Here is a 115,343-nt window from a genome sequence, read left to right on the forward strand (position 1 = left end):
AGAAGAACAGCAATCTCCACTCTTAACTCCAATGTTAGCATCGGCAGCTCGCTTAAAACTGCCAGTTTTACCCCAGGTGGGTCCGAATTACATTGGCATGTGGGTCATTTTTACATCGGTACTAACACTCTCCAAGTAAAATAGAGTTCATTTCTCGTTGCAACGATCTTGTCTCAACAGATATTTCAGGAGATCTACAACGCTTTAATGATGGCTTTAAAAAAATAATAGAAAAAACCACAGGTAAATGTAATTTAAAAACAGCAGGAGAAAAACTCAGGGAGAATTTTTCCTCACGTGGATTTCGTTCTATCAATAACGTTATTGATGCATATAACGAAGCGGCGTTCCATTACGGTATTGGCATTGGAGGACATGACTTATTCTCAGTAGATCCTTTAGCAAAGGTAGAGGTGACGTTAGCTTCAGATGATGAATGCATCATTCCTCTTTTCCAAAACAGTGATAAAAAAGTGAATTGTGGCGAATTGATATACACCGCAAATGATAAAGTGATGGCTTGGGTTGGCTCAAAAGATGTTGATTCCAATTGCTTCAAAATATCAGAAAGTACGACCGATTGTCTTTTTGTCATTCTCGGCCATGAACTTGTTAAACCTGCAGAGCTCTATGCCGTCAGTTTGCGTATCCGAAGAAACATAATAGACGCATCATACGATATTGATACAGGCCGTTTAGTTATCGAAGAGTATTACTACTCAACGAGGAAAAACTCATGAGTATCGTTTCAAAAATAATACATTACCCACTAAAGTCCGGTTCTGGAGTCTCGTCAGATTTTTGTACTGGGAGCATGAATGGTATCACTGGCGATCGTATTTATTGTCTTTTTGATTCTGAAAACAATAAATTCATCACATTAAGAGACACCCCTCTATTAACGGATATTTTAATCACTGAAATTGACGGTAGGCTATCAGTATCTATTGATGGAAAAATCAGTGAGTTTGACACTCCACCGCCTCTTGATGGAGTCATAAAAATATGGTCAAGGGAGGTTGATGTGACAGTTTTTCGAGGACACATTTCAGAATTTATAAGCACCTATTTGAAAACCAATGTGGTACTTGCGAAAATCAAGCACACTAATGATTTCTCCCATTGTTTCATGGATACAGGTCCGATACATATTATTTCGCAGAATTCTCTCGAGAAATTAAAAAAACCTGTGGTTTAGATGAGATAGATCATGCTATTTTTCGGCCAAACATAATTGTTTCTGAATTCCCATATCCTAACGAAAAAGACATTAAAAAGGTGATAATAAATGGCAATGTATTTAGAGTAACTGAAATGACTGAGCGTTGCGAGGTGATATCTATACTCCATCGCAAACTACTGTCAGTTTCTGACTCGCAAATTTTGGAAACTTTGGATGAGTTGAATGAGTTCGATGGTGCTATTTTTGGAATTTACGTACGCGCAGATTCAGATTTTTTAATTAGTATCAACGACATAGTTGAAATATAAACAGATTAAACCCGTCACCAATTAACTATTTGAAAATATTATTTTTTAGTTCACTCTACCAAACCCAGCGCATCTTCTATTCTATAGAGGTGGTACTAGCTATTTAAAGAGCTTAATAATCGCGAGCAGACTAATTGTGGCCCACAAGGCGAGCTTCTTCCTGCTGAACCTGTAAGTAAGACTTACAGGTTACGTTTTGTTCAAGTTCCGCTTCTTCGTAGATCGCTTTGATGTGCTGCGTAATCGCCTGGGGAGTCACTTGATAAAGATTCGCGATGGTCGCCTGGGGCAACCACAGCGTTTCTTGCTCAAAACGACATTCAACGCGCACTTCGCCGTCATCGCTGGCAAACATAACAAACTCACCTGCCGGGGATTGGGTTAAGTGCTTGTCTGTCATGTCGCCTCCGCTTTGATCTGACTTACCGTGCAGTAATGCACCTAGTATGCGAGAGATCCATACAGGAGCTCATTACGCGTATGGCGTTTATTTTGCAGGCAACATAACTCATGTATCAAATGGTTCCCCCCACCCCTTTGAACTTATCGACAAATGCAGCGATTTTCTGGAAAACGCTTTGCTTCTTGATCAAGTGCTGTGGATTAAGCGGACTCATTTTGGGAAGAATAGAGTTAAGCTCGGTACCGTTTTCGCTTGCGAATTCACGCTTGAGCGAGGTGGTGATATAGCGCCTAGCCGCCTCAGCATTCAAATTCTCAGAACCGATCAGCTCATCAGCCTCACGCTGTTGCTCGATCCGGGCAAAGGCGAAGAAGGCTTCGATCACGCTAGCTTTATCACCAATCTTATCCAGATCCGTCTGATTGATAAAATCAACCAGCAGGCTCTCTTTAGCCCGGTTACCCAGGCTTGCGCGGATCAATCGGCGCACTTCGTCAACCAAATCGGCTTTGTTTCTGGTTTTTTTGTTGTGCTCAAAGATCAGCTCAAGTATGTAATCAAGGTTGATCTCTTGGGATTTAAGCAGATCCACCTCAAACACCACGTCATCCCAATCGATGGTGGATTTGTCTTTATCCTCTGCCGATTTTTGACGACGCTGCCAATCGCGGATGTCGTTGTAGGTCGAGCGGTAATCCTGGATCTTACGCTCGGCTGGCAGGCGTATGGCCTGCAACTCTGCTAGCTTTTCATCATCCAGATAGTGTTCGGCTTTAAACACTTCGCTCGCCTCAGGGTCGTTCATATCTACGCTTTGCAGGGCTTTCAGGCTAGCAAACTCATCGTAGTTTTGTAGCACATGCTCAACGCGCAAGTATTCACCAAAGAGTTTGGCAAAGGCTTTTTTGTCAGCTTCTTTTTCAATAGTGGCGGGATCAGGAAAACGCTGCTCCAGCTCGCTGACCACATCCACAAAACCGCGTCGCGCCTGACCAGTCACCACATCGGTAAAACCTTCCATGTATTCCTTGTAGCTCTTTTCCAGCACCACGTTCTTGGTGTTTTTGTCACCAAACAGGGTGATGGCATCCACCGTCGCTTGTTCCAGGTCACGGAAGGTAACGATATTACCAAAGGTCTTGGTAGCGTCGTAAATTCGGTTGGTGCGCGAATAGGCCTGCATCAGGCCGTGATAACGCAAGTTTTTATCCACAAACAGAGTGTTCAGCATCGGGGCATCAAAGCCCGTCAGGAACATGCCCACCACGATCAGCAGATCGATCTCCTTAGCTTTAACCTGTTTGGCCAGATCGCGGTAGTAATTCTGGAAACCATTGCTGTCTATGCTGAAGTTAGTTTTAAACAGCACGTTGTAGTCCGCGATGGCCGCGTTTAAAAACTCTTTGGCACTAGTATTCATGGCCGAAACATCAAAACTTTCATCCTGAATATCCCCTATAGCATCCTGCTCTTCGTTGGCAGCAAACGAAAAGATAGTGGCCACTCTCAGTGGTTTATTGCTGTGCTTTTGCAACTCCTTGAACGACTCGTAATAAAACTTAGCAGCATCCACGCTGCTCACCGCAAACATGGCATTAAAACCCTTGGCGTTCGCCTGCTGGCGATACGTCTTTTGCCGGAAGTTGTTCAGGATGTACTGAGTAATTTCACGAATACGGTCAGGGTGCAATAAAGCCTGTCTGTTTTCTGCAGCGCTAAGCTTTTTTTCGTCCAGTTCGGTTTCGATGGCTTTGAACTGGGGACGGACATCGTTGTAGTCCACCTTGAACTTGAGCACTTTTTCGTCACGAATGGCATCGGTGATAACATAGGAATGCAACTCCCGACCAAACACGCTGGCGGTGGTATCTGCACCCAGCGCGTTTTGTGGAAAGATGGGGGTGCCGGTAAAACCAAACTGATAGAAGCGTTTAAATTTTTTCTTCAGGTTCTTCTGTGCCTCACCAAACTGACTGCGATGGCACTCATCAAAAATGAATACAACCTGCCTGGTGTAGATAGGCAGTTCACCCTCGCTTTTCATCAAATTATTAAGCTTCTGAATGGTCGTGACGATGATCTTGTTATCGTCTTTTTCCAGATTGCGCTTGAGGCCTGCAGTACTGTCGGAGCCATTGACACTATCAGGCGAAAAACGCTGGTATTCCTTCATGGTCTGGTAATCCAGATCCTTGCGGTCCACAACGAAGAATACCTTGTCGATAAACTCCAGCTCAGTGGCCAAACGCGCCACCTTGAAACTGGTGAGGGTTTTACCGGAACCTGTGGTATGCCAGATAAAACCACCGCTTTCAGGCTTGCTCCAGTTTTTGGCCTCAAAGGCGCTTTTCACTTTCCACAGAATGCGTTCGGTGGCGGCAATCTGGTATGGGCGCATCACCAGCAGAGTGTTACTCACATCAAACACCGAATAATGCAGTAACACATTAAGCAGGGTGTGCTTCTGAAAGAAGGTAGCGGTAAAGTCCTTCAGATCTTTAATCAGGCTATTATCCGCCTTCGCCCAGTTCATGGTGAAGTCGAAACTGTTTTTATTGCGTGCCGTGGTATTGGCAAAATAGCGGCTATCTGTGCCGTTAGAGATGACGAACAGCTGCAAATACTTATAGAGAGAATGCTCGCTGTTAAAGCTTTCCTTGCTGTAGCGGTGTACCTGGTTAAACGCTTCTCGAATAGCGACGCCACGCTTTTTCAACTCAACGTGCACCAAGGGCAACCCATTGACCAGAATGGTCACATCATAGCGATTGGCATAGCTACCGGTTTGTTCAAACTGTTTTATCACCTGGAGCTTGTTACGGGCGATATTCTTCTTATCCAGCAGATAGATGTTCTGGATGCGGCCATCATCAAAAACAAAATCATGGATGTAATCATCGTGAATTTTACGGGTCTTATCCACAACGGAGTCGCTGGGCTTATCGAGATACATTTCCACAAAACGTCGCCATTCACCGTCGGAAAATTGCACGTGATTGAGCGTTTGCAACTGTACCCGCACATTACCAAGCAAAGCCTCAGGGTTATTTAGCCCGGGCAGTAACTCATAGCCCTGGTTGACTAAGTCCTGAAGCAGTTCCCGCTCGAGGTCGTTCTCGCTTTGGTAGTTTTCCGCTGCCTTCCATTCTCGGCTGTATTTATCCAAAACAATAAAATTGTTGGATTCGGCAATAGTTTTGTAGTTGTCCATTTTTATTCCCTTAGCCTTCTTGAACGTCTTTTAGGTCAGGATAATATATTTTATCAAGGTGCCTAACCAGTCGTTTTAAAACTCGTTTTTCATCCTCCGTTAACTCACTCACCTCTTCACCTGCGTACTTTGAATGACTACGCAAGTTCATTACTCTTGCCTCATAAGGATTGGAATCCCCACTATCCGACTGCGGCAGCAAGTCCCCCCACCGTTTGTATCCCAGAAAAATGGTGGTTTTTTCCAAAATGTTACGCAGATAATTGAAGTGATACTTGCTTAACTTATTGCTGTCTATCGCTTTTTGTAATTCAGCCTTAAGATGCAGATGATATGAGAAAGACGAGTCATCTGGTTGCTCTACGAGTTCTGCAAGACCATCATCATTTCTGGTAAGGCGATATTTTTTGAAACACTTGGCTTTGTAGCCTGTCTTTTTTTCATCACTACCAAGCTCATTTTGCAAGACATTATAAAAGAGCGGATTATGGGTTGAGATGATAAACTTTACATCTGATTTATTATTTCTAATGAGTTCTGCCAAGTCTACGGCCAGCTCAATTAAATGATTTTCATCAAGTGAACTTACCGGATCGTCAATAAAAATATACTCAAGACTATCGAACGGCGTGGGTTCCGGATAGTCAGGGTTGACCTCACCTAATGTCTCAACAACGAGGTCAATAAGCGTATAAAACATACTCCAGATAAAATTACTTTCTTCACCTTTTGATATTTTAAGATTGCCTGAGTGCGCATCGTCACCACGCTCAACGGAAAAAGTCACCTCTGAAAATGCCTTAACGGTTACCTCGTTATCATCCTTATTTTTGACTTTATATTCTTCATTAAAACGAGGCGTGAGCTTATCATTCGTGTAACGCTGGAAGTTAGCGATGACATTCTGATCTTGCCCTTGCTCGTTAAGAACCCAGTCAGTAAAAGAGTTTGATTGGATTTTCAGCTTGGGTTTAATATCATCTTCTAAATCATTATCCCAATAGAATAGGTCTTCGGTAAAGGCGTTGTAATAAAGAATTCTATTGCGCGAAAGCTCAGCTTCTTCACCGTTATCGGCATTCCCATTCTTGGGCGCGACCAACTGCTTGAATTCACGCGACAGGCGCGTTTTGCCCGTACCATTAAAGGCATAGATCAACTGCACCTTTTTATTAGCGCCTATTAGCTGCTGTGCTATTTCCGTTAGCGTTTTGCTCATCTCAGCCTGCTACCTCCGAGTTCGGTTTTGGAAAGCTCAACAATAAATCACGGTAATACTCGTATTGTTTTTGGCGCAATTCTATTTCGCGGGGTAAGCCTTCATTGAGAGAATTTGTTAGAGCATCAAACTTGTCGAGAATGGCGACAATTCGTGCCTGCTCCGCTAATGATTTTTCAAGGTCATTGGGATAGGGAACAGGGATAGATACTTTCGAAAACCCATTTATAAGCAGCGTATTGACCTTAGTTCTGGCCACATACTTTGCTTTTTCGACAATGAAAGATGCTGTTTGCATGCAATAAGAAACAAACTTCGGATTCATTGTGTGACGGAATGCATAACAGTGGTCATGAATAGCCACTTTTTCATCTCCAACCCACGCTACTGCCTTGCCGACATCCTCAACTGTCTCACCCACGTCCGTGATAATAACATCACCCGGCTCAGCATAGCGGAGTGACTCCGCCATATCATTTCTGACCTGAGATACTGCTTGCAACGCATAAACACCGTACTGGGTATAGATCTCGCCGTAGTGGATAGCGCTGACCCCATTTTCGACATAGTCGGCTTTGGTAAAACGCTTTCCACGAATAAATTCACCAATCTCGCCCAACATCTTCCACTCTACTTCCCCATCTTCAAAACGAAGCAACTGGTCGCGATAGTAATTGTATTGTTTTTTACGTGTATTAAGCTCGGTGGTAAGCTCGGTGGTAAGCTCGGTGGTAAGCTCGGTAAAGGTATCCAAAATGCGGACGATTTCTGCTTGGATTTTAAGTGATTTCACTGAGTCATTTGGGCATGGGATGGGAATTTTAAATCCTTCAAGCATGGGTTTTCTAATCGAAATCGCAGTTGCTCCCACGCTTTTCATCAAAATATACTGTTTAAATCTAGATGACATGAAATGATACAAAAATTTTGTATTTACGGCATCTGATGTAACATGAATCCTGTACGCCCTCTGATGTAGAGCATACTTTCCGTCCACATAGTGAAATATGTCGCCAATCCCACCTTCACCGGGAATGACTATTGCCACATCATCAAATTCAAAGGTGTCTGACTTCAAGACATTCTTGGAGCGAACATAGAGTGGGTAGATTCCATTCTCGCTTTCATCCTGACGATTTGAGCTTCCTGTGCTAATGTTCGCAACTGCACTCAGTGTCACCCACTCAACCACAACACTATCTAGCAACTTTTCCAAAAAGTTCACACTGCTCATACCTCCAACTCCCCACCTTCAATCTCCGCCACAATGACATCAATCTTCGCACGCAGTTGGTCAATTCTTACCACGATAGTTTTTAACTCGGCATTAAGCTGAGCAATATCTACCACTTCACGAGTATCTTTCACCTCCACATAACTACTTACTGACAGGTTATAATCGTTGGCAACCAACTTCTCAAACGGCACCGACTGGGCAAAGTGATCGACATTCGCCTTGCTGTCGAACACCTGCATGATCTGTTCGATATGCATGTCCAGTAGCACGTTGTTATTGGTTTCTTTTTTAAACAAGTTACTGGCGTCGATAAACTGGGTGGTCGTCTCTTTTTTGTTTTTCGCCAGCACCAGAATATTCACCGCAATGGTGGTGCCATAGAACAGGTTAGGTGCGAGGGAAATCACCGTCTCCACATAGTTGTTGTCCACCAAATATTGGCGAATCTTTTGCTCGGCGCCCCCGCGATAAAAGATGCCGGGGAAACAAACGATGGCGGCACGGCCTTTACTGGATAGGTAACTGAGGGCGTGCAGCACAAAGGCAAAGTCAGCCTTGGATTTAGGAGCCAGCACGCCTGCGGGCGCAAAGCGGTCGTCGTTGATCAACGTCGGGTCGTCTGAACCTATCCACTTAACCGAATAAGGCGGATTAGAGACGATGGCATCAAAAGGTTTGTCGTCACCAAAATGCGGCTCCGTCAGGGTGTTGCCCAGCTGGATGTTAAACTTGTCGTAGTTGATGTTATGCAAGAACATGTTCATCCGCGCCAGGTTGTAGGTGGTGTGGTTGATCTCTTGCCCAAAAAAACCCTCTTCAATAATGTGCGCATCAAAGTGCTTTTTAGCTTGCAACAACAGTGAGCCGGAGCCACAGGCCGGGTCATAAATCTTGTTGACGCTAGTTTGCCCGTGCATAGCAAGCTGCGCGATCAGTTTGGAAACATGCTGTGGGGTGAAGAATTCACCGCCGGATTTACCGGCGTTGGCGGCATAGTTGGAGATTAGAAACTCGTAGGCATCGCCAAACAAATCGATATGGCTCGCGGCAAAGTCACCAAAATCAAGCCCGGCTACACCTTTAAGCACCTCGGCCAAGCGGGCATTTTTGTCTTTTACCGTGTTACCCAAGCGGTTACTGGTGGTATCGAAATCAGCAAACAGCCCCTTGATATCACGTTCTGAAGGATAACCGCTGGCCGAAGCCTCAATGTCGGCAAAGATATGGGCAAGATCGGTATTCAGACTGTCATTGTCGTTGGCATTTTTGACCACGTTAACGAAGAGATCGCTGGGGCGAATGAAGTAGCCCTTGGTCTTGATAGCGTCCTCTTTGATCTCCCGGGTAATAACGCTATCCGGCAGTTCTGCGTAGTTGATGCTGTCATCACCCGCTTCAATGTAGCTGGTAAAATTCTCGCTGATAAAGCGATAAAACAGGGCTCCCAAGACATACTGCTTAAAGTCCCAACCATCAACAGCGCCGCGTACCTTGTTGGCAATGGCCCAGATCTGGCGCTGTAGCGCGGCACGTTGTTGAATACTTGTCATACTGTTGTTCCTGTTGAAAATCGTTCAATTGATGCCTGAGTCTATTGTTCAAGTTTGGTTCGTCTTGATTGAGTTCAAGCCTGCTATTCGAAATAGTAAGGCAGAATTTCTCAATAGCCTCCAGATTTAATTTCTATGCTAGCTCTTTGTAGAGTAAGGTCAGCGATACGAACCTTATGTTTGCTTATCATTTGGATGAGATGGTATCGGATATATAGATAGCTATACCAGCCAGAGATCGTCTTTAAAAGGCTATGGTACCTGGCAAGCTTTGGCGGAAGATCACAGGAGTCGAACCTGCCCAGGACCGCTGGCGGCCCCAACCGGATTTGAAGTCCGGCCGCCCCACCGGGGACGAGGATCTTCCTTGGAGAAGGGAGAAGCAAGGCGCTGATTATAGCGCAGTTTGTTCGCTGCGCTAAGCGGGAAATCGTGCGGCCGCCGGCGATTCGGCGGCCAAGGAGAACTACTTCAGGAAATCCTTCACGTCCAGCAGGATGAACTCGTTGTCATCCGCCATATTGGGCTGGCGGCTGGAGGAGAACGGGAAGTTGTTGTCGTTGCCGACGATGATGTGGTTGGCGTCCACCACGTCCACGTTCTCGATGGTGAAGAACGGGAAGGTCAGCACGCCGTCGTTCAGCGGCTTGCGCGCCAGCTTGTTCGGATCCTGAATGTTCATCAGGTCAATATAGCCCAGTTTTTCGACCGGTTTGCCGACGTTGGCGTCCGAGAAAGCGATTTTATACACCCGCTTAAACTTGGCCACCTGGCTGAAGCAGTTGTCGGTCGGCGCACCGGCGGCGCAGGCTTTATCCGGCGTGCCTTCGCCGTTGTCGCGCTCGATCACCAGCCCGTGGGTGGCGTCGATCATGTTGAAGTCGCCGATGGCGTTCTGGTTGTCTTCCAGCACATACTGCCAGCTGCGGCCGGTCCAGGCCTGCTGTTTCACGTCGAACTCCAGCACCCGCAGGTAGCGTTTGCCGCCGACGTTCTCGAACTGCTCGCCGTCCCACAGCGCCCCTTCCAGCAGCGGGTACAGCTTGCTGCCGTCCGGCGAGGCGGCCATGCCTTCAAAGCCTTTGGAGCGCGCCACCTGGAAGTTCTGCTTGCCGTCCGGCGCGCCCGGCAGGGTCAGCATCGGGTTGTCCGGCGATTTCACCACCTTGCCGTCCACCTGGGTGTCGAATACCGCCAGCACCTTGCCGTTCAGGTCGGCCTTGATCAGGTAAGGGCCGAATTCTTCGCCGATCCATAAGGCATCGTCGGCAAACTGGAAGCTTTCCGGATCGAAATCGCTGCCGGTCAGATAACGCTTCTCGGTGCTCTCGTTGATGATGTGGAACGGCACCTTTTTATCCGGATCGTGCAGGAACACCGTCTTCAGCGGCGCGACCGTGCCGTCTTTGAAATCGATCTTATAGTGATTGAGATACAGCATGGCGTCCGGCGAGTTGGCCTTGCTGCCGAAGCCGTTGTCGGTCAGCACCCAGTAGGTGCCGTCGGGCATGTGTTTGATGCCGGAGTGGCCCTGCAGCGGCTGGCCGTCGATCGGCAGACCGAGGCCGGTCAGGCGATCGGCGGATTTGCCCGCCACGCTGCCCAGCTCGGTCACGCGTTTGCCGCTGGTGTACTTGCCGCTCTGCTGCAGATCGCTCGGCGCGTCCTTCGGTGTGGAAACGGCGGATTTCACCGGCAGCAGCGCATGCCCGGCCAGCGTCGCTTGCACCGGCTGCGCGTCGGCCCACAGGTTGGCGCTCAGCGCCATGCAGCCGATCAGCAGCGCCAGCCGGGTTTTGGTGTTGTGCATGTCATTGTCCCTTTTCGTTGTTATCGCCCAGAAGTAAAAGCAACGTCACTATAGGGAGCGGCAATGACAGAAATATTATTCGGCGAACGCCCGCCGGTAGCTGTGCGGGTGGAAGCGCCAGGTGATGACGATCAGCACCACCACCAGCAGCGCATGGATCTGCCAGTCCAGCACGAAGCCGCCGCTGTAGTCGCGCAGCAGGCCGGAAAGGTAGGGCGTCACGCCCGCCAACAGGAAGCCGACGCCCTGCATAAAGGCCACCAGTCGCCCGGCCGCCGCCGGCTGATGCAGGTGATCGAGCGCCAGCACCAGGCACAGCGGGAACGCGCCGCCCAGCCCCAGCCCGGAGAGCAGCACCCACAGCCACGGCAGCGTCTGCGCCAGGTAAATCAGGCCGATAAAGCCGATCAGTTGCATCATCAGCGCCAGCAGCAGCAGCGGCCGCCGGTCATGATTGCGCGCCAGCGCCGGCAGCAGCAGCGCGCCCACGACCTGGCCGAAGGTCATCAGTGCCAGCAGCGAACCGCTGGCCTGCGGCTGCCAACCGAGCTGCATGTAATACGGTGGCAGCCACGCAATCAGACTGGTATAGCCGCCGTTGATCAGGCCGAAATAGGCGCCAAGCAGCCAGGCGCGCCGGTTGCGCAGCAGGCTTGGCCCACGGTTTTCACCCGCCGCGCTCAGGCGCGACAGCCCGCGGCTGACCGGCCACCAGGCCAGCAGCGCCACCAGCGCCGGCAATGCCCACCAGGCCAGCGCGCTGTGCCAGTCGTGCCCCGCACTCATCAACCACGGGGTGATCGCCGCGCCCAGCCCGCCGCCGCCCATCAGCGCCGCCGACCACAGCCCGGCCACCAGCGCCATGCTTTTGAGGAAATGATGCTTGATGATGCCGGGCATCACCGCCTGGATCACCCCGATGCCGAGCCCGCCCAGTACCGCGCTCATCAGCAGCTGCACGCTGCCGGGGGCCAGTTCGCGCCAGAGCGCGCCCAGCCCGATCGCCAATAAACTTAACGCCACGGCGCTGCGTTCGCTGAACAGCCGGTTGATGGCGCCGCCCGCCAACGCCATCAGGCCCATCATCAGCACCGGCAGCGTGGTCAGCAGCGCCGCGCCGCCAAAGCTCAGCCCGGTGGCCTGGCGCAGCGTCGGCAGCAACGGGCCGATCGAGGTCAACAGCGGCCGCATGTTCAGGCCGATCAACACCAGCGCCAGCAGCAGGGGGTTGAACCAGCGGCGCGAAGAAGGTGAACTAACAGAATGATTTAACACGGTATATTCCTGGTACTGCGAAATGAAAAGCGTGACGTCACAGCGCGGTCGCCACAGCGTTGCGTTACTGTAGGCAACGCCGCTAGTATTGGGAAATTAAATAATAAAATAGCCAACAGTGGGAAAATGAATCGCTACCCGATGTTCAATCCGCAGCTGCTGCTCAGCTTCGTCGCCGTGTGCGACAGCAACAGCTTCACCCGCGCCGCAGAGCGGGTGTTTTTGTCGCAGTCCACCGTCAGCCAGCAGGTGCGCCGGCTGGAAGAGATGCTGGGCAAGCCGTTGTTCGAGCGCTCCTCGCATCAGGTGCTGCTGACCGAAGAAGGCGTGAAGCTGTTGAGCTACGCACGCCGCATCATCGCGCTGAATGAAGAAGCCCACGACGCGCTGACCGGCATCTGGCGCGACGGCGTACTGCGGATCGGCATGCCGGAGGATTTCGCCGTGCCCGCCACCGAGCTGCTGGCCGACTTCAGCCGCGAGCACCCGCACCTGCGGCTGGACGTCGCCAGCGGCCTGAGCGCCGATCTGCACAGCGCTTACGCGCGTGAAGAGCTGGATCTGATCCTGGTAAAGCAGCGCCGCCGGCAACCGCCGCGCGCCGCGCGGCCGGAACCGCTGCTGTGGCTGGACAGCCTGGCCTTCCCGGCCATCGAGCAATCGCCGGTGCCGCTGGCAGTGTTCCCGCTCAGTGGCCTGTACCGCGACGAGCTGTGCCAGGCGCTGGACAACCTCGGCAAACGCTGGCGCATCGGCTACAGCAGCGCCAGCCTGGCGGCGCTGACCGCCGCCTCCGCCGCCGGGCTGGGCGTCACCCTGCTGCCGGCCGGCTGCCGTCTGCCCACGCATCGGGTACTGGGCGAGGCCGAAGGATTGCCGCCGATAGACAGCTTCGAACTGGCGCTCTACTACCGCGACGGCGCTCCCGCCGCCACGCTGGCGCTGGCCCAGCGGCTGACGGTGTTTTGCGGGTTGAGGTGAGCCAGACTAGTACCCGTTCTCGCCATGGTTTTGCCGATACTCTTTGGGCGTCATGTCGTAGCCCTTTTTGAATACCGAATAGAAGTACTGCAGCGACGGATAGCCGCACATCTGGGAAATTTCGTTGATGGTCAGCGAAGTCGCCGTCAGCAGATTACGGGCGCGGTCCAGCTTTTCCTGATGGATCACATGATGGATGGTTTGGCCGGTCTCATCCCGGAAGCGTTTTTCCAGATTGGAACGCGAGATGCCCACCGCATCCAGCACCTGTTCTACCTTGATACCCTTGCAGGCATGGTGGCGAATATAGTGCATTGCCTGAATCACCACCGGATCGCGCAGCGAGCGAAAATCGGTAGAGCGGCGTTCAATCACCTTCACCGGCGGCACCAGAATGCGCTGCAGCGGCAGATCGCGCCGATCGAGCAACTGATGCAGCAGCTTGGCGGCGCGATAGCCCATCTGCCGGGTACCCTGAGCCACTGACGAGAGCGCAACCCGCGACAGGTAACGCGTCAGCTCTTCATTGTCGATGCCGATCACGCACAGCTTTTCCGGCACAGCGATGTCCAGATGCTCGCACACCTGCAACAAATGGCGTGCCCGCGCATCGGTCACCGCGATGATCCCAGTCTGCTGCGGCAACGTCTGCACCCAATCCGCCAGCCGGTTCTGGGCATACTGCCAGTTCTCCGGTGCGGTCGCCATTCCCTGATACACCACGCCCTGGTACTGTTCCGCCGCCACCCGCTGGCGGAAAGCGTACTCACGCTCCTGCGCCCAGCGTTTGCCGCCTTCAATCGGCATGCCGTAAAAGGCGAAACGATTGATACCCTTCTCCTTGAGGTGTGTAAACGCCGTTTCTACCAACGCCTGGTTGTCGGTGGCGATATAGTGCACCGGCGGATAGTCCTGCTCGCGATGATAAGAACCGCCAACGCCGACGATCGGCACCTGCACATTGTGTAACAGCCGCTCAATCTCGCGATCGTCAAAGTCGGCGATCACCCCGTCCCCCAGCCACTCTCGGATATTGTCGATGCGGCAGCGAAAGTCCTCTTCGATAAAGATGTCCCAGTCACACTGCGATGCCTGCAGATACTCGCCGACCCCTTCAACCACCTGACGGTCATACACTTTATTGGCGTTGAACAGCAACGTAATGCGAAAACGCTTCTTGAACATACGACATCCCCCGGCAAAGCAATCGCTCTCTGAGTTAGCACAACTCGCGACGAAAGCGGAAGGTCTCGCGTCATAACTGTGAGCTCAGGCGTCATCCTTATGCCCGGCGCTTGGTAGCGGAGTCCATCCACACCGCCAGCAGCAGGATCGCGCCCTTGACGATGTACTGCCAGAACGTCGGCACATCCAGCATGCTCATACCATTGTCCAGCGAAGCCATGATAAACGCCCCCATCACCGCACCGGCCACGCTGCCCACACCACCCGCCAGACTCGTGCCGCCGATTACGCAAGCGGCGATGGCGTCCAGCTCGGCGATATTCCCCGCCGACGGCGATCCGGCCCCCAATCGCGAACTGAGGATCAAACCGGCAATCGCCACCATCAGGCCGTTGATGGCGAACACGGCCAGCTTGGTGCGTTCAACATTAACCCCCGACAAACGTGCAGCGTCGATATTACCGCCAATAGCGTAGATGCGGCGCCCAAAGGCCGTGCAGGTGGCCATAAAGATCCCCGCTAGCATCAGCGCGGTGAGGATCAACACCGGTGTCGGTACCCCTCGATAATCGTTGAGCAGATAGATGGCGCCAAGCACCAGCACGGCCAACACACTTTGCCGGGTGACGTCACCGACCGCCGCAGCCACCGGCAACCCGAGTCTGACACGCCGGCTGCGTCGCCGCCATTGCCAGATGACGAACAACATCAGCCCGACCGCTCCGATCCCAAAACCCAAGCCATTCGACAGATAACTCTGGCCAATCTGCGACATGGCACCGCTGGTCGGGGCCACCGTCGTACCGTTAGTGATACCGATCAGTATGCCGCGAAAAGCCAACATGCCCGCCAGCGTGACAATAAACGACGGTACTTTACGATATGCTACCCACCAGCCATTCCAGGCTCCCAGCAACAGACCTGCGAGCAACGTCACCACGATGGTCAACGGCAGGGGCCAGCCGAGCCAGACGTCAAAAATCGCCGCCACGCCGCCCAACAACCCCATCATCGAACCGACCGACAGATCGATCTCCGCCGAAATAATCACAAATACCATGCCCACCGCTAAAATGCCGGTAATTGCCGTTTGGCGCAGCAGGTTAGAGATATTACGTGCGCTGAGATAAGCCCCCTCGGTGGTAAAAGTAAAGAACAGCATAATGATGGCGATCGCCACCAACATCACCAGAACCTGAAAATTGATAGATTTCAGCCTCGACGCCGGTTTTTTATCCGCAACGTCCGGTGCAACAGCTTCAGATTGCATATTTTTCAACATCTGTTTCACTCCTCAATGCGGCTTCCATCACCTGCTGCTGAGTCAACCCACGGTTGTCCAGAGAAGCCTTGATACGCCCTTGATGCATTACCAGTACTCGGTCGCTCAGGCCCAGAATTTCCGGCAACTCCGAAGACACCACGATCACAGCGATTCCTTCCAGTACCAGCTGATTGATTAACTTATAGATTTCATGCTTGGCACCGATATCGATACCGCGGGTTGGTTCATCCAAAATCAAAATTTTCGGCTTCAGCAGCAGACATTTAGCCAAAATGGCTTTCTGTTGATTACCACCGCTCAATCTGCCGATAGCCAGCTCGGGCGAAGCGGTTTTCACCTTGAGTTGCGCCAACGACCGGCGAATGGTCGCCTGCTCGCGCGCATCGTCGATTATTGTCAATACACCGCTAAAATCGCTGAGCGCCGCCAGTGTCATGTTCGCGCCAACCCCCATCACCGGCACAATGCCGTCGCGCTTGCGATCCTCCGGTACCATGGCAATACCCAGCCGCATCGCCTGCCGACAGTGCCTGATGACGGCCGGATGGCCGTTAATCTGGATACGACCCTGCCAGCGACCGGGATAAACCCCGAACAGGCACTGCATGGTCTCAGTGCGGCCCGAGCCCACCAACCCAGCAACACCGAGGATTTCACCGCGCCGCAGGCTGAATGACACATCGTCCACCCGGCGCACCTGACGGTTCACCGGATGCCAGGCAGTCAAGTTATCTACCTGCAAAATGACCTCGCCGATAGCGTGCTGCTGTTGCGGGTACAGCTCGGTCAACTCACGGCCCACCATCATGGCGATAATGTCGTCTTCGCTCATCTCCGCCGCCGGTCGGGTACCGATCGGCTTGCCATCGCGGATCACACAGATCAGATCCGAGATCGCTTTCACCTCGTTCAGCTTGTGCGAGATATAAATGCAGGCGATGCCGTGATCGCGCAGGTCCTCAATGATCGCCAGCAGCGTGGCGGTTTCGCTTTCGGTCAGTGACGCCGTTGGTTCATCCAGCACCAACAGCCGCACCTGTTTATTCAACGCTTTGGCGATCTCTACCAATTGCTGCTGTCCCAATCCCAGCTCACCAACGCGGGTATTGGGATCCACATCAAGTTTGACCTGCGCCAGCATACGCCGGCAGTGCAGGTACATGCTGTCGTAATCCACAACCCCGCCACGACACTGTTCATTGCCGAGAAACATGTTTTCCAGCACAGTCATTTGTTTCACCAGCGCCAGCTCCTGATGGATGATAGCAATGCCTTTCCGCTCGGTATCACGAATATTTTTCGCCGTTAACACATCACCGGAAAAATAAATATCTCCCTGATAACTGCCGTGTGGATATATTCCGCACAGCACTTTCATCAGCGTAGACTTTCCTGAGCCGTTTTCTCCACACAGTGACAATACCTGGCCAGCCTCTAATTGCAGACTGATATTATCCACGGCCTTGACCGTACCGAATTGCATGGTGATACTTTTCATTTCCAATAAGCAGGACATTATTCCCCCCATGCAGCCAGTATTTAATTAATGTCGGACTTTTTATGGAAACCGTCAGCAATAACGGTACTGTCAATATTCTCTCTATCCACCACAATCGGCGTTAACAACCAGGCCGGAACCTCTTTGCTACCGTTATTCAAGCTGGCGTTGGATTTCGGTTGTTCACCCTTACCCAACTGCACGGCGATTTCCGCCGCCTCATCGGCCAACTTGCTGATTGGCTTATAGATTGTCATGGTCTGAGTGCCGGCGACGATGCGTTTTACCGCCGCCAGATCGGCATCCTGACCAGAGATAGCGACCTTTCCCGCCAGCCCTTGCGCGGCCAACGCCTGAATAGCGCCCCCGGCAGTCGCGTCGTTCGAAGCCACCACAGCATCTATCTTGTTATTGTTGGCGGTCAAAGCGTTTTCCATAATTTTCAACGCATTTTCCGGCAGCCAACCGTCGACCCACTGATCGCCCACCACCTTGATATTTCCACTGTCGATCTGCGTTTGCAGGACTTTCATCTGTCCCTGACGGAACAGCTTGGCGTTGTTATCTACCGGAGAGCCACCCATCAAAAAATAGTTGCCCTGCGGCACCCGCTGCACCAGGTTCTGTGCCTGAAATTCGCCAACCTTTTCATTGTCAAAGGAGATATAGAAATCAATATCGGCATTATTGATCAGGCGATCGTAAGCCAATACCTTAATACCCTCTCGTTTGGCCTCACTGATGACATTACCCAACACTTGTCCGTTATAAGGGATGATTACCAACACATCGACACCGCGGTTGATCATGTTCTCAATTTGTGCCATCTGGGTTTCTTCATTGCCGTTAGCCGACTGAACGAATACGTCCGCCCCCATCGACTTAGCCTTCTTGACGAAAATATCGCGATCTTTCTGCCAGCGCTCCAGGCGCAGGTCATCAATAGCCATACCGATTTTGATTTCTTTGCTCAGCGCAGGTTGGTTGGCCAGCGCCAGCAACGCGCAGGCCGAAAGGAACAGAGATTTGAATTTCATCTTAATACCTCTTTTATTTAATGTATTGGGTAATAATTGAAACGAGCCGTTGACTCAGCTTAGGGCGGATTGTTATCGCTTATTTACGCCTCGGCAATTACTGATTCTTACCTACGAATTATGATTTTTGGTTTAATGTTACTTTTATGATGGCGCTCATGTTTTTCTTGTAAAAAAATCAGCAGAAGAAATAAAAATCGAAGACGCTCTCTATTTTGAGACCTGACGCACATTTAATAATTCTGTGAATTTAAGTGTGAAATAACGTAATTGAGCCACAGGGAACGAACGCCGAAGATGAATGTATCCCGTAACCCGGGCGTCGCTATCCAGGAGTCGATAATGCAATCCTACTTTGATCAACTTGACCAAGTCCGCTACGAAGGCGTCGACAGCAACAATCCGCTGGCCTTTCGCCATTACAATCCCGACGAGCTGGTGCTCGGCAAACGCATGGCCGATCATCTGCGCTTCGCCGCCTGCTACTGGCACACCTTCTGCTGGAATGGTGCGGACATGTTCGGCCTGGGCGCTTTCGATCGCCCCTGGCAGCAGCCGGGCGATGCGCTGGCGCTGGTGAAACGCAAAGCCGACGTGGCGTTCGAGTTCTTCCACAAGCTGAACGTGCCCTACTACTGCTTCCATGACGTCGACGTTGCGCCGGAAGGCGCTTCGCTACAGGACTATTTGAATAACTTTGCGGCAATGACCGACGTGCTGGCAGAAAAACAGCAAAGCAGCGGCGTGAAACTGCTGTGGGGCACCGCCAACTGCTTCAGCCACCCGCGCTATGGTGCAGGCGCCGCCACCAATCCGGATCCGGAAGTGTTTGCCTGGGCGGCGACGCAGGTCTTCACCGCCATGAACGCCACCCACCAGCTGGGAGGGGAGAACTACGTGCTGTGGGGTGGACGTGAAGGCTATGAAACCTTGCTGAACACCGATCTGCGCCAGGAGCGCGAACAGATCGGCCGTTTTATGCAGATGGTGGTGGAGCATAAGCATAAGATTGGTTTCCAGGGCACATTGCTGATCGAACCCAAGCCCCAGGAGCCTACCAAGCACCAATACGACTACGACGTCGCCACGGTCTACGGCTTCCTGAAGCAGTTCGGGCTGGAAAAGGAAATTAAGGTCAACATCGAAGCCAACCACGCCACGCTGGCCGGCCACTCGTTCCATCATGAGATCGCCACCGCCATCACGCTGGGCATTTTCGGCTCGGTCGATGCCAACCGCGGCGATCCGCAGCTCGGCTGGGACACCGACCAATTCCCGAACAGCGTGGAGGAAAACGCGCTGGTGATGTTCGAGATCCTCAAAGCCGGTGGCTTCACGACCGGCGGCCTGAACTTCGACGCCAAAATGCGCCGCCAAAGCACCGACAAATACGATCTGTTCTATGGTCATATCGGCGCGATGGATACGATGGCGCTGGCACTGAAAGTGGCGGCTAAAATGATCGTCGACGGTCAGCTGCACCAGCAGGTTGCCCAGCGCTACGCCGGCTGGAACGGTGAGTTGGGCCAACAAATCTTGCAGGGCAAGCTGTCGTTGGAAACGCTGGCGCAGTACGCTGAACACCGCGCCTTAGCGCCACAACACGTCAGCGGCCGCCAGGAGCGTCTGGAAAACCTGATGAATCGCTATCTGTTCGGCTAACTGAAGCGCGCGGCGTGCCCTCGCCGCGCTTTAAAGGAACCCTATCATGTACATCGGCATCGATCTCGGCACTTCCGGCGTTAAAGCCATCCTGCTTGGCGAACAGGGCCAGCTGCTCGCCAGCCAGAGTGAGCCGCTGCCCATTTCACGCCCGCAACCGCTGTGGTCGGAACAGGCGCCACAGGCGTGGTGGCACGCCACCGACCGCGCCATGCTGGCGTTGGGCAAGCAACACAGCCTGCAACAGGTCAAGGCCATCGGCTTGAGCGGCCAGATGCACGGCGCCACGTTATTGGACGAACGCGGGCAGATCCTGCGCCCGGCCATTCTGTGGAACGACGGCCGTAGTTTCTCCCAGTGCCGGGAGCTGGAACAAGCCGTGCCCCATTCACGCCAGATCACCGGCAACCTGATGATGCCCGGCTTTACCGCACCGAAGCTGCTATGGGTGAAACAACACGAACCGCAGCTGTTCAGCCGCATCAACAAAGTGCTGTTGCCCAAGGATTATCTGCGTTGGTGTCTCACCGGCGAGTTCGCCAGCGACATGTCCGATGCGGCCGGCACCCTGTGGCTGGACGTCGCGCGACGCGACTGGAACGACGATCTGCTGGCCGCCTGCGGCCTGAGCCGCAGCCAGATGCCGCAGCTGTTTGAAGGCAACCAGATCACCGGTCAAATCCATACCGAGCTGGCAACACGCTGGGGAATGCCGCCGGTGCCGGTGGTGGCCGGCGGCGGTGACAACGCGGCCGGCGCCATTGGCGTTGGGTTGTATCAGGCCGGGCAGGCGATGCTGTCGCTCGGCACCTCCGGCGTGTACTTCGCGGTCAGCAACGGCTTTCTCAGCAATCCGGCCGGAGCGGTACACAGCTTCTGCCATGCGCTGCCGAAAAGTTGGCATCTGATGTCGGTCACGCTCAGCGCCGCCTCCTGCCTCGACTGGGTCTGCCAACTGACCAACGTCGACAGCGTCGCCACGCTGTTGCACAACGTCGAACAGGCCGAACCGGCGGCGGCGCCCCTGTGGTTCCTGCCTTATCTGTCCGGCGAACGCACACCGCATAATAACCCCAACGCCAAAGGCGCGTTCTGGGGACTCACTCACCAACACGGGCCAAACGATCTGGCGCGCGCGGTGCTGGAAGGCGTTGGCTTCGCGCTCGCCGACGGCATGGATGCGCTGCACGCCGGCGGTTTGCAACCTACCACCATTCGGCTGATCGGCGGTGGCGCACGCAGCCCGTTCTGGCGCCAGATGTTGGCGGACATCAGCGGCTACAGGCTGGAATACCGTACCGGCGGCGATGTCGGCCCGGCGCTGGGTGCCGCGCGCCTGGCGCAGATCGCACTCAATCCACAGCGGCCGCTGGCCGAGCTGCTGCCAGAACTGCCGCTAGAGCAGTTGCATGTACCGGACGCCGAACGCCACCGGCAATACACCGTACAACGCAGCACTTTCCGCGAGCTGTGCCGCTGCCTGCTGCCGTTGATGTGATGGGATCATTACCAAATCGAATAGTCACCAGTGGCAAATGTCGCTGCCAACCGGCCGGTTCCTCTCCTAAATTGAGGGATGTTTTCACCCCTCACCTCTGGATTAAGGAACCGAACGTGGAAAACCCTCAACAACCGGGCCGCAGAGCCTTCCTCAGCCAAACCGGCAAACTTACCACCGCCTGCGCGGTGATCGGCCTGACGGGCGGTATGGCGCAGGCCGCGTCACCGGGCGGCGAGCCGTGCGCACCGGCACCGATGCCCCTGACCGATCGCCACTACTGCCTGAGTGAGGTGCGGCTGGAAGACGGTTTTGAATACGACGGCGAAACGGTGATTGGCACCCGCACCGCGCTGTACACACTGGAGATCAAAGACGGCAAGATCGCCGCCATTCACGCCGCCAACGCCTCCCTGCCCGCCGGCGTGCCCCGCTATCAGGCGCAGGGCCAGCTGCTGCTGCCGGCGTTCCGCGACATGCACATCCACCTGGACAAAACCTTCTACAGCGGCCCGTGGCAGGCGCCGCGCCCGCGCCAGGGCAAAACCATCATGGACATGATCGCGCTGGAGCAGACGCTGATCCCGACACTGCTGCCCACCTCGCAGCAGCGGGCGGAAAACCTGATCGCCCTGCTGCAGTCCAAAGGCAGCACCGTGGCGCGCAGCCACTGCAATATCGATCCGGTCAGCGGCCTGAAAAGCCTGGAGCACCTGCAGCGCGCGCTGGAAAACCACCGGGCGGACTTCAGCTGTGAAATCGTCGCCTTCCCGCAGCACGGCCTGCTGCACTCCAGGGTCGATGCGCTGATGCGCGAAGCGATGCAGATGGGCGTGCAGTACGTCGGCGGGCTCGATCCGACCAACGTCGACGGCGCGATGGAGAAATCGCTGGACGCCATGTTCCAGATCGCCTTGGATACCGGCAAAGGCGTGGATATCCACCTGCATGAGACCAGCCCGGCCGGGGTCGCCGCCATTAACTACATGATCGCCACCGTGGAGCAAAACCCGGCGCTGCGCGGCAAGGTCACCATCAGCCACGCTTTCGCCCTGACCACGCTGACGCCGGGCGAACTGACGGAAACCGCCACCCGTCTGGCGGCGCAGCAGATCACCATCGCCTCCACGGTGCCGATCGGCGGCCTGATGATGCCGCTGCCGCAGCTCAGCGAGAAAGGGGTGTTCGTGATGACCGGCACCGACAGCGTGATCGACCACTGGTCGCCGTTCGGCACCGGCGACATTCTGGAGAAGGCGAATCTGTACGCCCAGCTGTACCGCGGCTCCGACGAGTATCACCTGTCGCGCGCCATGGCCATCGCCACCGGCGGCGTGCTGCCGCTGGACGATAAGGGGCAGCGCGCCTGGCCGAAAGCCGGCGACGCCGCCGAGTTCGTGCTGGTCAACGCCAGCTGTTCTGCCGAGGCGGTCGCCCGCCTGCCGGCGCGCAGCGCCACCTTCCATCAGGGGCGTCTGGTGGCCGGCCAGGTGAGCAAAGCCTAAGGTCGGTCCGCTGTTGTCATCATGATGGCCGTTTTTGGCCTTCTGCCAGAGTAAGGCGCGGCGCAAGATGGTCGCTACACACACGGGTGGAGGGCCGAAAATGTCACAGAGCGCGTTATTGATCATCGATGTCCAGCAATCATTCCAGCACCGTCCATTCTGGCAGGAGGACGATCTGCCGGCGTTTCAACAGGCGCTGACCCGCCTGATCGCGGGCTGCCGACTGGTCGGTGCCGCAGATAGCGGAAGAAAAAGCGCACGCCAGCAGCCGCCCCCTGGCGCGGCTGTTTCGCAGCCACGTCGGCATCAGCGTGCGGGAATATCATGAGCAGCTGCGGTTGGCGGTGGCACAACAGCGCCTGCAGCAAGGACATGGGTTGGAGAAGGCCGCGCTGGCGGCCGGTTTTTCTTCCGGGCGGCAGCTGTGCCGCGCCCAGCAGCGCCAGCGCTCGCCGCTATGACACCAGCCGGCGGGTATCCAGCCGCTGCAGGCCGACAGACAGCAGCAGGCTGAGCCCCAGCGCCACGCCGAACACCCAGAAGATATCCAGCAGCGGGTGGCCAGTGAAATCCAGGTGCCGGCTGCGCATCCCGTTGACGATCAGGGCGTGAAAACCGTAGATCGCCAGCGAATGGCGGGAGAACACGCTCAGCCAGCCGATCGGCTGCGGCAAACAGTGTTTCACCCACAGCAGCAGCGCCACCGCCGCCATAAACACCAGCGGGCCGCTGTAGAGGTAGTAGGTATCGGCGAAGTTGCCGTTGATGAACAACTGGTGCTTGGTGCCGCGCGCGATCAGCGCCACGCACAGCGCAAATCCCAGCGCCGCCAGCCAGCCCACGGCGCGCCCGCCCGCCTCCATCATGCCAATCGCCCGCCCGGCCAGCGCATACAGCAGGTAGTAGAAGGTATCGCCGTAGATATACAGGTTAACCGGCAGCAGGTGCACGTTGCCAAAGGTCAGCTTGTCGGTATTCGGGTTGGCGATCACCGCCAACACCACCAGCGCGGCGGCCAGGTAACGGCGCGACACCGGCTTGACGCTGATCAGCGGCGACAGCAGGTAAATCACCGCAATGGCATAGAAAAACCACAGATGATAGAACACCGGCTTTTGCAAGATGGTGCGCAGCGACGGCCAGAAGCCGATCTTGGTAAAGGCCGCGATATAGATCAGCGCGATGGCGCTGTAGAACAGAATGCAGCGGGCGATACGGGTGAAATGCCGCCGGCCGGCGCTCTTGTCGCCGAAAAACAGGTAGCCGGAAATCATGAAAAACAGCGGCACCGCCACGCGCGACAGCGAGTTCAGCACGTTGGCGATATCCCAGTTGTGCAGCCCTATCGCCGCGCCGTTGGTGACGTAATAGGTGCTGGCGTGGATCATCACCACCATCATGCACGCCATCGCCCGCAGGTTGTCTATCCAGCCGATTTTCTCGCTCAAACGCTCGCCCGATCTTGTGTCATATTGATAGGTTAAGAAGAGGTTATCGGGCACGGCGTTCGGCGACAACCCAAAAGCGAAATATCAGAATGCACTTAAACAACACCTTATTATTGCGAAGGTGAACAATTGGCGGCAAAATAGCCGCCACAACTCGCTCAGTTTGCGCTTCCCGCCCTGGCAGTTCCTTTTTCTCTTTTACTATCAGTACAATAATATGAAAACGACATTACCACCTGCGGCACGTTTGGGCCGACAGGCGCTTTTATTCCCTCTTTGTCTGGTGCTGTTCGAGTTCGCCACCTATATCGGCAACGATATGATCCAGCCGGGCATGCTGGCCGTCGTGGCGGATTTCAACGCCGGCGAAGAGTGGGTGCCCACCTCGATGACCGCCTATCTGGCCGGCGGCATCTTCCTGCAGTGGCTGCTCGGGCCGCTGTCGGATCGCCGCGGCCGCCGCCCGGTGATGCTGGCCGGGGTGGCGTTCTTTATCGTCGCCTGCCTGGCGATCCTGCTGGTCACCACCATCGAACAGTTCATCGCCATGCGTTTCCTGCAGGGCATCGGCCTGTGCTTTATCGGCGCCGTCGGCTACGCCACCATCCAGGAGTCGTTTGAAGAATCGGTATGCATCAAGATCACCGCGCTGATGGCCAACGTGGCGCTGATCGCCCCACTGCTCGGGCCGCTGGCCGGCGCGGCGTTGATCCACGTCGCGCCGTGGCAGAGCATGTTCGTGCTGTTCGCCGCGCTGGCGGCCATCGCCTTCTACGGCCTGTGGAAAGCGATGCCGGAAACCGCCACGCTGCAGGGCGAGGCGTTTTCCGCCGCCAACCTGTGGCGCGACTACCGCCAGGTGTTGGGCAACCGCCGCTTCCTGTGCGGCGCGCTGGCGATCGGTTTCGCCAGCCTGCCGCTGCTGGCCTGGATAGCCCAGTCGCCGGTGATCCTGATCAGCGGTGAGTCGCTGTCGACGCTGGATTACGGCCTGCTGCAAATCCCGGTGTTCGGCGCGCTGATCCTCGGCAACCTGACGCTGGCGCGCCTGACCGGCAAAAACAGCGTGGAGCGCCTGATCAAGCTGGGCGCAGGCCCGATGCTGCTGGGGCTGCTGATCGCCGCGCTGGCAACCCAGTTCTCCAGCCACGCCTACCTGTGGATGACCGCCGGCCTGAGCCTGTACGCCTTCGGCATTGGCCTCGCCAACGCCGGGCTGTACCGCCTGACGCTGTTCTCCAGCAACGTCAGCAAGGGCACGGTGTCGGCCACCATGGGCATGCTGAGCATGATGGTGTTCACCGTCGGCATCGAGCTGGCCAAGGTCGCCTACGTCTGGGGCGGCAGCGGGCTGTTCAACCTGTTCAACCTCATCAGCGGCCTGTGCTGGCTGACGCTGGTGGCGCTGTTTATCGGCAAACGCCGCAACGGCGATCCCACGCCGCAGCCGAACGGCGCAGCTTAAACACCACGATAAACGCCGGTCCGGTTTCCCGACCGGCGTTTTTTATGCGGCTTCAGCCGAGCAGCCCCCACAGCGCATACCCCGCTCCCACCACCGCCACCCCCAACAGCAGCGACGCCGACAGGACAGAGATCGCCCGCCGCGCGCGCTGCAGCGCCGTTCCCGACAGCAGCGTGATATAGGCCAGCAAGATGGCGAAGTCCGCCAGCACCCACAGCGCGGTCAGCAGCGTCAGGCTGGCGCCGATCGAGGGGGTGACGGCGATGAACTGCGGGAAAAAGGCGACGAAGAAGACAATGTCTTTGGGGTTGGCGATGCCCACCAGAAAACCGCTCAGGATCGCCGAGCGTTTTTGCGGCGGCGCAACGGGCTGCGCATCGGGGGTTCGCGCGGAAAAATCCTCATACAGAGAGACGATCGCCATACGGCCGATAAACAGGCAACCCAGCAGGCCTACCCACTGCAGCATGCGCATATCCACGGCGAACAGCCCGGTGATAATCAGCGCGGCGATGCCGATCAGTAACAAGGAGGCCCCGTTGCTGCCCAGCGCGGTCAACAGCGCACGCCGGGCGCCAAAGCGCGCTGCGGTGTTGGCCACCATCACCACCACCGGCCCCGGCGTGGCGATCAGCAACAAAATGGCGGCGAAATACGCCGCCAGTAACGACAGGTTCATCTTTATTTCACTCACATTCAGGCGGTTGGCTTGGCACCATTATCATGCCGCCGCCCCCGCCTTGAAAAAGGAGTAATCCTGTCGTTTACTGTGAATCAGACTCATTATTAGAGACGCCGCGATGGCCAGTTCCCTTCCGCCGCTTTACGCCCTGCGCGCCTTCGAAAGCGCCGCCCGCACCGGCTCGTTCACGCTGGCCGCCGAGGAGCTGCATCTCACCCCGAGCGCCGTCAGCAAGCACATCAAAACGCTGGAGCAGTACTTCGGCTGCCGGCTGTTCCAGCGCAACGGCCCGCGTATCGAGGTCACGCCGCAGGGGAAAATCTTCGCCGCCGAGTTGCAGCAAGGGTTTGGCCGCATCGAGCAAGCTTGCGAGCTGTTCAGAAGCCACCGCGATCTGCTGCGGCTGAAGGCGCCCTCCACCCTGACCCTGCGCTGGCTGCTGGACTGCCTGAGCCGGTTCCGGCAAACGGCGCAGGCGTTCGACGTGCAGGCAGCCAGCGTCTGGATGGACATCGACAGCGTGGATTTTTTCAGCGAACCCTACGACTGCGCCATCCTGCTCGGCAACGGCCATTTCGGCGCCAATACCGCCGCCGCCAAGCTGTTCGACGAATGGCTAATCCCGATTTGCGCCCCCGCGCTGCTCGCCGACGGGCAGCGCGATCTCGCCGCCTGCCCGCTGATCCACCCTTCGCCCGATCGGCGCGACTGGCGGCGCTGGCTGCAAAAAAGCGGCATCGCGGCCCCGCTCAATCTTGCACGCGGCCAGGTATTTGATTCGCTGGAACAGGGCAATGCGGCGGCTATCGCCGGGCACGGCATCTCGATCGGCGATCTGGCGCTGAGCCTGCGAACCATCGAGGAGGGGTTATTGGCGCTGCCTTGTGACGCCGCCGTGCGCACCGGCGACGGTTATTATCTGGTTTGGCCGGCGGAGTCGGCGAAGCGGCCGCTAATCGAACGCTTACAGGCGTTTCTCACCGCCCAGACGCCCGACGTGAGCCAGGCCGCCGTCAGATTTATCGGGTAGGGGAATTCGGCCTATCGCTCTTCGCGGGTATGCCAAATACGCAGAACATAAATCGTTGCCGGCTGCACCTGGTAACGTATCTCATAACGGCCGACCAGAATACGCCTCACTTCCTGCGGTAAAAACTCATCCAGTCTTTCCCCCAGGCGAGGATTATCGAGCAACGCTTTAGGCGCGGCGACCAAGGCCTTCACCGAATTCGCTGCCGCAGTGCGGTTAGCCAAGGCAAGAAACTCAAACAAACGCGCCAAATCCGATAGCGCCTTACTCGTCCATTTTAACTCCATCAGCGCGGTACCGACAGCGGCTCGTCACTGTCCAGGCTGGCAGCCCAGGCTTCTACCGACTCATGATCGATAACGTTTTGCTGTTCGACATCGGCCAGCGCCGCCAGCGTTAATCGACGGCGCTCTTCCTCTTGCTCAAGCCAGGCGGCGAGGGCTTGCTTCACTATCCATCCCCGTGAACGTTCAAGTTTGGCGGCCATTTCATCCACCTTTTCAGCCAAAGGCAGCGGCACATGAGCGGTGATGACTTTCGTATTCATCGTCTTGCTCCTCAGTATAATCAACATCAATCAAAGTGATTAAAGCTGATTATACCGCCATCAGAGAACAAAAAACACGCAATCAGTTGCCGAACAACCCGCCGTCGCGCAGCAGATGCTCGTTGCCCTTGCGGCGGGTAAAGCCGCTGCGATCGAAGAACTCCAGCACCTGGATCGCTAGCTTGCGCCCGACGCCGAGCCGATCGCGGAAGTCGGCGGCGTTGGCGCCGCCCCGCTCCGCATCCAGCTCGCGGATCAGCGCAGCGAACTGCTCGATGCGTCGGCTGAGGTAATAGCGATCCACCACCACCGCCGTCACATGGCCCAGCTGGGCCGCCTTGCGCAGCAGCACCCGCACCCGGCTCTCTTCCTCGCCCAACTCGCTCGCCAGATCGCGCACCCACCACGGCTCGTCGCCAAACAGCGGTTCGATGCGCGCCCACAACGGCGCCTCTTCGGCGCTGAATGCCAGACCGTGTTCCGGCAGATGCAGCCAGCCGCGCGTATTGCGCAGCACGCCAGCCTTCAGCAGCCGATCGATCATCATAAACACCAACGCTTCCGGCTGCTGAGGCAGGGCCATGCGCCGCAGGCGGGCGCGCCCTAACCCCAGCTGATCGGCGTGCTGTTGGTGGTACTCCGCCAACACCTGCAGCAGCCGGCTCTCCGCCTGTTGCACCTGATCCTGCTCCAGCGCCCGGTCACCGACGATCAGCAGATCGCGGTTCGCCAGCAGTGCCGCCAGGCCGTCGTCGGTCAACTGACGCGCCCAGGCGAACGCCGCCAGCGACAGCGCGCCCTGCGGCAGCTCAAGCGCCAGAGCCTGCGCATCGTCTTGCGCCTGCGCCAGAGCCTGCAGCCATGCCAGATAGTCCGGCTGGCGCTTGCCGCGCTTTGGCGCGCTCAGCCTGAGCACCCAGGCCGCGCCCAGCGTTTGCCGTGCGCCGATATCGCGCAGCACCAGCCGATCGTTCTCCGCCAGCCACAGCGGGCGATCGAGGATCAGTTCCGCCAGCCCGTCGTTCAGCAGCGAAATGCGCCCGGTGATGTGGCTGGCGGCATGGTGCAAATGCAGCGGCTGCCAATGGCGGATCGGCCGATCCGCTTCCAGCGCCACCAGAATGCGTTCCGCCGCCTCCGGTGGACGCTGCGCCAGCAGCCAGTCGCCGCGCGCGATCCGCTCTTTATCGGCATCGCCGCTGATGTTCAACGCGATGCGTTGCCCGGCCTGCGCCTGCTCCACGGTCTGATTTTGGGCATGCAGGCCACGTACCCGCACCGGCGCGTCGGCGCCGGTCAGCCACAGCGAATCCCCCACCTGCACCCGGCCGCCGAGCGCGGTGCCGGTCACCACCAGCCCCGCCCCTTTGACGCTGAACGCACGGTCTACCGCCAGGCGAAAACGGCGCGTCAGCGCGTGCTCGCCGGAGGGCAGCGCCAGCAAATGCGCGCGCAGCGCTTCGATGCCTTCCCCCGCCGCCGCCGCGGTAACAAACAGCGGCGCATCGGGCCAGCCCTGGCGCGCCAGTTCGTCGCGCACCTGGCGGCGTACCTCGTCGACACGCGCCGCCTCCACCCGGTCGGCCTTGGTCAGCGCCACCGTCAGCGCCGGGCGCCCGCTCAGGCGCAAGATCGCCAGATGCTCGCGGGTCTGCGCCATCACGCCGTCGTCGCAGGCCACCACCAGCAACGCATGGTCGATGCCGCCGACGCCCGCCAGCATATTGGCGAGGAATTTCTCGTGGCCGGGCACGTCGATAAAGCCCAGCACCCGGCCGTCCGGCTGCGGCCAGTAGGCGTAGCCCAGATCGATGGTCATGCCGCGGCGCTTCTCTTCCGGCAGGCGATCCGCGTTGATCCCGGAGATCGCCTGCAGTAGGGTGGTTTTGCCATGATCGACATGGCCGGCGGTGGCGATGATCATGAGGCGCTCAACGCGTCGATCAGCGCCCCCTCCTGTTCCAGGCAGCGCAGATCCAGCCACAGCCGGCCGTCGCCGAGGCGGCCGATCACCGGCTGCGGCAGGCGGCGCCAGCGCTCGGCCAGCGCCTCCAGCGTGGCGCCGCGGCCGTCGCGCGGCGTGAAGGTCAGCGCATAGCTGGGCAGGCGATCCACCGGCAGCGAACCGCTGCCAATCTGCGACCAGCACGGTTCGGCGCGCAGGTCAAAATCGGCGATGAACCGTGGCATCAGCGCCGCCAGCAGCCGCTCGGCCGCCTGTTGCATCTCCTGCTGCGGGCGGGTCAGCAGCCGCAGCGTCGGCAGCTGCTCAGCCAGTTTTTCCGGCTGCAGATAGAGCCGCAGCGTGGCCTCCAGGGCCGCCAGCGTCAGCTTGCCGACGCGCAGCGCGCGTTTGAGCGGATGCTGCTGCAGGCGGGCGATCAGCGCCTTTTTGCCGACGATGATGCCGGCCTGCGGGCCGCCCAGCAGCTTATCGCCGGAGAAGGTCACCAGATCGACGCCGGCGGCCAGCAGCCGCTGCGGCATCGGTTCGGCGGGCAGGCCGTACTGCGCCATGTCGATCAGCGAACCGCTGCCCAGATCGGTGGCGGTCGGCACGCCCTGTTCGGCCCCGAGTTGCGCCAGTTCGGCCTCGTCGACCGCCGCGGTAAAGCCCTGAATGCTGTAGTTGCTGGTGTGCACCTTCATCAACAGGCCGGTCTGCTCGTTGATGGCGTGGCGGTAATCCTTCAGATGGGTGCGGTTGGTGGTGCCGACCTCCACCAGTTGGCAGCCCGCCTGGCGCATCACGTCGGGTATGCGGAACGCGCCGCCGATCTCCACCAGCTCGCCGCGCGACACCACCACCTCTTTGCCGGGGGCGATCGCCGCCAGCATCATCAGCACCGCCGCCGCGTTGTTATTGACGATGCAGGCGTCCTCCGCGCCGGTCAGCCGGCACAGCAGATCTGCCACCGCCCGATCGCGGTGGCCGCGCCCGGCACCGTCCAGATCGTACTCCAGCGTCACCGCCTCCCCCATCACCGCGCTTACCGCCTCCTTCACCGGCTGCGCCAGCAGGGCGCGCCCGAGGTTGGTGTGCAGCACGGTGCCGCTGAGGTTAAACACCGGCAGCAAAGCCGGGCGTTGTTGCCGGACCAGCTCCGCCCGCAGCGCCTGCGGCCAGTCGCCGCACCAGGCGGGTAAGCGCTGCTGTTGTTTGATCGCGTCACGCGCCTCGGCCTGCAGCCGGCGCAGCAGTTCGCCGATCAGCGTCTGGCCATGCTGCGCCACCAGCGGTTCAATCGCGGGTTCTCGCAGCAGGCGGTCGATGGCGGGCAGTTGGCTGTAAAGAAGGTGGGATTCAGTGCTCATGGTCGCTCGGTTTTCAGTTTAGACGTATCGGCATAGCAAAACCCCGCCGCGGCGGGGGAGAAAAAAGCTCAGGGTGGTGCAGTACGGGCGAAGCTTTCGCGAGCGAACAGGCGTTCGGCCAGCTTGACCAGCGCCGGGCGCTCGACGCACCAGTTGGGCAGGATGCGGCGGAAATTGAGGTAGCCCAGCGCGCAGCCGGTGGCGATATCCGCCAGCGTCAGCCGCTCGGCATTGAGCCACGTTTTTTCCCGCGCCAGCGCCTCCAGGGCGTCCAGCCCACGCGTCAGTTTGTCACGCTGGCGCAGCATCCAGTTTTCGTCCTGTTTTTCCGGCGCGCGCCGGCTTTCGCGGAACAGGGTCGCCGCCGCTTCGGTCACGCCGTCCGCCAGCGCCGCCACCTGGCGGACGCGCAACGCGGCGGCGCGATCGGCCGGCAAAAACGCCGGCTCCAGCGCCAGCAGCTCGAGGTATTCCGCCACCACCGGCGAGTCGTAGAACACCTCGCCGTCATCGGCGATCAACACCGGCACCTTGGCGAGCGGATTCAGCGCCTTCACCCGGCTGCCGGGTTCATACGGCGGATCGTTGACGAATTCGAACGCGATCCCCTTCTCCAGCAGCAGCACGGAAATCTTGCGCACAAAGGGACTGGTATAACTACCGATAAGCTTCATCCGTTCTCCTCCGCTTCATCCTGGCCGCGGCGTAATGCCCTTATTTCACCGCCAGGGTATCGATAATCCGCTGCACCAGCGCCTGATGTACTTCCGGCGTTTTGGCCGGCGACAGCATTTGCAGCGTCACCACCCGCTTGTTGAACACCGTCAATACCAGGGTAGACATCAGTTTTTGCCCGTTGACGATCTGTTCGGTATCCACCCGGCGAAACTTCTGTTTACCGACGCTGAAGTTCTCTTCTTTGGTAGTCTGGATATTCTGATAGCGCTCGGCCAGCACCGTGATGGCGCTCTGCGCCAGCTCTTTCAGCATTTTGTCGCTGGTGTTGAGCTTCATGTCGTCCGGCGGGATCACCTCGGAAGAGACCGCGCTCTGGCGCGACTTGCCGTCGAGGAAACGCTGAATGGTGGAGGTGCTGTCGTTGATGATGCCGCTGTTTTGCGTCTGATCGCTAAAGCCCGGCGGCAGCTCGAAGGTAATGTTGCCCTTCAGCAGCGACACGCTCAGCCCCGGCGGCGCGGGCGGGGTTTCTACCGGCGCAGGCGGCGGCGGTGGCGCGGGCTGCGTCACGGTCGGCTTGGTGTCCGGTGGCGGCACTGCCGGTTTGCTGTCGTCTTTGTTGTCGCAGGCCGCCAGTCCGATCGCCAGCACGGCGACCGCGGTCAGTTTTACCAGGGTGTTTAACATCGTGGTTCCTTTCGCTTGGCGCGTCATGGCCTAAACGTAGCAACTCGTCCGGGCGAATGCCAGAAGCCCGTTCTGAAATTGCTGGTCCGGCCCCGCGCGAACGGGGCCGGGCGGTTACTCCGCCGGGAACAGGAACGGATTGATGCTGCTGCGGCCGAAGCCTTCTTCTTCCATGCGGGCGTCCAGCACCAGCGAAGCCAGATCGTCGGCCACCGCTTCGACCTGCGGGTCTTTTTCCTGATAGAGGATCTTCAGGTAAGTGCCGCAGTCGCCGCAGCTCTCCGCCTTCACCGCCGCCTGCTCGCTGTCCAGCGACCAGTAGTTGAGATCGCGGGTCTGCTCGCAGTTGCTGCACTTCACCCGCACCACGTGCCATTCGCTTTCGCACAAGTTGCAGTGCAGGTAGCGCAGGCCGTTGACGGTGCCGATGTGCACCATGCTGGAGACCGGGATGCTGCCGCACACCGGGCAAAACTGGCGCTGCTCGCCGTATTCGGCGCGCGCCTTGCCGGGGATCAGGCTGGCCATCTGCGCCCAATAGAGCGACAGCGCGGCCCAGAGGAACGGCGCCTTCTCGCTGCCCACCTTGCCGAACTCGCGGTTGAGCAAGGCGTCGGCCATCAGCTCCAGCTCGTGCGCCGAGGCTTTCTCCAGGTTGTCCAGCACCGCCAGGATATGCTCCGGCGCCTGCGGGCGCAGCTCGGCGATCAGCGACGTCAGCAGCTTGCGCCAGTGCTCGCTGCGCGGAAACACGCTCAGATCGAGCGGCGGTTTGCCACTGGCGGCGCCCTGCGCCAGCGCTTCGCTCAGATCGAGCGCCAGCGGGTTATCGTGCAGCGCATGCTGCTGCGCCTGCGCCAGCTCGGCGGCGAAGTTCAGGTAGTCGCCCAGCGGGTTGTCGACCGCCAGCTGACGCAGACGATCGGCGCGGCGGCTGTACAGGCTTTTCAGGTTGGCGAAAAGTAACGGCGGGATGTTCTCCGCCGTTGTGGACTTCTCACGCTGTGCCCCTAACTGCTCTTTAGGAACGATGCGGATACTCATCAGGGTTTATCTTCCTGTCGTTTCTCGCGGACCTCACGGTACCAGCGCGGATGATGTTTCTTGGCCCAGGCCGCCGGCACCCAGCCTTCCACCATCGCGGTAATGGTGCCTTTTACCCACAATGCGGCGTAAATGTGCACCATAATCACGATAATCAGGCCGACCGCGGCCAGCGAATGCACCAGCAGCGCGATGCGGATCAGCGGAATGGAGAACGACGGCGCAAAATACGGCCGCCAGATCACCACGCCGCTGGCCAGCAGCAGCACCAGGCTGATAATCGCCGCCCAGAACACGCACTTCTGGCCGAAATTATAGCGCCCGGTGTCACCCACTTCCTCGTTCATGGCGATTTTGTGGATGTTCTTGGCCCAGACGATATCTTCCCGGTTGATCAGGTTATGCTTCCAGTAGCGCAGGAACATCAGCAGGAACGCGGCAAACATGATCACCCCGACAAACGGGTGCAGAATGCGCGCCAGCTGCGGCGTCCCGAAGATGTTCATCAGCCAGTTGAAGGAGGGGAAGAAGAACCCCAGCCCGCTGATGGCGGCGAACACAAAGCAGAACGCCACGATCCAGTGGTTGATGCGCTCCGGTGCGCTGTAACGCTGAATGGGCTTTTCCTTTCTCATTTGCGCGTCTCCTCGTCATGCGACTCGTCGAGCTCGTCCTCATCATCGACGCGGTTAGGCCCGACGCCGACATAGTGGAACACGCTGGCCGCGAAGGTGGCGGCAAAGCCGATGGCCGCCAGGGGTTTCCACACGCCCTTCCAGAAGGTCACCGCCGGGCTGATGCTCGGGTTGTCCGGCAAACCGTGGTACAGCTGCGGTTTGTCGGCGTGGTGCAGCACGTACATCACGTGCGTGCCGCCCACCCCCGCCGGATCGTACAGACCGGCGTTCTGGTAACCGCGGGTGTTCAGCTCGCTGACGCGATCCGCCGCCACCTGCTTCATCGCTTCCTTGGTGCCGAAGTGAATGGCGCCGGTCGGGCAGGTTTTCACGCAGGCCGGTTCCTGGCCGACGTCCACGCGGTCGACGCACAGGGTGCACTTGTACACCCGGTTGTCGTCCTTGTTCATGCGCGGTACGTCGAACGGGCAGCCGGCGATGCAATAGCCGCAGCCGATGCAGTGCTCGGACTGGAAGTCGACGATGCCGTTGGCGTACTGAATGATCGCGCCCTCCGACGGGCAGGCCTTCAGGCAGCCCGGATCGGCGCAGTGCATGCAGCCATCCTTGCGGATCAGCCATTCCAGCTTGCCGTTTTCTTCCACCTCGGAGAAGCGCATCACCGTCCACGACTTGGCGGTCAGATCGGCGGGGTTATCGTACACCCCGACGTTGTGCCCCACTTCATCGCGGATGTCGTTCCATTCGGAACAGGCCACCTGACAGGCCTTGCAGCCGATACAGGTAGTGACATCGATCAGTTTGGCCACTTCTTCCTGGTGGTCACGGGCGCGCGGCGCCGGCGTGAAACCATTGGTGGCGGATTTACGAATGATGTCTTGAGATTGCATGGCCATAATTCGTCTCCGTTACACCTTTTCCACGTTGACCAGGAACGCCTTGAACTCCGGCGTTTGCGTATTGGCGTCGCCGACGAACGGCGTCAGCGTGTTGGCGATAAAGCCTTTCTTCGCCACCCCTTCGTAACCCCAGTGGATCGGGATACCGATGGTGTCGACTTCCTGGCCGTGCACCTGCAGCGTGCGAATACGCTTGGTCACCACCGCCTTGGCCTTGATGTAGCCGCGGTTGGAGCTGACCTTCACGGTGTCGCCCTGCTTGATGCCTTTCTTCTCCGCCAGCTTCTCGCCGATCTCCACAAACTGCTCCGGCTGCGCGATGGCGTTCAGCCGCGCGTGCTTGGTCCAGTAGTGGAAATGCTCGGTCAGACGATAGGTGGTGCCGACGTAAGGGAACTTGTCGGATTTGCCCATCGCCGCCAGATCGTCCTTGAACACGCGCGCCGCCGGGTTGGACACCACGTTCGGGTGCAGCGGGTTGGTGCCGAGCGGCGTTTCGAACGGCTCGTAGTGTTCAGGGAACGGCCCTTCCGCCATCTTGTCGGTGGCGAACAGGCGGCCCATGCCCTCCGGCTGCATGATGAACGGCCCGACGTCGCTGCCCGGCGCGGCGGTGCTGTAGTCCGGGATATCGGCCCCGACCCACTTGGCGCCGTCCCACTCCAGCAGCTGGCGTTTCGGATCCCACGGTTTACCCTGCGGGTCCGCCGAGGCGCGGTTGTACAGGATGCGGCGGTTGAGCGGCCATGCCCAGGCCCAGCCCAGCGTATTGCCGAGGCCGGACGGATCGGCGTTGTCGCGCCGCGCCATCTGGTTGCCGGCCGGCGTCCAGCTGCCGGCGAAGATCCAGCAGCCGCTGGCGGTGGTGCCGTCGTCGCGCAGCTGCGCGAACGAGCTGAGCAGCTCGCCTTTTTTCACCAGCACTTTGCCGTCGGCATCCAGCAGATCCGCCAGCGCCTTGCCGTTATTCTCCTGCGCCACCTCTTCCGGCGACGGGTTGTCCGGCGTCAGGTAGTCCCAGCGCATGTTCAGCACCTGTTCCGGCACCGCACCGCCGTCGCGCGCATACATCTCGCGCAGGCGGCTGAAGATGCCCGCCAGGATCTCGCCGTCGTTCAGCGCTTCGCCCGGGGCGTCCGCGCCTTTCCAGTGCCACTGCAGCCAGCGGCCGGAGTTGACGATCGAGCCGTTCTCTTCGGCGAAGCAGGTAGACGGCAGGCGGAACACTTCGGTCTGGATCTGCGAAGGATCCACCTCATTGAACTCGCCGTGGTTCTGCCAGAAGTTGGAGGTCTCGGTGTTCAACGGATCGATGGTCACCAGGAACTTCAGCTTGGACAGCGAAGCCACTACCTTGTTTTTATTCGGGAACGACGCCACCGGGTTAAAGCCCTGGCAGAAGTAGCCGTTGACCTTGCCCTGCGCCATCATCTCGAAGTACTGCAGCACGTCGTAGCCTTTGTCCCACTTCGGCAACCAGTCAAAGCCCCAGCCGTTGTCCTTCTGCGCCTTGTCGCCGTAGAAGGTCTTCATCATGCTGACGAAGAATTTCGGGTAGTTGCCCCAGTAGTTCACCTGGCCCGGCAGCAGCGCCTTCGGCGTGTTGGCCTTCAGGTAGGTCTCGAGATCGGTCTGTTTCTCCGACGGCAGCGTCATGTAGCCCGGCAGGCTCTGCGACAACAGGCCGAGATCGGTCAGCCCCTGGATGTTGGAGTGGCCGCGCAGCGCGTTGACGCCGCCGCCCGCCATGCCCATGTTGCCGAGCAGCAGCTGGATCATCGCCATGGTACGGATGTTCTGCGCGCCGACCGAGTGCTGAGTCCAGCCCAGGGCGTACAGGAACGACGCGGTTTTATCCGCGACGCAGGTTTCGGCGATGTATTCGCACACCTTGAGGAAATCGTCCTTCGGCGTGCCGCAGATGTTGGTCACCACGTCAGGCGTGTAGCGGCTCACGTGCTGTTTCAGCAGGTTCCACACGCAGCGCGGATCCTGCAGCGTGACGTCGCGCTTGGCGAAGCCGTTCTCGTCGAACTGGTAGTTCCAGGTGGTTTTGTCGTACTTGCGGTTTTCCGCGTCGTAGCCGCTGAACAAGCCGTCTTCGAAGGCAAAGTCTTCCCGCACCAGCAGGCTGGCGTTGGTGTAGGCCTCGACGTATTCGCGGTTGAACTTGTTGTTGGTCATCAGATACAGCAACACGCCCGACAGGAAAGCGATGTCGGTCCCGGAGCGGATCGGCGTGTAGAAGTCCGCCACCGATGCGGTTCGGGTAAAGCGCGGATCGATCACGATCAGCTTGGCATTGTTGTGTATTTTGGCTTCCATCGCCCAGCGGAACCCCACCGGATGCGCTTCCGCCGCATTACCGCCCATGACGATAATCAAATTCGCGTTCTTGATATCAACCCAGTGGTTGGTCATCGCACCGCGACCAAATGTTGGAGCAAGACTTGCTACCGTTGGTCCGTGTCAGACACGCGCCTGGTTGTCTACGGCAAGCATGCCGAGAGCGCGACTAAATTTTTGCGACAGAAAACCGGTTTCGTTGCTGGCGGCCGAAGCGCACAGCATGCCGGTGGTCAGCCAACGGTTGACGGTAACGCCCTGGTCGTTGGTTTTGATGAAGTTGGCGTCGCGGTCTTCTTTCACCAGCTTGGCGATGCGGGTAAAGGCGTCGTCCCAGCTGATGCGTTGCCATTTGTCCGAACCCGGCGCCCGGTATTCCGGGTACTTGAGGCGGCTTTCGCTGTGGATGAAGTCAACCAGGCCGGCGCCTTTCGGGCAAAGCGCGCCGCGGTTTACCGGATGATCCGGATCCCCTTCGATATGGAAAATGCTTTCTTTGGCGTTTTTGGCGCCATCACCAAGGCTGTACATCAACAGCCCACAGCCGACGGAACAATACGTACAGGTATTACGGGTCTCGCGGGCGCGCAGCAGCTTGTACTGCCGGGTTTCCGCCAACGCCACTTCGGGGGCAAAGCCCAGCGCGGCCACCGTCGTTCCTGCCATACCGCCAGCGCAGATCTTAAAGAACTGCCTTCTGCTGACCTGCATGGGGGTCTCCTTTCACTCTCGATTGTCACATTGTTCAAAGGCGCCTGCCCCGCTAGCGCGGCGAACGCGAATGTCACTGTTGTTATGCTTGCAACGAACGCCGGCCATATTACCACAGCGTGCTTGTGGTTGTTACACACTCGTGCTCATTCAGTGAACGCTTTGGCACATTTCGATACATTTCGGCGTCGGTGCTTCCTACAGTATAGAGAGTAACCAACACGCCGGAGCGGCGACTTGACGCGGCCAGCCGCCCCCCTCTTCTATCAGTATGTTAGCGCAGCAATTTGCTCATTAACCACACTATCCACAGGGCATTGATAATCATTTTCAATATCATTTAATTAACTATAATGATCCGACTGCTTACGCGGTGCTCCCCCTTTGCGCCGCCCCTACACCACTGGAGATGATGATTATGAGTTATTCACTGCCATCCCTGCCGTACGCTTACGACGCACTGGAACCGCATTTCGACAAGCAGACGATGGAAATCCACCACACCAAACACCACCAGACCTACGTCAACAACGCCAACACCGTGCTGGAAGCCTACCCTGAACTGGCTAAATACAGCGTTGAAGAGCTGATCCAGGATCTGGATAAAGTGCCTGCCGACAAACGCACCTTCATGCGCAACAACGCCGGCGGCCACGCCAACCACAGCTTCTTCTGGAAAAACCTGAAAACCGGCACCACGCTGGGCGGCGATCTGAAAGCAGCCATCGAGCGCGATTTCGGCAGCGTTGAGAAATTCCAGGAAGAGTTCGAGAAAGCCGCAGCCACCCGCTTTGGTTCCGGTTGGGCCTGGCTGGTGCTGAAAGACGGCAAACTGGCCGTGGTGTCTACCGCTAACCAGGACAGCCCGCTGATGGGCGAAGCCGTCGCCGGCGCTTCCGGTTTCCCAATCATCGGCCTGGACGTGTGGGAACACGCTTACTATCTGAAATATCAGAACAAACGTCCTGACTACATCAAGGCGTTCTGGAACGTTGTCAACTGGGATGAAGCCGCCGCGCGCTTCGCCGCGAAGAAGTAATTCGCCCCCATTGATGAAGATGCCCGCCACCGGCGGGTATTTTTTTGCCTGTAATCCGCTAAAGTTTGACCACTTCTTGCCGATGGTTTGTTCAATTGACGTTCGCCCGGAGAAGGAAAAACGCTATGGCGGCATTGCAAGCATTGGCAGGAAAGTTCACTCATCTCACCGTAGGTAAAAAGCTCGGCCTCGGCTTCGCGCTGTTGCTGCTGTTGGCGGTGGTCATCGCCGGCACCGGGGCACAATATCTGCATATCATCGAATCCCGCGCCGATCGCATCGACTTCAGCAGCCGGCTGAACGAGGAGATCAACCAGGCCAAATACAATCGCGCCATGTACGGCCAGACCTACCGGCCAGAGTATATTCAGAACAACCGCGCCAATATTGAAAATGCCGTCAAACTGATAGACCAGGGGCAGGCGCTGGACTGGGACGCCCAAAGCCGCAAGGATCTGCAGCGTCTGGTGACCCTGATCGGGGAATATCAGCAACAGCAAAAAGTCTTTGAGCAGGCGGTCACGGCGAAAGACGCGGTGCGCCAGAGCTGGAACATGTCGGAAGTCCAGGCCAGCCTGAGCCAGGTGGAGCGCCAGTTGACCAACGGCGATCTGCAGCTGGCCTTCATCCAGCTGAATCAGAAGCTGACCCAGGTACGTTACGGTGCGCGCGGCCTGCTGCTGAGCCTGAACAAGGAAACCGAAGCCCCGTTGATGGCGGCCATCGACGATGCGCGCGACGCGGCCAACGCCCTGAGCCGCCGGGTCAGCGACGCGCAGCGCCCGCAGTTGCAACCGCTGCTGGCCGCCCTGGACGATTACAAAAACCACATCGCGGCTTACCTGCCGGCCTATGAGCACGAACAGCAGATCAGCCGGCAACTCGGCGAACGCGCGCAAGCGATCGGCATGCTGGTGAACGCCTTTATGCAGGACGAGCTGGTGCAGACGCGCAACAACATCAATCTGGCGCAGCTGCAAATGGGCATCACCACCCTGATCGCCATCATCGCCGGGGTACTTATCGCCTGGCGCATCACGCTGCAGATCACCCGTCCGCTGCACAGCACGCTGGCCATGGCGGAACGCATCGCCGGCGGCGACCTGCGCCAGGCGCAGACCAGTACCCGCCGCGACGAGCTGGGGCAGCTGCTGAACGCGGTGGCGGCGATGAGCCAAAATCTGCGCACCATGATTGAGAAGATCCAGATGGGGGTCAGCCAGGTTTCTACCGCCTCTGCGGAAATCGCCGCCGGCAACACCGATCTCTCTTCCCGCACCGAGCAGCAGGCGGCAGCGGTCGAGGAAACCGCCGCCAGCATGGAACAGCTGACCGCCACGGTGAAACAGAATGCCGACAACGCCCATCACGCCAACCAGCTGGCCACCGACGCCTCGCAAACCGCGCAACAGGGCGGCAAGCTGGTGGAAAACGTGGTCAGCACCATGCGCGATATCTCCAGCAGTTCGCAGCGTATCGCCGAAATTACCACCCTGATCAACGGCATTGCCTTCCAGACCAACATCCTGGCGCTCAACGCCGCGGTGGAAGCGGCGCGCGCCGGCGAACAGGGCCGGGGCTTCTCGGTGGTTGCCAGCGAAGTGCGCAGCCTGGCGAGCCGCAGCGCCCAGGCGGCCAAGGAGATCGAAGGGCTGATCGCCGAATCGGTCAGCCGGGTGAAAACCGGCACCGAACTGGTGGAAAGCACCGGCAACACCATGGAACAGATCGTCCGCTCGGTCACCCACGTGCGCGACATCATGGCCGAAATTGCCGCCGCCTCCGATGAGCAGACGCGCGGCATCGCCCAGATTGGCCAGGCGATCGTCGAGATGGACCACACCACCCAGCAGAACGCCGCGCTGGTCGAAGAGTCCGCCGCCGCCGCCGATTCGCTGGAAGAACAGGCCGACATGCTGTTGCAGAGCGTTTCGGTGTTCCGTTTGGCGGAGCAGGCCGAACCCGCCGCCGTGAAAGCCGCCGCGCCGAAAGCGCCGGCGGTAAAACCCGCGGCCGCCAACGCCGCGGCGGAAGAGAACTGGACCACCTTCTGATGCCCCGCCCCACCCGCCCGACGATTTTCGGGCGGGTTGTTATGTCCCCCCGGCACAACTCAGGCTATGCTGAGCCCTCGACGCGAGACACGGAGGCGCACATGCATCACCCAGACGTTTACATCGGTAATATTCAACCCTATGAGGGCGGGCGCCCCAGCGCCATCGCCAAACGCCAGGTGGATGGCGCCATCCGGCTCACGCCGCTCGGCCTGGAAGGCGACGAACAGGCGGAAAAAAGCTACCACGGCGGGCCGGACCGCGCGCTGTGCCACTACCCGCGCGAGCATTACGCCCACTGGCGCGAGCAGTTTCCGGCGCAGGCAGAGCAGTTTTGCGCCCCGGCCTTCGGCGAGAATATCTCCACCGAAGGGCTGACCGAACACAATGTGTTTATGGGTGACATCTTCCGCTGGGGCGAAGCGCTGATCCAGGTTACCCAACCGCGCTCGCCGTGCTTCAAGCTCAATTATCACTTCGCCATCGAGGATATTTCGGTGCTGATGCAGCAAAGCGGCCGCTGCGGCTGGCTGTATCGGGTGGTGTCGCCCGGCGCGGTCAGCGGCGATCGTCCGCTGGAGCTGGCGGCGCGCAACAGCGACGTATCGGTCGCCGAAGCCATCGCCATCGCCTGGCATATGCCGTTCGACGCGGAACAGTATCGCCGCCTGTTGGCGGTAGCCGGCCTCTCCGCCAGCTGGAGCAAGACCATGCTCACGCGGCTCGCCGAAGGGCGCCTCGAGGACTTCAACCGCCGCCTGCTCGGCCGTTAAAAGCGCAGGCGCAAAAGATGAAAAACGTGCGCCGAATGCCGCGTTAAATCTATTCTTCCACCTATACTGTAGCCGCACGTTTTTTCAGCCAGGAGCCAGGTATATGACCACCCCGACCCATTCGATTCATCACGCCGCCGCCGAAGGCTATCAGGCCAATGCCGATCGCTATGTGAAGGGCCGGCCGGATTACCCGCCGGAAATCGCCGCCTGGCTGCGTGAGACTATCGGCCTGCACGCCGGCATGACGGTCATCGATCTCGGCGCCGGCACCGGCAAATTCACCCCGCGCCTGCTGGAAACCGGCGCGCAGGTGATCGCCGTCGAACCGGTGCCGCAAATGCTGGAAAAACTGTCGGCGGCGCTGCCGCAGGTGAAAACGCTGGCGGGCACCGCCGAGGCGATCCCGCTACCGGACGAGTCGGTCGATGCGGTAGTGTGTGCCCAATCTTTCCACTGGTTCGCCACGCCGCAGGCGCTGGCGGAGATCCAGCGCATCCTCAAGCCCGGCGGCAAACTCGGTCTGGTGTGGAACATGCGCGATGCGCGCGTCGGTTGGGTACGTAAATTGAATCAGATCGTCGATCGCCACGAAGGCGATGCGCCGCGTTTCTATACCGGTGAATGGCGCAAGTTCTTCCCGTTCAAAGGCTTTGAACCGCTGCAGGAGCAGGTGTTTATGCTGGGTCACCGCGGCGCGGTGGAGGACGTGATCTACAACCGCGTGCGTTCAACCAGCTTTATCGCCGCGCTGCCGCAGCCGCAACAGGAGCAGGTTATCGAGCGGTTGCGCCAGCTGGTGGCGGAAGAAGAGGAGCTGCGGGGCCAGGACACGGTCACCGTGCCCTATCAGACCAAGGCGTATTTCACCACCAAGGTCTGACGCCAGGGGGTTCAGAACGCTTTCTTGGCGTAACCGGTGACCGCTTTCAGGCCCATCTCGCGGCCCAGCGCGGTCATCGGGTGCACCACGATCAGCCCGCGCGCGCTCTTCTTCAGCGCACCCATATCGGCCTGCTCTTTCTTGGTGATCTCGCGGCTGAACGGCAGCTTGCTCAGCTTCTGCGCTTCGGCGCTCAGCTTCTCGCCGCGCACGTTTTTCAGGCGTTCGATCTCCGTCGCCAGCTTCTCTTTCTCTTTGGTGTGCTGCGCGATCAACTCAGGGTTGCCCTGTTGGATCACGGTGGCGTCTTTGTGGTTCAAGGCGTCCAGCAGGTCGCTCAGGCGCTTGATCTCTGCCTTTTCTTTCTCTTTCATGGTCTCTGGCCCGTTGTGCCCCAAATGGCACGCTAATCAATGATACCGGCATTGTAGCAAAAGGCGCGCGCCGTTACCCGTCCTGCGCAATGCCGGGCGGCAGGCCGCTCATCTCGCAGGCCCTGGCGCCGAGCCGGGCCAACGCCTGGGTGTAGCGCGCGTTGAACGGGTAGCAGCAGGAAAGCCGCAGCGCGTTGCGGTAGCGCCCGCTGGGGGAATACAGGGTGCCCGGCGTCAAACAAATCTGCTCCTCCAGCAACTGATGGAACAGCGCCACGCTGTCCACGCCGGGGGGAAACTCGACCCAAAACACGAACCCGCCCGCCGGCTGCGTGGCCAGCGTGCCGCGCGGGAAATGCCGGGCGATCAGCGCCCGCGCCTCGTCCACCTGCGCCGCATAGCGCTTGCGCAGGTTGCGCAAATGGTGATCGTAGCCGCCGCTCTCGAGGAAGGTCGCCAGCGTTTCCGACAGCAGCTGCGACTCGGACATCGACGACACCGCCTTCAGCTTGCGCAACGCCTCGTGGAAGCGGCCGCCGCAGATCCAGCCGACGCGAAAATCCGGCGCCAGCGTTTTGGTAAAGCTGGAGCAAAACAGCACCCAGCCGTCACGATCGAACGCCTTCACCGCCGGCGACAGCGCGCCGCCGAACTGGATCTCGGCATACAGCCCGTCTTCAATCAACGGCACCTGATGATCGTTCATCAGCCGCGCCAGCCGCTTTTTCGCCGCCAGCGGCATAGTGCAACCCAGCGGGTTTTGCACCGTCGGCATGGCGATCACCGCGTTCAGCCGCTTCTCGCTCAATAGCAGCTCCAGCGCGTCCAGCGACAGCCCCAGCTGCGGATCGGTGGGGATTTCCAGCGCTTTCAGCCCCAGGCTGGCCAGCAGCGGCAGCAGATAGAAATAGGTTGGCGACTCCAGCCCGACGCAGTCGCCCGGTTTGGTGGTGGCGCGCAACGCCAGCTGCAGCGCTTCCATGCAGCCGTGGGTCAGCACCACGTCGCCCGGCTCCAGCAGCATGCCCAGCGTCATCGAGCGGCGGGCGATCTGCTGGCGCAGCCGCAGGCTGCCGGGCGGCAACGGGTACTGCCCGATCAGATCCGGCTGGCGGCGCAGCTGAGAGGACAGCATGCGCCCCAGCTTGCCGCCGGGATAAAAATCGCTGGTCTGCGGGCAGGCCAGCGCAATGTTGGTGAAAGCCGGGTTTTGCTGGGCAGCGAACACGGTGTCGATCAGCGCCAGCACATCGTCCGCCGGCGGTTCGATACGCCCGCTGGGCGCCGAGGCCATCTTCAGCGCCGGCAGCGTGCTGCGAACATAAAACCCCGACTGCGGCCGCGCTTCGATCAGCCCGCGATCCTCCAGCGTGCGGTAAGCCGACACCACGGTATTGATGCTGACGCGATGGGTTTGCGCACAGCGCCGCACCGACGGCAAGCGGTCGCCGGGCAACAGCGTGCCGCGGCGAATCGCCTCGGCCAGCGTATCCGCCAGCTGCAGGTAACGGGTATCCGGGGTTTCATCGAGCAGGGTCACAGTTTCTCTCCAGGCAATGGTTACAGTTCACATTTTGCGAAACTGTAACCATAACAATATCCGATTTTTGGTTCTGTCACCATCCCATCGCAGCGATTATGCTGATCCTCTCGTGATTACCGCCATTTTCAAGGAACCTGCCATGCTGGACTCCGCCTTTGTCAGCTACGTCACCGTCATGTCGATTACCCCCGGCCCCAATAACCTGCTGCTGGCCTCGTCGGGCGTCAACTTCGGCCTGCGCCGCACCCTGCCGATGCTGCTTGGCATCTGCGTCGGCTGTGCGGTGCAGCTGGCGATCATTATCCCGCTGCTGGCGCTGGCGCTGAGCTGGGCCGGCGTCATCCGCTTTCCGCTGGCGGTGATCGGCTGCGCCTACCTGCTGTGGCTGTCATGGAAACTGTTCCAGGCGGCCTCGCCGGACGCCAAAGAGCAGGCGCAGCCGATGAGCCTGCTCAACGGCGCGCTGTTTCAGGCGGTCAACCCCAAGGCCTGGCTGATGGTGATCAACGTGGCGATCCTGTTCACCCCGCGCGAAGGCGCCACCTTCGTCCATACGCTGTCGGTCATCGCCGGCTTCGCGCTGCTGAACCTGCCGTGCGTGCTGCTGTGGGCGGTGCTGGGCGATCGGTTGCGCAACGCGCTGCGGGTCACCTGGAAGCTGCGCGCCTTCAACGGCGTGATGTCCGGCCTGATGGCCGCCACCGCACTGTGGTTGTTGTTCGACGAGTGGCGCGCGGCCTTTGCTTAGCCGCGGCCGAGAGGAGAGAGTCGGGAAGGTTGTTTGGCGCCGATGCCGGCGATCAGATCGGTAATGGACAGCACCATGGTGGAGCGCACCATCTGCTGATAGCGCTGGCGCTGCATGGCGATCAGCGCTTCATCCGCTTCGCCCGGCTGCAGGAAGGTCGGCACCGGCGGCAGCGCGGCCACGCAGTGCAGCTCGCCGAACGGCCCGAGGATCTCGTCGTCGACGAAGCGGTATTCCGAACCGTCGTGGTTCAGCTCTTCGCGCATCGCCATCAGCAGCTCGGCGTCTTCATATTCGTGGCGGGAAATCACCCCCAGCCCGTACATCAGCTTCAGGCGCACCGACAGCTCCCCGAGCGGGCCGCTGCCGGACAATAGCGGTTCGACGGCATATTTCACCGCGTAGTCATCCTTGCGGAATACCTGCACCACCAGCACGTTGAGCGCTTCCGCCAGCAGCTCTACCGCCGCGATCAGGAAGCTGCGCACCGTTTTGCCCGCGTTCAGCTTTTCCAGAACCTGGTTTTCAAATGCCTGTGCTTCTTCCATCGTCGCTTTTCGAAAGGCGTGGGGAGGGCCGTCGATGCCGAACTCGGGTTGCAGGAGCGCAGCAAGCTGCGCTCGGGTGTTCATCATCACGATTCTACTTGTGCATGGCGTTATACACAGCAACGGCCTGTTCTACAACCTCGCTTTCCGCCGGCAGGCCGGAAATTTGCGCCAGCGCGGCTTTCGGCCCGAGCGTGTTCAGCAATTCCACCAACTCCAGCGCCTGCGGATCCTGTTCGCTGCGGTAGCTCATGGCAGCGGCGATGCCCTGGATCAGGTTGGCGTGCGGCAGGCCGTATTCCAGCGTGCCCAGCAGCGGTTTGATCAGGCGATCGCCGGCGCTCAGTTTGCGCAGCGGCTGGCGCCCCACGCGCTCGACGTCGTCGTGCAGATACGGGTTTTCGAAGCGGCCGAGGATTTTGTTGATGTAGGCGGCGTGCTTGTCGGCGTCGAAGCCGTAGCGCTTGATCAGCACCGCACCGCTCTCTTCCATCGCCCCTGTCACCACGCGGCGGATCGCCGGGTCGAGAATGGCGTCGCGAATGGTTTGCAGCCCGGCCTGTTGGCCGAGGTAGGCGGTGATGGCGTGGCCGGTATTGAGGGTGAACAGCTTGCGCTCGACGAACGCCATCAGGTTATCGGTCAGCTCCATGCCGGCGATCGCCGGAGGCTGGCCTTTGAACTGGGTCTGATCGACGATCCATTCGCTGAAGGTTTCCACCGTCACTGCCAGCGGATCGCTGCTGTCCGCCGGCGGCACGATGCGGTCGACCGCCGAATCGACGAAGCCGACGTGCTGCTCAACCCATGCCTGCTCGTCCTGCGGCAGCGCGGCGAACACATGCTGCTTCAGCTGGCTGGTGCCGCGCACCATATTCTCGCAGGCGATGATGTTCAGCGGCTGCACATGGCCCTGCTGATGACGCAGCACCAGCCCTTTGGCGATCGTGCCGGCGATTTTGCCGAGAATTTGCGGGCCAACGGCGGTGGTCACCAGATCCGCCTCGGCGATCAGCGCCGCCGCCGCCTCGCTGCCGCTGTTGACGGCGCTGACGTTGTTGACGCTCTCCACGCGTTCTTGCTCGCCCACCACGTGCACCGCGTAGCTTTTACGGCTGTTCAGCAGATCCAGCACCGTTTGATTGACGTCGGCGAAGGTCAGCTCAGCCCCTGCGTCCGCCAGCAGCTTGCCGATAAATCCGCGGCCGATGTTCCCTGCGCCAAAATGTAATGCTTTCATAACTCTACCTTCTTAATGTCGAAGGGTGCAGCAAGCTGCACCCTTTAAAATGATTCCGTTATCCGGCTTTTTTGCCGCCGAGCAGGTCCAGCACTTCCTGCACGCTGGTGGTATTCGCCAGCCGCTCGATCACGCTCTCGTCATCCAGCGCGTTGGTCAGGCTGGTGATCACCTGAATATGCTCGTTGTTGCGCGCGGCAATGCCGATCACCAGGCGGGCCACTTCATCCTCTTCTTCGCCGAAGCGCACGCCCTGCGGGTACTGGCAGAACACCACGCCGGTACGCAGCACCCGGTCCTTGGCCTCGATGGTGCCGTGCGGCACGGCGATCGACTCGCCCAGGTAGGTGGAGGTGAGTTTTTCGCGCTCCAGCATCGCCGGCACATACTCCGCCTCGACGTAGCCGCCTTTCACCAGCTGCTCGCCGGCGAAGCGGATCGCCTGCTCTTTGTCGCTGGCCTGCAGGTTGAGGAACACGTTGCTCTCGCTCAGCTTGAACAGGTTCGGTTCCCCGGCTTCGAAGCTGTCATCCAGTGCGCCCAGCACCTTCTGCTGGTTATCGCTGGTTTTGTTGGCCGCCACCAAGCGATCGACCAGATCGCTGTACAGCTTGCTGTCAAGGAAGTTGGTCAGCGAGATGTGCTGGGCCTGCGGCGCGTGGCGCATCGCACGCTCGGTCAGATCGCGGTGGGTGATCACCAGGTCCACGTCGTCCGGCAGGCTGTTGATGGCGCTGTTGGTCACCGAGATGTTCTTCAGCCCGGCGTCGGCCACTTTCTTGCGCAGCACTCCGGCGCCCATGGCGCTGGAGCCCATGCCCGCATCGCAGGCGACGATGATTTTGCGCACGGTGCTCAGATCGCCGTCGACCGCCGCTTGCGCGGCCGCGCCGCCTTTGGACTGCGATTTCATCTCTTGCACGCGGCGGGTCGCGGCTTCCAGATCGTCATCCTCTTTCACCTTGGAGGTTTTCAGCAGGAAAGCGGACACCACGAAGGAGACGGCAAAGGCTGCGCACACCGCCGCAATGTTGGCGAAGTAGGCGCCTTTCGGCGTCATCGCCAGCACCGCCAGGATCGAACCCGGAGAAGCCGGAGAAACCAGGCCGCCGTTCAGCATCGTCAGGGTGAAGACGCCGGTCATGCCGCCCAGGATCACCGCCAACAGCAGGCGTGGGTTCATCAGCACGTAAGGGAAGTAGATTTCGTGGATGCCGCCCAGGAAGTGAATGATTGCCGCACCGCCGGCGGATTGTTTGGCGCTGCCACGGCCGAAGAACATGTAGGCCATCAGTACGCCCATGCCCGGGCCAGGGTTGGCTTCGATCAGGAAGAACACCGACTTGCCGGCTTCCGTGGCCTGCTGGATACCCAGCGGCGAGAAGATGCCGTGGTTGATGGCGTTGTTCAGGAACAGGATTTTCGCCGGTTCAACGAAGATGGACGCTAATGGCAGCAGGTTGTTCGTCACCATCACGTGTACGCCCGCCGCCAGCAGCTTGGAGAGCACCTCCACCAGCGGCCCGATGCCCAGGAAGGCCAGGATCGCCAGCAGCATGCCGATGATGCCGGCGGAGAAGTTGTTCACCAGCATTTCAAAGCCGCTTTTGATCTTGCCGTCCACCCAGCGGTCAAAGTGCTTGATAGCCCAGCCGCCCAGCGGGCCGGCGATCATCGCGCCGAGGAACATCGGCATGTCGGCGCCGACGATGACGCCCATGGTGGTGATGGCGCCGACCACGCCGCCGCGATCGCCGCCCACCAGCCGCCCGCCGGTGTAGCCGATCAGCAGCGGCAGCAGGTAGGTGATCATCGGGCCGACCAGCTTGGCCAAGGTTTCATTCGGCAGCCAGCCGGTTGGAATGAATAGCGCGGTGATAATCCCCCAGGCGATAAAGGCGCCGATGTTGGGCATCACCATGTTGCTCAGGAAGCGGCCAAAGTTTTGCACTTTAACCTTGATGTCTGGTGAAAACATAAAACACACCCCTATTGTTACGCGCTGACAATAGAGCGCGTGATTATTGTTGTGACGATCCAGCCGTGTTGCCGCTGTATGCGAAACGGACTCTATCACGCTGTTTTTGTCACGCGAACTTCACGAATTTTTTGTGATACAAATCACATACAACACCCCAACAAACCACCCTTTATAGTGATAAAGATCACATTTATGACGTGTAAAAAAAGCACAGTGAGAAAAAAACCCCCTAAAAACCCACAATAAAGTGATACAAGTCACATTTTTAATTTGGTTATTTGTTTTTAGATTGTGATGTTCATCACAATTTATTTTCAGCTGCAGCGCCCGATCGCGACGCTCTGTTTGATCTTCCCTGTGAGCACTCATCCCGCCGGGAAATAGCGAAGTGATGAATGAAAGAAAACTACATTGCCGAATGAATGGATTAATTGAAGTGTAGTACAGAAGCCTGAGCAATAAACCAGCAAGCTATTGGAAACGCTGAGGGGAAATAAAACAGGCCGGCAATGCCGGCCTGCTGCGTACGTGGAGGCGTTATTGCGTCACGCTTTGGATGGCTTTCTGCGCATTCAGCAAGTTCTGCTGTTTGGCCACCAGATTCGACATCATGGTGTTGTACTGCGCCACCTGCTGCGCGGTGCGGAACTGCACGCCGTTGTTGTTGAAGCTGACCTGATTGCCCTGGCTCTGCAGGAAATCGCCAACCTGCACCAGATCCTGCACGAAGCTGGCGGTGGTCGGGATCGCCGGCATCAAGGCGTTGGCCGGTGCGGTGACGATCTTGTCGTAGGCCTGGTTGTACACCGCCTTCAGATCGTCGGGCAGCTTCAGCGCTGCGCGGGCGGTATCCGCCTGCGACTTGGCCGACTGGATCTGCTGGCCCAGCAGGTTCAACGCCCCGACCGATTGCTGCAGCGCATCGCGTTTGTTCAGGTAGTCCTGCGCGGTGCGGATCTGGTTAATCTGATCCAGCGCCGGCGTCAGGCTGGCGCCGACCGACTTGGACAACTGCTGCGAAAAGCCGACCAAAATCGCGTAATCGCCGGCATAGTTGCCGAACTTCTGCTTCTGATCTTCGCTCAGCGTGGGGATGTTCGCCCCGCTGCGCATCACGGTATTCTGCAAGTAATCGATAAATGCTTTGCGCTGTTCCGGCTCTTTATCGCCGCAGGCGGTCAATTGCATGACCACCAACAATGCCAATACCGGTGCCAACCAACGCGCGAAACCTCTGCTCTGGATCCCTACCGCCATGTGACATAACTCCTGTTATAAACCTGCTTTTTCATTGGACTCCGCCCCTTTTTCCGCACTCCGTGCGCCTATAAGAATAGATCAACTGGCGGCGTTCCGATACGCGATTCCGCTTGCGGTGAGCATTGCCCCGGCCGGATGCGGTTAAAAATCGTGCGCAAAACGCACTGAGGTTCATTGCCGTCGGCGACCGGACGCTTCAATTTCCCCAAGTCGCCCCCCAATTCGCCAGGCGGCCTTGCCTTCGCACCCAGGAAACGGAAATAAAAAAGGCGCCCGCGGGCGCCTTTTCACAGCAGAGAATCGCTTACTGCAGCACGGAGATATCCGCCACCTGCAGGAACAGTTCGCGCAGCTTGCTCAGCAGCGTCAGACGGTTCACGCGCACTTCCGCATCGTCCGCCATCACCATCACGTTGTCGAAGAACGCATCCACCGGCTCGCGCAGCGCTGCCAGCTCCACCAGCGCTTCCTGGTAGTTGCCCGCCGCGAAGTACGGCTGCAGCTTATCGCGCAGCACCACCAGGTGGGTCGCCAGCTGGATCTCCGCCGCATCCTTCAGCACCGAGGCGCGCACGCTGTCGTTCAGCGTTTCGGTAGACTTGGCCAGAATGTTGGAGACGCGTTTGTTGGCCGCAGCCAGCGCCGCCGCCGCTTCCAGCGTGCGGAAGTAGGACACCGCCTTGACGCGCGCATCGAAGTCGGCCGGCTTGGTCGGACGGCGCGCCAGCACCGCCTGAATGGTATCGACCGCGTGGCCTTCTTCCTGATACCAGGCGCGGAAGCGGCCCAGCATGAATTCCACCACCTCGTCGACCACCTTGGCGTTGGTCAGCTTGCTGCCGTACAGGCGCACGGCCTCTTCGGTCAGGGTCTGCAGATCCAGCGGCAGGTTTTTCTCGACGATGATGCGCAATACGCCCAGCGCGGCGCGGCGCAGCGCGAACGGATCTTTATCGCCTTTCGGATGCTGCCCGATGCCGAAGATGCCGGCCAGGGTGTCCATCTTGTCGGCGATCGCCAGGGAACAGGCCACCAGCGACTGCGGCAGCGCATCGCCGGCGTAGCGCGGCTGATACTGCTCGTTCAGCGCAACGGCGACGTCTTCCGCCTCACCGTCGTGGCGCGCGTAGTGCATGCCCATCACGCCCTGGGTGTCGGTGAATTCGAACACCATGTTGGTCATCAGGTCGCACTTCGACAGCAGGCCCGCGCGGGTGGCGTGGTTGACGTCGGCGCCAATCTGGCCGGCAACCCAGCCCGCCAGCGCCTGAATGCGGTCGGTTTTGTCGCGCAGGGTGCCCAGCTGCTGTTGGAACAGCACGGTTTCCAGGCGCGGCAGGTTATCTTCCAGGCGTTTCTTGCGGTCGGTGTTGAAGAAGAACTCGGCGTCGGCCAGGCGCGGACGCACCACCTTCTCGTTACCGGAGATGATCTGCTGCGGGTCTTTCGACTCGATGTTGGCCACGAAGATAAAGTTCGGCAGCAGTTTGCCTGCGGCGTCGTACACCGGGAAATACTTCTGGTCGCCCTTCATGGTGTACACCAGCGCTTCCGCCGGCACCGCCAGGAATTTCTCTTCGAATTTGGCGGTCAGCACCACCGGCCATTCCACCAGCGAGGCCACTTCTTCCAGCAGGCTGTCGCTCAGATCGGCCTTGCCGCCAATCTTCTGCGCCGCCAGCTCAGCGTCGCGCTTGATGAGGGCTTTACGCGCTTCATAGTCGGCGACCACTTTGCCGCGCTCCAGCAGGATCTGCGGGTATTGGTCGGCGTTGTCGAGGGTGAATTCGGCTTCGCCCATGAAGCGGTGGCCGCGCACGGTGCGCGCAGAGTCGATGCCCAGCACGGTGCCCGGGATCAGATCGGTACCCAGCAGCATCGTGACGGTGTGCACCGGTCGCACGAACTGCACGTCGGAGTCGCCCCAACGCATCAGTTTAGGGATCGGCAGCTTGCCGAGCGCGGTGCTGACCATGCCGGCCAGCAGTTGCTGCGCCGACTGGCCTTTGACGTGGGCGCGGTACATCAACCACTCGCCCTTGTCGGTTACCAGGCGTTCAGCCTGATCGACGGTGATACCGCAGCCGCGCGCCCAGCCTTCGGCCGCTTTGCTCGGTTTGCCTTCGGCGTCGAACGCCTGGGCGATCGCCGGGCCGCGTTTTTCAATTTCGCGATCGGCCTGCGCCGCGCTCAGGTTGGCCACTTTCAGCGCCAGGCGGCGCGGTGCGGCGAACCAGCTCACGTCACCGTGTTCCAGGCCGGCGTTGTCCAGCTCGGCGGTGAAGTTGGCGGCGAAAGATTCCGCCAGGGAACGAAGCGCCTTCGGCGGCAGCTCTTCCGTGCCGATTTCCACCAGGAAAGTCTGTTGAGTCATGGCTGCCTCTTAGTTCTCGTTCTTCTTGTTGCACATCGGGAAGCCCAGCGCTTCACGGGAAGCATAGTAGGCTTCGGCAACGGCCTTGGTCAGCGTGCGGATGCGCAGAATGTAGCGTTGGCGCTCGGTCACCGAAATCGCCTTGCGCGCGTCCAGCAGGTTGAAGGTATGGCCCGCCTTCAGGATGCGTTCGTAGGCCGGCAGCGGCAGCGGTTTTTCCAGCGCCAGCAGCGATTGAGCTTCTTTCTCGTACTGCTCGAAGCAGGAGAACAGGAAGTCGACGTCGGCGTATTCGAAGTTGTAGGTGGACTGCTCCACTTCGTTCTGGTGGAACACGTCACCGTAGGTAGTGACGCCCAGCGGGCCGTTGCTCCACACCAGATCGTACACGCTGTCCACGCCCTGGATGTACATCGCCAGGCGCTCCAGCCCGTAGGTGATCTCGCCGGTCACCGGCTTGCACTCCAGGCCGCCGACCTGCTGGAAATAGGTGAACTGCGTCACTTCCATGCCGTTCAGCCACACTTCCCAACCCAGGCCCCAGGCGCCGAGCGTCGGGTTTTCCCAGTTGTCTTCCACGAAGCGAATGTCGTGGATGGTCGGATCCAGACCCAGCTCTTTCAGCGAGCCCAGGTAGAGTTCCTGAATGTTGTCCGGCGACGGCTTAATCACCACCTGGAACTGGTAGTAGTGCTGGAGACGGTTCGGGTTTTCGCCGTAACGGCCGTCGGTCGGGCGGCGGGATGGCTGCACATAGGCGGCGGCCATCGGCTCCGGCCCCAGTGCGCGCAGGCACGTCATCGGGTGTGAGGTTCCCGCGCCGACTTCCATGTCCAATGGTTGAACGATGGTGCAGCCCTGGCGCGCCCAATAATCCTGCAGTGTCAGGATCAGGCCCTGGAAGGTCTTGGTATCAAACTTTTGCATGTTGAATTCGCACGCGATACAAGTGGATTTAGATGGAATGCGCCAGTATACCCTTTGACCGTAAGATATACAGCCAGAATCCGGCAACAAGTGCGAATCGGGCCGAGAAGCGCTGGATTTTCACGCGCCGGGCGAACAGGCAACAGACGGCGGCGCCACCGGCCCTTCTCGCTGCCGACGCGCCGGGTAGGCAGGCGGGATCCCGCCTTAACCATTAGAGGTATTTAACAAAAACCGCACCTACTGCCGAGTAAACCGGCAATTAACTGAACGTTATTCCGATCCATACCGGCTAAATTTACGCGGATTTAAGCACGCATATCCTTAATATTTGCCACGAGATAAAGTTGCGATAATGTTATTCTTGTTAATTTTATCAACTAAAAAACTCTCTTGATCGGCATATAATGTGATCAATCGCCAAAATATTTCTTATTGTCGTGAAAAATAAGGCGATACCGCCCGGCAGAACGACGCGCTGTGCCGAAGATTCAGCCAGGTATGAAGTACGGAGAAAACGGGCTACAGAAACAAATTGACAGTTAATCTTTGGTTATACAATAATAAATAAAATTTTCCCTGGTGTTGGCCAAGTGGCTACCTGATCCTTTCATAGGATCAGTTTTTTTTTGTATTCCCGCCAACGTCAGTACGGCCCGTGTAATACCCCCAGGCCGCCTTCCGCTAAAAAACCCCTTATAAGATCTTATTGCTTATCCTGCGCCGCTCAGCGCGCCGGCGGCCAATTCAAAAACGCGCGCTGACGCCGACGTTATACATCAACTGCTCGCCGCTGCTCAGCCCGCCGGTTTGCGAGACGGTGGCGAAGGCCGACACCCTGTCCGTCAACGGCATGTTGGCCCCCAGCGTGACATCCACCCAGTTTTTGTCCTGGCCCGCACTGTCGCGGGTAAACGAGGTTTGCGTCGATTTCAGGCCGCCGCCGGCGCGGTAGACGTCGTCGCCGAACTGATGCTGATAACTCACTTCCGCATACGGATTAAATACGCCGAATTGCGTATCCAGCCGCCAGCCCAACGCGCCGATCTGCGAATGGTAGGTTTGATCGTTGAAGCGCATGGCGGTGCTGTCATCACCGTCTTCGCTGTAGCCGGACACATTGCTGTAATCCCAGGCGAACTGGGCCACCGGCCCGGTGGTCAGGTAAGAAGTAATCGGGAAGTCATAGCCGGCGGTCACGCGCGCGCCCCACTGTTTGCCGTCCGTACTGCCGTTCTCGGTTCGCGTCAGCGGCCCCAGCCGCATGCTGCGGCGGATATCGTCATAATCCATCGTCGCATAGTGCAGATCGGCGTTGACCCAACCGTGCTCGAAGATAGCCAGCGAGGTAAAGGCCGACAGCAGCAACCCGCGCGCCTTGTAGTCATAGCGGCTGGAAGGATGTTGATCGTCGTTGGAACCGGCGATCAACGCACCGATCAGCCAGCGATCGGTCAGCTGGTAGTCCACGCCGACGGTCAGGTTGTGGGTGGTGGCATTGCCATCCCCCGCCGCCCGGTTATCGGCATAGTCGTAGTGTTGGCCTGCATAGCCGCCGAACACGCCCAGCGCGCCCTGCGGATTGCCACCGTTGCGCAGCTGCTGGAAACGGCTGTCGAGCGTGGCGCGGCTGTCGCGCGCCATCGCCGCCGTCGCCTGATTCAGCGCCACCACCTGCGCCGGGCCATCCAACACCGCCTGAATATAATCCGCAATCAGCAGGTGCGCCTGCGGGCTGGGGTGGAAATGGTCAGAGAACAGATAGGACTGGTTGGCGGCGAAGCCCGGCATGTCCGAACGGCAGACCGCCGAGGACACCCCCGGCGGGCAGGCCATGCCGGCGGTGTTGGCGAAGCCGAACTGCGCCGGATTGGCGATCGCTTCGGCGAACAGCTTGTTGACGTCCGCCCGCACGATGTTGCCGCCGCCCTGCGCCAGCAAACGGTCTTCACTTTGATTATAGAAATCGGTCAGTTGGGCGGCCTGCGCGCTCAGGCTGTCATACGCCGCGATAAGCTGCGCGGCGATCGCCTGCTGCACCTGAGGAATGGCGCTGCCCTGCTTCGCTGCGGCGGCCAAGGCCGCGTGGATCGCCTGCGTGCGTGCCGCGTTGTCCGGGGTGGCCACCGAATTGAGCGTGGCGTAGGCCGCCTGGATAGCCGCCCCCTGCACCGGCGACAGCGCCTGTTGAATAATCAATTCCATCAGCTGCGGCGTGGAGCCGATGTTCGGCACCGTCGGCACGATCACCGTGCCGGCGCCGGCATTCAGCAGCGAATGCACCTGCGCGGCGGCCGCCGCAGCGCTGTTATAGGCCACGCCGGGTGCGGTAGCGGCATTCAGCGCCGCCGCCGCCAGATCGTTGCCGCCGATCCAGTGAATATACAACCCGTCGCCGTCGGCCTGGCCGTTGACCCGGTTCAGATAGCGCTGCACCTGATCCTGGGTGTTGTCGGCCGGATTCAGCCCCGGCACCGCCACCGCGCCGCCTGCGGCATAGTTTTCGCCGCCGTCGTCCGAAGCCACCAGCGCCGCGCCGATGCGTTGCGCCAACGCTTCGTCGTACAGCAGGTGCTGACTGCCGTCATAGGTGAACCGGCCCTTGTTGCCGGTATCGCTCAGGCTGTCGCCAAAGACGTAGAGTTGATCGTACGCCTGAGCCGGTAGGGTCACACTGCAAAGTAACGCCACTGCAAGCGCCGCCGGGCGGGGCATGCACGTTATTTTTAGAGGCATGAATCGACTCCTGAGAGCCTGCAAATGAAGGCAATGTCGTTTTTATCGTTGACCGGTTTTCCACCGGCCATGTAGTAACTATTGTCGGCTTTTTCGTCACGTCAAGCGGGCTGATGACAAAACAATCAGAGGCTTGCCAAGTTCGGCGCTTCGCGCGATGATTACTGTTCATAAACACAGCATAAGGACAGTCAGGATGGCAGACGAACGTTGCGGTTGGGTGACGGCCGATCCGTTGTATCTCGAGTATCACGACAAGGAATGGGGCGCGCCCACCACCGACGCGCGCGAGCTGTTTGAAATGCTGTGTCTGGAGGGGCAACAGGCCGGCCTTTCCTGGATCACCGTTCTGAAAAAGCGCGAGAATTACCGTCGCGCCTTCCACGGTTTCGATCCGCAGCGGGTCGCTGCCATGACCACACAGGACGTGGAAAACCTGCTGCAGGACAGCGGCATCATCCGCCACCGCGGCAAGATAGAAGCCATCATCACCAACGCCAAAGCCTATCTGGCGATGGAAGCGGCCGGCGAGGATTTCGTCGCCTTCATTTGGGACTTCGTCGGCGGCCGGCCGCAGCTCAATCGCTGGCAGGCGCTGAGCCAGGTGCCGGCCAAAACCGAACAGTCCGACGCCATGTCCAAGGCGCTGAAAAAGCGCGGCTTCAAGTTTATCGGCTCCACCATTTGTTACGCCTTCATGCAGGCCAGCGGGCTGGTGAACGATCATCTGACGGGGTGCATCTGCTACCCAAAGCCACGGTGATCCGCCCCTGCGGCCCGGAGGATATCGAACGGCTGATGGCGCTGTGGCTGCCCAGCACCATCGCCGCCCATCCGTTCGTGGCGGAAAGATACTGGCGTGAGAGCGCCACGCTGGTGCGGGAAAACTACCTGCCGCGCGCGCAAAGCTGGGCCTGCTGGCATGACGGCGAGATCGTCGGCTTTATCAGCGTGCTGGACGAGCAGTTTATCGGCGCGCTGTTTGTCGAGCGGGCGTTTCACGGCCGCGGCGTCGCAAAGGCGCTGATGACGCACGTGCAGCAGCGCTATCGCCGGCTCAGCCTGGAGGTGTACCAGCAGAACCTGCGCGCCTGCGCCTTCTATCACAAGCACAGCTTTCAGATAACGCAGCGCCTGTTCAATGACGAAACCCAGGCCTATACGCTGATCATGAACTGGCCGGCAGTCGAAAATTCAACCCATTACGCTTAAAAAAGGCGCATCCGCACCCCGGATGCGCACAATTAGGAATCCGCTGCATGGCGCCGCCCGGCGTTTTGTCGCATAACACCCCCCGCACTTCCCCGCGCTCATCATTTGTCACGTTTTTCTCCGGAACTGCCGGCGAAACCGCGCGTCATAGGTAGCGCGGCGACGCAGGAGCCGCTGCGTCACCCATTTTTTGCGTCCCCGTTTTGGGCCGGCGCGTACAGATTCTGATGCCATTAAGGACAAGAACATGAAAAAACGCATTGCAATTATTGCCGGCGCCATGAGCCTTACGCTCGCGCTGTCGGCCTGTACCACCAACCCTTACACCGGTGAATCCGAAGCCGGCAAATCCGGCATCGGCGCGGGCCTCGGCGCCGCATTGGGCGCCGGTGTCGGCGTGCTGTCCTCTTCCAAGAAAGATCGCGGCAAGGGTGCGCTGATCGGCGCAGCGGCCGGTGCAGCCCTCGGCGGCGGCGTAGGCTATTACATGGACGTGCAGGAAGCCAAACTGCGCGACAAGATGAAAGGCACCGGCGTCAGCGTCACCCGCCAGGGCGACAACATCGTGCTGAACATGCCGAACAACGTGACCTTCGACAGCAGCAGCGCCACGCTGAAACCGGCGGGCGCCAACACCCTGACCGGCGTCGCCATGGTGCTGAAAGAGTATCCGAAAACCGCGGTCAACGTTGTCGGCTACACCGACAGCACCGGCTCCCGCTCGCTCAACATGAACCTGTCGCAGCAGCGCGCCGACGGCGTAGCCAGCGCGCTGATCACCCAGGGCGTGGCGGCAAACCGTATCCGCACCACCGGTGCCGGCCCGGACAACCCGATCGCCTCCAACAGCACCGCGGAGGGCAAGGCGCAAAACCGCCGCGTCGAGATCACCCTCAGCCCGCTGCAGTAATCCCGTGCGGGGCGCAATCGGCGCCCCGCCGCCGCCCTGTGATTTTCGCCTTCCCTTCAATACTCCCGCCCGCACATCGGGTATGGTAGTCTCCTTGGCAATTAACCGCAGGAGGGATCGGCTGTGAGCACTGTCAAGGCAACGCGCGCCTCGGGACGCGCCACCATCAGCGATGTGGCCAGCATCGCCAAAACCGGCAAGACCAGCGTGTCGCGCTATCTGAATGGTGAACAACACCTGCTTTCCGACGATCTCAAACAGCGCATCGAACAGGCGATCCAACAGCTCGACTACCGGCCTAGCCAGATGGCGCGCAGCCTGAAGGGCGGCCAGACCCGCCTGATCGGCCTGATCCTCGCCGATATCACCAACCCCTATTCGGTGGACGTGATGCGCGGCATCGAGGCCGCCTGCCGTCAACACGGCTTTACCCTGCTGGTGTGTAACACCAACAACGAAGTCAATCAGGAACAGCACTACCTGCAGCTGCTCAGCAGTTACCGGGTGGAAGGCATCGTGGTCAACGCGGTCGGCATGCGCGAGGAAGCGTTATCCACGCTGCAACAGTCGATGCTGCCGATGGTGCTGATCGACCGCAAAATCCCCGACTTCGCCTGCGACGTGGTGGGCCTGAACAACCGCGAAGCCGCCACCGTCGCCACCGAGCACCTGCTGCAACAAGGTTTCGAAGCGATCCTGTTCCTCAGCGAACCGCTCGGTACGGTCAATACCCGTCTCGAACGCCTGCACGCCTTCAGGCATACCATGACGCAGCACCCCACGCTGTTGGCGGAGCAGGCAGAAACGCCGCTCAACGATCGGCAGAAGCTGGAACAGGTGCTGAGCGATTTCAGCGGCCGCCACCGCGGCATGCGCAAGGCGGTGATCTCCGCCAACGGCGCCCTGACGCTGCAGGTGGCGCGCGCCATGCGCCGGCTCGGCATCCAGTGGGGCAACGACATCGGCCTGCTGGGCTTCGACGAGCTGGAGTGGGCAGAACTGGCGGGCGTCGGCATCACCACGCTGAAACAGCCCACCTACCAAATGGGGCATGCGGCGCTGGAGCGGCTGGTGCAGCGCATTCAGGGCCTGGCCGCCCCCAGCGGTGAGCAGATGTTCTCCGGCGAGCTGATCGTCCGCGGCTCCACCACCCGCTAACCCGCCTTCTCCGGGGCCGTTGCCCGCCCCGCCCGCATCGGCTGTTTTTTGCTCAGCTTCGTGATTGCGATCATATTTTTACACTCTGTCGCTTTCCGCTGGAACCGGTTCCATTTAACGTACCGGTAACAGCAGCGGCGGCGACAATGCCGCCTCAGGAGTCAACATGAAAACAGAAATCATCGTGGTCACCGGCGCCTACGGCACCGATACCGTCAAACAACACGGCGGCCAGCGCGCGCTGTTGCCCATCATCGCCGGCGCGGGCGCCGACGGGGTGGAGATCCGCCGCGAACTGTTCGCCGCCGGCGAACTGGACAGCCTGCCGGCGCTGGCGCAGGAGATCGATCGCCAGCAGCTGTTCGCCGTCTACTCCGCCCCTGAGGCGCTGTTCACCCCGCAACATACGCTGAACCCCAACCTGCCGGCGCTGCTGGCGGAAGCGCAGGCACTGAACGCGCGCCGGCTGAAGCTGTCTCTCGGCCATTTCCGCCCCGGCTTCGATTTTACCGAGCTGAAAGTGGCGCTGGAGCAGCACCCGGTCAAACTGGTGGTCGAAAACGACCAAACGCCGGACTGCGGCATTTTGTCGATGCTCAACGCCTTTTTCCACGCCGCGGAAGATAGCCACCTGCCGGTCAGCATGACCTTCGATATGGCCAACTGGCTGTGGGTGGGGCAAGACGCCTTCTCCGCCGCCGATCGCCTGGCCCGCCACGTCGGTTACGTGCACGTCAAAGCCGCCACCCAAGGCCCGCGCGGCTGGCGCGCCGTTGCGCTGGACGATACCGACGGCAGCTGGCGCGATCTGCTGGCCCGCCTGCCGCACGATGCGCCGCGCGGCATCGAATTCCCGTTGCAGGGCGATGATCTGGAAGCCGTCACCCGCCATTACGTCAATATTTTGCGTGCGGAGTAACCCCATGATGACAAGGTTAACGGCAACGACGGCGCAGCAGGCGCCCCTGGATGTGGTCACGCTGGGCGAAGCCATGGCGATGTTCGTGGCGGCGCAAACCGGCGATTTGGCGGAGGTGGAAACCTTCACCAAACGCATCGCCGGCGCCGAACTGAACGTGGCTATCGGCCTGGCGCGTCTGGGCATGAACGTCGGTTGGGTCAGCCGCGTCGGCAACGATTCGTTCGGCCGCTTCACCCTGCAGCAGCTGAAAAAAGAAGGCATCAACTACCGGCAGGTGACGGTCGACGGCCACTATCCCACCGGTTTTCAGGTGAAATCCAAAACCACCGATGGTACCGATCCCAGCGTGGAATACTTCCGCAAAGGCTCGGCGGCCAGCCACCTGTCGGTCGCCGATTTCAACCCTGAATATTTCGGTTCCGCACGCCACCTGCACCTGAGCGGTGTGGCGGCGGCGCTATCCAGCCAGTCGCTGGCGCTGTGCCACCATGCGGCGCGCGAGATGCGCGCCATGGGCAAAACCATTTCGTTCGACCCCAACCTGCGTCCGGTGCTGTGGCCCAGCCGCGAGGTGATGATCGAGCAGCTGAACCCGCTGGCGTTCGCCGCCGACTGGGTGCTGCCGGGGCTGAAAGAGGGGCAGATCCTCACCGGCCAATCGACGCCTGAAGGCATCGCCGATTTCTATCTGGAACGCGGGGTGCAGGCGGTGATCATCAAAACCGGCCCGGACGGCGCCTGGTTTAAAACCGCCGCCGGCGACAAGGCGGCAGTGGCCGCGGTCAAGGTCGACAACGTGGTGGATACCGTCGGTGCCGGTGACGGCTTTGCCGTCGGCACCCTCAGTGCCCTGCTGGAAGGCAAAACGCTGATACAGGCGGTGCAGCGCGGCAACAAAATCGGTTCGCTGGCGATCCAGGCCATCGGCGACAGCGAAGGCCTGCCGACCCGCGCGGCGCTGGCCGAATAACAATAATAAAAAACGACTTCTCCGCATGACGTCAGCCTCTGGCCCTACAACCGGGACGCGTCGGGAGAGCATCTGCCCCTTCGTCTTGCATGCCTGGCGTGCCGGGCAAAGGGGATGCAACACCACTGAAGGATACTGAACATGAACAAAGCGACTATCGCGGCCAAACGCTGGTGGTACATCATGCCCATCGTGTTTATCACCTACAGCCTGGCCTATCTCGATCGCGCCAACTTCAGCTTCGCCTCTGCCGCCGGCATCAATGAAGATCTCGGCATCACCAAAGGCATGGCCTCGCTGCTGGGCGCGCTGTTTTTCCTCGGTTATTTCTTCTTCCAAATTCCCGGCGCCATCTACGCCGAACGCCGTAGCGTCAAAAAGCTGATCTTCTGGTGCCTGATCCTGTGGGGCGGCTGCGCATCGCTGACCGGCGTGGTCAGCAATATCCCGATGCTGGCCGCCATCCGCTTTATCCTCGGCGTGGTGGAAGCGGCGGTGATGCCGGCGATGCTGATCTACATCAGCAACTGGTTCACCAAATCGGAGCGCTCACGCGCCAATACCTTCCTGATCCTCGGCAACCCGGTGACGGTGCTGTGGATGTCGGTGGTGTCCGGCTACCTGATCCACGCCTTCGGCTGGCGTGAAATGTTCATCATCGAGGGCATTCCGGCGGTGATCTGGGCGTTCTGCTGGTGGGTGCTGGCGAAAGACAAACCGGCGCAGGCCGGCTGGCTGAGCGCCGAGGATAAACAGGCGCTGCAACAGCAGCTGGACGAAGAGCAGAAAGGCATCAAGGCCGTGCGCAACTACGGCGAAGCCTTCCGCTCGCGCAACGTGATCCTGCTGTGCGTGCAGTACTTCGCCTGGAGCATCGGCGTGTACGGCTTCGTGCTGTGGCTGCCTTCCATCCTGCGCAGCGGCATGCAGATGGGCATGGTGGAGGCCGGCTGGCTGTCGGCGGTGCCTTACCTGGCGGCGACCATCGCCATGATCGTGGTCTCCTGGGCGTCGGACAAAATGCAAAACCGCAAGCTGTTCGTCTGGCCGCTGCTGCTGATCGGCGCGCTGGCGTTCTTCGGCTCTTACGCCGTCGGCGCCAACCACTTCTGGATCTCTTACGGCCTGCTGGTGGTCGCCGGCGCCGCGATGTACGCCCCCTACGGGCCGTTCTTCGCCATCATTCCGGAAATGCTGCCGAAAAACGTCGCCGGGGGCGCCATGGCGTTGATCAACAGCATGGGCGCGCTGGGGTCGTTCTTCGGTTCGTGGTTCGTCGGCTATCTGAATGGCGCCACCGGCAGCCCGGCGGCCTCTTACATGTTTATGGCCATCGCACTGGTGGTGGCGGTGGTGCTGACGCTGATCGTCAAACCCGCCCGCAACGAGATCCGGCCGCAGTTGGCTTGATCCGGTTATACTTTTTATCTGTTAACCCAACCGGGGGGGCGCCATGCCCCCTTTGGCCCAGCTGGAGTTCGTGATGAAGCCTTCTATCGTATTGTACAAAAGCCTGCCTGCCGATCTGCGTGAACGTCTGGAACAGCACTTCACCGTGCACGCCTTCAACGGCCTGCAGCCGGAGAACCGCGACGAACTGCGCCAGGCGCTGCAGCAGGCCGAAGGGATCATCGGTTCCGGCGGTAAAATTGACGAAGCCTTCCTGCAGCAGGCACCCAAGCTGCGCGCGGCCTCGACCGTTTCCGTCGGCTACGACAACTTCGACGTCGAGGCGCTCAACGCCCATCACGTGCTGCTGATGCACACCCCGACGGTGCTGACCGAAACCGTCGCCGACACCATCATGAGCCTGGTGCTGGCGACCGCGCGCCGGGTGGTGGAAGTGGCGGAGCGGGTGAAGGCCGGCGAATGGCGCGGCAGCATCGGGCCGGACTGGTACGGCGTCGACGTGCACCATAAAACCATCGGCATCCTCGGCATGGGCCGCATCGGCCTGGCGCTGGCGCAGCGCGCGCATTTCGGCTTCGGCATGCCGGTGCTGTACAACGCCCGCCGCACACACGAAGAAGCGGAACAGCGCTTCAACGCCCGCCGCTGCGATCTGGATACCCTGCTGGCCGAGTCGGATTTTGTTTGCATCACGCTGCCGCTGACCGAACAAACCTTCCACATGATCGGCCGCGATCAGCTGGCGAAGATGAAGAAAAGCGGCATTCTGATCAACGCCGGCCGCGGGCCGGTGGTGGATGAGCAGGCGCTGATCGAAGCGCTGCAAAACGGCGTGATCCACGCCGCCGGGTTGGACGTGTTCGAGAAAGAGCCGCTGCCGGCCAACTCGCCGCTGCTCAGCATGCCGAACGTGGTGGCGTTGCCGCACATCGGCTCCGCCACCCATGAAACGCGCTACGGCATGGCCGCCTGCGCGGTGGATAATTTGATCGCCGCGTTGACCGGCACGGTGAAAGAAAACTGCGTCAATCCGCAGCTGTTGCGGAAATAACTCAGCGCGGCCGGTGCTCTGCGGATAACCGGCCGTGTTGCTCTTCCTGCTGCGGCGCGAACAGCGCCTGCAGCTGATGTTCTTCGGCGAAGTGCTGCAATTCGGCATCCTGAATTGCCTGAACGATCTCTTCTCGCCAGTTTTTGTCCGTCATCGCTAACCTCCTTTGATGTTCATCGTTTAATCTGCCGCAGCGCGCGCGCAAAGCCAAGCCGAATCAATCCGAAAACGCTCCGCCCTTCCTCTCCTCCCCGAAAAACCCCCGCAGGGAGGAGGCCATTTTTCCACCGTTTGCCACACTGGGCGCTACCCTGTGAAAAAACGCTTCCTGCCGCGCGTAAGGAGAGCCATGAAACTGTTACCCCTGCCCTTGTTGATGCTGCTGTCGCCTTCGGCGCTGGCTGGCTGGACGCTGCCGGGTTTCCCGGCCTTCGACGAAACCGCCGCCGGGCTGTTCGCCAGCCAGGCCGCGCTGCCCAAAGGCCAGCTGCCGCTGCGGCTGTATCAGGATAACCACTGCTGGCAGCCGGCCGAGGCGGTGAAGCTTAACCAGACGCTGTCGTTGCAGCCTTGCGGCACCCATCCGCCGGCCAGCTGGCGGCAGTTCCGCGCCGGCGATTATCAGGTGCGCATCGACACCCGCAGCGGCAAGCCGATCACGGTCGACGTCGTCTCCACCTTCGCCGAAGGCGAAACGCTGCGCGATTTCTATTCCGGCCAAACGGCGCAGGTGAGCCAGGGGAAAATCACGCTGCAGCCCGCCGCCGCCAGCGGCGGCCTGTTGCTGCTGGAATCCGCCGCCACGGCGAAACCGGCGGCGTTCAGCTGGCATAACGCCACGGTCTACTTCGTGCTGACCGATCGCTTTGAGAACGGCAATCCCGCCAATGACCACAGCTACGGGCGCCGCAGCGACGGCCTGCAGGAAATAGGCACCTTTCACGGCGGCGATCTGGCCGGCCTGACGCAGAAGCTGGATTATCTGCAGCAGCTGGGCGTCAACGCCTTGTGGATCAGCTCGCCGCTGGAGCAGATCCACGGCTGGGTTGGCGGCGGCGCCAAAGGCGATTTCCCGCATTACGCCTATCACGGCTATTACGCGCTGGACTGGACTCGCCTCGACGCCAACATGGGCACCGAACAGGAGCTGCGCACGCTGGTCGAGCAGGCGCATCGGCGCGGCATTCGCATTCTGTTCGACGTGGTGGTGAACCACGTCGGTTACGCCACGCTGGCGGATATGCAGACGTTCCACTTCGGCTCGCTGTATCTGCAGAGAGCTGAGGTGGAGAAAACCCTGGGGAAAAACTGGGGCGACTGGCGCCCCGGCCCTGGGCAAAACTGGCACAGCTTCAACGACTACATCAACTTCAGCGACAAAGCGGGCTGGCGCCAATGGTGGGGGAAAAACTGGATCCGCACCGACATCGGCGACTATGACTCACCGGGCTATGACGACCTGACGATGTCGCTGGCCTTCCTGCCGGACATCAAAACCGAAGCGCCCGGCGCCAGCGGCCTGCCGCTATTCTATCGCCACAAACCCGACACCGCCGCGCGCGACATTCCCGGCGCCACCACCCGCGATTACCTGACCGTCTGGCTCAGCCAGTGGGTGCGCGATTACGGCATCGACGGTTTTCGCGTCGATACCGCCAAGCACGTGGAAAAACCGACGCTGGCGCTGTTGAAGCAGCGCGCCACGGCGGCATTGGCGGCGTGGAAAGCGGAGCATCCGCAGCAGGCGCTGGATGACGCGCCGTTTTGGATGACCGGCGAGGCCTGGGGCCACGGGGTGATGAAAAGCGACTATTACCAAAACGGCTTCGACGCGATGATCAACTTCGACTTCCAGGACCAGGCGTCGCAAGCATTGGGCTGCTTTGCCGACATCGATGCCACCTACCGGCAGATGGCCGAGCGGCTGCAGGATTTCAACGTACTGAGCTACCTCTCTTCGCACGACACCCGGCTGTTTTTCGCCAGCGACGCCAAAGGCTCGCTACCGCTGCAACAGCGGGCGGCGAACCTGCTGTTGCTGGCGCCGGGCGCGGTGCAGATTTACTACGGCGATGAAAGCGGCCGCCCGCTCGGCCCAACCGGTTCCGATCCGCTGCAGGGCACCCGTTCCGACATGAACTGGCGTGAACTGCTGGGGGAAAAAGCCCCGCTGCTGGCCCACTGGCAACGGTTGGGGCAGTTCCGTGCTCGCCACCCGGCGATCGGCGGCGGCGTGCAAACCCCGCAGCCGCACGCCGCCTACTACGCCTTCAGCCGCCGGCTCGGCGACGATAAGGTGATGGTGGTGTGGGCCGGCGAACGGTCACAATAATCCAGTGTAATATGCTACCAATCGGCCAATGGGCGAAGTTTGTGCCCATTGGTCGATTTGTCGGCCGCATTGCAGCGGGATTTGTCTGGCGGTATGGTGGGTGATTACCTGCTAAGAAACAGTACTGCTGCACCTATGACTTTCTCACTTTTCGGCGAAAAATTTACCCGTTATGCGGGCATTACCCGTTTGATGGACGACCTGAACGAAGGCCTGCGCACCCCCGGTGCCATCATGCTCGGGGGCGGCAACCCGGCGCAGATCCCAGAGATGGAAGCCTACTTCAAACAGCTGTGCCAGGAGATGCTCGACCAGGGCAAACTGACCGAAGCACTGTGCAACTATGACGGGCCGCAAGGCAAGGACGCGCTGCTGAAAGCGCTGGCCAATCTGCTGCGCGACGAGCTCGGCTGGGAGATTTCGCCACAGAATATTGCACTGACGAACGGCAGCCAAAGCGCGTTTTTCTACTTGTTCAACCTGTTCGCCGGCCGCTATGCCGACGGTTCGCGCCGCCGCGTGCTGTTCCCATTGGCGCCGGAATATATCGGCTATGCCGACGCCGGGCTGGACGAAGGGCTGTTCGTCTCCGCCAAGCCGAACATCGAGCTACTGCCGGACGGTCAGTTCAAATATCACGTTGATTTCGAACACCTCACCATCGGCGACGACATCGGCATGATCTGCGTTTCACGGCCGACCAACCCGACCGGCAACGTGATCACCGACGAAGAGCTGATGAAGCTCGACCTGCTGGCGCAGCAGCGCGATATTCCGCTGGTGATCGACAACGCCTACGGCGTGCCTTTCCCCGGCATCATCTTCAGCGACGCCACGCCGCTGTGGAACCCGAACACCATCCTGTGCATGAGCCTGTCCAAGCTCGGCCTGCCGGGCTCGCGCTGCGGCATCGTCATTGCCGACGAGAAGGTGATCACCGCGCTGACCAACATGAACGGCATCATCAGCCTGTCGCCGGGCAGCATGGGGCCGGCGATGGCAACAGAAATGATCGCGCGCGGCGATCTGCTGCGCCTGTCGAACGAGGTGATTCGCCCGTTCTACAAACAGCGCGTCGAACACACTATCGAGATTATCCGCCGCTACCTGTCGCCGGAGCGCTGCCTGATCCACAAACCGGAAGGAGCTATCTTCCTCTGGCTGTGGTTCAAGGATCTGCCGATCACCACCGAGGTGCTGTATCAGCGCCTGAAAAAGCGCGGCGTGCTGATGGTGCCGGGCCACTACTTCTTCCCGGGGCTGGAGCACGACTGGCCGCACACCCACCAGTGCATGCGTATGAACTACGTGCCCGATCCGGAGAAAATCGAGCGCGGCGTGGCGATCCTGGCGGAAGAGATCGAGCGCGCGCATCAGGAAGGCTAACGCCAGCTGATTGAAAATCGACCGATAAAGATATACGATGCATATATCGTATATCTTTTTTTGGAGGGCTAGCGATGACTCGTATCGTGATCGATTTACCTGAAGAAGACCTGCGGCAGCTCGACAATCTGAAAAATATCCGCCACGTTCCCCGGGCTGAAATCATCCGTCAGGCCGTCTCCCGCTATCTGACGGAGAACCACGTTGAAGATCCCAGCAATGCTTTCGGGCTCTGGTCCGGGGCGATGGGCGATGGCGTGGACTACGAAAATCGTCAGCGCGAGGAGTGGGAATAATGGTGGCTCAACGGGCGTTATTCGACACCAATATCCTGATCGATTATCTCAACGGCATTCCTCAAGCCAAAGACGTTCTGACCGAATACCACATCAACCCGGCTATTAGCGCCATCACCTGGATGGAAGTGATGGTGGGTGCCAAAAAACAGGGGCCAGCGCTGGAGTTGAAAACGCGCCAGTTTTTAGGGCAATTCCTGCTGCTGCCTATTACCGATGAAGTTGCCGAACGCGCCGTAGAACTGCGCCACTCACAGCATGTGAAGCTGCCGGACGCCATTATCTGGGCCACAGCGCAGGTGGGGTTCCGGACGCTCATCTCCCGCAACCCCAAAGATTTTGGCACTGACAACGGCGTGTTAATGCCTTACCGGCTGTAGTCGGGCAGCGCTACAGCGTCCAGAACAGCACCGCCAGCAGCTGCGGCGACATGATGCGCAGGAACATCGCCAGCGGATAAACGGTGGCGTAAGACAGCGCGGCGGCGCCGCTGGTGGGATGCAGGCCGTTGGCGAACGCCAGCGCCGGCGGATCGGTCATCGATCCCGCCAGCATGCCGGACAACGTCAGATAGTTCATCTTGCCGACCGTGCGCGCCAGGATACCGACGCTCAGCAGCGGAATGGCGGTGATCAACGCGCCATAACCAATCCACGTCAGCCCCTCGCCGTGCAGCAACGTATCGATAAAATTGCCGCCCGATTTCAATCCGACCACCGCCAGAAACAGCACGATACCCAGCTCGCGCAGCGCCAGGTTGGCACTCGGCGGCATAAACCAGTACAGCTTGCCGATGCTGCCGATGCGCCCCAGGATCAGCGCCGCCACCAGCGGCCCGCCGGCCAGCCCCAGCCGCAATGCCGCCGGGAAGCCGGGCACGAACAGCGGAATGGAGCCGAGCAGCACCCCGAGGCCGATGCCGATAAACACCGGCAGCATCTGCACCTGCTGCAGTTTTTGTTGGGCGTTGCCGACAATTGCCGTCACCGCGTCGATGGCCTCCGGCCGGCCGACCAGGTTGAGAATGTCGCCAAACTGCAGCGTCACGTTACTGCCGGCCACCAGCTCCACGCCGGCGCGGTTGAGGCGTGAAATCACCACGTCATACTTCTGTTTCAGGTTCAGATCGCGGATTTTCTTGCCCAGCACCTGCTCGTTGGTCACCACCGCCCGCACCACCTGCAGCGCGGTGCCGCGCGTGGACAGCGAGGCGTCGACCTCTTCGCCGATCACCAGCCGGGCATTCTCCAGATCTTCGCGTTTACCCACCAGATGCAGGTAGTCGCCAAGCTCCAGCCGCTCGTGCGGCGCCGGCACCATCAGCAGCTCGCCGCGTTTGAGGCGCGAACAGACGATCGCTTCGTCGTTGAGCAGCGGCACGCTTTTGATCGCCATGCCCTGCAGATTGGGGTTGCGCACCGCCACGTTCATGGCGTGCAGCAGCTCACGCTGATTGCCCAGGCTGCTTTCAAACGCCTGCGCCTCGCGCTCGATGTTGATGCGGAAAAACAGCCGGATCAGCCACATCACCAGCAGGATGCCGCAAATGCCGAACGGATAGGCCATGGCGTAGCCCATGCCCATACCGTCCACCAACGCCGGATCGGAACCGAGATCGGTCAGGATTTGCTGACCGGCGCCCAGCGCCGGGGTGTTGGTGACCGCGCCGGAGAATACGCCGAGGATGATCGGCAGCGGCACGTCGAACAGCTTGTGTACCGCCGCCGCCACCACGCCGCCGGTCAGTACCAGCAGCACCGCAAAGGCGTTGAGCCGCAGACCGGAAACGCGCAGCGAAGAGAAGAAACCGGGGCCGACCTGAATACCGATGGTGTAGACGAACAGGATCAGGCCAAACTCCTGGATAAAGTGCAGCATGTCCCCGTTCAGGCTGATTTGCCCGCTCTGGGCGAAGTGACCAACCAGGATGCCGCCGAACAGCACGCCGCCGATGCCCAGCCCGACGCCGTACAGCTTCCAGCTCCCCATCCACAGCCCAATAACGGCCGCCAGTGCCAACATGCTGACGGTCAGGGCGATATCGCTCATAGGTCACATCCTTGCCAAAGTTGAATGGGGAATTTGCGGCCAAAGACACAAAATTAATAAGGATTATGACATCGGACAGACGGGGGGACTGTGGCATGCACCACATAACGCAACGGGGGAGATCCGTCTGGATCTCCCCCGCATGGTGATGACCGTTTTTCAGTCGGTTATTTGGCTTCCAGCTCCGGTGTCGCGCCGATGGCGATGCGCTGCGGCTGCAAGGCCTCCGGCACCTGACGCACCAGATCGATGTGCAGCAGGCCGTTTTCAAATTTGGCCTCGGACACCTGTAGATGCTCCGCCAGCGTGAAGGTCAACTGAAACTCTTTGCACACCAGGCCCTGATGCAGGTATTCAACCTGTTTTTCCGGCGGTGTGGGTTTACCGCTGACGGTTAACCGCGGCCCTTCCACTTCGATATTCAGTTCGCTCTGCCGGAAACCGGCCAGCGCCAGAGAAATGCGGTAGTGATTGTCATCGCTTTTCTCGATGTTGTACGGCGGGAACCCCTGAGGTTCCTGGCCTCCCATTGAACTGGCCAATTTATCAAAACCAATCCATTGACGCAGAAGCGGGGATAAATCGTAATTACGCATAGGAACAACTCCTTTCATTAAGCGAGATGTGTTTATTCAGCCCCCTGACGGCAGGCCAGGTATTATTTGCCGGCAGCGTACCTGCCGGCGAAACGCAAATTTATTTAATTTCGATGCGGCGCGGTTTTAATGTTTCCGGCACGATGCGTTGCATGTCGATATACAACAGGCCATTCTCCAGTTTGGCGCCTTTAATCTGAATATGTTCGGCCAGCTGGAATTTACGCTCAAAATTACGTTCGGCGATGCCCTGGTATAAATAAGTTTTCTCTTCCGGTTCGTTATTGTGCGCCCCGCGCACGATCAGCAGATTATCTTGCGTGGTGATCTCCAGCTCCTGCTCGGCAAACCCGGCTACCGCGATGGCGATGCGATAATGATTTTCGTCCACCAGCTCGACATTATAAGGCGGATAACCGCCGTTGCCCTGACTCTGACCGGCTTCCAGCGCGTTGAACAGGCGATCGAAACCAATGGCGGAACGGTATAGCGGGGAAAGATCAAAATTACGCATAAAACAGCCTCCTAAGGCACTTCAGCGAGGTTGAAATAAATACGCCTTCCACTCTGGACAGGCTAATTAAGCCAGAATTCCCTTACGGCGAATTCTCAATTCGGCTCTGATGATAAAATGGGGGTTGATTTCATCAATTCAACAGGCGAGGATCAAAAAAACTTCGCACCGATTAGGCGAAAGTTTTTTTACCACTTACACTAAAGTGAGAGAGCCGCCACAGAGCGGGATTTTGCTTCTTTAAAAGCAGCAACAGGATGTTATAAATCAGCTTAATTTAGGGGAACAGCAACCCTGCAGGATGGATTAATGACAACGATGAAAGCGATAGCGACGGGCTGCATGTTGTTGGCGACCAGCGGTTGCTCCAGCGTGATGAGCCATACCGGCCCGAATCAGGGTTACTATCCCGGCACCCGCGCCAGCGTGGACATGCTGAAGGATGACAACACCAGCTGGGCGATGATGCCGCTGGTGGCGCTGGATTTGCCGTTTTCTGCGGTGATGGACACCGTGCTGCTGCCTTACGACTATCTGCGCTCCGGCAATGACGCGACCGCAGACTCGCCAAAAGCGCGCATCCTGCGCAGCGAGCAGCAGAATCTGGCGGCGACCGGTAATCCCGGCGAGGGCAACGACGGCACCGCCACGCATTAATCACGCACGCTGCGGGCCGTCAGGCCCGCCATCGGTCTTATACCTCAACCACAAAGATCTGGTTGAACCCCGCTATCTCGCGCATAAACGCCACTTTCTTGCCATCCGGTGAAAATACCACGGCATCCCCCGACGGCGGCTGCACGCTGCGCTGCGTTAAACGCTGCAGACGGCCGCTGGCGACCTCACACAGCATCACGCTGTTGTCGCATACCAACGCTATCGTCCCGCCCTGCGGGTGCCAGCTGAACGCCGACTGGATGTCATGCTCGCTGCGGCTCACCTGGCGCGGCTCGCCGCCGTTCGGCGACACCGTCCACAGCTGCACCACGCCGCCGTCATCCTTCATCAGAAAAGCTATCTGGCTGCCGTCCGGCGAGCTGCGCAGCCAGTGGCGCGGCGCCCCGGCTATGCCCGGAAAATGACGATCGCCGGTAAAGGTTACCCGGCGCTGCCTGACGCCAAGCGGCGGCGCCGGCAGCTCGCTCTGCGTCCCCTGCAGCGGCAGAGCGCCCGCTCTGGCGTAATCGGCGTCGTTCTCCGGCAGATCGACGATGAACACCTCGGGCAGCTTCTCACCGGCGGCGGACAGCGTATCGCCGATGAACGCCAGCGCCCAGCGCTGCCGGCTGCCGTCGGCCTTACGGTAACCTTCGCGGCCGATCCAGCCTTCTTCATAGGCGCGATTGACCTGATCGCTGCCCGGCTGCGGCTGCGGCACGGTCTCGCTGACCAGCACGCAATAGTGGCTGCCATCATACTCGCGTGGATGCTGCTTCGGCGGATTGACCCCGTGCAAGGGCACGGCCACCCCGACGTTGCGCAGATCGCGCGCCGGATCCCGTTCATGCATCACGTGATCGTTGTAGGTAAAACTGAGGCGGCTGCCGTCCGGGCTAAAAACGTGCACATGGCTGCCGCCGCGCAGCGCGCCGGGCGTGTAGGGCGCGGTGATATCCAGCGCGTCGAGGGTGATGGCCAACTCGCGATCCGGTTCGCTGACGATCACCCCGCGGCGGTGGTGAAAATCATACTGCCAGGCGCTGTCCGGGTGCTCCGGGCCGTGGATAAAGGCATAGCGAGCCGGCGTATCGGGGCTGACCGTGACCACGCCGACGTGGGCACCGTGCTGGGCGCGATAAACCACTTCCACCGCGCCGCTGGCGACGTTGACCCGCTCGATGCTCAGGCCGGTGAAAGAGGCGCCGCGCGGACGCACGTCATAAGCCAGCCATTGGCTGTCCGGCGTCCAGACGTTGATATTGGTTAACTGATGCCCGCGAGGGTCGAAAGTCAGTTGTTTTTCCCGATGGCTCATGGCGGTTCTCCTGCGCATGCCGGCACTGAGCCGCCATTTTACCGGATCGGCGGCCGCGTTTCATATCGCTCGCCGCCGCTTGCGGACAAGGTTATTTTTTCAGGCCGCTGAACTCCGTTTTGGCCTTCTGCAGCTGAGCGGCAAAGGTGGGCTCAGCATGCAATCGGGCGACGATGGCCGAGGCGACCAGGCGCGCGGCGGTCACATCGCTTTGCCAGTGATAGCCGCAGATCACGCGGCTTTGCCCCATCTCATAGCCACGCTGCAGTATCGCCCCCTGATTGGCAGGATTGATCTCTGCCAGCACCAGCGCAGTCGCCCAACCAATGGTGGTATGGCCCGAAGGGTAGGAACCGTTCTTCGCTAACGTGCCCTCATCATCCGGACGGCAGGTGTGCTCCTGATAAAAAGCGAACGGCCGAATGCGCATGTAGTGATTCTTGGCGCTGCGGGTAGCCAGATCGCCGGCATCTTCACGCATTTTCATCACCAGTTTGAACAGCTCCGGCGTTTTATCCGGTGTAATTTCCGTACCGAATGCGCCTGAAAAAGCGGCGGCGACGCCGTCTCCCGTGACCTGGGCGTCGTTATAAGCCTGTTTGCCCCGTTCGGTATTACGCAATAATTTTCCTGCATCATACTGCGCCTTATCATTCATAAAATCGATACTGTCCATGGCAGGCGGCGGCGGTAATAACGCCAGGCTGTCTATCGCCTGCGATTCTTGCAGAAAATAAACCTCCGGTTGAGTGGTCACATCTTTGGCGGCGAAACAAAACGTTGTCAGTGCAGCGTAGCTTAATGAGGCGAGCAATATTTTTTTCATTATCATTCCCTAATTAAAATCAGTGAGCGACGGCGAGTTCCTCAACGCAAACAAATAAAAAATCGTGCCGTTAAACTATAAGTTAATGATTATTTTTCGCCGCAAGCGCGATCACACAACGCCGCTTCCACTTTATGACCGGTTTTGCCCGGCGCTAGGGTACGGGGTTTACAATCAATACAAAAAAGTACAAACTGGACTTTAAATCCAAATTCATCTCTGGAGCCGGTATGAACTCCCTCTTCGATGCCATTGTTTCCGCCCATCAGCAGCTGCGTCCTCAGGTGCGGGTCACGCCATTGGAACGCAGCGTGCTGCTTTCTCAGCAGCTGGGCTGCGAGCTGTATCTGAAATGCGACCATCTGCAGCACACCGGCTCCTTTAAGTTTCGCGGCGCCAGCAACAAGCTGCGCTTGCTGGATAACGAGCAACGCCAACGCGGCGTGATCGCTGCCTCAACCGGCAACCACGGCCAGGCGGTTGCCCTGGCGGGGCAGCTGATGGGCGTTGGCGTTACGGTTTATGCGCCAGAGACGGCGGCGAGCATCAAGCTCGACACCATCCGCGCGCTGGGCGGCACCGTGGAATTGGTGCCGGGCGATGCGCTGAACGCCGAACTGGCGGGAGAACAGGCCGCACGCGAACAGGGGAAAACCTATATCTCGCCGTATAACGACGAGCAGGTCATCGCCGGCCAGGGCACCTGCGGCATGGAGCTGGTTGAACAGCTCACCGATCTGGACGCCGTGTTCGTGGCGGTGGGCGGCGGTGGCTATATCGCCGGTATCGGCACCGTTCTGCGGCAACTGTCGCCGAACACGCAGCTTATCGCCTGCTGGCCGGAAAACGCCACCAGCATGTACAGCGCGCTGGAAGCGGGCCATATCTTCCCGGTGGAAGAGCAAGAAACCCTGTCTGACGGCACCGCCGGCGGCGTCGAGCCGGGTGCCGTGACCTTCCCGCTGTGCCAACAGCTGATCGACCGCAAAGTGCTGGTCAGCGAGACGGCGATCAAGCACGCGATGCGCCGGATCGCCGCCAGCGATCGATGGATTATCGAAGGCGCGGCCGGCGTGGCGCTGGCGGCGGCGATCAAGCTGGCGCCGGAATTTCAGGGGAAAAAAGTGGCGGTGGTGCTGTGCGGTAAAAATATCGTGCTGGAGAAATACCTTAAGGCCGTCGCCGATGCACATCCTTAACCGGCAGCAAATTCTCGCCGCGTTCGACGCCGAGACCATTACGCCGCTGCTGAAGCGGGGTTTTATCGCCTATTCGCAGCGGCGGGTGCAACAGCCGCCGGTACAGCACTTCCTGTTCGAACAAGCCGCCGGCGATTGCTGCATCAAATCCGCCTGGCTGGAAGGCGACGAACTGTTCGTGGTCAAGGTGTCCGCCGGTTTCTATCGCAACGCCGAACGCGGCCTGGCCAGCAATCAGGGGATGATGATGGCGTTCTGGGGTTCTTCGCCGGAACCCTCGATAATTTTGTCACGTTTGTCACTTATCATTCGAGTTAATGCACTTTTTTAGTGTGGCCAGTTCCTATGCTAATAGTCCATATTGTTCAGCCACCACACAACAGCAATGAATAGATGAATGTGACTGTCGCCGGTAATTTTCTTCAGGCACACAACGTGCTGAGAAACAAATCACATTTGAGGAAATATATATGAGCGACATTACAGTTACAGCCAACCCAATTCCAACTAATGATGCTGGCGGTATTACCGGCGCCCCTTTTAACCAACACGACCCTCAGCCGAGTGCTCTGCAGGAAAATGAGGATCAATATTATAACGGTGACACTTACCTGCCTGGTACAGATGATTTGGATGAGGCTGTTTTTGACAACCTCTTCTTCCATGAGGGCAGTATTACTCATATGTATATGGACACGACAGGGCATGTCACGATCGGTATCGGTACTATGCTACCAAATGTACAAGCTGCTCAGGCTGTGCCTTTTATTTCTGCAGGTAATTCATCCACGCCACAACAAATTGAAGCTGAGTATAATCGCGTGGTCGCTATTGGTTCAGGTTATACAGCACAACATTATCAACAGGGGGCTACAATGGGGATTTCCCCTAATACTGTCCGTAGCCTTGCTCAATCTCACGTAAATGATGACCGTAATTATTTGCGTGGGATGTATCCTGAATTCGATAGCTTCCCGCTCTCTGTAAAAGTTGCACTGCATGATATCATTTATACTGTGGGTCCAACTCGATTAAGAAATGGATTCCCTAGTTTTAACAATGCTATCAACAGCAAGAACTGGACGGAAGCGGCTAAAGAATCGAACCGAAAAGACGTAGGCGCGGGTCGAAACCGAAATACGCGTCGTCAGTTATTGACCGGTAACCAGTAATGCAAAATGCGCCCATACATGGGCGCATTTTTCTTATGGATCAATAAGTTTAATTGTTTTAAATCCAGATCCTTCTTTCTTTAAATAATAAATCTTTGTATTGTTATATGTTCCTTCTGACAACGTGTTTGTTAATTTGAAGAGATAAATTTTATCCCCATCTTTATGCCAAGAACCAATCGGACTAATATAGTAAAATGTGTTTTTGTTGTCTTTGTATACAAAGACACCTTTGGTCTCTTCTAAATAAACAAGAGATGGGTCTATGTCAATAAGAGTGGTAGCTTCGTGAATCACTTTCTTCACACTTTGCTTTTCATCATCACTTATAGCAAGCATAAAGTCAGCTGGAAGATATTTAGGTAACTCATCTTTTTTAATGCCTTTGATGCCGGTATCATCTGTAATAATGTCTTTGATGCCGATTTCTTTATTTACTATACATTCAACCAATGCGCTTTTTACGGCAGAGTAGTTGGACGATGGAGTGTCATTTTCAAAAGATAATGAACTATTGTATTTCTCATAGAAATCCTCGCATGACCTCGGGGTTAATATTTTCCCCGTGGCGTTTTTGAATTTTAAGTTGGCCTGAATGGACTTGTCATTGAAGAAATTATCATCAAGCGTATTCATGCTGCGAATACCTTCCGCACACACATTGCCTATTGATAACGCCATAGCCACACCAAAAAACACTTTATAAAGCATGCCCCCTCCTTTTTCGAAAAAATCTACTCATATAAATACCGTGACTTCTACTAATAACCCAGCCTACATTGGACAGAGAATATCCTCATTCGCTCATAATTCTAACTCTGCAACCAACTGCTCTATATCAATTGTGCTTTTGTCCCCCTGGAACGACCCTGTACACGATCCTGTGTAAATGCCTTTTCTCAGTAGTGGCCATCCAGGCGGTCACCGAACTCGATAATAAAACGGCTCATTGCCATACGCCAGTCCCTCAGCGGCATCGTCCATTTCTGTGACGCCGCCTGGATTGCCAACCACACCACCTTTTTCACTGCGTCGTCCGTCGGGAACACCTTACGCTTTTTGATGGCGTGCCGGATCACGCTGTTCAGCGACTCGATGGCATTCGTTGTGTAGATCACCTTACGGATGTCTGTCGGGTAAGCGAAGAACGTCGCCAGGTTGGTCCAGTTTGCCTGCCAGCTCCGGCTTATCTGCGGGTAGCGGCTGTCCCATGCGCTGGCGAACGCTTCCAGCGCCTGCTGGCCTGCTTCTTCCGTGGGGGCCTGATAGATGGCTTTCAGGTCGCGGGTGACGGCTTTGTAGTCCTTCCAGGAGACGAACCGCAGGCTGTTGCGCACCATATGCACGATGCACAGCTGAATGCGGGCTTCCGGATACACCGTGTTGATGGCGTCCGGGAAGTCTTTCAGGCCGTCGACACAGGCGATGAGGATATCGTTCAGCCCCCGGTTTTTGAGTTCGGTCAGCACATTGAGCCAGAACTTCGCGCCCTCGGTTTCGGCCAGCCACATACCCAGCAGTTCTTTCTGGCCTTCGATGTTGATACCCAGCGCCAGGAACACGGATTTATTGATGACGCGACTGTCCTGCCGGACCTTCAGGACGATACAGTCAAGATAAACAATGGGATAAACCGCATCCAGTGGACGATTTTGCCATTCGGTAACCTGTTCCATCACGGCGTCGGTAACCTTCGAGACCAGCGCCGGTGAGACATCTGCGTCATACAGTTCTTTGAACGCAGCCGCTATCTCGCGGGTGGTCATCCCTTTGGCGTACAACGATAAAATCTGGTTATCCATCCCGGTGATCCGGGTCTGGTTTCTCTTCACCAGTTGCGGTTCGAAAGAGCCATCACGATCGCGCGGCGTACGCAGCTCCAGCGGGCCATCGCCGGTGGTAACGGTCTTTGTGGAATAGCCGTTGCGGGAGTTGGCACCCGGTTTAGACTGATTTTTATCGTAGCCCAGATGGTGGGACATTTCGGCATTGAGAGCAGCCTCGACGCTGATTTTCTTCAGCAGGCGATCAAACTGGCTGAGATCCTCAGGGGTTTTGAGATTTTTGGCCAGTTCGTTAGCCAGAGCCTGTAACTGTTTTTCGTCCATAAATTAACCTGTTTTTGATGTTGGATTGAACATATCAAAATCAGGCAATTACACAAATCTATGTACAGGCTCATTTGTAGAAGAGACAGGCCGCAGCGCCCCATTTTATCAGCCGTTGAGCACGAACTTCTCGATGGCGCGCGCCACGCCGTCTTCGGTATTGGTGCTGGTGACAAACTGCGCCACCGCTTTCAGCTCGGGAATGGCATTGCCCATCGCCACGCCAACGCCGGCATACTCGATCATCGCCGTATCGTTGGCCTGATCCCCCAGCGTCATGATATTTTCCCGCGCCACGCCGAGATGTTCGGCCAGCATTCTCACCCCGGTGCCCTTATCGACGTTCTTATGCAGGATTTCGAGGAAGTAAGGCGCGCTTTTCAGGATGGTGTAGCGCTCGCGCGTTTCCGCCGGGATGCGTGCGATAGCGCTGTCCAGCAGCGCCGGCTCGTCGATCATCATCACTTTTGGGAAACGCATCTGGCGATCCATCTCCTCCACGCTGCGGTACTTCAACGGAATACCGGTCATTTCCGCCTCGTGTATGGTGTATTTGCCAATGTCCTTGTTCGGGGTATACAGGGTGTCGAAATCAAACGCCTGGTAGTGAACGCCGAACTCGCGCGCCATCTGTTCGAAGTGCAGGTAGTCCTCAAAACCCAGGGTTTCCTGCAGAATGCAGGCGCCGTCGGCCGCACGCAGCACCAGCGCGCCGTTGTAGGTTATGCAAAAATCGCCGGGGCCCTGAATGTCCAGCTGGCGCAGATAGTCCTGCACGCCGACATAGGGCCGCCCGGTGGCCAGCACCACGTGCACCCCTTTGCGCCGTGCCGCCGCGATAGCCTGCTTTACCGCCGGCGTAATTTGGTGCTGTGGATCCAGCAACGTGCCGTCCATGTCGATCGCAATCAGTTCAATAGCCATTCAACGCTTCTCCCAGTGGTTTTTGCCCATGCTAACGCGTTTCAGCCTCGGCTGTCAGCGCTAAAAAAGGCGTAAAAAAATCCGCGCGGGTCGCCCGGCGCGGATTTTTACAGCCATTAACGCATCAGATATCGATGTTCGCCGCTTTCAGGGCGTTTTCTTCGATAAAGGCGCGGCGCGGTTCAACCGCATCGCCCATCAGCGTGGTGAACAGCTGATCGGCGGCGATGGCGTCCTTGACGGTCACGCGCAGCATGCGGCGGCTTTCCGGATCCATGGTGGTTTCCCACAGCTGCTCCGGGTTCATCTCGCCCAGACCTTTATAACGCTGCACCGACAGGCCGCGACGCGACTCTTTCACCAGCCACTCCAGCGCCTGCTCGAAGCTGTCTACCGGCTGACGACGTTCACCGCGCTCGATGAACGCACCGTCTTCGATCAGCCCGCGCAGCTTCTCGCCCAGCTGGCAGATCTTGCGGTATTCGCCGCCGTGGATGAAGTCAAAGTCCAGCTTGTAGTCGGTATCCACGCCGTGGGTGCGGATGCGCAGCGCCGGCTCGAACATCTGGCGTTCGCGGTTCTCGAAGATCACGAAGTCATAGCTGCTGCCGTGCTGCTCTTTGTCGTTCAGCGCCTGCACCAGCGAAGCGATCCAGGTTTTCACCTTGGCTTCATCGCTGAGATCGCCTTCGTTCAGCGTCGGCTGATAGATCAGGCTGTTCAGCAGCGCACGCGGGTAGCGGCGCTCCATGCGGCCGATCAGCTTCTGCACGCCATAGTGCTCGGCCACCAGTTTTTCCAGCTGCTCACCGCCGAGCGCCGGTGCGCTGGCATTGGTGTGCAGCGTAGCGCCGTCCATCGCGATGGCGATCTGGTACTGATCCATCGCCTCATCATCCTTGATGTACTGCTCCTGCTTGCCTTTCTTCACCTTGTACAGCGGCGGCTGTGCGATAAACACGTGGCCACGCTCGATGATTTCCGGCATCTGGCGGTAGAAGAAGGTCAACAGCAGCGTACGAATGTGCGAACCGTCGACGTCGGCATCGGTCATGATGATGATGCTGTGGTAACGCAGCTTGTCCGGGCTGTACTCGTCGCGGCCGATGCCACAACCCAGCGCGGTGATCAGCGTCGCCACTTCCTGCGAAGAGAGCATTTTGTCGAAGCGCGCTTTCTCGACGTTGAGGATTTTCCCTTTCAGCGGCAAGATAGCCTGGTTCTTGCGGTTGCGCCCCTGCTTGGCAGAGCCGCCCGCGGAGTCCCCTTCCACCAGGTACAGTTCGGACAGCGCCGGATCGCGTTCCTGGCAGTCCGCCAGCTTGCCCGGCAGGCCAGCCAGATCCAGCGCGCCTTTGCGGCGGGTCATCTCACGCGCTTTACGCGCCGCTTCGCGCGCGCGCGCCGCGTCGATGATTTTGCCGACCACGATTTTCGCGTCGCCCGGATTTTCCATCAGGTAATCCACCAGCTTCTCGTTCATCAGCGTTTCAACCGCGGTTTTCACCTCGGAAGAGACCAGCTTGTCCTTGGTCTGAGAAGAGAACTTCGGATCCGGCACCTTCACCGACACCACGGCGATCAGGCCTTCACGCGCGTCATCGCCGGTGGCGCTGACCTTGGCCTTCTTGCTGTAGCCTTCCTTCTCCATGTAGCTGTTCAGCGTACGGGTCATCGCGGTGCGGAAACCGACCAGGTGCGTGCCGCCGTCGCGCTGCGGAATGTTGTTGGTGAAGCAGTAGATGTTTTCCTGGAAACCGTCGTTCCACTGCAGCGCCACTTCCACGCCGATATCGTCTTTCACGGTCGAGAAGTAGAACACGTTCGGGTGGATCGGGGTTTTGTTCTTGTTCAGGTACTCGACAAACGCCTTGATGCCGCCTTCGTAATGGAAGTGGTCTTCACGGTCGGTGCGCTTGTCCTTCAGGCGGATAGACACGCCGGAGTTGAGGAAGGACAGCTCGCGCAGACGCTTGGCCAGAATGTCGTACTCGAATTCGGTCACATTGGTGAAGGTCTGGTGGCTCGGCCAGAAGCGCACCATGGTGCCGGTCTGTTCGGTTTCACCCACCACGGACAGCGGCGCCTGCGGCTCGCCGTGGCTGTAAGTCTGTTCGTGCACTTTGCCTTCGCGGCGGATCACCAGCTCCAGTTTCTCCGACAGGGCGTTAACCACCGAGACGCCCACGCCGTGCAGGCCGCCGGAAACCTTATAGGAGTTGTCGTCGAATTTACCGCCGGCGTGCAGCACGGTCATGATGACCTCTGCGGCTGAAACCCCTTCTTCAGGGTGAATGCCGGTCGGAATGCCGCGGCCGTCATCCTGTACCGAGACCGAGTTGTCGGCATGGATGGTGACCTGAATGTCACTACAGTGGCCCGCGAGCGCTTCGTCGATAGCGTTGTCCACAACCTCGAATACCATGTGGTGCAGACCGGTGCCGTCATCGGTGTCGCCGATATACATGCCCGGGCGCTTGCGCACCGCATCCAGCCCTTTTAATACCTTGATACTTGAGGAGTCATAAGAATTCGACATCAACGTTTCTCGCTCATTTTAGTCCTGTGGTTGAACCTCTATTTTACCCTGTTCCACGCGGAACATCTTGCCCTTTTCACCGGCCATGTCGGTCACTTGTTCAGCGCTGACCGCGCTGACAAAGACCTGGGCCTGGGTGGCTTTCAGGCGATCGGCCAGCAACCGGCGACGGCCGGTGTCCAGCTCGGAGGCAAAATCATCAATCAGATACAGGCAACGCCGCCCGCTCTGCCGGGTGAGAAACTCACCCTGCGCCAAGCGCAACGCGCACATCAGCAGCTTGAGCTGACCGCGCGATAACAAATCCTCTACCGGCGTGCCGTCGGCACGAATGCGGAAGTCCGCTTTATGCGGCCCCACCGCGGTATAGGTCAATGCCCTGTCGCGCTCGAACTGGCGCTCCAGCAGCTCGCCGTAGTCGCTCTCTTTGTCCCAGCCGCGCTGGAAGGAGAAGCTCAGGGCGAATTCAGGCAGAAACTGCGCGCAGGTCGCGGTGATATCCGCGGCGATCGCGTCGCTGTATTCCGCCCGCCACTCGCTGATGCGCTCCGCGAGCGGGATCAGTTCCTGATCCCAGGCGCGGATCTGCGCATAGCGACTCACCTGGCGCAGCGCGGCATTGCGCTGCTTCAGTAACCGTTTCAGGTTGCTCCAGGCGGTGAAAAAACCGGGTTCGTTATGAAAACAGCCCCAGTCCAGGAAAGCGCGCCGGAATTTCGGCCCGCCGTTTAGCAGGGTAAAACCTTCGGGGGTGATCAGCTGCATGGGCAGTAGCTGCGCCAGTTCGGCCACCTTGTGACCATCGCTGCCATCGATGCGTACCTTGCTGTCACCCTGACGGCTCTTACTCAATCCTACCGACAGCTCGCGCTCCGCGCCTTCGATGCGGCCGTGCAACACGAACTCCGGCTGATCGTGGCGAATCACCCGGCCGGCCTGCAGGCTGCGAAAGGCGCGGCCGTGGCCGAGCGTATACACCGCTTCCAGCACGCTGGTCTTGCCGCTGCCGTTGGCGCCGACCAGGAAGTTGAATCCCGGTGCCAGCGCCAAATCCGCCGCCTCGATATTGCGGAAATCTTTAATCAATAAACGCGTCAGAGCCATGCAATCTCTTTACCGATGACGGTGCTGTAATTCAAGGTAACGAGACTACAACCGCATTGGCATAACAACGTAGGCCGCCGCCTGGCTGGCGCCGTCTTCGATCTGCACGCTGGAGACCGAGTCGGTCAACAGCAGGCGCACGTCTTCACACTTGAGCGCGTTCAGCACGTCCAGCACGTAGCTGACGTTGAAGCCGATCTCCATCTCCGCGCCGTCGTAGCTGACGTCGAGGATCTCTTCCGCCTCTTCCTGCTCGGGGTTGTTGGCGGTGATCTTCAGCTGGTTCTGGCTGACGTACAGCCGCACGCCGCGGAATTTCTCGTTCGAGAGAATGGCCGCGCGGGCAAACGCCTGCTTGAGCAGATCGCAGCCGGCTTCCAGCGTTTTATCCGGGTTCTTCGGCAACACGCGGCGATAGTCCGGGAAACGGCCGTCAACCAGCTTGGAGGTGAAGATGAAATCGCCGACGTGGGCGCGGATGTTGTTGCTGCCGATCTGCAGCTGCAGCAGCGAATCGCCGCCGTCCAGCAGACGCACCAGCTCCATCACCCCTTTACGCGGCACGATCACCGAATGCGACGGCAGCTGTTGGCCGATCGGCATCGAGCACACCGCCAGGCGGTGGCCGTCGGTCGCGACGGTACGCAGCTCTTCGCCTTCGGTTTCAAACAGCATGCCGTTCAGGTAGTAGCGCACGTCCTGATGAGCCATCGAGAACTGGGTGGCTTCGATCAGGCGCTTCAGCGTCGCCTGCGGCAAAGTGAACTCCACCTCGCTCTGCCAGTCGTCCAGGTTCGGGAAGTCCGCCGCTGGCAGCGTGGACAGCGAGAAGCGGCTGCGGCCGGACCGCACCAGCATGCGTTCGCTCTCCAGCGTGACGGCGATCTCCGCCCCTTCCGGCAGGCCACGGCAGATATCAAAGAATTTGCGCGCGGGCACGGTAGTCGCGCCCGGCTCGTGCGGTTGGGACAGGGCGACGCGCGCCACCATCTCCATCTCCAGATCGGTGCCAGTCAGCAGCAGGGAGCCTTCCGTCACCTGCAGCAGCAGGTTGCCCAGGATCGGCAAGGTCGGGCGGCCGCCCAGCGGGCTGCTCACCTGTTGCAGCGGTTTTAGCAGATGCTCACGTTCAACGATAAATTTCATAGCGCTATGAAGATAATGTTCTGATTAAATTGGAGAAATCTTCTTTGATGTCGTGACTTTCCTCACGCAGCTGCTCTATCTTCCGGCAGGCGTGCAACACCGTGGTATGGTCGCGGCCACCAAACGCATCGCCGATTTCCGGCAGGCTGTGGTTGGTGAGTTCCTTCGCCAGCGCCATCGCCATCTGGCGCGGGCGGGCAACGGATCGCGAACGCCGCTTGGACAGCAAATCCGCGACTTTAATCTTGTAATACTCCGCCACCGTCTTTTGGATATTGTCGATGGTGACCAGCTTTTCCTGCAGCGCCAGCAAATCGCGCAGCGCTTCGCGCACGAAATCGATGGTGATGGCCCGGCCGGTAAAGTTGGCGTTGGCGATCACGCGGTTCAGCGCCCCTTCGAGCTCACGCACGTTGGAACGCAGGCGCTTGGCGATGAAGAACGCCACTTCGCCCGGCAGGCGAATGTCGTTCTCGTCGGCCTTTTTCATCAGGATCGCCACGCGGGTTTCCAGCTCCGGCGGCTCTATAGCCACCGTCAGCCCCCAACCGAAGCGGGACTTCAGACGATCCTCCACCCCGTTGATCTCTTTAGGGTAGCGATCCGAAGTCAGAATGATCTGCTGATTGCCTTCCAACAGGGCGTTAAAGGTATGGAAGAACTCTTCCTGCGAACGCTCCTTGTTGGCGAAAAATTGGATGTCATCGATCAGCAAGGCGTCGACCGAGCGGTAGTAGCGCTTAAACTCTTCGATGGCATTGTTCTGCAACGCTTTGACCATGTCCTGCACGAAGCGTTCCGAGTGCATGTAGACCACTTTGGCGTTGGCCTTGCGCGCCATGATGCCGTTGCCGACCGCGTGCAGCAGGTGAGTTTTACCCAGGCCGGTGCCGCCATACAGGAACAAAGGGTTATAGGCGCCGCCCGGATTGTCCGCCACCTGACGAGCCGCCGCGCGCGCCAGCTGGTTGGACTTACCCTCGACGAAGTTGTCGAAGGTGTGTTTAGGGTTGACGTTGGAGCGGTAAGAGAGCTCGGGTTGCGCCGCCGCGTTGTCCCAGCTCGGGCGCGAAGGCGCGGCCGTGCGCGCCGCCGGGGCTGCGGGGGCGCTGCTGACGCTGGCGGTCACGGTCTGGCTGATCGCCTGCGTGATCGGCTTGCTGCCGACTTCAAAACGCAGCAAAGGCGCGTCCGTGCCGCAGAAATCATTCAGCAGACCATTGATGTTGTTTAAGTACTTATCGCGAACCCAATCCAGCACAAAACGGTTAGGCGCATACAGCGCCAGGGTGTTGTCACTCAGTTCCGCCTGCAATGGGCGAATCCACATACTAAATTCTGTGGCAGGTAACTCATCCTGCAATCGGGCAAGACACTGCTGCCAAAGCGAAAGTGACACGGCGGACTCCACTCGAACAAGATCAATAAAGAAAAGAAACGGGCAACTTTTTTATAACTCATGATTTTTGACACATACCCGGCATCGGCGGTTTGCCTGTGGGGGATGCGAACCGCCTTTCACGGTTTGTGTCCCTCACGATCCCGGTATGAGGGATCGCGATCGGAATGACGGATCATAGCGCAATCCGCGCAAGAGATCCTCCCCTTCCTCACAGATTAGATCCATTTTATCCACAGGCCGCGGCCGGCGGCGATCTTTTCACCGCCGGCGCCGGATGACCGTGCAGATCCCGGCCGTTGCGCCGCGTTTTTTACATTGTCAACCGGTTATACCCTGTTATCCACGCCGGATCCTGCGATCGCACGCAAAGGATCTCACGGGGATCCTTGCGATTTCACCCCGAGTCCGTATAATCTTCGCCCTACGTGTGATACCTGGTTCCTTATGGTGCGTCATTAGCCAGACAGGATTCTGCGGTGACCACGGGCCAAGACCGGATTTTGTTCCGTTATTGGCAGACAACCAGGTAGGCTGGCGCGATGCGAATTGACTCAGGACTGTACAATTATTACAATCCCGCTTCTTTATGTATTGCGATTGAGGCGTCGGTCATCTTCACGCCGAGTAGCCAAACGCGTTTACTGATCAGTAATTATTTTAAGTTTAGGTAGAAATCGCTATGAAACGCACTTTCCAACCGTCCGTATTGAAGCGCAACCGTAGCCACGGTTTCCGTGCTCGTATGGCCACCAAAAATGGTCGTCAAGTTCTGGCCCGCCGTCGTGCGAAAGGCCGTGCTCGTCTGACTGTTTCTAAGTAATAAAGCTAACCCGCTGAGTGGTTAAGCTCGCTTTTCCCAGGGAGTTACGTTTGTTAACTCCCACTCATTTCACTTTCGTCTTCCAGCAGCCACAACGGGCTGGCACGCCGCAAATCACCATCCTCGGCCGCCTGAACCAGCTGGGGCATCCCCGCATCGGTCTTACCGTCGCCAAAAAACACGTCAAACGCGCGCACGAGCGTAATCGGATCAAACGCCTAACCCGCGAAAGCTTCCGCCTGCGCCAGCACGAATTACCGGCGATGGATTTTGTCGTAGTGGCCAAAAAGGGGATAGCGGATTTGGATAACCGCGCGCTGACGGAAGCTTTGGATAAATTATGGCGTCGCCACTGTCGCCAGGCTCCCGCATCCTGATCGGGCTGGTGCGGGCCTATCAGCTCGTCATCAGTCCGCTGCTAGGGCCTCGTTGTCGCTTCCAGCCGACATGCTCTCATTACGCAATTGAGGCATTAAGCAGGTTTGGCATGATAAAAGGCAGTTGGTTAGCATTGAAACGCGTATTAAAATGCCACCCTTTGAACCCAGGTGGCGATGATCCGGTGCCGCCAAAAACCGACGATAACAGAGAACACTAACGATGGATTCGCAACGCAATCTTCTCCTCATCGCTCTGCTGTTCGTGTCTTTCATGATCTGGCAGGCATGGCAAACGGACAACGCTCCGCAGCCGGCCGCACAGACCACGCAACAGACTTCGAACGCAGTAGCCGGTGATGCCGCCAGCCAGGCCGTGCCAGCCAGTGGTCAGGGTAAGCTGATTACCGTGAACACCGACGTGCTGTCGCTGACCATCAACACCCGTGGTGGCGATATCGAGCAGGCTAAACTGTTGGCCTACCCGGATACTCTGGGTTCATCGACTCCGTTCCAACTGCTGGAAACCACTCCTTCGTTCGTCTATCAGGCGCAAAGCGGCCTGACCGGTAAAAACGGCCCGGACAACCCGGCCAACGGCGAACGCCCGCTGTATCAGGCGGCACAGGACAGCTACACCCTGCCGGAAGGCCAGGACGAGCTGCGCATCCCGCTGACCTACACCGATAAAGACGGCGCGGTCTACACCAAGACCTTCGTGCTCAAACGCGATCACTATGCGGTCGGCGTGGATTACAGCATCGACAACAAAGGTGCGACGCCGCTGGAGCTGACCCTGTTCGGCCAGCTGAAGCAGACCACCGAATTGCCTAAGCACCGCGACACCGGCAGCAGCAACTTCGCGCTGCATACCTTCCGCGGCGCGGCGTACTCGTCCAGCGAGGACAAGTACCAGAAATACGCATTCGACAAAGACGAAAACCTGAACGTCACCACCAAAGACGGTTGGGTCGCCATGCTGCAACAGTACTTCGCCACCGCGTGGGTACCGGCGACCAAGGGTGACAACACCTTCTACACCGCCAAACCGGGCGACAACCTGTCCACCATCGGCTTCAAATCTACGCCGGTCGTGGTGCAGCCGGGCGCTCAGCAGCAGCTGAACGCGACCCTGTGGGTCGGCCCGGAGCTGCAGGATCAGATGGCCCAGCTGGCGCCACACCTGGACCTGACCGTGGATTACGGTTGGCTGTGGTTTATCTCCCAGCCGCTGTTCAAACTGCTGAAGTTCATCCACGGCTTTATCGGTAACTGGGGCTTCTCCATCATCATCATCACCTTCATCGTGCGCGGCATCATGTACCCGCTGACCAAGGCGCAGTACACCTCGATGGCGAAAATGCGCATGCTGCAGCCGAAGCTGCAGGCGATGCGCGAGCGCATCGGCGATGACAAACAGCGCATGAGCCAAGAGATGATGGCGCTGTACAAGGCGGAGAAAGTGAACCCGCTCGGCGGCTGCCTGCCGCTGATCATTCAGATGCCGATCTTCCTGGCGCTGTACTACATGCTGATGGGGTCGGTCGAGCTGCGCCACGCGCCGTTCGCCCTGTGGATCCATGACCTGTCGGCGCAAGACCCGTACTACATCCTGCCAATCCTGATGGGCGTGACGATGTTCTTCATTCAGAAGATGTCGCCGACCACCGTGACTGACCCGATGCAGCAGAAAATCATGACCTTCATGCCGGTGATCTTCACCGTGTTCTTCCTGTGGTTCCCGTCCGGTCTGGTGCTGTACTACATCGTCAGTAACCTGGTGACCATCCTGCAGCAGCAGCTGATTTACCGTGGTCTGGAAAAACGCGGTCTGCACAGCCGCGACAAGAAAAAAAGCTAAGCGTATTGTAGGGGTTCGGCGCGCCGACCCTTGCAGTCACACCAAAGGCGGTCATTAGACCGCCTTTTTGCATCTTAATCGTCAGAGAGAACCGTTATGAGCACCACCGATACCATCGTAGCCCAAGCCACCCCGCCGGGACGCGGCGGCGTCGGCATTCTGCGCATTTCCGGAAGCCAGGCCAAAGACGTCGCCCAGGCGTTGCTCGGCAAGCTGCCGAAGCCGCGCTACGCTGACTATCTGCCGTTCCGCGACGCCACGGGCGCCACCCTCGATCAGGGTATCGCGCTGTGGTTCCCGGGGCCGAACTCCTTTACCGGCGAAGACGTGCTGGAACTACAGGGCCACGGCGGGCCGGTGATCCTCGATCTGCTGCTCAAGCGCGTGCTGGCGCTGCCCGACGTGCGCATCGCACGGCCCGGCGAGTTCTCCGAACGCGCGTTCCTCAACGACAAACTCGATCTGGCGCAGGCCGAAGCGATTGCCGATCTGATCGACGCCAGCTCCGAGCAGGCGGCGCGTTCGGCGATGAACTCGCTGCAGGGCGCCTTCTCCACCCGCATCCACCAGCTCGTGGAAGCGCTCACTCACCTACGAATCTATGTGGAAGCGGCGATCGACTTCCCGGACGAGGAAATCGACTTCCTGTCCGACGGTAAAATCGAGGCGCAGCTCAACGACGTGATGGCGGATCTGGACAGCGTGCGCGGCGAAGCGCGCCAGGGCAGCCTGCTGCGCGAAGGGATGAAGGTAGTGATCGCCGGGCGCCCCAACGCCGGTAAATCCAGCCTGCTCAATGCGTTGGCCGGGCGTGAGGCAGCGATCGTCACCGATATCGCTGGCACCACCCGCGACGTCTTGCGCGAACATATCCATATCGACGGCATGCCGCTGCACATCATCGACACCGCCGGCCTGCGCGACGCCAGCGACGAAGTTGAGCGTATCGGCATCGAACGTGCCTGGAACGAGATCGAACAGGCGGACAGAGTGCTGTTTATGGTGGACGGCACCACCACAACCGCCACCGAGCCGGCGGAGATCTGGCCGGAGTTTATGGCGCGCCTGCCGGGTACGCTACCGATCACCGTGGTGCGCAACAAAGCCGACATCACCGGTGAGACGCTGGGCCTGACGGAAGTGAACAACCACTCACTTATTCGCCTGTCGGCCCGCACCGGCGAAGGCGTCGATGTGCTGCGCGATCATCTGAAACAGAGCATGGGCTTCACCAGCAACATGGAAGGCGGCTTCCTGGCGCGCCGTCGCCACCTGCAGGCGCTGGAACTGGCGGCGCAGCACCTGGTGCAGGGTAAAGAACAGTTAGTGAGCGCTTACGCGGGCGAGCTGCTGGCCGAGGAGCTGCGCCAGGCGCAGCTGGCCTTGAGCGAAATCACCGGCGAATTCACCTCCGACGACCTGCTGGGCCGCATCTTCTCCAGCTTCTGTATCGGGAAATAACGCCGCCAGGCGCCTTCACGGCCGGGACAAGCCCTTGTTCCGGCCGTTTTTCTTTCCCGCGCTCGCGCTGCGCGCCAGCTCACAGCACCGCCGCAGCGCCCCGCGCTATACTGGCCAGTCAGGAATCTCTCTCAGGAACGAGTCACCATGGCATTGACCCTCAAGGTACTGCTGGAAAACCGCCGCGCCGCCGGCGCCGACCCATTATTGCGGGCCAGGGCCGGGCTGAGCCTGCTGATTGAGGATGAGACGACGTCCATACTGTTCGATACCGGCCCCGACGACAGCTTTCTGCACAATGCGGCGCTGATGGGCGTCGATCTCTCCCGTATCACCGCGACGGTGCTCTCCCACGGCCACTATGACCACTGCGGCGGCGTCGCTTGGCTGCCGGACAACAGCCGCATCATCTGCCACCCGCAGGTCGGCGATGAGCGCTATGCGGCGCTGAAGGTGCTCGGCCACACCCGGAAAATCAAAAAGCTCTCTTTGGATATCGACTACTCACGCCACCGCATGCACTACAGCCGTGAACCGCTGGCGATCGGCGATCGCTTTATGTGGTCAGGCGAGATCGCGGTGCCCGCCCCGCGCGCCTACGGGGTGATCGCCGGGGAGAACGCAGCGGTGGATTACGTGATCGACGAAGGGGTGCTGATTTACAAATCGGATCGCGGTCTGGTGATCGTGACCGGCTGCGGGCACCGTGGGATCGTCAATATCGTGCGCCATTGCCAGAAAATCACCGGGATCGACAGGATCCACGCCCTGATCGGCGGTTTTCATCTGCGCTGCGCTTCCCCGCGCACGCTCTGGCGCGTCCGCCGGTTTTTACGGCAGCATCCGCCAGAAAAGATCATGGGCTGCCACTGTACCGGTGCCTGGGGCCGGCTATGGTTGCCGGAAGGGCTATCGCCCGCCACCGGCGATAGCTGGATCCTGGCATAACGCCTGCGCCGCTCATCATTGAAATCGCCAACAAATCGGATAAAACGCATAGTGTTTTTTGATGATAAATCCTCAACTTAGTCTTAATCTAACACCCCTGCGTTCTTAGCGACCCTCTGTCATGGAGTGAACAATGGCGTGTCATTTTGCCCGATGGACCCCGGCCTCCGCCGTTCTGGATACCCAGAGACTCTCCGACGAAGTGATAGCCGCCACCCGCACCTTTTCCGTTAAACGCCGCACGCGCTACCTGCAAGGGCGCATCCTGCTCGCCGAAATGATGTTCTACCTGTACGGCCTGCCGACGCTGCCTCACATCGCCACCACCCCGACCGGCCGCCCCTGCTTCGCCGATCATCAGCTGCCCGATTTCAGCCTCGCTTACGCCAGCAACACCGTTGGCGTGCTGCTTAGCGACGAGGGCAAAGTCGGGTTGGATATCGAAGTGATGCGCGCGCGCGGAACCCGGCAAAACGCGCTGCAACACGCGCATCAGACGCCGGCAGAAAGTGCCTGGATCGGCGCGCAGGACGATCGGCTGGAGGCGGAGACTCAGCTGTGGAGCATCCGGCAAAGCGTGCTGAAAATTTCCGGCCTCGGCAACAGCGGCCAAGCTACGCTGCGTCTGCATCCCTTCTCCGGCCATCTGCGCTCCAGCGCCACGCCGGACGTTCAGGTGATGAGCGACGCCGACGAATACCTGAGCTGGGCCTGCGCCGGCAGCCCTGGGCTGGAGCGCCTGTTGTGCTGGCGTTACGAAGAGCGCGGCGGCCTGCACAAAGACGGCGAAATCTCGCCGCGCAGCCCGGCGGCCTCCTCGCGCTTCGTCAAACTGACGGGCCTGACGACCCCCGGTTAACGCGGCGCAAAGCGGATAAAACTTTCTTTACCGCACGAATTTCTGCATTAAATTGTAAAAACAGCTAAATGTTGAGCAATCGCCTATTCTCGACCAGCGCTTTAGCCTACTATTCGCCCATGTTGTACGCTGAATCTGCTCATTCGAAAGGGAGAATCACCATGTCAGACCAAGCCTTAAAAATCGTCACTTTGCTCGGCAGCCTGCGCAAAGGCTCCTACAACGCCATGGTGGCCCGCGCCCTGCCTGGTCTGGCCCCGCAGGGCGTCACCATTGAAGCGCTGCCTTCCATCCGCGATATCCCGCTGTACGATGCCGACCTGCAACAGGCTGAAGGCTTCCCTGCCGCGGTCGAGACGATCGCCGATCAGATCCGCCAGGCCGACGGCGTGATCATCGTCACCCCTGAATATAACTATTCCGTGCCAGGCGGGTTGAAGAACGCCATTGACTGGCTGTCGCGTTTGCCGAACCAGCCGCTGGCCGGCAAGCCGGTCGCCATTCAAACCAGCTCGATGGGACCGATCGGCGGCGCACGCTGCCAATACCACCTGCGTCAGATCCTGGTTTTCCTCGATGCGATGGTGATGAACAAGCCGGAGTTTATGGGCGGTGTAATCCAGAGCAAAGTCGATGAACAGGCCGGTGAACTGAGCGACCAGGGAACGCTGGATTTCCTGACCGGCCAGCTGTCCGCGTTCAGCGATTATATTCGCCGCGTGGAGTAAAGGCCTCGCGGCGCCCGGCGGGCGCCGCAGCAGGACATGAAGTCCGTCAATTCATTGAAAATTAAAGCCATAGCATCATGTATTTTTTTATTTTAGCGTTGTTTTTCATTGCCATCACCAGCCCCGCGTTCGCCACAGCCATGCGCTATCCCGCCGGTGAAGAGCCGCTGGAGCTGCCTGCACACAGCGCGCTCAACGCCCAGCTGTCGCGATCCGCGCAAAACCAGGAAGATAAAAAGATCGGCGCCATGTCGCTGTACCTGACGCTGATGCGTGAAGACGGTCGCAACGTCTGGGCGCCCTATCAGTTGGCGGTATCGTCGGCGGAGAAAGGGCAAACCGAGTTGGCGGAGCGCTACCTGCAACTCAGCGCCGACCGTGGCCTGTGGTACTACTACAACCTGTTGGAGGACGACGCCTTCAACAGCATCCAGCACTCCGCCACCTACCAATCGATCCTGGCCGCCACCAAAGCGCGCTATCTGCAGCACGCCCGCCACCATGAAGGCAAAGCCAGCTACGCAATACCGAACGGCGAAGCGCCGGCCGAAGGCTGGCCAACGGTGATCTTCCTGCATACCTACGGCAAAGCCGCCGCCATCAGCCCCGAAGAACGGCTGCTGTTCGGCGAAATGGGCGTGGCCTACATCGAGATCAACGGCACGCAGATGCTGTCGGAAAACAGCTTCCGCTGGTCGAATTACAGCGACGAGAGCACCCAAGCCGCCATTCAGCGTACGGTGCAACAGCTGGCTCCGCAGCTAAAGTTGAATACCCAACGGATTTACCTCAGCGCCCGCGGCCAGGGTGCGTTGCACGCCGCCAATTTGATCGCCAAGTACCCGCAGTTTTATGCCGGCGCGTTGCTGATCGCCCCCAACGGCGAGATAAAACCGGCCCAGCAGTCGCTGGCGGCACAAAAGAAAATCGTGATGGCGTATTACGATCGGCAGAACTTCAGCGAGCAGGCGCTGGCGTTGCATTTTGCCAATCTGTTCGGGGAGGATAATCAGGTGCAGACGCTGCACTTCGCTCAGGGAGAAGATGCCGCCGGCAGTTGGCAAACGCGCTTCAGGCGGCCGCTGCAGTGGGTATTGGATCAGGCGCCGGATGCGACGCCGGGAGTATAAGGTTTCAGGGCCGACAGGCGTCGGCCCCTTGGCGGTCAATGGCCGTCGACGAAGACGATCTTCAGCACGAACAGCAGCGCCACCACCACCACGCACGGGCTGATTTCACGCCAGCGCCCGGTGCCGATCTTCATCACGCAGTAGGAGATAAAACCGAGCGCAATACCTTCGGTGATCGAGAAACTGAACGGCATCATCACCGCGGTGACAAACGCCGGTACCGCTTCAGTCAGATCGTCCCACTTCACCCGCGCCAGGCTGGAGGTCATCAGCACGCCGACGTAGATCAGCGCGCCGGCGGCGGCGTAAGCCGGCACCATGCCCGCCAGCGGCGACAGGAAGATCACCAGCAGGAACAGCAGGCCGGTGACCACCGCCGTCAAACCGGTGCGGCCGCCGACGGCGACGCCGGACGAGCTTTCGATGTAAGCGGTCACGGAAGAGGTACCCGCCAGCGAACCGGCCACCGAGCTGATGCTGTCGACGTACAGCGCCTGCTTCATGCGCGGGAACTTGCCCTGGCTGTCGGTCAGGCCGGCTTTATCGGTGACGCCGATCAGCGTGCCGGAAGAGTCGAACAGGTTCACCAGCATAAACGAGAAGATGACCCCGGCCAGCCCGATGTTCAGCGCGCCGGCCACGTCGACCTGGCCCACTACCGAGGTGATGCTCGGCGGCAGGGAGAACAGGCCGCCGTATTTCACGTCGCCCAGCATCCAGCCGATCAGGGTGGTGACCACGATCGACACCAGCACTGCCGCGTGGAAGTTGCGCGAAGAGAGCACGGCGATGATGAAGAAGCCAAGCGCGCCCAGCAGCACGTTGTGCGAGGTCAGGCTGCCGATGGTTACCAGCGTGTCCGGGTTGGCCACTACGATGCCGGCGTTTTTCAGCCCCATCATGCCGATGAACAGACCGATGCCGCTGGTGATGCCGACCCGCAGGCTGACCGGAATGTTGGCGATCATCCAGTAGCGGATGCGGAAAATGGTCAGCAGCAGCAGGCCGACCGCTCCCCAGAAGATGGCGCCCATGCCCACCTGCCAGGAGATGCCCATCGCCCCGACCACCACGAAGGCGAAGAAGGCGTTCAGGCCCATCGCCGGCGCCAGCGCCACCGGCAGGTTCGCCAGCAGGCCCATAAAGATGCTGCCGAAGGCGGCGATCAAACAGGTGGTGACAAATACCGCCTGGGTATCCATGCCCGCCGCGCCCAAAATTTGAGGGTTAACGAACACGATATACACCATGGTGAGGAAGGTAGTGATACCGGCAATCGTTTCCGTACGCGCCGTCGTGCCATGTTGCTTGAGTTTAAACACGCGCCCAAGCAAGCCTTGCTCAGCGTCAAGGCCAGATACTGGTTTGGTCATTATCAGAATTCCGAAAATGGGAATGGACAGTCGCCGGCTATCCTATAACAAAAAGTGGGGCTTTTGACGCCGGTCACCGGTTTTTTTCGCCGTCTTTACGGCTAAACGCGTCAACGGCTTGTATTTACAGGCATTCATCCCCCGTTGCCGCCCGCTGCGTTGCCGTTTGCCGGCACGGCCGATAAAATGGCCTATCGCCTCTCTTACCTTACCCGCTAAAAAACAGGAATCCGCATGTCTTCGACCTTTATCGATAAGCTCGCATTGATCACGCTGAAAGATGACAAAGTGGCGCTGGTGCGTTCACACAATAAGACGCTGTTTTATGTCCCGGGCGGAAAGCGCGAAGCGGGTGAAACCGACGAGCAGGCGCTGTGCCGCGAAATCGACGAAGAGCTGACCGTCACGCTGCAGCCGAACTCCATCGCGTTTTACGGCGAGTTCAGCGGCCCGGCGGACGGCAAGCAGGACGGCACCCAGGTGCGCATTCGCTGCTATCGGGCCGACTTTACCGGGCAGCCGCAGCCGGCCGCCGAAATCGCCGAACTGAGGTGGTGCGACAGCCGCGACTTGCCGCACTGCTCACACGTCGCCGCACTGATTTTGCACGATCTCAAGGCGCGTAACCTGATCAAGTGATCGCTGAGCGGCCTCAGCGGCGCTAACCCGAAGGAGCCTGTTCCGCATGAATCAGATTGACTGCATTTTGTTCGACTGCGACGGCACGCTGGTGGACAGCGAAGTGCTGTGCAGCAAAGCCTATGTGCACATGTTCGCCCGCTACGGCATTCACCTGTCGCTGGAAGAGGTGTTCAAGAAATACAAAGGGGTGAAGCTGTACGAGATCATCGATCGGGTCAACGCCGAGCAGGGCACCGATCTGGCCAAAGAGGCGCTGGAGCCGCTGTATCGGCAGGAGGTGGCGCGGCTGTTCGACAGCGAATTACAGCAGATTGCCGGCGCCCGCGAGCTGCTGGCGCAGGTGACGGTGCCTGTCTGCACCGTCTCCAACGGGCCGGTCAGCAAGATGCAGCACTCGCTCGGCCTGACCGGCATGCTGCGCTATTTTGATGACCGGTTGTTCAGTGGCTATGACCTGCAGCGCTGGAAGCCGGATCCGGCGATCGTGTTTCACGCCGCCGAAAAGATGCAGGTGCCGGTGACGCGTTGCATCCTGGTGGATGACTCGCCCGCCGGCGCCCAGGCCGGCATCAATGCCGGCATTCCGGTCTTTTACTTCTGTGCCGATCCGCATAACCCGCCGATCGACCACCCGCTGGTGACGACGTTTGACGACCTGGCCCAGCTGCCCGCGCTGTGGCGCGAACGCGGCTGGCGGCTGACGGCCGATTAACTGGCCGGCAACGGCGGCTTGTTGCGCCACCAGCGCCAGGACCGCTTCAGCGCGCGGGTTTGCGCGCCGAAGCGGCGGTTGACCGCGTTGGCCAGCAGATCGAGCGCCAGGCAGAACACGAAATAGACCAGCGCCACGAACAGGAACACTTCCATCGGGTAGACCATGCTGCGGTTGTTGACCTGGGTCGCCAGGAAGGTCAGTTCGCCAACGCCGACGATATAAGCCAGCGAGGTGTCTTTGATCAGGGAAATCCACTGGTTGATGAACGACGGCACCATCATGCGCAGCGCCTGCGGCAGCACGATCATGCGCAGCGTCTGCCAGCGGGTCAGCCCCAGAGAAAGCCCGGCCTGCCACTGGCCGGGGCCGATCGCGGCGATGCCGGCCTTCACCGCGTGGGCCAGATAGGCCGAGGCGATCAGCGCCAGCGCGCACACCACGGTAGTGATTTCCGGGATCTCGACGCCAAACACCATCGGCAGCAGGAAATAGGTCCAGAAGATCAGCATGATGACCGGAATGGCGCGGAAAAAGCCCAGCACCGCCGCCAGCAATCCGGCGGCGACGCCGCGCGACATCGCCAGCGCCACGCCGAGTAAGGTGCCGAGCACCGCCGAAGCCACGCCGGCCATCAGGCTGATCGCCAACGTCAGCGCCGCGCCGCCCAGCGGCCCGTCCGGCCAGGTGCCCCACAGCAGGTAGCCCAGGTTATCGTGAATTACGCTGAAATCCATCTCAATGCCCCCCCAGCGGTTTACGCTGTTGGCGCCACATGCCCCAGCCTTCCAGCAGCGCGATGATGGCGATATACAGCACCGTCGCCACGCCGAACGCCTGGAAGGTACGCAACGTTTCGGTTTCGACCTGACGCGAGGCGTAAGAGAGTTCGGCAACGCCGATCGCCATGGTCAGCGACGAGTTCTTGATCACGTTCATGTATTGGCCCAGCAGCGGCGGCAGCGCGATTTTCAGCGCCTGCGGCAGCACCACGTAGCGCATCGCCTGCCAGCCGGTCAGCCCCAGCGCTTGGGCGGCATATTTCTGCCCGCCGGCGACGCCGCGAATACCGGAACGGATCTCTTCAGCGATAAAGGCGGTGGAGTAGAGCGTCAGGCCGAAGAAACCGGCGAGAAACTCGAACGACGGCCACTCAAGCGGGCCAACCTGATGGGCGCTGTTCAGCCACTGCATGGCGGCGGACGGCAGGATCTGGCCGGCGGCGAAGTACCAAAAGAACAGCTGCACCAGCAGCGGCGTATTGCGAAACAGCGAGCTGTACCCCATCGCCAGCCACCGCAACGGCCGCAGGCTGCTGTCGCGCATCGCCGCCAGCACAAAGCCCAGCAGCGTGGCGGCCAGGCCCGCGCAGGCGGAAAGCCACAGCGTCAGCAGAAAACCGTGCCACAGCCAGCTCAGGTATTGCGGCGCCAGCAGCCAGTCCAGGTTCATGTTCAATCCTTGTCTTGCAGAATGCATCAGGGGCGCAGCAAGCTGCGCCCCTCCGCACCGATCTCACCGCGGGTGGATCGTCAGGCTTTAGGCTGCTGATCCAAAGGCGCGATTTTGAAATCGCCGCGCGGTTGGGCGGATTTGGTTTCCGGGCCGAACCAGCGATCGTAAATCTTAACCGCTTCGCCGTCTTTTTCCAGCTTGATCAACGTCTCGTTCACCACGGCGGTCAGGCGATCTTCGCCCTTGGGAATGCCGACGCCCTGATACTCTTTGGTCAGGCTGAACGGCGAAATCTCAAATTCCGCCTTCTGCGCCGCCGGCAGGTTGCCGAGCAGGCCGACCAGCTTGGCGTCGTCCTGGGTGATCGCCTGCACGTTGCCGTTGCGCAGCGCCACGAACGCCAGCGGGGTGTCGTCGTAGGAGATCACTTTCGCCGTCGGGAAACGCTCGCGCAGGGTGATTTCCTGCACCGTGCCCTTGTCCGCGCCAATGCGCAGTTTCTTGATGTCTTCCGGGGTTTTCAACACGCCTTTACGGGCAATGAATTTCTGGCCGGTGGCGAAGTACGGCACGCTGAAGTTCACTTCCTTGGCGCGCTCGTCGGTAATGGTAAAGTTGGCGGCGATCAGGTCAACCTTCTTCGACACCAGCAACGGAATGCGGTTGGCCGGGTTGGTGGCGCGCAGCTCCACTTTTACGCCCAGCGCTTTGCCGATCGCATCGGCGACGTCCACATCGTAGCCCACCAGCTTCTTGCTCTGCGGATCGATGTAACCGAACGGCGGGTTGCTGTCGAACACCGCGATGCGCACCACGCCGGCTTGCTTGATATCGTCAAGTTTGTCCGCGTGCGCGGCGCCGGCGGCGAGGCCGGTCAGACTGGCTAACAACGTGAAGGCCAAAGCGCGATGTTTCATAGAAAGCTCCTAAGTGGTTGATGTCCTGCTGGCGGATAAGCTAGCAAGCGCCACATAGGTCAGGAAATAATATAAAAAGCTATATTTATAACCTTTTTATCTTTACGCGCTTAAGATGGAATAAAGGCGCGGGAAACCGCGCCTTTGAAGGATATTACCCGGAAAGGGTTAGTCGGCTTTTTCGTCTTTACCGCCCGGAGAGAGCAGCTTTTCCAGGGCGTCGCCGCCCAAATGACGGAAGTCCTGCCCTTTGACGAAATAGAAGATAAATTCGCAGATGTTCTGGCAGCGGTCGCCGATACGCTCGATAGAACGGGCGCAGAACAACGCAGTCAGCACGCTGGGAATGGTGCGTGAGTCTTCCATCATGTAGGTCATCAGCTGACGCACGATGCCTTCGTATTCCTGGTCGACCTTTTTATCTTCGCGGTAAATACGGATCGCCTCGTCCAGATCCATGCGCGCAAACGCGTCCAGCACGTCGTGCAGCATCTGCACGGTGTGGCGCCCCAGCGACTCCAGGCTGACCAGCAGCGGCTGGTGCTGGTGCGAGAACTTCTCCAGCGCGGTGCGGCAGATTTTGTCCGCCACGTCGCCGATGCGCTCCAGCTCGGAAATGGTTTTGATGATCGCCATCACCAGGCGCAGATCGCTGGCGGTTGGCTGACGCTTGGCGATGATGCGCACGCAGGCTTCGTCGATCGCCACTTCCATCATGTTGACCTTGGCATCGCCTTCGATCACGCGCTTGGCCAGCTCGCCATCCTGATTGTGCATCGCGGTGATGGCGTCGGTCAGCTGCTGTTCCACCAGCCCGCCCATGGTCAGCACCTGGGTGCGGATATGCTCAAGCTCTGCGTTGAACTGGCCGGAAATGTGTTTGTTTAAATTCAGGTTATCCATGATGCTTCCTATCAACCATAACGGCCAGTGATGTAGTCTTCAGTCTGTTTTTTCTGCGGCGCAGTGAACAGGTTATCAGTATCACTGAACTCGATCAGCTCGCCCAGATACATAAATGCGGTAGAGTCGGAGCAGCGCGCCGCCTGCTGCATGTTGTGCGTCACGATCACCACGGTGTAGTCGGCCTTCAGCTCGCTGATCAGCTCTTCAATCTTGCCGGTGGAGATCGGATCCAGCGCCGAGCACGGCTCATCCAGCAACAGCACTTCCGGACGAATGGCGATGCCGCGGGCGATGCACAGACGCTGCTGCTGGCCGCCGGAGAGGCTGTAGCCGCTCTGGTGCAGCTTGTCCTTGGTTTCGTTCCACAGCGCCGCCTTGGTCAGCGCCCACTGCACGCGCTCGTCCATATCGGCACGCGACAGCTTTTCAAACAGGCGAACGCCGAAGGCGATGTTGTCGTAAATCGACATCGGGAACGGCGTCGGCTTCTGGAACACCATGCCGACCTTGGCGCGCAGCAGCGCGATATCCGAGTTGTCGGTCAGGATGTTCTGGCCGTCCAGCAGGATGCCGCCTTCCGCGCGCTGTTCCGGGTACAGCTGATACATCTTGTTGAAGGTGCGCAGCAGGGTGGATTTGCCGCAGCCGGATGGGCCGATAAACGCGGTGACCTTATTCTTGGCGATATCCAGCGTGATGTTCTTCAGCGCATGGAATTTGCCGTAGTAGAAGTTCAGATCGCGTACCTGAATTTTGCTGCTGGAAGCGTCAGTAACCATACTCATCAAGACTTCTCTCTTTTCATCAGCGCCGCCAAAGCGGCGCTCAAAATTTTATGAATGCTTTTTCTTGGCGAAAATCACGCGCGCCAGGATATTCAGTAACAGTACGCACAGGGTGATCAACAGCACCCCGGCCCAGGCCAGCTGTTGCCATTCGGCGAACGGGCTCATGGCGAATTTGAAGATGGTCACCGGCAGGTTGGCGATCGGCTGCATCAGGTCGGTGCTCCAGAACTGGTTCGACAGCGAGGTGAACAGCAGCGGTGCGGTTTCCCCCGCGATGCGCGCAATCGCCAGCAGCACGCCGGTGATGATGCCGGACACCGACGCCTTCAGCGTGATGGCGGAAATCATGCGCCATTTCGGCGTACCCAGGGCGTACGCGGCCTCGCGCAGCGTATCCGGTACCAGCTTCAGCATGTTTTCGGTGGTGCGAATGACGATCGGCACCTGCAGCAGCGCCAGCGCCACGATGCCGGCCCAGCCGGAGAAGTGTTCCATCTTCGCCACCACGATGGTGTAAACGAACAGGCCCACCACGATCGACGGTGCGGACAGCAGGATATCGTTGATAAAGCGGATCACTTCCGCCAGCCAGGATTTACGGCCGTATTCCGCCAGGTAGATGCCGGCCATGATGCCCAGCGGCGTACCGAAGATGGTCGCCCACAGGATCAACAGGCCGCTGCCGGCGATGGCGTTGGCCAAGCCGCCGCCCGCGGTATTCGGCGGCGGGGTCATTTCGGTGAACAGCGCCAGCGACATACCGTCGAAGCCTTTGGTGACGGTGGCGATCAGGATCCAGATCAGCCAGAACAGCCCGAACGCCATGGTCGCCATCGACAGGAACAGCGCGAGGCGGTTTTTCTGCCGGCGCCAGGCCTGCATTTTGCGGCGGCTTTCCGCCAGAACGACTGCGTTTTGCATATCCATCGTCGCCATGTTAACGCCCCTCATTCTTGGCCAGACGCATGATCATCAGTTTCGACAGCGCCAGCACGATAAAGGTGATAACAAACAGAATCAGACCCAGCTCCATCAACGCGGCGGTGTGCACGCCGGACTCGGCTTCGGCGAATTCGTTGGCCAGCGCCGAGGTGATGCTGTTGCCCGGCATGTACAGCGAAGCGCTGTCGAGCTGGTAGGTGTTACCGATGATAAAGGTCACCGCCATGGTTTCCCCCAGCGCGCGGCCCAGGCCCAACATCACGCCGCCGATGACGCCGTTTTTGGTGAACGGCAGCACGATGCGCCAGATGACTTCCCAGGTGGTGCAACCGATGCCGTAGGCCGACTCTTTCATCATCACCGGCGTCTGTTCGAACACGTCGCGCATGACCGCGGCGATGTAAGGAATGATCATGATCGCCAGGATCACCCCGGCGGCCAGAATGCCGATGCCGAAGGCCGGGCCGGAGAACAGCTCGCCGACGATCGGAATGCCCGACAGCACTTCGCCCACCGGCGTCTGGAAGTATTCGGCGAACAGCGGGGCGAACACGAACAGGCCCCACATGCCGTAGACGATGCTCGGGATGGCCGCCAGCAGCTCAATGGCGATGCCCAGCGGCCGCTTCAACCAGTTCGGCGCCAGTTCGGTCAGGAACAGCGCGATGCCGAAGCTCACCGGCACGGCGATGATCAGCGCGATAAGCGAGGTGACCACGGTACCGTAGATCGGCACCAGCGCGCCGAACTGCTCCGCCGGCGCGTCCCACTCTTTGGTCCACAGGAAAGCGAAGCCGAATTTCTGCATGCTTGGCCAGGAGGCGAAGATCAGCGAAACGATAATGCCGCCCAGCAACAATAGGGTAATCAGCGCCGCCAGTCTCACCAGCGCGCTGAAAATGATGTCACCGTTTTTGCCCGGTGCTTTGATGGTCGGCTTGTACTCAGCCATAGATTACTCTCTGTTTGAACCCTGGCAGCCCCAACCGGGATCGGAGCCTGAAGAACTGTGTGGGGCGCGGCGAACCCGCGCCCCTGCGTTGTTAGTACAGCGCTTTACCTGAACTGTCTTTTACGTTGGTTTTCCAGGCCGCGCGCACCTGCTCAACCACTTCTTTCGGCAGGGTGGCGTAATCCAGCTCGTTAGCCTGTTTGGCGCCGGTTTTGTAAGCCCAGTCGAAGAACTTCAGCACTTCGGCACCCTGAGCAGGGTTTTTCTGCTCTTTATGCACCAGGATGAAGGTGGTGGAGGTGATTGGCCACACGTTGTCGCCTTTCTGGTCGGTCAGATCCTGAGCGAAGGTCTTGCTCCAATCCGCACCTTTGGCGGCGTTGCTGAAGCTCTCTTCGGTCGGGCTGACCGCTTTGCCGTCGGCGGAAACCAGCTTGGTGTAAGCCAGATTGTTCTGCTTGGCGTAAGCGTATTCTACGTAGCCGATAGAGCCCGGCAGACGCTGAACGAAGGCGGCGATACCGTCGTTGCCCTTGCCGCCCAGACCGGTCGGCCAGTTAACGGTAGAACCGGCGCCGATCTTCTCTTTCCACTGCGCGTTGGCCTTGGACAGGTAGCTGGTGAACACGAACGAGGTGCCGGAACCGTCGGCGCGGCGCACCACGGCGATGTTCTGGTCAGGCAGTTTCACGCCAGGGTTCAGCTTGGTGATAGCCGGATCGTTCCACTTTTTGACGTTGCCCAGGTAGATATCGCCCAGGGTTTTGCCGTCCAGCGTCAGTTCGCCGGATTTGATGCCCGGGATATTCACGGCCAGCACCACGCCGCCGATCACGGTCGGGAATTGGAACAGGCCGTCAGCCGCCAGCTTGTCGTCAGACAGCGGGGCGTCGGAGGCGCCAAAGTCAACGGTGTTGGCCACGATTTGCTTCACGCCGCCAGAGGAGCCAATGCCCTGATAGTTAACTTTGTTGCCGGTTTCTTTCTGATAAGAATCTGCCCACTTGGCGTAAACCGGAGCGGGGAATGTCGCACCTGCACCGGTCAGGCTGGCAGCAGCGAACGCGGACACGGCGGTCAGGGAGAAGGTCGCTGCCACAATACTGGCGACGGTGGTACGCATCAGTTTCATAATCCCTCCTAATGGGATATTTAAAATCGACTTCGAGTCGTTTTAATCAGAGTAAGTATTGCTGCAGGAGGGAAAATAGGACAGTTTGGTGACAGAAAAATGTACGCAATATTACAGTTATATGACACTCAGGCGGGATATTAATTAATATATTGATTAATCTATTTTTTTAACAAAAAATCGCCTCATATCTTGCATAGGCAAAGGGAATGGAAATGAAAAAATCACTTATTTTGTCAACGGTTAGTTTGTGCCTGCTGGCGACAGCCAATGTCATGGCGTCCGACGGATTAAAACGCAGTCAGCAGCCGAGCGGCGGCACTGATAACCTCCTTCTTTGGAGTCGCTACGATCAAGGCTACGTTATTTCTAATTATCGCTTAATGGATTTGGAAAATTTTGAAGAAAAAATCAGACGCCAGGAACAGAATATAAAGCAACTCAAGGACAAACAGGACGATATTGCGCGGGAAAACAGGAGTAAGGACAGTGAACTTCGCGACCTCAAGCAACAATTGCAAGAACAAAGCCGCACAATCAACGATCTGAAACGCGCGCAACAAGAGCTCAGCAATAAAATCAGGTAATAGAAAAGCCGGCGCACAGGCCGGCTTTTGCAGTTTACCTGCGGCAAATTACTCTACGGTGACAGACTTCGCCAGGTTACGCGGCTGGTCAACGTCGGTGCCTTTAATCAGCGCTACGTGGTAAGACAGCAGCTGCAACGGCACGGTGTAGAAGATCGGCGCGACGATTTCTTCGACGTGCGGCAGAGGAATGATGGTCATGCCTTCGCTGCTGACGAAGCCGGCGTCCTGATCGGCGAACACGTACAGCTGGCCGCCGCGCGCGCGCACTTCTTCAATGTTGGACTTCAGCTTTTCCAGCAGTTCGTTGTTCGGTGCCACCACGATCACCGGCATATCGGCGTCGATCAGCGCCAGCGGGCCGTGTTTCAGCTCGCCCGCCGCATAAGCTTCCGCGTGAATATAGGAGATCTCTTTCAGCTTCAGCGCCCCCTCCATGGCGATCGGATACTGATCGCCGCGGCCGAGGAACAACGCATGGTGCTTGTCGGAGAAGCCTTCCGCCAGCGCTTCGATCTCTTTATCCATCGACAGCATCTGCTCGATGCGCGCCGGCAGCGCCTGCAGGCCGTGCACGATCTCCTGCTCCACGCTTTCCGCCATGCCTTTCAGGCGGCCCAGGCGCGCCACCAGCATCAGCAGCACGGTGAGCTGCGTGGTGAAGGCCTTGGTCGAAGCTACGCCGATTTCCGTGCCGGCCTTGGTCATCAGCGCCAGATCGGATTCGCGTACCAGCGAAGAACCGGCCACGTTACAAACGGCCAGCGAACCGAGATAACCCAGCTCTTTGGACAGGCGCAGCGCCGCTAACGTGTCGGCGGTTTCGCCGGACTGCGACAGGGTGATGATCAGGCTGCCCGGGCGCACCGCCGATTTGCGGTAACGGAACTCGGACGCGATCTCGACGTCACACGGCACGCCGGCCAGCGCTTCGAACCAGTAACGCGCCACCATACCGGAGTGATAAGAGGTGCCGCAGGCGATAATCTGCACGTGCTGCACCTTGGCCAACAGCTCATCGGCGCGCGGGCCCAGCTCGCTCAGGTTGATTTGGCCATGGCTGAAACGCCCTTCCAGGGTGTTTTTCAGCGCCAGCGGCTGTTCGTAGATCTCTTTTTGCATGTAGTGACGGTAAGCGCCCTTGTCGCCGGCGTCATACTGCACCTGGGATTCGATCTCAGGGCGCTCGATGGCATTGCCCTGCTTGTCGAAGATGTTGACGGTGCGGCGAGTCACTTCCACCACGTCGCCTTCTTCCAGGAAGATGAAGCGGCGGGTAACCGGCAGCAGCGCCAGCTGATCGGAAGCGATGAAGTTTTCCCCGACGCCGCGGCCGATAACCAGCGGGCTACCGGAACGTGCAGCGACCAATACGCTCGGATCGCGGCTGTCCATCACCACGGTGCCGTAGGCGCCGCGCAGCTGCGGGATCACGCGCTGAACCACTTCCAGCAGCGTACCGCCCTGCTGTTGTTCCCAGTGCACCAGGTGCGCGATCACTTCGGTGTCGGTTTCAGAACTGAAGCGGTAACCGCGTTCGATCAGCAGTTCGCGCAGCGGTTCGTGGTTTTCGATGATGCCGTTATGCACCACGGTAATGTAGTCGGAAACATGCGGGTGCGCGTTTGCTTCGGTCGGTTCACCGTGCGTTGCCCAGCGGGTGTGAGCAATGCCGGTCCCGCCGTGCAGCTCGGTTTGCTCTGCCGCATCGGCCAGTTTTTGCACCTTGCCGACGCGGCGCAGGCGGCTGACGCTGCCCTGCGCATCGACCACCGCCAAACCGGCGGAGTCATAACCGCGGTACTCGAGACGACGTAAACCTTCCAACAGGATTTCTGCGATATCACGTTGCGCTACTGCGCCTACAATTCCACACATCAGTTGTATTCCTAATGAACGCCCTTCATAGGCGCTTTCGATGCCTTGACCTGATTTTTGCCGGTTTTTACCGTGCGCCCCCGAGCCTGTAGATGGTGGGGGTTATTATGTTTTGTATTGGGCTCGTGAACGGAGCCCAACGCAAAACACACTATGGCTTCTTCTTCACCGGACGTTGCCAGCCCTGAATGTGCACCTGCTTGACGCGGCTCAGCACCAGTTCGTTCTCGGCGATATCGCGCGTCACCGTGGTGCCGGCGGCGATGGTGGAGCCTTTGCCGACCGACACCGGCGCCACCAGTTGCGTATCGGAACCGACGAACACGCCGTCGCCGATCACCGTCTTGTGCTTGTTGGCGCCATCGTAGTTGCAGGTGATGGTGCCGGCGCCGATATTCACGTCATCGCCAATTTCGGCATCGCCCAGGTAGCTGAGGTGGCCGGCCTTGGAGCCTTTGCCCAGGCGCGCCTTTTTCATTTCCACGAAGTTGCCGACGTGAGCCCCTGCCGCCAGCTCCGCGCCTGGGCGCAGGCGGGCGAACGGCCCTACGGTGCAGTCGGCTTCCAGCACGCTGTCTTCCAGCACGCTGTAAGGGCTGATCTCGCAGCCATCGCCGATCACGCAGTTTTTCAGCACGCAGCCGGCACCGATTTTCACCCGGTCACCCAGCTTGACGTGACCTTCGATAATCACATTCGCATCAATAGTGATGTCGCGGCCGTGAACAAGTTCCCCGCGCAGATCGAAACGCGCCGGATCCAGCAGCATTACGCCGGCCAACAGCAGCTTTTCAGACTGTTCCGACTGGAATACGCGCTCCAGGGTCGCCAGCTGCAGGCGGTTGTTCACGCCTTCCACTTCGCTCAAACGCGACGGGTGCACGGCCTCGATTTTCTTGCCGTCGGCATGGGCCAACGCAATGATATCGGTGATGTAAAACTCGCCCTGTGCGTTGTCGTTATTCAACATCCCCAGCCAGCGCTTCAGATCGCGCCCGTTGGCCACCAGGATGCCGGTATTGATCTCGTTGATCTGACGCTGCGCTTCGCTGGCGTCCTTGTGTTCGACAATGCCCACCACGTCGCCCTGCTCGCGCACGATGCGACCATAGCCGCTCGGATCGTCCAGCTTGACCGTCAGCAGCCCGATACCGCCCTGCGGCTTGGCCGCCAGCAGGCGTTGCAGCGTATCCACGGAGATCAACGGCACGTCGCCGTACAGCATCAGCACGTCTTCATCGTCGGCAAAATGCGGCGCGGCCTGCTGCATCGCATGGCCGGTTCCTAATTGCTCAGCCTGCAGCACCCAGTTCAGCGCACCTTCGGTCAACGTGCTTTTCAGCAGATCGCCCCCGTGGCCGTATACCAGGTGAACCTGTTGCGCGCCCAGTTTCATCGCGGCATCAATGACGTGTTGCACCATCGGCTTGCCGGCCAACGGATGTAAGACCTTGGGAAGATCGGAATACATGCGTGTTCCCTTGCCCGCGGCGAGGATAACCACGCTCATTGCGCTGTTCGACATAAGCAACCTGATAACTCCATTTTGATAGACGAAAGTAAAACCGTTTAGCGACGATATTACTACATATTTCTCTGCACGAACCCGGCGTAGGCCGCGTGGGCCTTGGCCTGCCGCTATCGCGGCCAATTCGGCGTCGGGACGAAAAAACTGTCGGCGATCGGCGACGTTTATTTCCCGATATCAGGGGTTATACACCACCCTGTCCGCCGGGCTGAAATGCTTATTTTAAAGTAAAAAAAAAGCGACCCTATAGGCCGCTTTCTTAAAGTTGGGTGCCGGGCACCCAAACATTACATCGCTTTTCTGGTGAGCTCGATAACGCGCAGTTTTGCGATCGCTTTCGCCAGTTCAGCGGATGCCTGAGCATAGTCGACATCGCCATGAGAGCTGCGAATGTGTTCTTCAGCTTTACGCTTAGCTTCCAACGCTCTCGCTTCGTCGAGGTCAGTACCACGGATAGCAGTGTCCGCCAGCACGGTAACCACGCTCGGCTGCACCTCGAGGATGCCGCCGGACAGGTAGATGAACTCTTCTTCACCGTGCTGCTTAACAATACGCACCATGCCAGGCTTGATGGCAGTCAGCAGCGGCGCATGGCCAGGGAAGATCCCCAGTTCACCTTCGCTGCCTGTCACCTGGATCTTCTGCACCAGGCCGGAAAACATCTGTTTTTCCGCGCTGACTACATCCAGATGGTAAGTCATAGCCATATCACCCTCCTCTCAAGGCGTTACAGTTTCTTGGCTTTTTCCACTGCTTCTTCAATGGTGCCAACCATGTAGAACGCCTGCTCCGGCAGGTGGTCATAGTCGCCGTCCATAATGCCTTTGAAACCACGGATGGTGTCTTTCAGCGATACGAACTTGCCCGGAGAACCGGTGAAGACTTCTGCCACGAAGAACGGCTGAGACAGGAAGCGTTGGATCTTACGCGCACGGGATACGACCAGTTTGTCTTCTTCAGACAGCTCGTCCATACCCAGGATCGCGATGATATCCTTCAGTTCCTGATAGCGTTGCAGAATGGACTGCACGCCACGCGCTACGTCGTAGTGCTCCTGGCCAACAACCAGCGGATCCAGCTGACGGCTGGTGGAATCCAGCGGGTCAACGGCCGGGTAGATACCCAGAGAAGCGATGTTACGGCTCAGTACCACGGTTGCGTCCAAGTGCGCAAAGGTGGTGGCTGGTGACGGGTCAGTCAAGTCATCCGCAGGAACGTAAACGGCCTGTACGGAAGTGATGGAACCGGTCTTGGTCGAGGTGATACGTTCTTGCAGAACGCCCATCTCTTCCGCCAGCGTTGGCTGGTAACCTACCGCGGATGGCATACGGCCCAGAAGTGCGGACACTTCGGTACCGGCCAGGGTGTAACGGTAGATGTTGTCAACGAACAGCAGAACGTCGCGGCCTTCGTCACGGAATTTCTCCGCCATGGTCAGACCGGTCAGCGCAACGCGCAGACGGTTACCCGGTGGCTCGTTCATCTGGCCGTAAACCAGGGATACTTTGTCCAGAACGTTGGAGTCGGTCATTTCGTGGTAGAAGTCGTTACCCTCACGAGTACGCTCGCCCACGCCCGCAAACACGGAATAACCGGAGTGCTCGATCGCGATGTTACGGATCAGCTCCATCATGTTTACGGTTTTACCCACGCCCGCACCGCCGAACAGACCGACTTTACCGCCCTTGGCGAATGGACAAATCAGGTCCATTACCTTGATACCGGTTTCCAGCAGTTCCTGGGAGTTGGACAGCTCTTCGTAGCTTGGCGCCGCGCGGTGAATCGCCCAACGCTCTTCTTCGCCGATGTCGCCTTTCATGTCGATCGGTTGACCCAATACGTTCATGATACGGCCCAGGGTAGCTTTACCCACCGGCACTTCAATCGGGTGGTCCAGGTTGTTCACTTTCAGACCGCGACGCAGACCGTCGGAGGTCCCCATTGCGATACAGCGAACCACGCCACCGCCCAGCTGTTGCTGAACTTCCAACACCAGTTTTTCGGTGCCGTTTTCTACCTCAAGGGCGTCGTACACTTTTGGTACGGCATCCTGAGGGAACTCGACGTCCACCACGGCGCCGATTACCTGGATAATCTTTCCAGTAGCCATCTTGAATCCTCTACGTAATTCGTAAACCTAGCTTAAACCGCGGAGGCTCCCGAAACGATCTCGGTGAGTTCCTGAGTGATGCTGGCCTGACGCGCCTTGTTGTATACCAACTGCAGCTCTTTGATCAGGCTACCGCCGTTATCGGTTGCGGCTTTCATCGCGACCATTCGTGCGGCCTGCTCGCTGGCCAGGTTTTCCACGACGCCCTGATAAACCTGCGACTCCACATAGCGGCGCAGCAAGGTATCAAGCAGCACTTTTGGATCGGGTTCATACAGGTAATCCCAAGGCGTTTTCTTCAGCTCTGCGTCATCGGCTGGCGGTAACGGCAGCAGCTGAAGCACCTGCGGCTCTTGGGACATCGTATTAACAAATTTGTTGCTGACAATGTACAGCTTGTCCAAACGACCTTCGTCGTAGGCCTGCAGCATCACTTTCACCGGCCCGATCAGATCCGACAGGGAAGGTTTGTCCCCCATGCCGGTCACCTGGGCAACCACGTTGCCGCCCACGGAACCAAAGAAAGAGGCCGCTTTAGAGCCAATCAGCGCCAAATCGGTTTCGACGCCTTTTTCGGACCAGGCTTTCATCTCCGCCAGCAGCTTTTTGAACAGGTTGATGTTCAAGCCGCCGCAGAGACCACGGTCAGTAGACACCACCAGATACCCGACGCGCTTAACGTCACGCTCATCCAGGTACGGGTGCTTGTACTCCAGATTCCCTAACGCAAGGTGACCAATCACTTTGCGCATGGTCTCTGCATAAGGACGGCTGGCCGCCATGCGATCCTGCGATTTACGCATTTTGGAGGCGGCGACCATTTCCATCGCTTTAGTGATCTTTTGCGTGTTTTGCACGCTAGCGATCTTACTACGTATCTCTTTTGCGCCGGCCATCTCTGCTTCTCCTCAGTGCCAGACGGCCTGCTGTCTTTCAACAGCAGGACCGTTCGGCGTTACCAGGACTGGGTTTTCTTGAAGGTCTCGAGGATGTCTTTCAACTTGCCCTCGATCTCATCATTGAAGTTGCCAGTTTGGTTAATGTGGTTCAGCAGTTCGGCGTGCTCGCGGTCCGCATAGGCGACCAGCGCGGCTTCGAAGCTCACCACTTTGGCGACTTCGACGTCGTTCAGGTAACCGCGTTCTGCGGCAAACAGCACCAGAGACTGTTGTGCAACCGACATCGGCGCATACTGTTTCTGTTTCAGCAGCTCGGTCACTTTCTGACCGTGGCTCAGCTGTTTGCGGGTCGCGTCGTCCAGATCGGAGGCGAACTGGGAGAACGCTGCCAGTTCACGATACTGCGCCAGCGCGGTACGGATACCGCCGGACAGTTTCTTCATGATCTTGGTCTGCGCGGCGCCACCAACACGGGATACGGAGATACCCGGGTTAACTGCCGGACGAATACCGGAGTTGAACAGGTTGGATTCCAGGAAGATCTGACCATCGGTAATCGAGATTACGTTGGTCGGAACGAACGCGGAAACGTCACCCGCCTGGGTTTCAATGATCGGCAGCGCGGTCAATGAACCGGTTTTACCTTTAACTTCACCTTTGGTGAAGGCTTCAACGTATTCGGCGTTAACGCGCGCTGCACGCTCCAGCAAGCGGGAGTGCAGGTAGAATACGTCGCCTGGGTAAGCTTCACGACCTGGCGGACGACGAAGCAGCAGGGAAATCTGGCGGTAAGCAACGGCCTGCTTGGACAGGTCATCGTACACGATCAGCGCATCTTCACCGCGGTCACGGAAGTATTCGCCCATTGCGCAACCGGCATATGGTGCCAGGTATTGCAGTGCAGCGGATTCGGAAGCGGTCGCCACCACCACGATGGTGTTGGCCAGTGCGCCGTGCTCTTCCAGTTTGCGCACCACGTTAGCGATGGTGGACGCTTTCTGGCCGATAGCCACGTAAACGCATTTGATGCCGGAGTCGCGTTGGTTGATGATCGCATCGATCGCCAGCGCGGTTTTACCGGTCTGACGGTCACCGATCACCAGCTCACGCTGGCCACGGCCGATTGGAATCATGGCGTCAACGGATTTGTAGCCAGTCTGAACCGGCTGATCAACGGACTGACGCTCGATAACGCCTGGGGCGATAGCTTCTACCGGAGAGAAACCGTCGTTCTCAATTGGGCCTTTGCCGTCGATTGGTGCGCCCAGGGTGTTAACTACGCGGCCCAGCAGACCACGACCGACTGGAACTTCCAGGATACGGCCGGTGCATTTAACCTTCATGCCTTCGGCCAGATCCGCGTACGGACCCATGACCACGGCACCGACGGAGTCGCGCTCCAGGTTCAATGCGATTGCGTAACGGTTGCCAGGCAGCGCGATCATTTCGCCCTGCATAACTTCGGCCAGGCCGTGTACGCGGATGATCCCGTCGCTGACGGAAACGATAGTACCTTCATTGTGAGCTTCGCTCACTACATTGAACTGAGCAATGCGCTGCTTGATCAGTTCGCTGATTTCGGTGGAATTCAGTTGCATGCTCCAGTCCCCTTAAGACTGCAAGACGTCTGTCAGGCGTTCAAGACGACCGCGAACGCTGCCATCAATCACCATATCGCCGGCGCGAACAACGATGCCGGCCAGTACAGACTTGTCAATTTTGCAATTCAGCTTAACTTTGCGTGACAGACGTTTTTCCATCGCAGCGGCGATTTTCGCCTGCTGTTCGTCGCTCAGCGCGCTCGCAGAGAGCACTTCGACTTCGACGGTGGATTCCAGCGAGGCGCGCAGTTCGATGAACTGCTGCAGCACGGCAGGAAGAACCAGTAAACGTCCATTTTCGGCCATTACACGGATAAAGTTCTGGCCATGTTCGTCGAGCCGATCGCCACAAACCGCGATGAACGTCTTGGACAGCGTTTCTGGCGCGACCGCGCCAGACAGCAGTTCAGAAATCTGTTCATTGCGAGTGACAACAGCTGCAAACGCCAGCATGTCCTGCCAGCGCTCTACGCTTTGGTGCTCAACGGCAAAGTCAAAAGCTGCTTTGGCGTAGGGGCGAGCTACAGTTACAAATTCAGACATCAGCCCCTCCCTCCTTACAGTTCAGCGACCAGTTTATCAACGATGTCGCTGTTAGCAGCTTCATCCACGGAACGTTCGATGATCTTCTCGGCGCCGGCAATTGCCAGCATCGCGACTTGCTTACGCAACTCTTCACGAGCGCGCTTACGTTCGGCTTCGATCTCAGCCTGAGCCTGCGCCACGATTTTGTTACGTTCCTGCTCGGCTTCGGCTTTCGCTTCATCCATGATCTGAGCTTTGCGTTTGTTCGCTTGCTCGATGATCACCTGAGCTTCTGCTTTAGCAGTTTTCAGCTGGTCGGTCGCATTGGCTTGCGCTAAGTCCAGATCTTTTTTGGCACGCTCTGCAGAAGCGAGGCCGTCAGCGATTTCTTTCTGACGTTTCTCGATGGCAGCCATGATCGGCGGCCATACGTACTTCATGCAGAACCAGACAAACAGAACGAACGCGATGGCCTGGCCGAGGATTGTTGCGTTAAGATTCACAGCACAATGCCTCTTTAAAAGTTAATAGTTTGGTTACGTCGTAGAGGGTTGCTCTACTTACGCGACGGCGAACATCACGTACAGACCCAGACCTACAGCGATCATCGGGATGGCGTCGACCAGACCCATAACGATAAAGAACTGTGTACGCAGCAGAGGAATCAGGTCAGGCTGACGAGCAGCGCCTTCCAAGAATTTACCACCCAGGATGCCGATACCGATCGCAGCACCGATTGCCGCTAAACCCATCATCACAGCGGCAGCCATGTACAGCAGATCCATACTCAGGTTTTCCATGACAGTCTCCAGTTTGTTTCAGTTTAAAAGTGCAAGTGTTTTAAGAAAATCAGTGCTCTTCAGACGCCATCGACAGATAGACGATCGTCAGAACCATGAAAATAAAGGCTTGAAGCGTAATGATCAGGATGTGGAAGATAGCCCAAGGCAAGCTCAGGACCCACTGTGACCACCACGGCAACAGGCCGGCAATCAGGATGAAGATCAACTCACCCGCATACATGTTGCCGAACAGTCGCAGACCCAGTGAAACAGGTTTGGACAGCAGGCTGACACCTTCAAGAATCAGGTTGATAGGAATGAATACAGGGTGGTTGAACGGCTGCATGGTCAACTCTTTAACGAACCCGCCAACGCCTTTCATTTTGATGCTATAGAACAGAATCAGGATAAACACGCCCAGCGCCATGGACAACGTGACGTTCACGTCGGCGGTAGGCACGACGCGCAGCGCAGGCAGACCGAGATGAGCCCCGATGAACGGCAGGAAGTCTACCGGAATCAGGTCCATCAGGTTCATCAGGAACACCCAGACGAACACGGTCAACGCCAGCGGCGCAATCACCTTGCTCTTGCCGTGGTACATATCGCGCACGCTGCTGTCGACGAAACCGACCACCAACTCCACGGCGGTTTGCAGTTTACCCGGCACGCCGCTGGTGGCGTTTTTGGCCACTTTGCGGAAAATCACCAGGAACAAAACCCCGAGGACGACGGAGAAAAACATCGAGTCGAGGTTAATCGACCAAAACCCAGTCCCGACCTGAAGCTGCGTCAGGTGGTGACCGATATACTCCTGTGGACTGTTGTATCCCTCTGCAGACATGATGCCTCTACCCTTTATTTAGTTAATTTCGGTAACTGTTAATCACGGCCGGTGCCACTATCTGCACCACTAACACCGCTAAATAGGTCAGGCCAAGCGGTATAAACTCCGCCTTGAACACCCCCAGCGCCACGATCAGTAAAACGATGGTGATCACGACCTTTAGCCCCTCGCCGATGGCGAACGACCAGGCAACCCTACCGGGCGCCGGCGTTTGCGCCTGATGGCGCAAGGCAAACAGCATAAACATTGCACTCGGCAACCAGGCGGCGAAACCGCCTGCCAGCGCCGAAGCGCCCCATTCCGGGCTTTTCAGCCAGAAAGCAACGCTGATCAGAACAAAAGTCATTAACTGCAAAAACAGCAGTTTGCGTGCGACTTTCCCGCTGTAAAGGGACACAGACATGACGTTTGTTCTCTCCGTACCCCAGAGGGGGTATGCTGAGTGACGTATACAACTGTTTTTGCTGTCCTGAGTCAAGCAGCAAAAAACGAGCAAATTATACGGGGCATACCAACGAATTCAATCGATAAGTAGCGAAAAGGTGAACAATTATTTAAATTTCCC

Annotated in this window: 105 protein-coding genes, 1 tRNA gene and 4 pseudogenes; 44 read left to right on the forward strand and 66 right to left on the reverse strand. The window is 58.8% G+C overall.

All coding sequences use genetic code 11. From position 1 onward, the window contains the following. Positions 1-227 precede the first annotated feature (227 nt). Genes M6G53_RS10040 through M6G53_RS25665 form a run of 3 tightly spaced genes read left to right on the forward strand, consistent with a single transcriptional unit; the run spans position 228 to position 1,491 of the window. On the forward strand, positions 228-740 hold the full coding sequence (locus tag M6G53_RS10040) for a phenylalanine--tRNA ligase beta subunit-related protein (protein ID WP_366519493.1): 513 nt from the start codon (positions 228-230) through the stop codon (positions 738-740). Further along, positions 737-1,198, forward strand: coding sequence for an MOSC N-terminal beta barrel domain-containing protein (locus M6G53_RS10045; protein ID WP_253330956.1), 462 nt, complete (start codon positions 737-739; stop codon positions 1,196-1,198). The genes M6G53_RS10040 and M6G53_RS10045 overlap by 4 nt, the downstream gene beginning before the upstream one ends. Then, on the forward strand, positions 1,123-1,491 hold the full coding sequence (locus tag M6G53_RS25665; RefSeq protein WP_436286520.1) for an MOSC domain-containing protein: 369 nt from the start codon (positions 1,123-1,125) through the stop codon (positions 1,489-1,491). The genes M6G53_RS10045 and M6G53_RS25665 overlap by 76 nt, the downstream gene beginning before the upstream one ends. 133 nt (positions 1,492-1,624) lie before the next feature. Here M6G53_RS25665 and M6G53_RS10050 read toward each other — a convergent pair. The 8 genes and pseudogenes from M6G53_RS10050 to M6G53_RS10085 all read right to left on the reverse strand — a co-directional run. Continuing rightward, positions 1,625-1,891 (reverse strand): annotated as a pseudogene (locus M6G53_RS10050) (virulence RhuM family protein); the annotation flags it as partial. A gap of 115 nt (positions 1,892-2,006) precedes the next feature. Then, positions 2,007-5,105, reverse strand: coding sequence for an HsdR family type I site-specific deoxyribonuclease (locus tag M6G53_RS10055; RefSeq protein WP_253330958.1), 3,099 nt, complete (start codon positions 5,103-5,105; stop codon positions 2,007-2,009). 10 nt (positions 5,106-5,115) lie between these two features. Then, positions 5,116-6,324: an AAA family ATPase gene (locus tag M6G53_RS10060; protein WP_253330967.1), complete on the reverse strand. Its 1,209-nt coding sequence runs from the start codon at positions 6,322-6,324 to the stop codon at positions 5,116-5,118. A 1-nt stretch (position 6,325) separates the two neighbouring features. Next, complete coding sequence (locus M6G53_RS10065) at positions 6,326-7,558, reverse strand: restriction endonuclease subunit S (protein ID WP_253330968.1); 1,233 nt, start codon at positions 7,556-7,558, stop codon at positions 6,326-6,328. After that, entirely contained in the window at positions 7,555-9,111 is a 1,557-nt protein-coding gene (locus M6G53_RS10070; RefSeq protein WP_253330969.1) for a type I restriction-modification system subunit M, read from the reverse strand. Before M6G53_RS10070 ends, M6G53_RS10065 begins: the two co-directional genes overlap by 4 nt. Positions 9,112-9,383: 272 nt before the next feature. Beyond that, a tRNA-Sec gene (locus M6G53_RS10075) sits at positions 9,384-9,478 on the reverse strand. Positions 9,479-9,577: 99 nt separating this feature from the next. Next, positions 9,578-10,921, reverse strand: coding sequence for an esterase-like activity of phytase family protein (locus M6G53_RS10080; RefSeq protein ID WP_253330971.1), 1,344 nt, complete (start codon positions 10,919-10,921; stop codon positions 9,578-9,580). A gap of 75 nt (positions 10,922-10,996) precedes the next feature. Further along, positions 10,997-12,196, reverse strand: coding sequence for a cyanate transporter (locus tag M6G53_RS10085; protein ID WP_366519490.1), 1,200 nt, complete (start codon positions 12,194-12,196; stop codon positions 10,997-10,999). Positions 12,197-12,322: 126 nt separating this feature from the next. Here M6G53_RS10085 and M6G53_RS10090 point away from each other — a divergent pair, with 126 nt between their 5' ends. Beyond that, entirely contained in the window at positions 12,323-13,177 is an 855-nt protein-coding gene (locus tag M6G53_RS10090; RefSeq protein WP_253330973.1) for a LysR family transcriptional regulator, read from the forward strand. A 6-nt stretch (positions 13,178-13,183) separates the two neighbouring features. Here M6G53_RS10090 and xylR read toward each other — a convergent pair whose 3' ends face one another. From xylR to xylF, 4 genes are all read right to left on the reverse strand, one after another. Then, a complete protein-coding gene (gene xylR / locus M6G53_RS10095) occupies positions 13,184-14,362 on the reverse strand; it encodes a D-xylose utilization transcriptional activator XylR (RefSeq protein WP_253330975.1) in 1,179 nt (392 codons plus the stop codon). Between the two features lie 97 nt (positions 14,363-14,459). Continuing rightward, positions 14,460-15,644 carry a xylose ABC transporter permease XylH gene (gene xylH, locus M6G53_RS10100; RefSeq protein WP_253330977.1) on the reverse strand — a complete coding sequence of 395 codons (1,185 nt, stop codon included), beginning with the start codon at positions 15,642-15,644 and terminating at the stop codon, positions 14,460-14,462. Continuing rightward, positions 15,622-17,163, reverse strand: a complete 1,542-nt coding sequence (locus M6G53_RS10105; RefSeq protein ID WP_253330979.1) for a xylose ABC transporter ATP-binding protein — start codon at positions 17,161-17,163, stop codon at positions 15,622-15,624. The genes xylH and M6G53_RS10105 overlap by 23 nt, the downstream gene beginning before the upstream one ends. Before the next feature lie 23 nt (positions 17,164-17,186). After that, positions 17,187-18,182: a D-xylose ABC transporter substrate-binding protein gene (gene xylF / locus M6G53_RS10110; RefSeq protein WP_253330981.1), complete on the reverse strand. Its 996-nt coding sequence runs from the start codon at positions 18,180-18,182 to the stop codon at positions 17,187-17,189. 342 nt (positions 18,183-18,524) lie between these two features. Here xylF and xylA point away from each other — a divergent pair, with 342 nt between their 5' ends. The 5 genes and pseudogenes from xylA to M6G53_RS10135 form a co-directional block, all read left to right on the forward strand. Then, positions 18,525-19,844 (forward strand): xylose isomerase, encoded by a 1,320-nt coding sequence (xylA, locus tag M6G53_RS10115; RefSeq protein ID WP_253330983.1) that lies wholly within the window; start codon positions 18,525-18,527, stop codon positions 19,842-19,844. 46 nt (positions 19,845-19,890) lie between these two features. After that, the gene (xylB, locus tag M6G53_RS10120) at positions 19,891-21,342 is read left to right on the forward strand and encodes a xylulokinase (RefSeq protein WP_253330985.1); all 1,452 of its coding nucleotides are present in this window, start codon (positions 19,891-19,893) and stop codon (positions 21,340-21,342) included. Positions 21,343-21,458: 116 nt separating this feature from the next. Beyond that, positions 21,459-22,847, forward strand: coding sequence for an amidohydrolase family protein (locus tag M6G53_RS10125; RefSeq protein WP_253330987.1), 1,389 nt, complete (start codon positions 21,459-21,461; stop codon positions 22,845-22,847). A 100-nt stretch (positions 22,848-22,947) separates the two neighbouring features. Beyond that, positions 22,948-23,085 (forward strand): annotated as a pseudogene (locus tag M6G53_RS10130) (hydrolase); the annotation flags it as partial. Beyond that, positions 23,066-23,308 (forward strand): annotated as a pseudogene (locus tag M6G53_RS10135) (helix-turn-helix domain-containing protein); the annotation flags it as partial. The pseudogenes M6G53_RS10130 and M6G53_RS10135, both read left to right, overlap by 20 nt. Here the strand turns inward: M6G53_RS10135 and M6G53_RS10140 are convergent. Continuing rightward, positions 23,303-24,295: an acyltransferase gene (locus M6G53_RS10140; RefSeq protein ID WP_253330989.1), complete on the reverse strand. Its 993-nt coding sequence runs from the start codon at positions 24,293-24,295 to the stop codon at positions 23,303-23,305. The pseudogene M6G53_RS10135 and the gene M6G53_RS10140 overlap by 6 nt on opposite strands. Before the next feature lie 217 nt (positions 24,296-24,512). Between M6G53_RS10140 and M6G53_RS10145 the strand changes: the two genes are divergently transcribed. Beyond that, on the forward strand, positions 24,513-25,760 hold the full coding sequence (locus M6G53_RS10145; RefSeq protein ID WP_253330993.1) for an MFS transporter: 1,248 nt from the start codon (positions 24,513-24,515) through the stop codon (positions 25,758-25,760). Positions 25,761-25,812: 52 nt separating this feature from the next. On the opposite strand, the gene M6G53_RS10150 is transcribed toward M6G53_RS10145, so the two are convergent. Next, the gene (locus M6G53_RS10150; protein ID WP_253330995.1) at positions 25,813-26,439 is read right to left on the reverse strand and encodes a LysE family translocator; all 627 of its coding nucleotides are present in this window, start codon (positions 26,437-26,439) and stop codon (positions 25,813-25,815) included. A gap of 121 nt (positions 26,440-26,560) precedes the next feature. Here M6G53_RS10150 and M6G53_RS10155 point away from each other — a divergent pair, with 121 nt between their 5' ends. Further along, on the forward strand, positions 26,561-27,472 hold the full coding sequence (locus tag M6G53_RS10155) for a LysR family transcriptional regulator (protein WP_253330998.1): 912 nt from the start codon (positions 26,561-26,563) through the stop codon (positions 27,470-27,472). Positions 27,473-27,483: 11 nt separating this feature from the next. Here the strand turns inward: M6G53_RS10155 and M6G53_RS10160 are convergent, their stop codons facing one another. The 10 genes from M6G53_RS10160 to fdnG form a co-directional block, all read right to left on the reverse strand. Next, positions 27,484-27,759 (reverse strand): type II toxin-antitoxin system RelE/ParE family toxin, encoded by a 276-nt coding sequence (locus M6G53_RS10160; protein WP_033636570.1) that lies wholly within the window; start codon positions 27,757-27,759, stop codon positions 27,484-27,486. Beyond that, positions 27,759-28,019, reverse strand: coding sequence for a CopG family ribbon-helix-helix protein (locus M6G53_RS10165; RefSeq protein ID WP_253330999.1), 261 nt, complete (start codon positions 28,017-28,019; stop codon positions 27,759-27,761). Before M6G53_RS10165 ends, M6G53_RS10160 begins: the two co-directional genes overlap by 1 nt. A gap of 82 nt (positions 28,020-28,101) precedes the next feature. Then, on the reverse strand, positions 28,102-29,943 hold the full coding sequence (gene selB / locus M6G53_RS10170; protein ID WP_253331001.1) for a selenocysteine-specific translation elongation factor: 1,842 nt from the start codon (positions 29,941-29,943) through the stop codon (positions 28,102-28,104). Beyond that, complete coding sequence (gene selA, locus M6G53_RS10175) at positions 29,940-31,334, reverse strand: L-seryl-tRNA(Sec) selenium transferase (protein ID WP_253331003.1); 1,395 nt, start codon at positions 31,332-31,334, stop codon at positions 29,940-29,942. The genes selB and selA overlap by 4 nt, the downstream gene beginning before the upstream one ends. A gap of 68 nt (positions 31,335-31,402) precedes the next feature. Beyond that, positions 31,403-32,008, reverse strand: a complete 606-nt coding sequence (locus M6G53_RS10180; protein WP_253331005.1) for a glutathione S-transferase — start codon at positions 32,006-32,008, stop codon at positions 31,403-31,405. A gap of 40 nt (positions 32,009-32,048) precedes the next feature. Next, positions 32,049-32,699, reverse strand: coding sequence for a DcrB/PsbP domain-containing protein (locus tag M6G53_RS10185; RefSeq protein WP_253331007.1), 651 nt, complete (start codon positions 32,697-32,699; stop codon positions 32,049-32,051). A 114-nt stretch (positions 32,700-32,813) separates the two neighbouring features. Then, positions 32,814-33,743, reverse strand: coding sequence for a formate dehydrogenase accessory protein FdhE (gene fdhE / locus M6G53_RS10190; RefSeq protein WP_025304790.1), 930 nt, complete (start codon positions 33,741-33,743; stop codon positions 32,814-32,816). Continuing rightward, positions 33,743-34,378, reverse strand: a complete 636-nt coding sequence (gene fdoI, locus M6G53_RS10195; RefSeq protein WP_004934017.1) for a formate dehydrogenase cytochrome b556 subunit — start codon at positions 34,376-34,378, stop codon at positions 33,743-33,745. The genes fdhE and fdoI overlap by 1 nt, the downstream gene beginning before the upstream one ends. Continuing rightward, positions 34,375-35,277, reverse strand: coding sequence for a formate dehydrogenase subunit beta (gene fdxH / locus M6G53_RS10200; protein ID WP_253331009.1), 903 nt, complete (start codon positions 35,275-35,277; stop codon positions 34,375-34,377). Before fdxH ends, fdoI begins: the two co-directional genes overlap by 4 nt. A gap of 12 nt (positions 35,278-35,289) precedes the next feature. Then, positions 35,290-38,337 (reverse strand): formate dehydrogenase-N subunit alpha, encoded by a 3,048-nt coding sequence (fdnG, locus tag M6G53_RS10205; RefSeq protein WP_253331011.1) that lies wholly within the window; start codon positions 38,335-38,337, stop codon positions 35,290-35,292. 418 nt (positions 38,338-38,755) lie between these two features. Here fdnG and sodA point away from each other — a divergent pair, with 418 nt between their 5' ends. The 4 genes from sodA (at position 38,756) to M6G53_RS10225 (ending at position 43,086) form a co-directional block, all read left to right on the forward strand. Beyond that, the gene (sodA, locus tag M6G53_RS10210) at positions 38,756-39,376 is read left to right on the forward strand and encodes a superoxide dismutase [Mn] (protein WP_004934003.1); all 621 of its coding nucleotides are present in this window, start codon (positions 38,756-38,758) and stop codon (positions 39,374-39,376) included. Positions 39,377-39,501: 125 nt separating this feature from the next. Beyond that, positions 39,502-41,430 carry a methyl-accepting chemotaxis protein gene (locus M6G53_RS10215; protein WP_253331013.1) on the forward strand — a complete coding sequence of 643 codons (1,929 nt, stop codon included), beginning with the start codon at positions 39,502-39,504 and terminating at the stop codon, positions 41,428-41,430. Positions 41,431-41,531: 101 nt separating this feature from the next. Next, a complete protein-coding gene (gene yiiM, locus M6G53_RS10220; RefSeq protein ID WP_025304787.1) occupies positions 41,532-42,203 on the forward strand; it encodes a 6-hydroxyaminopurine reductase in 672 nt (223 codons plus the stop codon). A gap of 103 nt (positions 42,204-42,306) precedes the next feature. Then, positions 42,307-43,086 (forward strand): class I SAM-dependent methyltransferase, encoded by a 780-nt coding sequence (locus tag M6G53_RS10225; protein WP_253331015.1) that lies wholly within the window; start codon positions 42,307-42,309, stop codon positions 43,084-43,086. A gap of 11 nt (positions 43,087-43,097) precedes the next feature. Here M6G53_RS10225 and M6G53_RS10230 read toward each other — a convergent pair whose 3' ends face one another. Both M6G53_RS10230 and M6G53_RS10235 read right to left on the reverse strand, forming a co-directional pair. Then, positions 43,098-43,460, reverse strand: coding sequence for a YibL family ribosome-associated protein (locus M6G53_RS10230; protein WP_004933989.1), 363 nt, complete (start codon positions 43,458-43,460; stop codon positions 43,098-43,100). 73 nt (positions 43,461-43,533) lie between these two features. Beyond that, positions 43,534-45,000 (reverse strand): aminotransferase-like domain-containing protein, encoded by a 1,467-nt coding sequence (locus tag M6G53_RS10235; RefSeq protein ID WP_253331017.1) that lies wholly within the window; start codon positions 44,998-45,000, stop codon positions 43,534-43,536. Positions 45,001-45,142: 142 nt separating this feature from the next. Here M6G53_RS10235 and M6G53_RS10240 point away from each other — a divergent pair, with 142 nt between their 5' ends. Next, positions 45,143-45,751 (forward strand): LysE family translocator, encoded by a 609-nt coding sequence (locus tag M6G53_RS10240; RefSeq protein ID WP_253331020.1) that lies wholly within the window; start codon positions 45,143-45,145, stop codon positions 45,749-45,751. Here the strand turns inward: M6G53_RS10240 and M6G53_RS10245 are convergent. The 7 genes from M6G53_RS10245 to M6G53_RS10275 all read right to left on the reverse strand — a co-directional run bounded on the left by M6G53_RS10245 (position 45,748) and on the right by M6G53_RS10275 (position 56,817). Continuing rightward, positions 45,748-46,299, reverse strand: a complete 552-nt coding sequence (locus M6G53_RS10245; RefSeq protein WP_016929575.1) for an MltR family transcriptional regulator — start codon at positions 46,297-46,299, stop codon at positions 45,748-45,750. The two genes, M6G53_RS10240 and M6G53_RS10245, sit on opposite strands and share 4 nt — an antisense overlap. 94 nt (positions 46,300-46,393) lie before the next feature. Beyond that, a complete protein-coding gene (locus M6G53_RS10250) occupies positions 46,394-47,539 on the reverse strand; it encodes a mannitol-1-phosphate 5-dehydrogenase (RefSeq protein WP_253331022.1) in 1,146 nt (381 codons plus the stop codon). Positions 47,540-47,597: 58 nt separating this feature from the next. After that, positions 47,598-49,517, reverse strand: coding sequence for a PTS mannitol transporter subunit IICBA (locus M6G53_RS10255; protein ID WP_253331024.1), 1,920 nt, complete (start codon positions 49,515-49,517; stop codon positions 47,598-47,600). Positions 49,518-50,057: 540 nt separating this feature from the next. Next, on the reverse strand, positions 50,058-50,777 hold the full coding sequence (locus M6G53_RS10260; protein WP_253331026.1) for a DUF3053 domain-containing protein: 720 nt from the start codon (positions 50,775-50,777) through the stop codon (positions 50,058-50,060). A 307-nt stretch (positions 50,778-51,084) separates the two neighbouring features. Continuing rightward, entirely contained in the window at positions 51,085-53,154 is a 2,070-nt protein-coding gene (gene glyS / locus M6G53_RS10265) for a glycine--tRNA ligase subunit beta (protein ID WP_253331029.1), read from the reverse strand. A 9-nt stretch (positions 53,155-53,163) separates the two neighbouring features. Next, complete coding sequence (gene glyQ, locus M6G53_RS10270) at positions 53,164-54,081, reverse strand: glycine--tRNA ligase subunit alpha (protein WP_004933966.1); 918 nt, start codon at positions 54,079-54,081, stop codon at positions 53,164-53,166. Positions 54,082-54,828: 747 nt separating this feature from the next. Next, positions 54,829-56,817 (reverse strand): autotransporter outer membrane beta-barrel domain-containing protein, encoded by a 1,989-nt coding sequence (locus M6G53_RS10275; RefSeq protein WP_253331031.1) that lies wholly within the window; start codon positions 56,815-56,817, stop codon positions 54,829-54,831. A gap of 196 nt (positions 56,818-57,013) precedes the next feature. On the opposite strand from M6G53_RS10275, the gene M6G53_RS10280 reads away from it, so the two are divergent. The 8 genes from M6G53_RS10280 to ghrB all read left to right on the forward strand — a co-directional run bounded on the left by M6G53_RS10280 (position 57,014) and on the right by ghrB (position 64,450). Continuing rightward, the gene (locus tag M6G53_RS10280) at positions 57,014-57,580 is read left to right on the forward strand and encodes a DNA-3-methyladenine glycosylase I (RefSeq protein ID WP_253331034.1); all 567 of its coding nucleotides are present in this window, start codon (positions 57,014-57,016) and stop codon (positions 57,578-57,580) included. Further along, positions 57,577-58,029, forward strand: coding sequence for an N-acetyltransferase (locus M6G53_RS10285; RefSeq protein WP_253331155.1), 453 nt, complete (start codon positions 57,577-57,579; stop codon positions 58,027-58,029). The genes M6G53_RS10280 and M6G53_RS10285 overlap by 4 nt, the downstream gene beginning before the upstream one ends. 247 nt (positions 58,030-58,276) lie before the next feature. Next, the gene (locus tag M6G53_RS10290; protein WP_253331036.1) at positions 58,277-58,939 is read left to right on the forward strand and encodes an OmpA family lipoprotein; all 663 of its coding nucleotides are present in this window, start codon (positions 58,277-58,279) and stop codon (positions 58,937-58,939) included. 123 nt (positions 58,940-59,062) lie between these two features. Next, positions 59,063-60,097 (forward strand): LacI family DNA-binding transcriptional regulator, encoded by a 1,035-nt coding sequence (locus M6G53_RS10295; protein ID WP_253331039.1) that lies wholly within the window; start codon positions 59,063-59,065, stop codon positions 60,095-60,097. A gap of 166 nt (positions 60,098-60,263) precedes the next feature. Next, positions 60,264-61,016, forward strand: coding sequence for a sugar phosphate isomerase/epimerase family protein (locus M6G53_RS10300; RefSeq protein WP_253331042.1), 753 nt, complete (start codon positions 60,264-60,266; stop codon positions 61,014-61,016). 7 nt (positions 61,017-61,023) lie between these two features. Further along, positions 61,024-61,989 (forward strand): sugar kinase, encoded by a 966-nt coding sequence (locus M6G53_RS10305; RefSeq protein ID WP_253331157.1) that lies wholly within the window; start codon positions 61,024-61,026, stop codon positions 61,987-61,989. A gap of 141 nt (positions 61,990-62,130) precedes the next feature. Next, complete coding sequence (locus M6G53_RS10310) at positions 62,131-63,399, forward strand: MFS transporter (protein WP_253331044.1); 1,269 nt, start codon at positions 62,131-62,133, stop codon at positions 63,397-63,399. Positions 63,400-63,472: 73 nt separating this feature from the next. Continuing rightward, positions 63,473-64,450, forward strand: coding sequence for a glyoxylate/hydroxypyruvate reductase GhrB (gene ghrB / locus M6G53_RS10315; RefSeq protein WP_253331159.1), 978 nt, complete (start codon positions 63,473-63,475; stop codon positions 64,448-64,450). Between the two features lies 1 nt (position 64,451). Here ghrB and M6G53_RS10320 read toward each other — a convergent pair whose 3' ends face one another. After that, the gene (locus M6G53_RS10320) at positions 64,452-64,604 is read right to left on the reverse strand and encodes a hypothetical protein (protein WP_187181583.1); all 153 of its coding nucleotides are present in this window, start codon (positions 64,602-64,604) and stop codon (positions 64,452-64,454) included. Between the two features lie 195 nt (positions 64,605-64,799). Between M6G53_RS10320 and M6G53_RS10325 the strand changes: the two genes are divergently transcribed. The 4 genes from M6G53_RS10325 to M6G53_RS10340 all read left to right on the forward strand — a co-directional run bounded on the left by M6G53_RS10325 (position 64,800) and on the right by M6G53_RS10340 (position 68,844). After that, entirely contained in the window at positions 64,800-66,782 is a 1,983-nt protein-coding gene (locus tag M6G53_RS10325) for an alpha-amylase (protein ID WP_253331046.1), read from the forward strand. A 135-nt stretch (positions 66,783-66,917) separates the two neighbouring features. After that, positions 66,918-68,168, forward strand: coding sequence for a valine--pyruvate transaminase (locus tag M6G53_RS10330; RefSeq protein WP_004933935.1), 1,251 nt, complete (start codon positions 66,918-66,920; stop codon positions 68,166-68,168). Positions 68,169-68,242: 74 nt separating this feature from the next. Next, positions 68,243-68,464: a ribbon-helix-helix domain-containing protein gene (locus tag M6G53_RS10335; protein WP_004933932.1), complete on the forward strand. Its 222-nt coding sequence runs from the start codon at positions 68,243-68,245 to the stop codon at positions 68,462-68,464. Further along, positions 68,464-68,844, forward strand: coding sequence for a type II toxin-antitoxin system VapC family toxin (locus M6G53_RS10340; RefSeq protein WP_033636540.1), 381 nt, complete (start codon positions 68,464-68,466; stop codon positions 68,842-68,844). Before M6G53_RS10335 ends, M6G53_RS10340 begins: the two co-directional genes overlap by 1 nt. Positions 68,845-68,854: 10 nt before the next feature. Here the strand turns inward: M6G53_RS10340 and M6G53_RS10345 are convergent, their stop codons facing one another. The 3 genes from M6G53_RS10345 to ibpA form a co-directional block, all read right to left on the reverse strand. Next, entirely contained in the window at positions 68,855-70,513 is a 1,659-nt protein-coding gene (locus M6G53_RS10345; protein WP_253331048.1) for a putative transporter, read from the reverse strand. Positions 70,514-70,680: 167 nt separating this feature from the next. After that, the gene (gene ibpB / locus M6G53_RS10350) at positions 70,681-71,109 is read right to left on the reverse strand and encodes a small heat shock chaperone IbpB (RefSeq protein ID WP_004933922.1); all 429 of its coding nucleotides are present in this window, start codon (positions 71,107-71,109) and stop codon (positions 70,681-70,683) included. A gap of 100 nt (positions 71,110-71,209) precedes the next feature. Next, entirely contained in the window at positions 71,210-71,623 is a 414-nt protein-coding gene (gene ibpA / locus M6G53_RS10355) for a small heat shock chaperone IbpA (protein WP_253331050.1), read from the reverse strand. Positions 71,624-71,932: 309 nt separating this feature from the next. On the opposite strand from ibpA, the gene M6G53_RS10360 reads away from it, so the two are divergent. Continuing rightward, positions 71,933-72,280 (forward strand): YceK/YidQ family lipoprotein, encoded by a 348-nt coding sequence (locus M6G53_RS10360; protein WP_253331052.1) that lies wholly within the window; start codon positions 71,933-71,935, stop codon positions 72,278-72,280. A gap of 37 nt (positions 72,281-72,317) precedes the next feature. On the opposite strand, the gene M6G53_RS10365 is transcribed toward M6G53_RS10360, so the two are convergent. Beyond that, positions 72,318-73,598 carry a YidR family protein gene (locus M6G53_RS10365; RefSeq protein ID WP_253331054.1) on the reverse strand — a complete coding sequence of 427 codons (1,281 nt, stop codon included), beginning with the start codon at positions 73,596-73,598 and terminating at the stop codon, positions 72,318-72,320. A 91-nt stretch (positions 73,599-73,689) separates the two neighbouring features. Further along, positions 73,690-74,424, reverse strand: coding sequence for an acid phosphatase (locus M6G53_RS10370; protein ID WP_253331056.1), 735 nt, complete (start codon positions 74,422-74,424; stop codon positions 73,690-73,692). A 230-nt stretch (positions 74,425-74,654) separates the two neighbouring features. Between M6G53_RS10370 and M6G53_RS10375 the strand changes: the two genes are divergently transcribed. The 3 genes and pseudogenes from M6G53_RS10375 (at position 74,655) to M6G53_RS10385 (ending at position 76,795) form a co-directional block, all read left to right on the forward strand. Next, the gene (locus M6G53_RS10375; RefSeq protein WP_253331058.1) at positions 74,655-75,623 is read left to right on the forward strand and encodes a threonine/serine dehydratase; all 969 of its coding nucleotides are present in this window, start codon (positions 74,655-74,657) and stop codon (positions 75,621-75,623) included. Further along, positions 75,610-75,912: pseudogene (locus tag M6G53_RS10380) on the forward strand (ornithine cyclodeaminase family protein); the annotation flags it as partial. The gene M6G53_RS10375 and the pseudogene M6G53_RS10380, both read left to right, overlap by 14 nt. 181 nt (positions 75,913-76,093) lie before the next feature. Next, a complete protein-coding gene (locus tag M6G53_RS10385) occupies positions 76,094-76,795 on the forward strand; it encodes a hypothetical protein (protein ID WP_154805942.1) in 702 nt (233 codons plus the stop codon). 33 nt (positions 76,796-76,828) lie between these two features. Here the strand turns inward: M6G53_RS10385 and M6G53_RS10390 are convergent, their stop codons facing one another. The 7 genes from M6G53_RS10390 to dnaA all read right to left on the reverse strand — a co-directional run bounded on the left by M6G53_RS10390 (position 76,829) and on the right by dnaA (position 86,015). Then, a complete protein-coding gene (locus tag M6G53_RS10390; protein WP_253331061.1) occupies positions 76,829-77,506 on the reverse strand; it encodes a hypothetical protein in 678 nt (225 codons plus the stop codon). A gap of 188 nt (positions 77,507-77,694) precedes the next feature. Continuing rightward, the gene (locus M6G53_RS10395; RefSeq protein ID WP_253331062.1) at positions 77,695-78,903 is read right to left on the reverse strand and encodes an IS256 family transposase; all 1,209 of its coding nucleotides are present in this window, start codon (positions 78,901-78,903) and stop codon (positions 77,695-77,697) included. 108 nt (positions 78,904-79,011) lie between these two features. After that, positions 79,012-79,827: a sugar-phosphatase gene (gene yidA, locus M6G53_RS10400; RefSeq protein ID WP_253331063.1), complete on the reverse strand. Its 816-nt coding sequence runs from the start codon at positions 79,825-79,827 to the stop codon at positions 79,012-79,014. 124 nt (positions 79,828-79,951) lie between these two features. Further along, positions 79,952-82,366, reverse strand: coding sequence for a DNA topoisomerase (ATP-hydrolyzing) subunit B (gene gyrB / locus M6G53_RS10405; RefSeq protein ID WP_253331065.1), 2,415 nt, complete (start codon positions 82,364-82,366; stop codon positions 79,952-79,954). 18 nt (positions 82,367-82,384) lie between these two features. Further along, positions 82,385-83,470, reverse strand: a complete 1,086-nt coding sequence (gene recF, locus M6G53_RS10410) for a DNA replication/repair protein RecF (protein WP_004933895.1) — start codon at positions 83,468-83,470, stop codon at positions 82,385-82,387. A gap of 45 nt (positions 83,471-83,515) precedes the next feature. Then, positions 83,516-84,616 (reverse strand): DNA polymerase III subunit beta, encoded by a 1,101-nt coding sequence (gene dnaN / locus M6G53_RS10415; protein WP_004933892.1) that lies wholly within the window; start codon positions 84,614-84,616, stop codon positions 83,516-83,518. 4 nt (positions 84,617-84,620) lie between these two features. Beyond that, positions 84,621-86,015, reverse strand: coding sequence for a chromosomal replication initiator protein DnaA (dnaA, locus tag M6G53_RS10420; RefSeq protein ID WP_253331067.1), 1,395 nt, complete (start codon positions 86,013-86,015; stop codon positions 84,621-84,623). 682 nt (positions 86,016-86,697) lie between these two features. On the opposite strand from dnaA, the gene rpmH reads away from it, so the two are divergent. The 9 genes from rpmH (at position 86,698) to M6G53_RS10465 (ending at position 94,202) form a co-directional block, all read left to right on the forward strand. Next, complete coding sequence (gene rpmH / locus M6G53_RS10425) at positions 86,698-86,838, forward strand: 50S ribosomal protein L34 (RefSeq protein WP_000831330.1); 141 nt, start codon at positions 86,698-86,700, stop codon at positions 86,836-86,838. A gap of 17 nt (positions 86,839-86,855) precedes the next feature. Continuing rightward, positions 86,856-87,215, forward strand: coding sequence for a ribonuclease P protein component (gene rnpA / locus M6G53_RS10430; RefSeq protein ID WP_004933883.1), 360 nt, complete (start codon positions 86,856-86,858; stop codon positions 87,213-87,215). Beyond that, positions 87,179-87,436: a membrane protein insertion efficiency factor YidD gene (gene yidD, locus M6G53_RS10435; RefSeq protein WP_004933881.1), complete on the forward strand. Its 258-nt coding sequence runs from the start codon at positions 87,179-87,181 to the stop codon at positions 87,434-87,436. The genes rnpA and yidD overlap by 37 nt, the downstream gene beginning before the upstream one ends. Positions 87,437-87,438: 2 nt before the next feature. Next, positions 87,439-89,076 (forward strand): membrane protein insertase YidC, encoded by a 1,638-nt coding sequence (gene yidC, locus M6G53_RS10440; protein ID WP_253331074.1) that lies wholly within the window; start codon positions 87,439-87,441, stop codon positions 89,074-89,076. 96 nt (positions 89,077-89,172) lie between these two features. Further along, entirely contained in the window at positions 89,173-90,537 is a 1,365-nt protein-coding gene (gene mnmE / locus M6G53_RS10445) for a tRNA uridine-5-carboxymethylaminomethyl(34) synthesis GTPase MnmE (protein WP_253331078.1), read from the forward strand. 147 nt (positions 90,538-90,684) lie between these two features. Continuing rightward, positions 90,685-91,485: an MBL fold metallo-hydrolase gene (locus M6G53_RS10450; RefSeq protein WP_253331080.1), complete on the forward strand. Its 801-nt coding sequence runs from the start codon at positions 90,685-90,687 to the stop codon at positions 91,483-91,485. A 133-nt stretch (positions 91,486-91,618) separates the two neighbouring features. Then, entirely contained in the window at positions 91,619-92,344 is a 726-nt protein-coding gene (locus tag M6G53_RS10455) for a 4'-phosphopantetheinyl transferase family protein (protein WP_253331083.1), read from the forward strand. A gap of 161 nt (positions 92,345-92,505) precedes the next feature. Continuing rightward, complete coding sequence (locus M6G53_RS10460) at positions 92,506-93,072, forward strand: NADPH-dependent FMN reductase (protein WP_253331085.1); 567 nt, start codon at positions 92,506-92,508, stop codon at positions 93,070-93,072. Between the two features lie 77 nt (positions 93,073-93,149). Next, positions 93,150-94,202, forward strand: coding sequence for an alpha/beta hydrolase (locus M6G53_RS10465; protein ID WP_253331087.1), 1,053 nt, complete (start codon positions 93,150-93,152; stop codon positions 94,200-94,202). A 35-nt stretch (positions 94,203-94,237) separates the two neighbouring features. Here M6G53_RS10465 and M6G53_RS10470 read toward each other — a convergent pair whose 3' ends face one another. Continuing rightward, a complete protein-coding gene (locus M6G53_RS10470) occupies positions 94,238-95,575 on the reverse strand; it encodes an NCS2 family permease (protein ID WP_253331089.1) in 1,338 nt (445 codons plus the stop codon). A gap of 234 nt (positions 95,576-95,809) precedes the next feature. Between M6G53_RS10470 and M6G53_RS10475 the strand changes: the two genes are divergently transcribed. Next, entirely contained in the window at positions 95,810-96,214 is a 405-nt protein-coding gene (locus M6G53_RS10475; protein ID WP_253331091.1) for an NUDIX hydrolase, read from the forward strand. 46 nt (positions 96,215-96,260) lie between these two features. Beyond that, positions 96,261-96,929 (forward strand): 6-phosphogluconate phosphatase, encoded by a 669-nt coding sequence (gene yieH / locus M6G53_RS10480; protein ID WP_253331093.1) that lies wholly within the window; start codon positions 96,261-96,263, stop codon positions 96,927-96,929. Here yieH and M6G53_RS10485 read toward each other — a convergent pair. The 8 genes from M6G53_RS10485 to pstS form a co-directional block, all read right to left on the reverse strand. After that, complete coding sequence (locus M6G53_RS10485) at positions 96,926-97,666, reverse strand: amino acid ABC transporter permease (protein ID WP_004933841.1); 741 nt, start codon at positions 97,664-97,666, stop codon at positions 96,926-96,928. The two genes, yieH and M6G53_RS10485, sit on opposite strands and share 4 nt — an antisense overlap. A gap of 1 nt (position 97,667) precedes the next feature. Continuing rightward, complete coding sequence (locus M6G53_RS10490) at positions 97,668-98,381, reverse strand: amino acid ABC transporter permease (protein WP_033645154.1); 714 nt, start codon at positions 98,379-98,381, stop codon at positions 97,668-97,670. Between the two features lie 80 nt (positions 98,382-98,461). Continuing rightward, complete coding sequence (locus tag M6G53_RS10495) at positions 98,462-99,301, reverse strand: ABC transporter substrate-binding protein (protein ID WP_253331096.1); 840 nt, start codon at positions 99,299-99,301, stop codon at positions 98,462-98,464. A gap of 168 nt (positions 99,302-99,469) precedes the next feature. After that, positions 99,470-100,204 (reverse strand): phosphate signaling complex protein PhoU, encoded by a 735-nt coding sequence (phoU, locus tag M6G53_RS10500; protein ID WP_016929613.1) that lies wholly within the window; start codon positions 100,202-100,204, stop codon positions 99,470-99,472. 11 nt (positions 100,205-100,215) lie between these two features. Continuing rightward, complete coding sequence (pstB, locus tag M6G53_RS10505) at positions 100,216-100,986, reverse strand: phosphate ABC transporter ATP-binding protein PstB (protein ID WP_016929614.1); 771 nt, start codon at positions 100,984-100,986, stop codon at positions 100,216-100,218. A gap of 54 nt (positions 100,987-101,040) precedes the next feature. Then, positions 101,041-101,931 carry a phosphate ABC transporter permease PstA gene (gene pstA / locus M6G53_RS10510; protein WP_019455481.1) on the reverse strand — a complete coding sequence of 297 codons (891 nt, stop codon included), beginning with the start codon at positions 101,929-101,931 and terminating at the stop codon, positions 101,041-101,043. A 1-nt stretch (position 101,932) separates the two neighbouring features. Further along, positions 101,933-102,889 (reverse strand): phosphate ABC transporter permease PstC, encoded by a 957-nt coding sequence (gene pstC, locus M6G53_RS10515; RefSeq protein WP_004933822.1) that lies wholly within the window; start codon positions 102,887-102,889, stop codon positions 101,933-101,935. Between the two features lie 91 nt (positions 102,890-102,980). Continuing rightward, on the reverse strand, positions 102,981-104,021 hold the full coding sequence (gene pstS / locus M6G53_RS10520; protein WP_253331098.1) for a phosphate ABC transporter substrate-binding protein PstS: 1,041 nt from the start codon (positions 104,019-104,021) through the stop codon (positions 102,981-102,983). 215 nt (positions 104,022-104,236) lie between these two features. On the opposite strand from pstS, the gene M6G53_RS10525 reads away from it, so the two are divergent. Further along, a complete protein-coding gene (locus tag M6G53_RS10525; RefSeq protein ID WP_253331100.1) occupies positions 104,237-104,608 on the forward strand; it encodes a hypothetical protein in 372 nt (123 codons plus the stop codon). A 48-nt stretch (positions 104,609-104,656) separates the two neighbouring features. On the opposite strand, the gene glmS is transcribed toward M6G53_RS10525, so the two are convergent. The 11 genes from glmS to atpI all read right to left on the reverse strand — a co-directional run bounded on the left by glmS (position 104,657) and on the right by atpI (position 115,181). Beyond that, on the reverse strand, positions 104,657-106,486 hold the full coding sequence (gene glmS / locus M6G53_RS10530; protein ID WP_253331102.1) for a glutamine--fructose-6-phosphate transaminase (isomerizing): 1,830 nt from the start codon (positions 106,484-106,486) through the stop codon (positions 104,657-104,659). 151 nt (positions 106,487-106,637) lie between these two features. Beyond that, positions 106,638-108,011: a bifunctional UDP-N-acetylglucosamine diphosphorylase/glucosamine-1-phosphate N-acetyltransferase GlmU gene (gene glmU / locus M6G53_RS10535; RefSeq protein ID WP_253331104.1), complete on the reverse strand. Its 1,374-nt coding sequence runs from the start codon at positions 108,009-108,011 to the stop codon at positions 106,638-106,640. A 290-nt stretch (positions 108,012-108,301) separates the two neighbouring features. Next, the gene (locus M6G53_RS10540; RefSeq protein WP_004933814.1) at positions 108,302-108,721 is read right to left on the reverse strand and encodes a F0F1 ATP synthase subunit epsilon; all 420 of its coding nucleotides are present in this window, start codon (positions 108,719-108,721) and stop codon (positions 108,302-108,304) included. A 20-nt stretch (positions 108,722-108,741) separates the two neighbouring features. After that, complete coding sequence (gene atpD / locus M6G53_RS10545; RefSeq protein ID WP_033631385.1) at positions 108,742-110,124, reverse strand: F0F1 ATP synthase subunit beta; 1,383 nt, start codon at positions 110,122-110,124, stop codon at positions 108,742-108,744. Positions 110,125-110,156: 32 nt separating this feature from the next. Beyond that, positions 110,157-111,020 carry a F0F1 ATP synthase subunit gamma gene (gene atpG / locus M6G53_RS10550; RefSeq protein ID WP_253331106.1) on the reverse strand — a complete coding sequence of 288 codons (864 nt, stop codon included), beginning with the start codon at positions 111,018-111,020 and terminating at the stop codon, positions 110,157-110,159. Positions 111,021-111,079: 59 nt separating this feature from the next. Further along, positions 111,080-112,621 (reverse strand): F0F1 ATP synthase subunit alpha, encoded by a 1,542-nt coding sequence (atpA, locus tag M6G53_RS10555; RefSeq protein WP_122016995.1) that lies wholly within the window; start codon positions 112,619-112,621, stop codon positions 111,080-111,082. A gap of 12 nt (positions 112,622-112,633) precedes the next feature. After that, complete coding sequence (atpH, locus tag M6G53_RS10560; protein WP_253331108.1) at positions 112,634-113,167, reverse strand: F0F1 ATP synthase subunit delta; 534 nt, start codon at positions 113,165-113,167, stop codon at positions 112,634-112,636. Positions 113,168-113,181: 14 nt separating this feature from the next. Continuing rightward, complete coding sequence (gene atpF / locus M6G53_RS10565; RefSeq protein ID WP_004933804.1) at positions 113,182-113,652, reverse strand: F0F1 ATP synthase subunit B; 471 nt, start codon at positions 113,650-113,652, stop codon at positions 113,182-113,184. Between the two features lie 57 nt (positions 113,653-113,709). Next, positions 113,710-113,949: a F0F1 ATP synthase subunit C gene (gene atpE / locus M6G53_RS10570; RefSeq protein WP_004093904.1), complete on the reverse strand. Its 240-nt coding sequence runs from the start codon at positions 113,947-113,949 to the stop codon at positions 113,710-113,712. A 49-nt stretch (positions 113,950-113,998) separates the two neighbouring features. Further along, the gene (atpB, locus tag M6G53_RS10575; RefSeq protein WP_025304740.1) at positions 113,999-114,775 is read right to left on the reverse strand and encodes a F0F1 ATP synthase subunit A; all 777 of its coding nucleotides are present in this window, start codon (positions 114,773-114,775) and stop codon (positions 113,999-114,001) included. A 22-nt stretch (positions 114,776-114,797) separates the two neighbouring features. Further along, positions 114,798-115,181: a F0F1 ATP synthase subunit I gene (gene atpI / locus M6G53_RS10580; protein WP_253331114.1), complete on the reverse strand. Its 384-nt coding sequence runs from the start codon at positions 115,179-115,181 to the stop codon at positions 114,798-114,800. Positions 115,182-115,343: the final 162 nt, after the last annotated feature.

It is taken from the genome of Serratia nevei, from assembly GCF_024160145.1.
GTDB classification, from domain to species: Bacteria; Pseudomonadota; Gammaproteobacteria; order Enterobacterales; family Enterobacteriaceae; genus Serratia; species Serratia nevei_A.

Coding starts and splice junctions, on each gene's coding strand:
- M6G53_RS10045 (WP_253330956.1), top strand. CDS start 737: ATGAGTATCGTTTCAAAAATAATACATTACCCACTAAAGTCCGGTTCT.
- M6G53_RS10055 (WP_253330958.1), bottom strand. CDS start 5,105: ATGGACAACTACAAAACTATTGCCGAATCCAACAATTTTATTGTTTTG.
- M6G53_RS10060 (WP_253330967.1), bottom strand. CDS start 6,324: ATGAGCAAAACGCTAACGGAAATAGCACAGCAGCTAATAGGCGCTAAT.
- M6G53_RS10065 (WP_253330968.1), bottom strand. CDS start 7,558: ATGAGCAGTGTGAACTTTTTGGAAAAGTTGCTAGATAGTGTTGTGGTT.
- M6G53_RS10070 (WP_253330969.1), bottom strand. CDS start 9,111: ATGACAAGTATTCAACAACGTGCCGCGCTACAGCGCCAGATCTGGGCC.
- M6G53_RS10080 (WP_253330971.1), bottom strand. CDS start 10,921: ATGCACAACACCAAAACCCGGCTGGCGCTGCTGATCGGCTGCATGGCG.
- M6G53_RS10090 (WP_253330973.1), top strand. CDS start 12,323: ATGAATCGCTACCCGATGTTCAATCCGCAGCTGCTGCTCAGCTTCGTC.
- xylR (WP_253330975.1), bottom strand. CDS start 14,362: ATGTTCAAGAAGCGTTTTCGCATTACGTTGCTGTTCAACGCCAATAAA.
- xylH (WP_253330977.1), bottom strand. CDS start 15,644: ATGTTGAAAAATATGCAATCTGAAGCTGTTGCACCGGACGTTGCGGAT.
- M6G53_RS10105 (WP_253330979.1), bottom strand. CDS start 17,163: ATGTCCTGCTTATTGGAAATGAAAAGTATCACCATGCAATTCGGTACG.
- xylF (WP_253330981.1), bottom strand. CDS start 18,182: ATGAAATTCAAATCTCTGTTCCTTTCGGCCTGCGCGTTGCTGGCGCTG.
- xylA (WP_253330983.1), top strand. CDS start 18,525: ATGCAATCCTACTTTGATCAACTTGACCAAGTCCGCTACGAAGGCGTC.
- xylB (WP_253330985.1), top strand. CDS start 19,891: ATGTACATCGGCATCGATCTCGGCACTTCCGGCGTTAAAGCCATCCTG.
- M6G53_RS10145 (WP_253330993.1), top strand. CDS start 24,513: ATGAAAACGACATTACCACCTGCGGCACGTTTGGGCCGACAGGCGCTT.
- M6G53_RS10150 (WP_253330995.1), bottom strand. CDS start 26,439: ATGAACCTGTCGTTACTGGCGGCGTATTTCGCCGCCATTTTGTTGCTG.
- M6G53_RS10155 (WP_253330998.1), top strand. CDS start 26,561: ATGGCCAGTTCCCTTCCGCCGCTTTACGCCCTGCGCGCCTTCGAAAGC.
- M6G53_RS10160 (WP_033636570.1), bottom strand. CDS start 27,759: ATGGAGTTAAAATGGACGAGTAAGGCGCTATCGGATTTGGCGCGTTTG.
- M6G53_RS10165 (WP_253330999.1), bottom strand. CDS start 28,019: ATGAATACGAAAGTCATCACCGCTCATGTGCCGCTGCCTTTGGCTGAA.
- selB (WP_253331001.1), bottom strand. CDS start 29,943: ATGATCATCGCCACCGCCGGCCATGTCGATCATGGCAAAACCACCCTA.
- selA (WP_253331003.1), bottom strand. CDS start 31,334: ATGAGCACTGAATCCCACCTTCTTTACAGCCAACTGCCCGCCATCGAC.
- M6G53_RS10180 (WP_253331005.1), bottom strand. CDS start 32,008: ATGAAGCTTATCGGTAGTTATACCAGTCCCTTTGTGCGCAAGATTTCC.
- M6G53_RS10185 (WP_253331007.1), bottom strand. CDS start 32,699: ATGTTAAACACCCTGGTAAAACTGACCGCGGTCGCCGTGCTGGCGATC.
- fdhE (WP_025304790.1), bottom strand. CDS start 33,743: ATGAGTATCCGCATCGTTCCTAAAGAGCAGTTAGGGGCACAGCGTGAG.
- fdoI (WP_004934017.1), bottom strand. CDS start 34,378: ATGAGAAAGGAAAAGCCCATTCAGCGTTACAGCGCACCGGAGCGCATC.
- fdxH (WP_253331009.1), bottom strand. CDS start 35,277: ATGGCCATGCAATCTCAAGACATCATTCGTAAATCCGCCACCAATGGT.
- sodA (WP_004934003.1), top strand. CDS start 38,756: ATGAGTTATTCACTGCCATCCCTGCCGTACGCTTACGACGCACTGGAA.
- M6G53_RS10215 (WP_253331013.1), top strand. CDS start 39,502: ATGGCGGCATTGCAAGCATTGGCAGGAAAGTTCACTCATCTCACCGTA.
- yiiM (WP_025304787.1), top strand. CDS start 41,532: ATGCATCACCCAGACGTTTACATCGGTAATATTCAACCCTATGAGGGC.
- M6G53_RS10225 (WP_253331015.1), top strand. CDS start 42,307: ATGACCACCCCGACCCATTCGATTCATCACGCCGCCGCCGAAGGCTAT.
- M6G53_RS10230 (WP_004933989.1), bottom strand. CDS start 43,460: ATGAAAGAGAAAGAAAAGGCAGAGATCAAGCGCCTGAGCGACCTGCTG.
- M6G53_RS10240 (WP_253331020.1), top strand. CDS start 45,143: ATGCTGGACTCCGCCTTTGTCAGCTACGTCACCGTCATGTCGATTACC.
- M6G53_RS10245 (WP_016929575.1), bottom strand. CDS start 46,299: ATGGAAGAAGCACAGGCATTTGAAAACCAGGTTCTGGAAAAGCTGAAC.
- M6G53_RS10250 (WP_253331022.1), bottom strand. CDS start 47,539: ATGAAAGCATTACATTTTGGCGCAGGGAACATCGGCCGCGGATTTATC.
- M6G53_RS10255 (WP_253331024.1), bottom strand. CDS start 49,517: ATGTTTTCACCAGACATCAAGGTTAAAGTGCAAAACTTTGGCCGCTTC.
- M6G53_RS10260 (WP_253331026.1), bottom strand. CDS start 50,777: ATGGCGGTAGGGATCCAGAGCAGAGGTTTCGCGCGTTGGTTGGCACCG.
- glyS (WP_253331029.1), bottom strand. CDS start 53,154: ATGACTCAACAGACTTTCCTGGTGGAAATCGGCACGGAAGAGCTGCCG.
- glyQ (WP_004933966.1), bottom strand. CDS start 54,081: ATGCAAAAGTTTGATACCAAGACCTTCCAGGGCCTGATCCTGACACTG.
- M6G53_RS10275 (WP_253331031.1), bottom strand. CDS start 56,817: ATGCCTCTAAAAATAACGTGCATGCCCCGCCCGGCGGCGCTTGCAGTG.
- M6G53_RS10280 (WP_253331034.1), top strand. CDS start 57,014: ATGGCAGACGAACGTTGCGGTTGGGTGACGGCCGATCCGTTGTATCTC.
- M6G53_RS10290 (WP_253331036.1), top strand. CDS start 58,277: ATGAAAAAACGCATTGCAATTATTGCCGGCGCCATGAGCCTTACGCTC.
- M6G53_RS10300 (WP_253331042.1), top strand. CDS start 60,264: ATGAAAACAGAAATCATCGTGGTCACCGGCGCCTACGGCACCGATACC.
- M6G53_RS10305 (WP_253331157.1), top strand. CDS start 61,024: ATGACAAGGTTAACGGCAACGACGGCGCAGCAGGCGCCCCTGGATGTG.
- M6G53_RS10310 (WP_253331044.1), top strand. CDS start 62,131: ATGAACAAAGCGACTATCGCGGCCAAACGCTGGTGGTACATCATGCCC.
- ghrB (WP_253331159.1), top strand. CDS start 63,473: ATGAAGCCTTCTATCGTATTGTACAAAAGCCTGCCTGCCGATCTGCGT.
- M6G53_RS10320 (WP_187181583.1), bottom strand. CDS start 64,604: ATGACGGACAAAAACTGGCGAGAAGAGATCGTTCAGGCAATTCAGGAT.
- M6G53_RS10325 (WP_253331046.1), top strand. CDS start 64,800: ATGAAACTGTTACCCCTGCCCTTGTTGATGCTGCTGTCGCCTTCGGCG.
- M6G53_RS10330 (WP_004933935.1), top strand. CDS start 66,918: ATGACTTTCTCACTTTTCGGCGAAAAATTTACCCGTTATGCGGGCATT.
- M6G53_RS10335 (WP_004933932.1), top strand. CDS start 68,243: ATGACTCGTATCGTGATCGATTTACCTGAAGAAGACCTGCGGCAGCTC.
- M6G53_RS10340 (WP_033636540.1), top strand. CDS start 68,464: ATGGTGGCTCAACGGGCGTTATTCGACACCAATATCCTGATCGATTAT.
- M6G53_RS10345 (WP_253331048.1), bottom strand. CDS start 70,513: ATGAGCGATATCGCCCTGACCGTCAGCATGTTGGCACTGGCGGCCGTT.
- ibpB (WP_004933922.1), bottom strand. CDS start 71,109: ATGCGTAATTACGATTTATCCCCGCTTCTGCGTCAATGGATTGGTTTT.
- ibpA (WP_253331050.1), bottom strand. CDS start 71,623: ATGCGTAATTTTGATCTTTCCCCGCTATACCGTTCCGCCATTGGTTTC.
- M6G53_RS10360 (WP_253331052.1), top strand. CDS start 71,933: ATGACAACGATGAAAGCGATAGCGACGGGCTGCATGTTGTTGGCGACC.
- M6G53_RS10365 (WP_253331054.1), bottom strand. CDS start 73,598: ATGAGCCATCGGGAAAAACAACTGACTTTCGACCCTCGCGGGCATCAG.
- M6G53_RS10370 (WP_253331056.1), bottom strand. CDS start 74,424: ATGAAAAAAATATTGCTCGCCTCATTAAGCTACGCTGCACTGACAACG.
- M6G53_RS10375 (WP_253331058.1), top strand. CDS start 74,655: ATGAACTCCCTCTTCGATGCCATTGTTTCCGCCCATCAGCAGCTGCGT.
- M6G53_RS10385 (WP_154805942.1), top strand. CDS start 76,094: ATGAGCGACATTACAGTTACAGCCAACCCAATTCCAACTAATGATGCT.
- M6G53_RS10390 (WP_253331061.1), bottom strand. CDS start 77,506: ATGCTTTATAAAGTGTTTTTTGGTGTGGCTATGGCGTTATCAATAGGC.
- M6G53_RS10395 (WP_253331062.1), bottom strand. CDS start 78,903: ATGGACGAAAAACAGTTACAGGCTCTGGCTAACGAACTGGCCAAAAAT.
- yidA (WP_253331063.1), bottom strand. CDS start 79,827: ATGGCTATTGAACTGATTGCGATCGACATGGACGGCACGTTGCTGGAT.
- gyrB (WP_253331065.1), bottom strand. CDS start 82,366: ATGTCGAATTCTTATGACTCCTCAAGTATCAAGGTATTAAAAGGGCTG.
- recF (WP_004933895.1), bottom strand. CDS start 83,470: ATGGCTCTGACGCGTTTATTGATTAAAGATTTCCGCAATATCGAGGCG.
- dnaN (WP_004933892.1), bottom strand. CDS start 84,616: ATGAAATTTATCGTTGAACGTGAGCATCTGCTAAAACCGCTGCAACAG.
- rpmH (WP_000831330.1), top strand. CDS start 86,698: ATGAAACGCACTTTCCAACCGTCCGTATTGAAGCGCAACCGTAGCCAC.
- yidD (WP_004933881.1), top strand. CDS start 87,179: ATGGCGTCGCCACTGTCGCCAGGCTCCCGCATCCTGATCGGGCTGGTG.
- yidC (WP_253331074.1), top strand. CDS start 87,439: ATGGATTCGCAACGCAATCTTCTCCTCATCGCTCTGCTGTTCGTGTCT.
- mnmE (WP_253331078.1), top strand. CDS start 89,173: ATGAGCACCACCGATACCATCGTAGCCCAAGCCACCCCGCCGGGACGC.
- M6G53_RS10450 (WP_253331080.1), top strand. CDS start 90,685: ATGGCATTGACCCTCAAGGTACTGCTGGAAAACCGCCGCGCCGCCGGC.
- M6G53_RS10455 (WP_253331083.1), top strand. CDS start 91,619: ATGGCGTGTCATTTTGCCCGATGGACCCCGGCCTCCGCCGTTCTGGAT.
- M6G53_RS10460 (WP_253331085.1), top strand. CDS start 92,506: ATGTCAGACCAAGCCTTAAAAATCGTCACTTTGCTCGGCAGCCTGCGC.
- M6G53_RS10465 (WP_253331087.1), top strand. CDS start 93,150: ATGTATTTTTTTATTTTAGCGTTGTTTTTCATTGCCATCACCAGCCCC.
- M6G53_RS10470 (WP_253331089.1), bottom strand. CDS start 95,575: ATGACCAAACCAGTATCTGGCCTTGACGCTGAGCAAGGCTTGCTTGGG.
- M6G53_RS10475 (WP_253331091.1), top strand. CDS start 95,810: ATGTCTTCGACCTTTATCGATAAGCTCGCATTGATCACGCTGAAAGAT.
- yieH (WP_253331093.1), top strand. CDS start 96,261: ATGAATCAGATTGACTGCATTTTGTTCGACTGCGACGGCACGCTGGTG.
- M6G53_RS10485 (WP_004933841.1), bottom strand. CDS start 97,666: ATGGATTTCAGCGTAATTCACGATAACCTGGGCTACCTGCTGTGGGGC.
- M6G53_RS10490 (WP_033645154.1), bottom strand. CDS start 98,381: ATGAACCTGGACTGGCTGCTGGCGCCGCAATACCTGAGCTGGCTGTGG.
- M6G53_RS10495 (WP_253331096.1), bottom strand. CDS start 99,301: ATGAAACATCGCGCTTTGGCCTTCACGTTGTTAGCCAGTCTGACCGGC.
- phoU (WP_016929613.1), bottom strand. CDS start 100,204: ATGGATAACCTGAATTTAAACAAACACATTTCCGGCCAGTTCAACGCA.
- pstB (WP_016929614.1), bottom strand. CDS start 100,986: ATGGTTACTGACGCTTCCAGCAGCAAAATTCAGGTACGCGATCTGAAC.
- pstA (WP_019455481.1), bottom strand. CDS start 101,931: ATGGCGACGATGGATATGCAAAACGCAGTCGTTCTGGCGGAAAGCCGC.
- pstC (WP_004933822.1), bottom strand. CDS start 102,889: ATGGCTGAGTACAAGCCGACCATCAAAGCACCGGGCAAAAACGGTGAC.
- pstS (WP_253331098.1), bottom strand. CDS start 104,021: ATGAAACTGATGCGTACCACCGTCGCCAGTATTGTGGCAGCGACCTTC.
- M6G53_RS10525 (WP_253331100.1), top strand. CDS start 104,237: ATGAAAAAATCACTTATTTTGTCAACGGTTAGTTTGTGCCTGCTGGCG.
- glmS (WP_253331102.1), bottom strand. CDS start 106,486: ATGTGTGGAATTGTAGGCGCAGTAGCGCAACGTGATATCGCAGAAATC.
- glmU (WP_253331104.1), bottom strand. CDS start 108,011: ATGTCGAACAGCGCAATGAGCGTGGTTATCCTCGCCGCGGGCAAGGGA.
- M6G53_RS10540 (WP_004933814.1), bottom strand. CDS start 108,721: ATGGCTATGACTTACCATCTGGATGTAGTCAGCGCGGAAAAACAGATG.
- atpD (WP_033631385.1), bottom strand. CDS start 110,124: ATGGCTACTGGAAAGATTATCCAGGTAATCGGCGCCGTGGTGGACGTC.
- atpG (WP_253331106.1), bottom strand. CDS start 111,020: ATGGCCGGCGCAAAAGAGATACGTAGTAAGATCGCTAGCGTGCAAAAC.
- atpA (WP_122016995.1), bottom strand. CDS start 112,621: ATGCAACTGAATTCCACCGAAATCAGCGAACTGATCAAGCAGCGCATT.
- atpH (WP_253331108.1), bottom strand. CDS start 113,167: ATGTCTGAATTTGTAACTGTAGCTCGCCCCTACGCCAAAGCAGCTTTT.
- atpE (WP_004093904.1), bottom strand. CDS start 113,949: ATGGAAAACCTGAGTATGGATCTGCTGTACATGGCTGCCGCTGTGATG.
- atpB (WP_025304740.1), bottom strand. CDS start 114,775: ATGTCTGCAGAGGGATACAACAGTCCACAGGAGTATATCGGTCACCAC.
- atpI (WP_253331114.1), bottom strand. CDS start 115,181: ATGTCTGTGTCCCTTTACAGCGGGAAAGTCGCACGCAAACTGCTGTTT.